This is a genomic window from Acinetobacter towneri, from assembly GCF_017498585.1.
Lineage (GTDB): Bacteria > Pseudomonadota > Gammaproteobacteria > Pseudomonadales > Moraxellaceae > Acinetobacter > Acinetobacter towneri.
Genome location: NZ_CP071766.1, coordinates 2,248,119 through 2,363,461, shown reverse-complemented (window position 1 = coordinate 2,363,461; position 115,343 = coordinate 2,248,119). Strand labels below are relative to the sequence as shown.

Below are 115,343 nucleotides of genomic sequence, written 5' to 3'. Positions count from 1 at the left end.
AACTTAATGCGTTATTTGCACACTTTAAAAGGTGGTGCAAATATGATTTCTGCGACGCATATTGGTTTAATTGCACACAACCTTGAGTCGATTTACGAGCGTATCATTAACAACCAAATTGTTGTTTCACCTGCGTTAATTCAAATTATTCGTTTGGTGCAAGATGATATTGCAGACCGTATTCAGACCATTCGTGATGAGCGTGTGGACTATGCTGCGCCAGAGTCGATTGCAATTTTAGGCAACATTGTTAGCTTGGCACAAGGCGATGCAGATGTGTCAGTTGCAAGTGCGACAACCGCAGCGCAGCCTGAACAGACTATTGAGGCAGTAGAAGAGGTTGATGCACAGCCTGAGTTGGCGGTAGAAGCGTTGCAAGATACAACTGCAGATTTAGCTGAAGATGACGCAGTTATTGCTGATGATGCACATTTTGAAGACGCTGCTGCTGCGGCATTTGAGCCGATCACAGAAACTGTAAGTCTTGAAGCAAGTGCTGAATCTGAAGATGAGCAATTACATTCAATTGTGGTTGAGACTTTCAGGGAAGAAGCGGAAGAAATTTTGGATGCTGCAGATCAGCGCTTGAAACAATGGTTTGAACAGCGTAGTGACCGAAGTATCTTGCTTCAATTACAACGTGCGGCGCACAGCTTAAAAGGCGGTGCACGTATGGCTGAAATTGAGTCTGTTGCGCAAATCGCCTATCAACTTGAAAGTGCCTTTGAACAGTTTGCTGTGCATCAATTTAACTCAAATGTTTATGATGCTTTATTGCAAACCACGTTGGCGTGGTTGCGTGATGCAATCTTCAAAGCAGATTACAGCAATTATGACAGCTTAAAATCTAGCTTGTCGGCGATGCAGTTTGTAGATGTATCTGCGCAATTGCCCGAGCGTTTAACGCATACCGACTTGTTATCGCCAAGCCGTAGTTATGAGTTTGTTCAGGGTGATGGTACAGAGCCACCTGCAATGTCGGGTGAGTGGGGCGAAACCACACAGCTGGATAATAGCAATGAGATGATTCGTATCTCTGCCGATTTAGTCGAGAAGATGATTGACTTGTCAGGCGAGAACTCGATTAACCGTTCACGTATTGAAATGGAGCTTGGGCAACTAGGCGGTACGTTGAATGAGATGGAATTGGCGATTAAACGTCTTGCCGATCAGTTACGCCGAATGGAAGGCGAGCTGGAATCGCAAATTATTGCCAAGCATGGTTCTGAAAACTCACGTTATGCAGACTTTGACCCATTAGAGATGGACCAATATTCATCGTTGAATCAGTTGTCTAAATCTCTGGCGGAATCTGCATCGGACTTGGTGGACTTTAAGAGCACCTTGGCTGAAAAAATTCGTGATGCCGAAGGTTTGTTATTACAACAATCACGTATTCAGGCTGAAATTCAAGAAAGCTTGATGCGTACACGCCTTGTACCATTCTCACGTTTATTGCCACGTTTACAACGTATTGTGCGTCAGACTTCATCGACCTTAAACCGTCCGACAGAACTGGTGGTTTATAACACTGAAGGTGAATTAGACCGTACCATTCTAGAGCGTTTGGTGACACCGTTTGAACACATGCTGCGCAACGCGGTCGACCATGGGATTGAAGACCCTGCACAACGTGCTGCAGCCAATAAACCTGAAGTTGGTAAAATTGAACTGAACATTACCCGTCAAGGCACAGATGTTGTGGTGACTTTTGTGGATGATGGTAAGGGTATTGATGATGCCAAGATTAAAGAAAAAGCATTGAGCTTAGGTTTAATCAAAGCCGATCAGAATTTAGATAAAAACGAAATTCTGCAATACATTTTCCACCCAGGCTTTACAACAGCACAATCGGTTACACAAATTTCAGGTCGTGGCGTTGGTTTAGACGTGGTGCAAAGTGAGATTAAGGCGCTCGGCGGTCACGTTTCTGTAGATTCAACATTAGGTCAAGGCACAACCTTTAGTATTCGTGTACCAACGACGGTTGCGGTATCCGATGCCTTAATGGTTAAAGTTGGTGATCAACAATTTGCTGTACCGTTGGCGCAAATTGACCGTATTGTACGTATTGCACCAACCACTTTGGAATCTTACTTCAACAGCAATGAAGATTTCTTCCAAATTGACAACCAGAACTACAAGTTACGTTACTTATCTGAGTTCGTTGGCAATCAGCCATTACCGCGTTTAAGCCATGTGGGTCATTCACTACCTGTTCTGTTAATTAAAGGCAGCACAGGTCAAACCATTGCTTTACTAGTCGATCAATTGATTGGTTCGCGTGGTCAAATTGTTGTGAAACCAATTGGACAACAGTTCTCAAGTATTGGTGCAATTGCAGGCGCAACCATTTTGGGTGATGGTCAAGTTTGTTTGATTTTGGATGGTCAGAACATTGCCCGTCAAATTCTTGCAACGCAACGTACCAAACAAGCCAGCGATCAACGTGATAGCCAACGTCGTGATACGCGCCGCTTAATTATGATCGTGGATGACTCAGTCACCGTACGTAAAGTAACTTCACGTCTGCTTGAGCGTCAAGGTTATGATATCGTGACTGCCAAAGATGGTGTCGATGCCATGGAGCAGCTTGAAAACGTCAAACCTGACTTGATGTTACTGGATATTGAAATGCCACGTATGGATGGTTTTGAGGTGACTAACCTTGTACGCCACCACGACATGCATAGCAATCTGCCGATCATCATGATTACGTCACGTACAGGTGAAAAACACCGCGAACGAGCGTTTAGCTTGGGTGTGACGCACTACATGGGTAAACCGTTCCAAGAGGCAGAATTGCTTGCCAATATTGAACAATTATTAGCAGTTAGTCAGGGGTAAACGATGAGTCAGACGAATAGTCCAAATTTACTCGGGCAAATCAGTCAGCAAGAGCTGCAACATTTAATTACCGTATCTACCGGTTTTATTGATGCTTATATTGTTGAATGTCATGGTAAACAACCGATGCTGATACCTCAAAATATTGTGTTGTCAGCGCTGGATAACGCCACTCAAGTTAAAACTGTGGAATGGCACGAATCGCAATTGCCTGTTTATGCAGTCAATGACCCAGAGAAAAAAATGGGCGTGGCACTGGTCATTGAAGGTGATGAAATGGAGCAGCGTTTTGCTTTGATGTGCAATGAAATGCCTAAAACACTGCGCTTGCGTATTTCTGAAGTAGTGGATGATGACCAACAAACCACGACTGATCCTGCGGTATTCCAATATGTCCGTATGGGTGAGCAGGTCTTTCATGTACCAAATTTACAATACATTCAAGAAAACTTGACGGCTTAAACGCAATTTTTCTCCGTTGTAAAATAGAAAAGGAACTCAAAATGGAGTTCCTTTTCTGCTTCATGCAACTAATCTTATAGGGTTTAAGTCAATAACCCTTCCAAAATCTGTTCATAAATTTCTGCCAATGGCTCTAAATCAGCCACATCAACATGCTCGTTAATTTGGTGAATGGTGGCATTGAGTACGCCTAATTCCAACACTTGCGCACCTGTTGGCGCAATAAAGCGACCATCAGATGTACCGCCACTGGTCGATAATTCTGTTTCAACACCTGTGACATTGCGAATGGCTTGACGTGCAGCATTAACCAATTCACCTACAGGGGTTAAAAATGGCAAACCTGAAAGCGTCCACTCGATTTCATAATCCACTTGATGGCGATCTAAAATTTCCAAGACGCGAGCTTTTAGTTCATCTGCAGTCACTTCAGTCGAATAACGGAAGTTAAAGGTCACCGTCATATTGCCAGGGACAACATTGGTCGCGCCTGTTCCTGCTTGAATATTTGAAATTTGAAATGAGGTGGCAGGGAAGTATTCATTGCCATGATCCCACACCGTTTCACAAAGTTCCGAAATCGCTTTAGACGCGGTATGAATCGGGTTAATTGCCAAGTGTGGATAAGCCACATGACCTTGTTTACCCTTTACCGTTAAGACACCATTAAGCGAACCGCGACGCCCATTTTTAATAATATCGCCTAATTTATGGGTACTTGAAGGTTCACCCACCAAACACCAAGTCATTTTTTCATGACGTGCTTCCAACGTTTCTACAACTTTTACGGTGCCGTTAATAGAGGGGCCTTCTTCATCTGAGGTGATTAAAAAGGCAATTGAGCCTTTGTGGTCAGGATGTTTGGCGACAAAGCGTTCAGAGGCAACGACCATGGCTGCCAATGCTGTTTTCATGTCGGCACTGCCACGACCATAAAGTTTGCCATCACGAATTTCAGGTACAAATGGATCGGTATTCCATGCGTCTAAATTGCCTGTCGGTACAACATCTGTATGACCTGCAAAGCAAAAGACAGGTGCTTCTGTACCTTTACGCGCCCAGAGGTTATCTACATCGTCAAAACGCATAGATTCAATCTTAAATCCAATTTTTTCTAAGCGTTCTGCCATGAGGTTTTGACAGTTGTGATCGACAGGAGTGACAGACGGTTGGCGTAAAAGCTGAAGGCTTAAATCCAGAGTAGCAGAAGAGGTCATGAGAGTTTCAGACGTTTATCAAGAGTAAGTGCTAATAATAGGGGAATAATGCAACAAAAGTGAAATTTTAGCGTGAAAAAACCTTGTCCGAGAACAAGGTTTTTTGTGGTTTTTGTGAAGATATTCGTGAAATACTCAGAATTATTTGCGAATTTCTTGTTGGGTTTTTTCAGCAGTGTTACTCACCGCATGACCTGCAGAAGATACGTCTTCGCCCACGCCTTTAATTGTATTACAACCCGTTAAAACAAAGGTTAATAGCAGTGAAGTCACTAGAATTTTTTTCATGATCATCTCCAATATGCTCTAGATAGATTATTTTGATGTGTTTTTTAGCTTAGGAAATAAACAGAATAATAAATAGGCAACTTTTATGGTGCTTACGTAATAAAATGTTGAAACAGTTATTCAGCGTGTTAAAGGGGGATAGCTAATCAGCGGTGCAGCACGATACATATAAAATTGTGAATGTGCCGCCCGATAATACAAGCCATCTCCCCACCATTGATTCGGTAGGCTACTGGCTTGAGCATTTTGACAAATCCATTCATGACGTTGTAGGCGATAAAACCGTTCTGCTTGGGCAGGAATATCACTCCCCCAAAGACCTAAACGACGAGCGCGATTAATCCAGTGTGGCGTAAGTGTTGTAGATGATTGTGCCAAGTGATGTATGGCGAAATACAATTGTCCTTTGAGTACAGCAAAACGGCGTTGAATCGGCACATCCAAGGCTTGCTTAAATTGAAATTGCTTTTGACTAAAATGATTCAGTTTACGCGCCAAAGTATCGGAGCGGTTTAAACCATACCAGTGTGCCAAAGAGCAATCCGCTTCGGCTAAATAGTATTTTAATGCGACTTCCCAATGTTCAACCTGCTGTGTGTCATGGTTGTGCAGTAAAAAATCCAGTTCACCCACAGTTTTAGCGCCATCAATAATTTGAATACTGTGTCCCAATAATTCGAAGGGATGATAATCACGATCACGCAGCCAAAACCACATCAGCATTTCAAAGCGTAAGCCTAAACGGGTGCTTTTCAGTTGATTTAAAAAGTCGTACACTGCTTCTGGATGTGAATCTAAATAGGCTAAACGTGATTGATAAGCGTGATAATGCTGCTGCCAAAAAGTATCTGAATGGAATTCAAAAGCATGTTGAATGGGCAATTGCTCAGGCACAGCACATAAAATATTCGGACTTGCCACACTAAAAGCCAACTGACGGATGAGTGGGGTTTTGTAGGTCAGCCATACTTCGGGCAGAAGTTCGGGTTGATACAACTCAATCATTATGAATCCATGCTGAAAAATGCAGAATTACAACGGAAAATTAAAAAACGCTTTATACTACCGCAATTCGTAGTTTAGGACAGTGGTATGCAAAGCTTGTTATGGCGAAGTTTAGTGGTGATCTTTGTCATCCTTGGCTTTATTGGTGCATTGTTGCCGGGTATGCCTACTACAGTTTTTTTGATTTTAGCAGCTTGGGCATCGTCACGCGGTTGGCCGCAAATGGACAACTGGTTACTGAATCATCCTAAATATGGCAGTACACTCAGAGATTGGCGCGCCAATGGTACTGTACCGCGTAAAGCCAAATGGTTTGCAACGATCATGATGAGTATTAGTGCCGTGATCATGCTGTTCACAACTGCGCCCGTTGCGGTCAAAATTTTTACCAATACCACCATGTTGGTGGTGTGTATTTGGTTGTGGTTACGTCCTGAACCACAGCCGCCCACGAAAGAAGAAGAATAGGGTAGCGCAATGTCTTTTTTATACACACAAGCAGATATTTTGATTGATTTAGCCGAGCAAACTTTATATTTGCCGAAGCATCAGAAACTCTACGTCATCTCGAGTGGTGTGAATGGCATTGGTGAAACTGAAAATAGTGGTAAAACACCACGTGGCTGGCATGAAGTCGCTTTAAAGTTTGGTGAAAATGAACCTGAAAATGCAGTGTTCATTGCACGTCAACCGACAGGGGAAATTTACAATTTAGATTTAGCTGAACAATTTCCTGAACGAGACTGGATTTTGAGCCGCATTTTATGGCTCAGTGGTTTGCAAGAAGGTTTTAATCAAGGCATCGGCTGCGATACTTTTCAGCGTTATATTTATATACATGGCACACCAGACACAGAACCGATGGGCATTCCTGCATCGCATGGCTGTATTCGGATGCGTAACCACGATATTTTAGAATTGTTTGAACTGATTCCAGAAAAAGCCTTGGTTTATATTTCTGAACACAAGCTAGATTTAAATAGCTTAGGGTTGCTTGGTTGATGGTGCGTTGATGGTGCGAGTTAATTGAATAAAGTTGTATCTATCACAACATAAAAAACCAACATATTGAGCAGATAGATTGCAGAGCTAACAAGTTGAAAAGCACATTAATTTTGCTTGAAAACTAAAATAACTTGCAGAATTTGTTTGTTTTTATAGCGGATCACCTATTTTTTAATCACTCAGTCACAAAAAACTGAAAACAAGCCGAAAAGCGTTTGACAGGCGGTAAAGATTCTCTATAATGCACCTCACAAACGATAAAGACGTTAAGGGCGCTTAGCTCAGTTGGTAGAGCGTCTGCCTTACAAGCAGAATGTCGGCGGTTCGATCCCGTCAGCGCCCACCAAGCCTTTACGTTATAGATTCTTACGTGCAGCGGTAGTTCAGTTGGTTAGAATACCGGCCTGTCACGCCGGGGGTCGCGGGTTCGAGCCCCGTCCGCTGCGCCACTTAAGATTCTTTAACCATTGTTTGTACCACAATAGTGACTTTGTGTAAGTGCAGCGGTAGTTCAGTTGGTTAGAATACCGGCCTGTCACGCCGGGGGTCGCGGGTTCGAGCCCCGTCCGCTGCGCCATTTACATAAATTGCTTTTGAGGGCGCTTAGCTCAGTTGGTAGAGCGTCTGCCTTACAAGCAGAATGTCGGCGGTTCGATCCCGTCAGCGCCCACCAGATTCTTTTGCGATGCAGCGGTAGTTCAGTTGGTTAGAATACCGGCCTGTCACGCCGGGGGTCGCGGGTTCGAGCCCCGTCCGCTGCGCCATTCAAAAGAAAAGTTTAGTTTGCCTGATAGACTTAAACTGAAATGATGCAAAGTTTGACAGTTTTGCAAAATCAGAACAAAATATTGTTTTGATCTTATCAGGGCGCTTAGCTCAGTTGGTAGAGCGTCTGCCTTACAAGCAGAATGTCGGCGGTTCGATCCCGTCAGCGCCCACCATATTTTAGTATTTATGCTTGTCATACATACAAAAAAGACCTTAATTGCTTACGCAATTACCGTTGCAGCGGTAGTTCAGTTGGTTAGAATACCGGCCTGTCACGCCGGGGGTCGCGGGTTCGAGCCCCGTCCGCTGCGCCATTTTTCATTCCCTGATGTGAAAAATGTATTTCAAAGTTCAAGACGACGTTCTTTGCTTGTCTTGCATCATAAAAAATAACGATGTTATTTTTTAATCTTCAGGGCGCTTAGCTCAGTTGGTAGAGCGTCTGCCTTACAAGCAGAATGTCGGCGGTTCGATCCCGTCAGCGCCCACCATATCCTTTCATCCTCATTTATCTTATATTACTTGCGTATTGCAATAAATTCGCCTAAAATTTTTATTTAATAATAATACTAATATCCGTGACTTATGCGAAATCCTTATCAACGTAAAGCTGCATCTAAGCAAGCAACGCAAACTTATAATGCACAAGATATTTACAAGCAATTTATTGAGACCATTGTGTCTCAGGGGCATGTTTTTGCATTGTATGAAGATGGCTGGGCGCTCTGTGCCACGCCTACAGGGCAACGTGCTTTTGCAATGTGGCAAAATAAAAGTCTGGCAAAACTGTTAATTAAAGACAATTGGGCCAATTATCAAGTCGAAGAAATTTCACTGAAAGATTTTATTGAAAAAGTGATTCCATTTTTACGTCAGGAAGCCACCAATATTTCGATGAATCTAAGCCCAGAAGGGCAGAATGTATTGGTTGCCCCTGAAAAGTTATTGCTTGATCTAAAAAATTATTTGTATCAGGTGTATATGCAAAAACCTGAATTTTTTAAAGATATGCAAATTCCTTTACCACGCTCGATACGTTTGAATTAAGCGATCTGCTTGCTAGATTTTATTTTTAATACTCATTCAGCAGCCAACCACTGATATAAGCAAAATACTCGCGTAACCATGCGTTATAGCGGGTATAGAGTGGTGTCGTTGCACTGAGCATGCTGAACTGTGTGTATCCTTGTCGTTTGGCAATGGCTGCTGCACGTGGTGTGTGAAAGTCGCTGGTGACAATTATAATCGGTTGGGTTTTATCTGTGCCTAATGTATGCAGCAAGGGCTGACTGTTTTTCAAATTAAGTGCCGTACTGGTGCTTTGGGTTTCCAAGATAATGTGTGATGCTGCAATTGCATAACGTTGTTGCAAATAATTAGACATCACCTGTGCTTCAGTGAGTTGTTCCGCAAATGCAGGGCCACCACTAACAATGAAATAACTTTGAGGATGCGCTAAGGCATACGCGGCTGCAGTATCCAGTCGTTTGGCGAGCGTGGGCGATGGTTGTCCATTTTCAATGCCACTGCCGAGTACAATCACCACTTTAGCATTGTTGGTTACAGTATTTTGCTGCTGTGTACTGAAATGAATATAAGTAAAAAAGATCAGCAGGCTGATGCACCACAGCCAAAATACGCCCCAACCGAATTTCCACAGCCAATCTAAGCGTGTATGTTGTTTTAAGTAGCTTTGAATCCAAGTATAGAAAATGGCATAACACAGCAGCATCATGCCTATTAAAACAGGTAAAACGGTGCCGAAATGAATTTTCTTTAAGCTGATGAGATAGGCACCATCCAATACTAAAATTAATCCAATTAGGCTACTCAATATTCTTTTAAATAGACTAAATTGTGTTTGTACGTGACTTGCTTGCATGCCTTGCATAATTTTATTGTACTGTGATGCTGTACAAACAGTATAGCCGAAGCTGCTGAAAAATTTTGCCTCAACTGAATTATGTTTCGGCTGAGGCTATGGATAAAACTTGGGTGAATTGCCAAGTTTTAGCTATAGAGCTACAGCGCAAGCCATTTAAAAAGTGTCAACAAATCCTAATACACATCTCGGCGATAACGTCCTTGCTGACGTAATTGTTCCAGTTGAGTCTCACCCAAAATATCTTTTAAGGCTTGGTCGACATCACTGGCCATGCCTTGAATGCTACCGCAGACATAAATCACGGCATTTTGTTCAATCCAGCGTTTTAATTCTTCAGCCTGTTCGCGTAACTTATGGTGTACATAGACTTTTTCGGCTTGATCACGGGAAAAGGCCAAATCAAGGCGTTGTAGCATACCTGTGCTTTGCCAAGCCTCGATGGTGTGCTGATAAAAGTAATCGTGCGCTTGCTGACGTTCACCAAAAAACAACCAGTTTTGGGTGTAATTCAGGCGGGTACGTGCATGCAATAAGCTCATTAATCCTGCAAGCCCTGTACCGTTGCCAATACAAATAATTGGGCGGTCATCATCAATTAAATGGAAAGATGGATTATTGCGAATGCGTAATGCGATATTTTGCCCAAGTGCAGCATGTGCAGTTAACCAACCTGAACCTAAGCCAAGCTCGCCTTGAGCATCGAATTTTTGACGCACCACAAGTCTTAAAACCTGTTGTGAAGGAATACTGGCAATTGAATATTCACGACTAGGCAAGGGTGAAAGTTGTGCCAATAATTCATCCGCAGTTTTAAATGTCTGAATTGGCGCGGTGAGGTCTTTATCTGCCAAAGCCTGTACTAAGGTTTGCTGACCATCAGCAAGAATTGTATTGGCATCGAGTTGATGCTGTTTTAAAAAGGCGTGAATCCGTGCAGTGCTGTTTTCAGGCTGAATTTCTGCAATATCACCTGCAGACCAATGCACATCATGTTGTGCTAACAGTTCAATATTGAAGGCGGGTGCGCCTAAACTGTTGGGATTTAGCAAGTCACGTTGCTGTAAGGTCCATGTATCAAAAGTTTTTTCGATATGCATACTTGGTAAGTCAAGTTGTGTGACCTGTACCAAAGCCTGATTCCAACGCTGTATGTCTGCAGGATTGGCATTATTTACTTCAATGGTATTGAACAAGGCATGTGCTTGATTACGTTGCAACCATGCAGCAATCGTATGTCCAAAACGGCAGTAATGATCTGCATATTCACGTGAACCTAAAGCCAGTACTGCATAACGCAAATGACTCAGGTCACAGGTTTGCGGTAGGATTTTTTTCACAAAACTTGAGGTCAAATCGGGTGCATCACCTGTGCCATAAGTGCTAGCAATACATAACAGTTGGGTGGTGTTTTTAAGATCTTCAAGGCTGAGATGTTGCAGGGCTTTGACTGTGACAGGCTGATGTGCTTCTTGCAGACTAGTAGCGGTGCGCCATGCCAATTGTTCGGCAGTACCTGTTTGGCTGGCATAGACAATGAGCCAGTGTGCAGCATTTGGGTCGATCTGAAATTGAGTCTGGTTTTGACGTGCAGCAAGAGTCAAACGCTTTTGTTTACGACGTTTTAAATACAGCATCCAACCTGTGACGAAAAACAGCGGCATCATCAATGCAGAAAGCATTGCCAAAAATTGATAAACAGGCCCAAAGAAACTACCGCGATGCACAGGCAGCATACTGCTCATGATTTTTTCATTAAGCCGTTTGTCTACATATAATTCAAGTTGAGTAATACGTGCTTGTTGATAATCAAAAGTTGCCCTATTGCGGGCACGTTCATGTTGTGGAATGACATCGACAAAGTTAATTTCAATTTCACTATTGGCGTGTTTAGGCACATTAAAAGTGATACTGGAATAATCCTGCCCCAATTGCTGCGGGAAATGTTGCCATGCCTTCGTCAATGCCAGATTGATTTGTGCCTGATCCAGCGTATTCTGCTTGGCTGGTTTTGTAGTGTTTGCGCGGCGTCCTACAGTTTGTGTTTGCGCAGCCTGATGAAGTGCTTGAGCATTTGAATTTACAGGTTTGTTGCGTCCATCTGCTTGCAATTGCGCTTGTGGTCTTTCCACACCCATGACTTTAAACATGCCATTGCGCCACCACTCATACGACCAATACAGTCCTGTGCATGCCAAAACTAGATAGAAAATCACGACCCACGTGCCCACTACGGCATGTAAGTCCCAAATAAAATTACGTCCTTTTAATTGAGGTTTGAGCGCAAACCATTGTTTAAATGAATGGCGTTTCGGCCAGCGTAGGTAAATGCCACTTAACACAAAGAACAACAACATGAGGGTACATGCGGCTGTAATTTGTTTACCAATAGGCCCTACGGTTAAGTTGCGGTGTAATTGCTGAATAAACTGGAAAAATTCACGTCCCCGAATTTCAGGCAACACTGCTGCCGAGTAAGGATTAATCAGGATATTTTGTCCACGTTTTGCACCTTCTTTCGCAATATTGATGGTTGAAGATGCAGCCGGGTCTTTTGCAACGGTGATGCTATTAATTTTATAGTCAGGTTGGGTACGCTGAAAATGTTGATAAATTTCTGCAGGGCTTAGTTTGGCTTTCTGCTCAACTTGTACCTGATAACTGTTCGGATTCATCCATTTTAGAATTTCTTGTTCGTAGGAATAAATCGCACCTGTCACGCCCATGAGTGACAAGATCAGTCCTGCAGTAATACCAAGGAACCAGTGAATTTGGAAAAAGGCTTTCTTCAGCATAAGCGTTGGTTGTTGAGTATGAATTGTGATGCAGAATAATGCAGAGATGAAGTTAATGCAAATGCTATTTATTCTCATTATCGTTCATTGTTTTAATTTTAAGCAAAAAAAACCTCCATCACAGGGGATAGAGGTTTATTTTTAAATAGGGATATTTAGATTTGCTTGGCTTCGCCTGCAGCTTCAGTCAAATGCTTGCGAATGGTGTTGAACGAAAAGTTCTTGCTGTCCATACGCTTAGGCAGAATATAAGCACCTTGCTGACCTTTTACTTTGAAGTTCATCAAGATAAACTCAGGGGTATTGTACCATTCATACACATCTTTCCAGCCAATTGCACCCACGCCTTCTTGAGCGCCCATTTGCTGACGCATCACGATACCGTGCGGCTGTACGCCTAAACGAATCCCTTTAATTTCTTGAACAGGAAATTCATTCATTTTTCGCTTAACGTACCATTCCAAGCCGTATTTACGCACGAGCAGGTAGAGCACCACACAGACAATGGCAACCCAGCAGAAAATTGTCGAATAATTTTTTAATAGCAGAATGCCTAAAATGGAAAGGGCAACAATCACACCCATAATAATCCATGCTTTCATGCCAATTTTATTGGTACTGCGCCAAATTACCAGTTGTGCGTGACGTTGTTCTTCTTCAGAAACTTCGTAGATCACAGGCTGTAGGGTATAGGCGTATAAACTTTTCGCGGTCATAGTGAAACTAACAAATTTAAAACTATAAAAAGTTTAGCATTAATTGCTGTCATGCAGTGAGTATATTGTCGCAAAATCATGCTAAGGTCGGTGAATACTTGTGCAGCTTAGGGCGAATAAGTAGGCACTGACCGTTTGCAGGATTGTTTATAAAGACGCCAGTTCAGTTGCATCTTGATCATGTTCGTGGCTTAAACTTTGTTTTAAGCGACTTAATTGCTGCAAGATACTCATCATCAAAGATAATTGCTGCAAAATAATCAATGATTTTTGATCTTCTTCTTTGTTTTGGCTTAAACGCTGACGAATGGTTTGCAGCATGTTTTGTGCGCTTAAATCTGGCGTTTCATCTTTCAGTAAAGCACCTTGAATATCGTCCATTGCTTGATCGAGCAGTTGCAAGACTTCCTGATCGTCAATTTTGTCACGATGCGCACCAAGTGCAGCAATATAGCTAATAAAGGTGTGATTTAGACACAAGAACTCAAAGGCTTGAGCTTTTTGATTGGGGTCAAAATCAGGTTCGGTGGCGAGTGTTGAAATCAGTGAAGCAACTTCTGCATCGGTATTATGAGCAGCACGGCGCACGACACGATAATTCAAACCGTTGTTGCGTCCATTTTTATATTGTTCAATCACTTCTGCCAAATAGCCACATTGCGCGGTGAGTGAGCGGCGAATCGTGCGTGATAGACGGCGGAATTTCCAATCGGGGAAGATAAAACTCACGCCAAACCATGCTAGCGCACAACCAATTAAGGTATCGACCATACGTGGCACAGCTGCGGCATAGCCCAAACCTTCTAGGTTAAAATTCATCAGCGCCAAAATGGTCATAAAGGCAGTGGCTTGTGCATATTGTTTACTGCGCAATTCAAAGAACAACATGCCACTAATCACTAAAACCAGTAATTGTCCTTCTACAGATGGTACAAAATATAAAATGGTGTAGCCGACTACAATCCCTGCCAACGTCCCAATAATACGCAAACGTAAACGTCGTTTGGTGGTGTTAAAGTTGGGCTGCATCACAAACAGGGCGGTCAGTAAAATCCAGTAGCCATATTGAATATTGGTGACTTGCACAAAAATATAGCCAATCAACAGCACAATCGACAAACGAATGGCGTGGCGGAACAAAACCGATTCGGGGGTTAAATGCTGCTTAATCCGAATGACAATATCATCCCAACTTTTTAAGTCGTCATCTTTCAGTTGTTGTTCAATATGTTTTGATTTATCCAGTTTAATATTGCGTTCGGTTTCAAGGTTACGCAATTGAGCATCAATAGATTTCAGGTTTTGGTATAGGGCAAACAATGCATTAATCCAGACTTGGTCATATTGCTGTTCACTGCGCAGTTTTTCTAAAGACTGTTTAAGATTTTCAAAAGCATGTTTAAAACGCTTGTTATGCACATAAGGTTTACGGTGCAAAATGCTTTCGCTTAAATCTTTACAGGCTTTGCCCTGAATCGACAAAATGCGTTGGAAGCGAAATAAAATATCGCTGTGCTGAAATATTTTCGCCAGTTTTTGATAATCAATATGTGCAGAGTCGGCACGTTCGTGAATGTCTTGTGCGACAAAGTAATACTGTAAGCTACGTCGGGTATCTTTTTGCCCGCGGTCACCTTTTAAACGGGTCAGTAAAGCGGTTTTTAAGTCGTTAAAAATCGCAATTAATTTGCCATTTTCAAGTGATAAATCAATGATACTTTGTTGATAACTCGGTGCAGTCATATCCACATCAAATAGATTTGATTTGGCAAATAAAAAATCACCCAAAGAAGAATAACTGAGTGAAAGTTTGTCTTGTAAGGCACGAACAGGGAACAGTAAAAAGCTGATGGTCGAAATTAAGCCGTACCAAATTGCGCCCGAAACCAAAAGCAGCGGCTGCATGTACCAGTCATCAAATAGGTTGACGCCAAGCATGGAATAGACCGATACTACCAAACAGCCATAAGAAATGGTGGCATAACGTCGTCCGAGCGAACCGAGCAAAATTAAGACAATACACGACAGGATTAAGCCTGTAGCAAATAAAATAGGATGCGGAAATAAAAACTGAATTGATGTGGCGGTAACAAAGAAACCAATATAAGTATAGAGCTGATTGACAATACGCACCGAAAAACGGTCATCAATATCACTCAAACCTGCGGCAAGCACACCTAAAGTTAAAGGAATAGTGGCAAGCTGCATCCCCATAAAATAGGGAACAAAAGCAGTTCCCGCAAATGCAATGAGCATGCGGATGTTATACATAAATGTGGTGTTATAGGTCGCTTGTTTGAGCTTTATCAGCCAAGGTTTCAACATCATTCCTTTAAGTAAACTTTTCTGTCTAAACAGAGATTTATGCTGCAAGATGAAGGTTTGCGTACATTGTAACTGTAGATGAGATGTTTAGAGTACCTAATATGTGAAAATTCATCTTTGATCACAACAAATCATACTATGGAGCGTGTAAGCTTGTCTGTACATCTGTCATTTCATCATAAAATATGAGCATATCGAAAACGCTGCCAAGTTCAAGCAGTACGCCACCATCTGCGCAACAACCCAACATGCGGCAATATTCGACTGCGTGGATTTTATTGTTGGCGTTATTGACTTCGCTTGGGCCTTTATCGATTGATATGTATTTGCCTGCCTTGCCCGTTATGGCAAGCGAGTTTGGCGTATCGACCCAAATGGTTGCAAACAGTTTACCAGCCTACTTTTTAGGTTTGGCTTTGGGGCAACTGATTTATGGGCCGCTGAGTGATCGGATTGGGCGTAAGCCGCCTTTATATTTTGGCTTAGCACTGTTTTCACTCGCCAGTATGTTGTGCGTGTTTGCACAAAATGAATGGGGACTGATTGCTGCACGTATTTTGCAGGCTTTGGGTGGCTGTGTAGGTGTGGTAATTGCACGAGCAGCTATTCGTGATCGCTTAGATTTGCAAACATCCGCTCAAGCTTTTTCGAGCATGATGATTGTGATGACCATTGCGCCCATTATTGCACCTACGCTGGGGGCATGGGTACTTAGATGGATGAATTGGCAAGCTATTTTTGTGGTGCTGACCTGTGTTGGAATTATTTGCTGTTTATGTGTGCACTTCTTTTTTAAAGAAACTTTGGCCAAAGAACGCCGTTTAAATTTGAATTTTCAGCAAGTCCTGACCTTATATTTCGCAATTTTAAAAGATCGTGATTTTCGTTTTCCAATGTTAGCAGGCTGTCTGACTGGTGGGGCATTGTTTTGCTATATCAGCGGTTCAAGTGCAGTCATGATGGATCAATATGGCTTGAGTGAAACAGCTTTTGCTTATGTGTTTGGTGCCAATGCGATTGGTATTATGCTGTTTTCGGCTTTGAATAAAAAAATCAGTGGCAAATTGGGTGTGTTACAACGCTTAAAATTGGGCAGCATGATTCAACTGAGTGGTGCGGTCATTCTACTGCTTGCAGGTAGTTTGGGGTATGCACCTTTGGCATTGGTGATGATCGGTTTATTTCTTGCCGTGTCTGGGATTGGTTTTACAGGCCCGAATGCCATGGCACTGGCAATGGCAAAACAAGGCGCACGTGCAGGAACAGCCAGTGCGGTCATGGGTAGTGTGCAATTCTTTTGTGGCTTGATTGGTGGGGTGTTACTCAATTTTTTAACAGGTAGTGCTTTGCTGAATATGGCTGTATTAATGCTGCTATTTATTGGGTTTGGGATGTTTGCCGTTTTTCATATTTTGCAACCTCAATCAGACTGAATTGAGGTTAATACTTTTTCAAATGGTGATTTTTTTCGCAAAAATCGGGCTTTTAGACAGAACTGAAATATATACAATAGTCTAATGGTGGTGTAAATACTTGAATAATCCACCTATTTAAAGTATTGAATTTTATATGGTTTAATTGTTTAAATCTATAATTATGATTAATTATGATTTCTTATTCGGGAAAACTGATTTTAATAAACGTCATAACTTGATAGATTGAAGCCTGTAATAAATGACACAAATTGTAATATTTTAAATATTTGGGTGTCTTGGACTATTTGGCAAAAGTGTTTTGATTTTTAAGCCATTTTTATAATTCGATGTGAAATCGATAGATGACGAACAAAATCATCATGCACGGATGCAGCGTTGTTTTATTTTGGAGAGATAAATGAGTCAATTACTCAACGGTCAATTTATGATCAAAGGTTTAGCTATTGCTGTTACAACTTTAATGGTAGGTACTGCACACGCAGCAAAAACTGAGCAACAACAAATTCAAGAACTTCGTCAAGAAGTTGAAGCGTTAAAATCATTAATTCAGCAACAACAGCAAGTACAACAACAGCAGCAAAATCAAATTGCCCAAGTACAACAGGCGAAGCCTGCTGCACCTGTAAGTGCATTAAGCAGTTTAAAGTCTAAATCTGGTGCAGATATTTCTATTTATGGTTCGATCCGTGGTGATGCAAACTATATTATTAAAGGTGCGGATAATGACTTTAACTCAGCACATACAAGTAAAGAAGAAGCAAGTGACAAATTACGTGCTACCGCAAAAGTCACCCGCTTAGGTTTAGACTTTAATACACCTGTTGGTGATAACAAAGTGGGCGGTAAAGTTGAAGTTGATTTTGCAAGTTCGGACAATTCTAAGTCAGAAAACTTACGTATCCGTCATGCTTATCTAACTTTCAATGACTGGTTATTTGGTCAAACGACTTCAAGCTTTGCTTCAGTACATGCGCCAGAAATGATTGACTTTAGCACGAACATTGGTGGATCAGGTGGTTCTGCACGTGTGCCACAAGTACGTTATAGCCAAAAATTAGCGCCAGCAACTCAGTTATTTGTTTCTGCTGAAGAAGGTAATAGTAAGGCGACCGAAACTGGCGATTTGAGCTATCGTTTACCTGTTTTAACAGCAAAAGTGACTCAAGGTTTTGCTGATGGTAAAGGTTTGGCTTCTGCGCGTGCATTGGTTGAACACTATAAATCAGATGCAGCAAATGATGACAAAACAGGTTGGGGTGCAGCTGTAGGTGCGAATTACCAAGTTGCAGAGCCGCTTAAAGTATCTGCTGATGTTGCATATATGAAAGGCAACAGCAACCATCTATATGGCAGTAATACAGCATATTCAGTTGTAGGTAATAGTATTGAACAAAACGAAGCAGTTGCTGTACAAGTGGGTGCAACCTATAATTTCTCACCTAAACTACGTTCAACTTTAGCCTACGGTGCTTTATTTGCCGATGATGGTACAGACTATGCGCGTGCAGCAGCTGCAGTACCTGCAGTACCTAATACTAATGCTAATGCTAATGCTAACGAGAAAGTACAACAAGCGTGGATTAACTTTATCTATTCACCTGTAAAACCAGTCGATTTAGGTATTGAGTATATCAACGGTGAGCGTGAAACATTTGCTGGCGAAAAATTCAGTGATGACCGTGTAGGCTTTATGGCGCGCTATAGCTTCTAAGTCACTCCTTTTGAGCACAATCCAAAACAGAGCTTAATTTAAGCTCTGTTTTTTTATTTTGAAAATTTATGTTATCCACTCAATAACTTAAATTTTATCTAGTTTAAAGGAATGTTGTAACTTTCTCTTATAGCTGAACACAATCATTAAAATTTTTAGAAAAAACCGCAGAAAATAGCAGCTTTTTGTCAAAAAAAATGCATAATGATCGACCTTTAATCTTGCTGTTTTTTATCAAGTGGTTGATTATCTTTAACGGAAGGTATTTATCCACCTCAGATATTTTGGAGCTTATATGAGATTACCTCTCAGTGTTAAGCCGATTCAGTTGTTTGCACTCGAAGTCACCCCGAAAGTGAAATTGCTGTCTTTTGTCTTTCTTTTCTTCTGTTCTAGGCAAACGCAGATGATAACGCTTGAGTGAAACCAAAGGATGGGTTGGCTGAGCGAAATGCATACCTCTTAAACTTCGGTCAAATACGATACTGTTTACATACTTTGTATTGCGGCATTTTTTAGTTGATTTAGAGTCATAGTGATGCAAATGCTTTGGTTTGCATAGACAGTTCTTCATCATATTAAAAATAATCTGCAATCACTATATGGATATTGCCATGGAATTTACTTTTAATGCGTTTTATACGCTGATTGCTGCGGTCATCGTCCTGCTCTTAGGGCGACTTTTAGTCAATAAAATTGATTTTTTAAAACGCTATAATATTCCTGAACCTGTTGCAGGTGGTTTGGTTGCCGCTATTGTTTCATTGTTGGTGAATCAATTTTGGGGTTATAGCATTACCACCAGTAGCGCATTGCAAACCAGCTTTATGCTTATTTTCTTCGCCTCGATTGGTTTAAGCGCGAACTTCACAAAATTGCGTCAGGGCGGAATCGGTTTAATTATTTTCTTGATAGCAATTTCCACATTTATTGTGGTGCAAAACTTTGTCGGCATTAGTCTTGCAACATTATTAGGTATTGATCCACTAATTGGTTTAATTGCAGGTTCAGTTACCTTAACGGGTGGTCATGGTACTGCGGGTGCGTGGGGCGAAATTTTTGAAACCCAGTATGGTATTCAAGGGGCGTTGGCATTAGGTATGGCCAGTGCAACCTTTGGTTTGATCATTGGTGGTTTGATTGGTGGCCCTTTAGCCAAAACCTTAATCAACCGTCATCAATTGGCAGTGCCACGTACCGACGAACAAATTGAAAAACGTGACAATACGCCTGCGGATCAAGATTCCAATGAGTTTATTCCATTTGAATATCCGCATCAGGTACGTTTAATTACAGCAGATAATGCAATTACTACTTTAGGTTTATTTGCAGCGTGTTTGGCATTTGCCGAATTTATGACAGGCGCTGCCAAAGGCACGATGTTTGAATTACCAACTTTCGTTTGGGCATTGGCGGGCGGTGTGGTTCTGCGTAATGTCTTAGAAAGTATTTTTAAAGTTAATATTTTTGACCGTGCGATTGATGTGTTTGGGAATGCATCTTTATCGTTATATTTGGCGATGGCGTTGTTGTCACTCAAACTATGGCAATTGGCCGATTTGGCAGGTCCGTTGATGGTGATTTTAGGTGCGCAAGCACTCACAATGGCGTTATATGCAGCTTTTGTGACCTTCCGTCTTATGGGGAAAAACTACGATGCAGCCGTGTTGGCAGCAGGACACTGTGGTTTTGGGATGGGGGCAACGCCAACAGCAGTCGCCAATATGCAGGCCATTACCAATATGTATGGTCCATCTTATAAAGCGTTCTTGATTGTGCCGCTGTGTGGTGCATTCTTTGTCGATTTAATTAACGTTGCGGTGATTCAATCTATTCTAAAATTCTTTGGTGGCTAAGCTCCAAAGCATTCAGGCTTGATTCAGTCATCCACAAAAAATGCCAGTTCAATTGAACTGGCATTTTTATTTGATCTGTAGCATTTTTAATTTAAGCCATGAAATGCAAAAATGCTGTATAGACCAGAAAACTACCAATTAAACTGAGCCAAATAGGTAGTTTGGATTTTAATAATCCAATCACCAAAACAATAAACAGCAGATCAGCAATACTCAAAATATGACGCTGTGCCATTTCGAGCACCATATACAGCAGCAAACCGACTACCGCTGCATTAATCCCTGTAACCGCATGACGAATATAGGCTTGCTGCATCAACCAAGACCAATAAGGCAAGGTGGCAAATACCAAAAAGAAAGATGGGCAGAGTAAAACTTGAAGTGCGACATAAACCACCTAATTAATTTAAAGGGTTTATGGAGTATATAAAATTGTCATACCATCATCTTAACTTTGAAGATCGTACTGCATTAATGCTTGAGTCAAGAAAAGAAGGCTTTTCACCCAGAAAATTTGCTGAACTTATTAAAAGACATCCTAGTACGATCTATCGTGAACTTAAAAGAAATAGCATCAATGACGTTTATCAAGCTCAATATGCTTCTGATAACACCTTCGCTAGACGTAGACGTGGTCATAGAAAACTCAAAATCGATTCAATCCTCTGGAAATTTATTGTTGAAGCGATCCGTTGTTTATGGTCTCCTCAGCAAATAGCAAAGCGTTTAAAGAGATTTCCTGATTTGGATCAAACAATGAATGTAAGCCATACAACGATTTATTCAACTATACGAGCATTACCAAAGGGTGAGCTGAAAAAAGACTTACTATCCTGTCTGCGTCATGAAAATAAAAAGCGAAAAGCTAACGGTGAACCTAAAAAAGATTCTATATTACAGGATATTAAAACTATTCATGAGCGCCCAGCCGAAGTTCAAGAAAGAAAAATACCGGGTCATTGGGAAGCCGATTTAATTAAAGGTAAAGACAATAAAAGTTCGATAGCAACACTTATTGAACGAAATACACGGCTCTGTATCTTGGCAACATTACCTGATGCAAAGGCAGAATCAGTGCGCAAGGCTTTAACTGAAGCTCTGAAATATTTACCCGCAGAACTGCGTAAAACATTGACCTATGACCGTGGACGTGAGATGTCAGAACATAAAATTCTCGAAGAAGATTTAGGCATAGATGTATATTTCTGTGACCCACATTCGCCATGGCAGAAAGGCACATGCGAAAATATGAATGGTTTAATTAGGCAGTATTTACCTAAAGGGATTGATTTAAACCAGGCAGATCAGCATTATTTAAATCAAGTTGCCATGTCACTGAATACTCGCCCTAGAAAAGCGTTAGATTGGCTTACACCATTAGAGAAATTTGCTCAGCTTGTTGATTATCATAAGGCTTTTGAAACTGTCGCACCTCATGTTTGAATTCGCCATGGTATAAAAATCGCCAACGTGGCTAAAGTCGCATTCAGCAGCATAGATTCTGTCATTGGAATCAAACTGCCCAAATATGTTGCAAAGCTGAACAGTGGACCAGGCACCAATTGCGCCATGGCATAACCCAAATCGAACTGTTCTGCACTGACTAAGCCTGTGCTAACAAAATCTTGATGCAATAAAGGCAAAATGACATGCCCACCGCCAAAGACCAAAGATGCGGCTTGATAGAAACTTAAATTAGCTGCATAGAGTAAATGAGGTTGTAGCCAGTTTAGACCTGACAGCACAATAAAGGGTGCAACAAATAGTACCGCCCAAAATACAGCATAACGACGATGTTTGAGTAAATGTGCCGCAGTAAAATGCGTATCTGTCGCCGTTGTATTGGTGGATGATTGTGCAGCAGTTGGTGCTGCGCGTTTCGCCATCCAAATGCCAAAACAAGCTGCAATCAGAATCACTAAAACTTGATTGAAGCTCAATGGCACCAGATAAATAAATAGGGCAGAAGCAAACATTAAGGCATATTGCCAAACCGTTTTACAAAAACTACGCAACATTTGCCAAAATGCCCAAGCCACCACGGCCAATACGATCAGTTGAATACTGTGAAAGCTATTTGACGACAGTACATCTAAATATTGATGTCCCAAAACTGCAACCAAAGCCATAAACAACGCTGAAGGTAGGGTGAAACCCAACCAAGCTAGGACTGCACCCCAATAGCCTTTTTGCAAATAACCAATCGCTAACCCCACCTGACTACTAGTTGGGCCAGGTAAGAGTTGTGCAAGTGCGACAATTTGTGAATACTGGGACTCATCTAGCCATTTCAGTTGTTGCACAAAACGCTGATGGAAAAACACCAAATGCGCTGCAGGCCCACCAAAAGACAGACAGCCTAATTGCAGAAAAATCCAGAATAATAAGGAATAAGAAGGTGTTGGCATATAATTTTAGACAGATTCGACTTGTGCGCCACTGTAGTCGCTAGACGTGACAGTTTAACGAATTACTACAAGGATCGGTTAAAATAATAGATAGACTATGGGCGCTCATGCAAGGTAAAAACAGAGAGCATAACTGTTGACGTTAAGAGGGTTGCTGTATCAAGTAGGCTGATCAACCTTGACACGATTGATGGTGAAATATCGACTGAAACCTATGGATTCAAGAAGGTCATTATGAAAATTGGGTATGTATCTCTTACAGCATTACTGATGGTGGGATGTCAGGTGGTGCCATCGCAGCAGCAATTTTCGACTCAAACTTTGCGTGAGTCGCAGCCCGTGGTTGAAGCAGAGTCGCGCCTGAATCAAATTGATTTTCGTCAGTTAAAACAACAAAAAAAACGTCCAGTTGTCGCCTTGGTTTTGGGCAGTGGTGGCGCACGTGGTTATGCACATATTGGGGTGATTGAAGTACTTGAGCAGTACGGTATTCATCCTGATTTTATTGTGGGCAGCAGCGCAGGCAGCATTGTCGGTTCAATTTATGCCAGTGGTAAAAATGCACAGCAATTACGTGAAATTGCCATGAATATGAAAGCCAATGATGTGCGGGATGTGACTTTGGATTTAAAAGGCTTTTTTGATGGTAAAAAAGTTGAAAATTATGTCAATGCACAAGTCGATCAACTCCGTTTGGAGCAATTTAAAATCCCGATGTACGTGGTGGCGACTGAATTAAAAGAAGGCAAAAAAGTTGTATTTAATTATGGCAATACGGGTCAAGCGGTGCGTGCGTCAGTGTCTATCCCAAGTATGTTTGTACCTACTAAAATTGCAGAACATGAATATGTCGATGGTGGTTTAGTGAGCCCTGTACCTGTCAAGGTTGCACGCGATTTAGGGGCAGATATTGTGATTGCCGTGAATATTTTGGCGCAGCCTATTCATACTGAAACCAGTAATGTGTGGGGATTGTTTAACCAAAATATTAATATTATGCAAAAGCATTTGGCCAATGAAGAATTGAAACTGGCAGATGTGGTCATTCAACCCGATTTACGTGAAAAAGCCCATATTTTTGATGTGAAAGGGCGCGAAGCGACCATGTTGGCAGGCGTAGAAGCAACTGCAGCGCAATTAAATAAAATTGATCAGGTCTATCAACAGCATCATTATGCGCATGGGCATAGAATTGTAGACTATAAAGTGAGTAATACTTTTGGGCTTTATGGACAGTTTAAATAGCTGTCCAGATCCTTCATTTAGGTCAATTCAATGAAATCAACAGATTTAACTTAAGTCTAATTAGGTGCTTGATAAAAATAACTTTAATGTTAGATTGCTTAGATTTATTCTTTGTAAGTATTTGATATTATAGTTTAAAAATAAAGATACCATAAAGATATCTAAATACTGAGATGAGGTATTTAGACTTAAAATCAATTTTTTAGCGTGTTCTTTCGCACCGTTTCCATTTATTCTATGTAGCATTTACTGAATTCGTTTTTTAAGCAGTTTACCAATTGAACATGCTTCCAAGACAGCCTAACTTTTGTGCTTCAGGACTTTAAAACTTTATAAAAAATCGAGGGGATACTTCATGCACGGCTTTGAAATTGGACAGCAGGTGAAACTTGCTACTATGGAGCAAGTTATTTTTACAGTGACGATGATTAATCCAGATGGTTCTTATGTGATTGAAGCTGCACTGAGTACCGAACAAACTTTGACTTATAGCAATGTGTCGCAGGAAATGCTGCGCTTGGCTTAAATGTCGCAGCGAAGTTTGAAAATTTACGGGGAAATTGAACTTTTTTGGTGTAAATTCGCCGAAATTTGCTTGAATAATCCATTGAATAAAAGATTTTAGATTGTTTTTTGAACACTTGAATCAGGGGGATTCACGTAATATTCAATTTGAACAAATATTCTAAAAAATCAGAAATGGATTAAAAAATAACAGCTTGGGAGTCTTAGTCTTTAGTCTTATAATTTTAAATAAATGTTACCATAAACAATATAAATAATAATGATGCAGTTGTTGCCGAAATGAACATTCAAACTTTTATAAACGCGATATAATAATAGGCTCATATCTTACTGTCTTTAAAAGAGTCTAGAGAACGCGATGTCACCATTAGATCAAATTGCCCCAGTGTTAGATGACCAGTCAGAATTAACCATGACCGTGTTAATGACACCCGACATGGCAAATTTCTCAGGGAATGTACATGGTGGAACAATTTTAAAACTATTAGACCAAGTGGCGTATGCATGTGCAAGCCGCTATTCGGGTAGTTATGTGGTGACCCTTTCGGTTGATAAAGTGAACTTTAAAGAGCCGATTCATGTGGGTGAATTGGTGACTTTCCTTGCTAGTGTGAACCATGTCGGTCGTACTTCAATGGAAATTGGGATTCGTGTAGAAGCACAAAATATTCAAAAGCGTACAGTGCGCCATACCAACAGCTGTTACTTCACTATGGTTGCTGTCGATGAAAATGGTAAACCAAAACAAATCCCTGCGTTGAAATTAGACAATGACTGGAAGCGTTGCCGTTTTGAAGCAGCAGAGCAGCGTAAAGTAGCACGTTTGCAAGAAAATCATCATCCATCTTGCAGCATTTATAAGAAAACTGAACAAAACTAAATTTTCATCAAATTTAGCTGAAAACCTGTTTGCAATTGTAGACAGGTTTTTTGTGCCTATTTTTTAATTTTGTCCAAGGCAATATTGATTGGCTTTGTAGATAAACAAAAACTGAGTAAACCGAGAGAGTGGCGGAAAACTCAGTTTTTGTATTCGATTTACATTTTAAAATGTATCGGTTTTTTTAAGGTTGTTGGGTCGATGCTGCTGGTGTTTCAGTGCTAGCTTCAGATGCAGGTTGTGCAGCAGCTTGTTCTGAAGCAGGTCCAGCCACAGTTTCCTGCGTTGAAACAACCACTTTTTCCTGTTCTGTTGCTGTCGATTCAGCCTTTGCAGCAAAAGTAGTTGCAGTGGCAAAAGCAAAAGTTGAAGCGAGTAAAATTTGTGTCAATTTCATGGTTTGGCATCCTTATTTAAAGTTTTTCATGAGTAGTAGGGAGTGCTCAGCACAAGCATTAAGTAAAAAAACTTATTGCGGCTAAAGTGTTCAAGTCAGTCATCACCTGATTTGAACGGGCTGAACAGGAACTCATGCTAAAGAGCCAAAGCTATGGGATCAATGCTTGCAACAAAGCAAAACAATGGCGGTTACTTGAACCGCACAATGATGATGAATAGGTCGTAGTTTGGTAATTTTTGTTTTAAATATGCAGTCAAATCCAATCAAAATGGCTGTGTTTTCCGCAATAAAATTGCGTGGTTGGCAATAAAACATAACATCAAGCGGCTAAAACTCGTGTATTTCCCCAAATAAGTTGCAGATCATCACGTAATAAATGTAAGCGAATTTTTCAAATCATGATGGTGATAGATGTGCTGAAATGAATAAATTTCAGTGTGTTTAGATTCAGATTGAACTAATCGCTAAACTTGCTTAGCATGCTTGAGTTGTTTGAAATTCAATAAAGTGAGCTTATTTTGAAATTAATTGCACCACAAAAAGCAGTCCCGACGCATATTATTTCTGGTTTTCTCGGTGCAGGAAAAACCACCTTATTGAAACAGTTACTCAGCCAAAAACCAGAACATGAAGTTTGGGCGGTGCTGATGAATGAATTTGGACAAATCGGGGTCGATCAACAACTCTTACCTCAGCAACAGGGTTATCAAGTCAAAGAATTATTGGGCGGTTGCTTATGTTGTAGCAGCCAATTGCCTATGCAAATTGCTTTGTCGCGTTTATTGTCCGAAGCGAAGCCTGACCGTTTATTCATCGAGCCGACAGGTTTGGGGCATCCTGCGCAACTCTTGGAACAACTGACCGAACCACATTGGCATACGCATTTATCGATGCGCGCCTTGGTGACGGTAGTAGATGGTTCGCGTTTGCATGATCAGGCGTGGACGCAGCAAAACCTGTATGCCGATCAGCTCAAAGCTGCACAAATTATTGTGGTGTCACATGCAGACCAAATGCAGGCGGCAGATGAGCAAGCCCTCATACAACTACAACAGGAATATCAAGCCTACGCGCAAAAATGGTTGAAAGCAGAACAGGGTCATCTGGCTTTGACCGAAATGGATATACCGTATGTCGGTACACAGCGTAAAATTCAGCCGTTGCTAAAATTGCAACAGAAGGTCAGCTCTACAAATCTGCAAGAGTCTGCAGAAATCAAACAATTGCCATATCACTATGTCGAAACTGCACAAGGATATGCAGTCGCAGGTTGGAAATTGCCTAAACGTTGGCAATTCGACTTTTATCCCTTATTAGATTTACTCTGTGAACAGCAAGATTGGCTGCGTATTAAAGGAATTTTTTATACCAATCAGGGTTGGAAAAGTTTCAACTTCAATCCGCAGCAATTTAATTATCAATCTACCGATGAAGGCATAGACAATCGGTTGGAAATTATTTATCAAAGCGAGCGTGATTGGGAAAAATTTGAGGCTGAACTATTGGCGTATCGGGTCGATGCTGCTGCGGTTCTAGACTGAAATCTATACGTTATCGGGCAAACGATAAAGCAAAATCCCAGAAAATCCATTATGCTTAGCGGCAAATTTGAACATGGTTTTAGGAATAGACAATGGCGCTGAAAGCGACAATTTATAAGGCAGATTTGAACATTGCCAATATGGATGTGCATCAATACGGTGACTATCAGCTCACCATGGCATTGCATCCTTCTGAAACTATTGAGCGTTTGATGGTGCGTATTTTGGCATTCGCACGTTATGCAGATGAAGCTTTGGAATTTACCAAAGATTTGTTTGAAACCGATGAGCCTGCTTTGTGGGAAAAAGACTTAACAGGGCAGTTAATTAAGTGGATTGAAGTTGGTTGCCCAGATGAAGACAAAGTCAAAAAAGCCAGTTCGCGTTGTAAGCAAGTTGCGATTATTGCTTATGGTTCATCGGTAGATGAGTGGTACAAACGTAACAGTAAAATCAAAACTTTAAATAATGTTGAAGTGTGGCAACTATCGCCAGCGAGTACCGAAGCCATTCAAGCGTTATGCGAGCGTACCATGCAATTGCAGTTGAATGTAATGGATGGCGAATGGACATTGATTGGCGATCAGGCACAGGCTCAGATTGAGTGGACACAGTTGCAATAACACTTGCACGAGCTGGAAATTATCTTAAACATCGAAGTGTAAATATTTGGAGATGAACATGAGTGCGGAATTAGAAATTATTGATTTGGTGGTGGGTGAAGGTAAAGAAGCGGTTAAAGGCGCTTTAATTACTACGCATTACACAGGCTGGTTGGAAGATGGCACCAAGTTTGATTCATCCTTAGACCGTGGCAACTATTTTGAAACCGTGATTGGTACAGGTCGCGTAATTAAAGGCTGGGATCAAGGCATCATGGGGATGAAAGTGGGCGGTAAACGCAAACTGATTGTGCCTGCACATTTGGCTTATGGTGAGCGCAAAATGGGTAATATCATTCCTGCCAATTCTAATTTGATTTTTGAAATTGAATTGTATGATGTGAAAACACGCGATCAATAAACACCTCACAATTTAGCCCAACCGCTAGAATTTAAGTCATTCATCCGATGCCAGTAAGGTCTAGCATGAATGACTTAATTTTTTACTTCAAATTTAGTGCAAGAACGATTAGATTAAAAAATAAGCATAATAGGACGTTTGCGTTTTTGAATTTCACTCGGATGTGGCACAAGTGTGCATTTCTCTTCTTAATTTTACTGTGCAGTGTACTCACACCACCGCGTGTGTTGGCGCAGTATGAGTCTGCACCTGAATCTTACTATCTACATCAACAACTGCTCAATTCTGTTCAATTTACTGAAGATCAATCGAGTATTTTGACTGGGCGATGGTTGTTTTATCCGCAACAATTGATTCAAGAACCCAGTGCGGTACTGGCATCGAATACCGTTGAATTGCCTGCTTCATTTGAAGATTTAATGGGCAATGCCAATACTTACGGCACTTTTATTGGGCACTTTCAAATTCCAAAAGAATTTCTAGGCAGACGTATTGCGATTTGGATTCCCAACCAATATGGCGCCTATCGGGTATTTTTAAATGGCGATCCACTGGTGCGTGTTGGCACAGTCGGTGCAGATGCGAGTAGTCACCAAACCGAAAATGCCCCACGAATTGCATATTTTGTTCCTGAAAGTGAATATTTTACCCTGACCATTCAAGCGTCTAGCTTTCAGAGCTTGCAAGGTGGTTTAAAAAATCCAATGAAAATTGGTTTAAGTCGCACCATCAATCAACAGTATCAGCGTTTGATGATGAGTATTGCCATGATTTGTGGGGCAGTACTTGGTATTGGTTTGTTTACCTTGATGTTTTCGGCATTTAGTCTTGCAAATGGTGGAAAGACCAAGCGTATTTTTATTTTCGGCATTTTTATTGTTTTTCTGGCATTACACAATTTATTTTCTGCACCCTATGCCTATACCACTTTCCTGAATTTAAGTTGGTCTTGGGGAATAAGACTCGAATATTTATTTAGTTTTTTAGCGATTTTATTTTTCCTGAGTTATATGTTTTTGCTCAGTTCGCGCTATTTGCATCGTTGGGTATATAGCGCGGCAATGCTGTTATTGAGCTTTAATATTGGGGTGACGCTGTGGGCAGAACCCACTATTTTTCAGCAGTTGGCATTTTATAGTTCTTTTTTCTTTGTGCTGATTTTGGCAAATTTTGCTTATGGATTTTATCAAACCCTGCATTCAGGAGAGCATTATTCTAGAATCAATTTTTGGGCAGTAATTATTCTGTGTGGCACATTTATTCATGATTTTTTATTAATGCTGAATTTGGTCAATTCCATTCATTTATCTTTTATTTCGACCAGTGTTTATGCATTGCTCATCATGTTTCAGCAGGCACGAAATTATGCCTACCATAACTTACGCATTGAACGCTTGAACCAAAAACTGATTCATTTAAACAGCTCGTTAGATTTAAAAGTGCAGGAACGCACTGAACAACTCAGTCTTTTGAATGAAAAACTGGAAATACAGATTAAAACCGATGCATTAACAGGGGCATATAATCGCCGTGCATTAAATGAAGAAATTCAGCGTTTGTATTTTGAAACCTTGCAAAATAAGCGACATATTTTGGTCTTTGCGATGCTCGATGTCGATTATTTTAAAAAATACAATGATCATTATGGGCACTTAAAAGGCGATCAAATTCTGCAAAACCTAGTTAAAGTTTTACAAGATACTTTGCCTAAAAATGCGTTTGTGGCACGTTATGGGGGTGAAGAATTTGCCATTTTACTGCACGATATTCCGCAACCTGCGATTGCACCACTCATGCAAAAGGTCTTGCAGGCTGTGCGTGATGCAGCTTTTGAGCATGTGGCACGAGAAGACTATAAACAATATGTGACTTTAAGTATTGGTGTAGCGTGGATGACCCGCGCACAAGCATATACGCACGTGGATGATTTTATGAAAGCCGCAGATGCACATTTGTATCGAGCCAAACATGCAGGACGAGATCAGGTGCTCATTCAGACTTAATATGTTGTAGCGACTCTACATGAGTTAAAGATAACTTTGAATTTTTTGTTGGAGTTGTGCGATAGAAACATTGCTCGACAGTCGTTCAACAATTTGCCCATCTTTAAAAATCAGAGTGGTCGGTAAACCAAAGACTTGATAACGCAAAGTTAAAATTGGAGATTGATCGACATTCACTTTGCCAAACTTTACCGAAGCATCAAAAAGTTGGGCAAGCTGCTCAAAAAATGGTGCATTTTGAACACAAGGCGTACACCACGTCGCATAAAAACGAATCACCGCAACGCCTGTTTCATATTCAAACTCACGGTAATTATTTTCGTTGTATTCCACAATTTCTGACATCACATACTCTTTAATCATAAATAAAAATTTAATCACGCATGAAACACCACGGCATGAGAATTATACCTAAGTTAATCTGGGTTTTAATGCTTTGCTGTTTTATGTTCAAATAGTCAGAATTCATATCAGCATCAAACAATCAGGGATTTGCCATGACACAAAACACAATGCAGCAGATTATTATTACAGAACCAGGTGGCCCAGAAAAATTAGCCTATGAAACGGTTGCAATACCTGAGCCACAAGCCAATGAGGTTTTGGTCAAAGTACATGCTTTTGGTTTGAATCGTCCTGATATTTTACAGCGTCAGGGTCTGTATCCTATGCCTAAAGGCGTGACGCCAGTGCCAGGTTTAGAAGTAGCAGGTGAAGTAGTTGCTGTGGGTGCAGATGTTAGCCAATTTAAAGTTGGTGATGCAGTGTGTGGCTTAACCAATGGTGGTGGTTATGCAGAATATTGTGTTGTACCAGAAAGCCAGACTTTGACAATTCCAACAGGTGTCAGTTTTGTACAAGCCGCTGCGATACCTGAAACATTTTTTACTGTGTGGGCCAATGTATTCCAAATGGGTAAAGCCAAAGCAGGTGAAACGGCGCTGATTCATGGTGGAACCAGTGGTATTGGTACAACTGCTTTAATGCTGTGCAATGCCTTAGGTTTAAAAACCTTTGCAACCGTAGGTTCAGATGAAAAAGTACAAGCAATTTCACATCTCACCACAGCAATTAATTACAAGACACAAGATTTTGAACAAGTGATTAATGCAGCGACAGACAATGCTGGGGTCGATGTCATTTTAGATATTGTTGGTGCGCCGTATTTGGAACGTAATTTAAACTTATTACGTCGTGATGGTCGCTTGGTGTATATCGCATTCTTAGGTGGTGCAAAAGCCAAAGAAGTAAAACTTGGTCAAATTATGATGAAGCGTCTTACCATTACGGGTTCGACCATGCGCGCCCGCAATACTGCAGAAAAAGCTGAAATTACCAAAGGCTTGCAAGAGATTGTTTGGCCATTGTTAGCAAAAGGCGAATGTCTGCCAATGATTTATAAAACTTTCCAGTTTGATCAAATTCAACAAGCACATGCCGAAATGGATACAGGTGAGCATGTGGGCAAAGTAGTGGTGGAAGTGATTTAAAGACTCAAAATTTAAAATCAGCCCGCATAAAAAACTGACCGAGTGTCAGTTTTTTATGCATATTTTTATAGAAGATTTTAACAAAGATTTTTTGAATCTTTTTTAGCAATTATTTTAATCATAATTACATAAATATTCCTTTAAACTACAATTTAACACAATAAAATTTTTCCAAATAGTCAAATATTAAGGAGGTGTAGGACACACCCTGTCAATAATAGAGCTTATCTTTATATTCATTGAATTCATTCTCAAGATAACAAAATGGTTCATGTAAAATAATTTGATAGAGAGAGCAGGCTTATGAAAATTTTATCTGCATATACGCCAAAACACAGTCTACGTGCATTAAAACGGTTACACAAAAATATTGTTCGTCAGCAAATCAATGTTCGGAACTTAAATAAAATGTATCATGCGATGCTACATTTAGAACGCTATATTGACCGCCTCGATCATGATAAACGCGAAAACTTGTATTAAGTGTAAAGAGCAACCTGTTAATTATTTTTTACTAAAAAGTACAAGTGAGTTGAAAAGTTAAACCTGTTATTTATTGGATTATTCATTTGAAATAACGGGTTTTAAATAGACGGTAAAATTCAGGAGAAAAACTAAGGGAACAATAAGAAATTTAAAATAAACAAGGACGATCAAAGCTGAAAGATCAATTTTAAACTGCTGCACTGTAATAGGTGCAGCACTGCCTTGTGTGAACAATTGCTTCGGAATGTGTCGAGCTTTTAGCTAAATTGTGCGAAAATAGCGTTTTGCTATTTTTTGTCCAAGGGCAGTACATGATTGACCAATCTCCTGAATCATTAAGTGATATCGAAATACTCGACATTTTGCAGTCTATGAAAAGTGATGAGCTAGACACAGAGGCAAAAGAAATTATCCGTAATGGTGGGAAAGCAGGTCGTCAGGAAGCGCATAAAGCAGCGTTGGTGGCATTGAATCAGTCATTCGAAAGCAAATTTGTAGAAGCAGTAAGTTTGGCTTTGCAGTTAAACGAAGCGCAAATGAAAAAAATCCGTTATAAAAAAGACCGTGTACGTATTTTAAAAGCACGTGGCATTGATTATTTAGCCATTGATGGCACAGAAACTGCACAAGTATTGGCTCAGGTTGCACAAGCGATTGTGCGTGAAGATGCTGTGGTGACGCATGATTTGCACAACATTTTTCCTTTCTGGAAAGAGGGCTGGCCGATGGTGCAATTCGACAATGTCTATAAAATTCTAGCTGAAGATATTGCGATTCACTATCAAGCGGTATTAGATGAATTGATCAGCAAATATTAAATAGATATTCAGCTAAATTTCAGAAGTATCAGTTCAGATTTAAAAAAGCACCACTTCATTTTGATGTGGTGCTTTTTTGTGAATGCGAGAAAATGTAGATGCAATCAGGCTGAACGAATACAAGGAATCTCACTATCCATCTGCTTCAGTGTTGTTTTGTATTTCCTGCGTTTCTACAATTCGTGTCACTAAAAGTTGGTCAATTTTAAAATGATCGACGTCGACCACTTCAAATTTATAACCATCAAAAAGTACAGAGTCGGCAGGACGCGGGATTTTACGTAGCTTATACATCATAAAACCTGCAATGGTTTCATAATTTTCATCATCTGGCATTTCATCAATTTGCAGCGCGTGTTTAATGTCTTCAATTGGTGTACTGCCATCAATCAGCCAAGAATTGTTATCACGTTTAATGATTTGCTGATCTTCTTCAATAGGTGTTACCCAATCGCCCATCACAGTAATCATAATATCAGACAGGGTAATCACGCCCACAACCAAAGCATATTCATTAATCACCACGGCAAATTTTTCTTTGGTCGAGCGGAAACGATCTAAGACTTCAGACAGCGTGAGTGTATCTGGAATGGTCAATACATTGCGGATGGTGCTTTCATTCAGTTGCAGTAAAGATTGATTATTGAGGATTCTGACCAGAATATCTTTGGCATCGACATAGCCAATAACATCATCAATATTTTCGCTACAGACCAAAAATTTGGAATAAGGATATTCTGCAAGTTTTTGACGAATACTGGCTTCAGATTCCTTTAGGGTAAAAAACACCACATTTTCACGTGTAGTCATACTCGAAGGCACGTTACGTTCTTCAAGTTCAAACACGTTTTCAATAAAGTGATGTTCCTGCTTTTGTAAAACACCTGCTTGAGCGCCTGCATCCATGACTGCAGAAATATCATCAAATGTAATATTGTCTTCGCGCGTGGTATTTACTTTAAATAAACGGAACAGCACGTTGGCAATCGCATTAATCATCCATGCCAAAGGCTTGCATATCCGAATAAAAATTTGAATCGGATTAATCACCGATACCGCAATTTTTTCAGGGGCGATCATTGCCAAACGCTTAGGCATTAGGTCGGCAAATAAAATAAACAGCGAAGTCACTAAGGTAAATGACAAGGCAAAACTAAGCGTTTCAGCCCATGGTCCTTGATAGAAGCGAACAACTAAGTTGTAAAAATAAGGACGGAATGCGCCTTCACCTAAAATACCACCTAAAATGGCAACTGCGTTTAAGCCAATTTGTGAGGCAGCAAAAAAATCAGCTGAGTTTTCTTGTAGGTCTAAAACTTTTTGGGCACGTTCATCGCCTGATTCGGCTAGAATTTTCAGTTTAACTTTACGTGCACCAGCCAACGCAATTTCAGTCAGCGATAAAAAACCAGCTCCGACAATGAGGATGAGGATAATAACAATATTCTGGAAGAGGCTCACGAATCCACCTGTGGATTATATTATTTTAAATATAACAATTTGAATCTTTATTAAATCATGATTAAACAATGAGGAATATCGAAATATTCCTCATCTGAGTATAAGCGTTTGTGCCAATAAGTTCAGTGAATTTTTAATTAATAGGCTGAAAATTGAGAGTTATTCAGTAAAAACTCACGGTTTTCTTCTTCAATCATTTGGCGCGCTACATATAAAATCAATTGGCGTAACCAACGGTGTGCAGGGTGATGATGTAACAACGGACACCATGCCATCTTTAATTCAAATTCTGGAATATAAAATGGTGGGTCTTTAATCAGTAAGCTTTGGCTTTTGGCTTGTAAGCGCGCAATACGTGTAGGTAAGGTTGCGACTAAATCTACATTAGACGCGAGTAGTGCAGGCATTTGATAATGACGGGTAAACACCGAAATTTTACGTTTTTGTCCAATACGCTCTAAAGCTTGATCAATCCAACCCAGTCCCGCTTGTTTCTCTGGATTCACACCAAAACCAACGCCCATACCTGTTTTAGAAACCCAAATATGTTGTGCATCTAAGTAGCTTTTTAAATTCAGGTTATTGGCAGCAGGGTGTTTGTGATTGAGCAGGCAAGAAAAACTATCACGCCAAACTAAAACCTGATGGAAACTTTGTGGAATTTCATTAAAACGGTTAATCGCCAAATCGACTTTACCTTGTTCCATGTCGCGATAAGACACATCACTCGGGGTTAAAAAGTCTAATACCACATTAGGTGCTTCAGAGCGTAAAGCTTTAACCAAGCGTGGGACTAATGTGGCTTCTGCGTAATCGGAGGTCATAATCCGAAATACACGATTTGAAGTATAAGGGCGGAACTCAGTACGCGGCTCCAAAATCATAGAAAGGTCAGATAAGGCATCGCGGATACGCGGTTGTAATTCTAAGGCACGTTCAGTTGGCGTCATGCCTTCAGAAGAACGAATTAGCAGGGGATCATTAAATAAATTGCGCAAACGACGTAAAATGTTACTCATCGCAGGTTGGGTAACGCCCAATTGTTCTGCAGCACGGGTTACATTTTTTTCACGAAGTAAGACGTCAAGATAAATTAATAGATTAAGATCAACCCGCTCCAGATTCATAAAATAAATACCGAAAATAAAATCACTAAATTATTGGAATTATGCCATAAGCCGTAAGGCTTGTGTATAAATTATGATGAAAAAATCGACGAGATAAACAGCAAAAAATCTGAATAAAAACAGCCAGCCCCATCATTATTTCCTAAAGAAATGTAGGTTGCCTAGTACTGCATCTATACTTTTTAATCTTAAATGCAAAAACACTTAAAAGCATTGGCAGAACTGATAGCAGATTCTATTTTGTATGAAACTTATGCACTTACATTGCGCTGAAAAGCAGCAAAATTTTGCTAAAAAATGGCAGAAATCGCCAATGCAAGCATTTTTTATGAAATGCAAGACTTAAGTCTAATGCAGAAAATATCGGCACAGAGATGAATTTGTAAGCAAAGATATTTGATTGATTTTCTAAATAAGGTTTCTAAAATCAATAGGTTGTGTTTTTATTGTTTTTGTGAATTAAGACTTTGATCTATACATTTTTTTAAAAAATACCGAGAATTACACGAGAATATTGGATTAATTCATTCAGTCACTCTACTCTGTATTCATCGTAACGAAGTGCTCTAAATCTGAGCAATCAAGCATAAGCGCGATTTAGCCTTCGATTGATAAATCCTAAATAATATTACAGGGTACAATATCATGACTACATACCAAACAGCGATTGATGCAATCCGCGAATTAAAAGCAAAATTCGGCAACACTTGGGCAGACATCAGTCCTGAAGATGCTGCGCGTATGCAAATGCAAAACCGTTTCAAAACTGGTTTAGATATTGCTAAATATACAGCTGCGATTATGCGTCGTGATATGGCTGCTTATGATGCTGATTCAAGCAAATACACTCAATCTTTAGGTTGCTGGCACGGTTTTGTTGCGCAACAAAAAATGATTGCGAACAAAAAATACTTCGGTACTACTGAACGCCGTTATATCTACCTTTCTGGTTGGATGGTTGCTGCACTTCGTTCAGAATTCGGTCCACTTCCTGACCAATCTATGCACGAAAAAACTTCTGTTCCTGCATTGATCGAAGAAATCTACACATTCTTACGTCAAGCTGACGCAAAAGAATTAAACGATTTGTTCCGCGCACTTAAAAAAGCACAAGACGCTGGTGATACTGCTAAAGCTGCTGAAATCACTGCTCAAATCGACAACTTTGAAACTCACGTTGTGCCAATCATTGCGGACATCGACGCTGGTTTCGGTAACGAAGAAGCAACTTACTTATTAGCTAAGAAAATGATCGAAGCGGGTGCATGTGCACTTCAAATCGAAAACCAAGTTTCTGACGCGAAACAATGTGGTCACCAAGCTGGTAAAGTAACTGTTCCACACGAAGACTTCATCGCTAAAATCCACGCGTTACGTTATGCGTTCTTAGAAATGGGTCTTGACGACGGTATCATCGTTGCACGTACTGACTCTGAAGGCGCTGACTTAACTCAAAAAATCCCAGTAGTTAAAGAGCCAGGCGACATCGCTTCTCAATACATCAGCTACTTAGACACTCAAGAAATTGACATCTCTGAAGCGAAAGAAGACGAAATCCTAATCAAGCGTGATGGTAAATTACACCGTCCTAAGCGTTTAGCTTCTGGCTTGTACCAGTTCCGTGAAGGCACTCAAATTGACCGCGTTGTACTTGACTGTGTAACTAGCTTACAAAACGGTGCTGACCTTCTTTGGATCGAAACTGCGACTCCAAACGTAGAAGAAATCGCTCACATGGTTAACCGTGTACGTGAAGTTGTGCCAAATGCGAAACTTGTTTACAACAACTCTCCATCATTCAACTGGACACTGAACTTCCGTCAACAAGCGTACGACCGTTGGGTTGCTGAAGGTAAAGACGTATCTGCATACGACCGCGCTAAATTAATGAGCGCTGAGTACGACGATTCTGAATTGGCTGCTGAAGCTGACGAAAAAGTACGTACATTCCAAGCAGACGCTTCTCGTGAAGCAGGCGTGTTCCACCACTTGATCACTCTGCCTACTTACCACACAGCTGCTCTTTCTACTCACGAGCTTGCTCAAGGTTACTTCGGTTCTGAAGGTATGTTGGCTTATGTTGCTGGCGTACAACGTAAAGAAATCCGCGGTGGTATCGCTTGTGTGAAACACCAAGCAATGGCTGGTTCTGACATCGGTGACGACCACAAAGAAATCTTCGCTGGTGACAACGCGCTTAAAGCGGGTGACGATGCGAAAAACACAATGAACCAATTCAACGCGTAATCGCTTGATGGTTTAAAAGAAAACCCTGCTGATGCAGGGTTTTTTTATGGCTGTAGAAAAATCAAAGAATTCTGAAACACTTTTTAAGAAATAACTTTAAAGTGAAGTTTCTTTATTTATGAAAATTCAGCAGCTGTAACCTATTTAATTTTGATCACATCTGCCTGTACAGAAGCAGGGTAATGGAAAGACACCTTAATCCATTGTTTTTGTTGTGTAGGAATCGGTTCTAAAAATTGCGGATCGACTACAGCAGCATATTCCTGATATTGCTGATCGACCAAAACCAAGTCATTGGCATGTAATTGTAATGCTTGATCAGATTGATTGTGAATTGCCAGAAAATAATCGTGTGCCATCACAGGGTCGTTTAATTCTTTGACCTCAACATTTTGTACGTGTTCAGCCTGAATATCGACATGCTTCAGGGCATTACTGACTTGCATATTTTCTACAGGATGTAAGAAAACCTGAGTTTCATTTTTCTGTTGATTTTGTGTCTTTTTCTGATTGTATAAGCTGAATTGAAGACCGTGAGCTGTGAGTTGAATACGTGCATAGGCTTGCCCATTTTCTGTATTGAGCAACCATTCATTTGCCGTGTTTTGCGATGGGTGTTGGTTCTGTTTGTCTTGCTGATTGTTGCCCTGAGCAGCTTGAATCGTTCCCGCCACTTGGTTTTCGCGCTGGCGCTGTTTCGAGCGTTTAATGTCGCTGAGTTGAAAGGTTTGATCATCATTCAGGCGTAAATGAATCACATGCTGTTCACAGTTGTCACAAGGCAATAAGGCTCTAAAGTTACCTGTAGTTTGTCCTGTCCATGAAGTTGCTGAATTTTGAACTTCAGTTTTGGGCGTAATTTGTGGCTCAGAAGGCAAAGCGGATTGATATTCCCTGCTTGGATCAGTTGATCCGCAAGCTACTAAAAATAAGCTAAGTGTACTGAGTGCAATCGGATAACGATTCAGCATAAATGTTCTAAACTTCAAACTTGTCTTGCTGCCACCTTAAACTTTCACCTTGTATCTGAAAAGCCAATTTGTCTTATTTTTAATGAAGATTTGTAGCAAATCATAACAAGCCCGATGTTTTAAAGTTTTAAGTTTCACTTCAAGGATTACATCGGATTAGACCGTAAAAAACTCAGCAAACTGTGCGTAAATTTATATATTTACCATTTTAAACTTGCTTGAATCTAGCAATGAATAAGCGCAAAAACAGTATGATTTTGCATGGAATGACAAAAATAAGATGAGTGCAGGAAATTTTTATACATTTATAAAGTATTTGTTTATTTATTCGTCGTTTTAGACTTTTGTATTTGTCGATGCTTGCTAAAATTCGCACACTTTATTTGGGGTATGCGGTTGTGTTTGAAAAGTTAGCTGAGCGAAGCTTAAATTTAATGGGTTGGGAAATCGACAATCATTGTCCGTTGGAATTAGACCAATATGTGATGATTGCTGCACCGCATACCAGTAATTGGGATGCCTTATATGCACGCTTAGGGCTTAAAGCTTTGGGCGTTAATGTTCGCTTGACCATTAAAGACAGCTATATGAAATTGCCGTTTGGGCCATTTGTCCGTGCGATGGGAGGTATTGGTATAGACCGTCGTCCGAAAGCACCAGGCGAAGCACGACCTAGTATGGTTCAGCTCATGACGGACTTATTTAAAAACCATCCTAAATTGGTGATGTTGGTGACGCCTGAAGCCACACGTGCGCGTCAAGAACAATGGAAAACAGGTTTTTATCATGTTGCGTTAAATGCAGGTGTGCCAATTGCTTTGGCGTATATGGATTACGCAAAAAAGAAAACGGGTGTGGGAAAAATTGTGCATCCAACCGGTGATTTTGAAAAAGATATGGCTGAAATCATGGCATTTTATGCGCAGGTTCAAGCAAAATTTCCTGAAAGTTTTAGTGTCGATACACGTTACTATTCAGAATAAGCACACTATTTCAGTGTAATAATCTATCAAAACTAAAAGACAGGGGATTATCCCTGTCTTGCTTTAAAACGTGGATTGGATTTGCAAATCACAAATAATTTGCCACGACGTTTCACAATTTGACAATCGGCACGCGATTTTGCACTTTTTAAAGATGAACGAACTTTCATGAAGATAAACACCACAATATGTAATGTTATAATATTACACTAATAGATGACTCTTGAAAAGTGTCGATAGTCATAAAATTACCGCGTATCTTTTAAGGAGAAAATTTAAACAACAATCTTTTGGTATAAGCCCGCACGTACAGTTCCCGCTTTGCTCTCTTTAACTTTTTGCCAAGTCTGCGGTAATTTTAACAGGTTTAAATCACGATCTGCTTCAACATAAATCAGACCTTGTGCCGCAATGAGTGGATCAGCCAACCCTGCCAATTCTTCCCATAAATCTAAACTATAAGGCGGGTCTAAAAATACCAAATCAAACTGATCTTTTAGTGTCGCCAAAGCATGTTGTGCGGTAGAAACTTTTAATTGTGCTTTGCTTTTATTGACGCGTAATAATTCTAAATTTTGCTGTAAAAACTGTGCTTGTGTACGGTTTGGCTCAATCATGACCACGTGTGCCGCACCGCGAGACAGGGCTTCAAAAGCTAAAGCGCCCGAACCTGAACAGAGGTCTAACACTTTGGCGTTTTGCACATCCCACATTAGCCAGTTGAATAAGGTTTCGCGCACTCGGTCGGGCGTAGGGCGTAATCCCTCAATTGAAGCAAAAGCCAACTGACGACGTTTCCATTCTCCACCAATAATGCGTAGTTGATTTTTCATGGCTTAGTCGCTCTCAATTGGGTTAGTGGGTACAACTGCTGTTGGCGCAGTTGCAGGTGGATTGGTTGGAGCTGAACTCGGAGTAGTTTGCGAAGGATTTGGGTTGAGCGCAGGGTGATTGGTTGCTGTATTCGGATTATTCACGTTATTCGTATTTGGTGCAGTAGATGAAGGGACTTCACCACTTGGCAATTCACTTGGTTTTAAACCTGCAGTCATTAAGCCACCACTCACTTGTGCGGCAGATGGACGAATTGGCTTTTTATTTTTATTCAGTAACCAATAGTCTAAAATTGGACGCGCCAAAGCCGTTGCTGCAGAACCACCGCGACCATTTTCTAGAATGATGGCAATTGCGATTTCAGGGTTTTCGGCAGGAGCGAAGCCAACAAATAAACCGTGGTCAAGCTGACGGTCGCTCAATAAGGCTTCGTTATAGCGTTTACCTTGCGCAATACTTTTAACCTGTGCTGTACCTGTTTTACCTGCAACTGAATATTGCAAGCCGCCTTTAATCCCTTTACCTGTACCTGATTGAATCACATCAACCATGGCATCACGCATTTTAATCCAGTCTTCTTCTGTGCCGTTAAAGTCAATTTTTCCGTTGGTACCATTGTGAACTTTAAATGGTTTCGCGCCACGACTTTCACGTAACACGTGCGGTGTGACTTTAAATCCTTTGTTGGCGGTGATGGCGGTGGCCATTGCTAATTGCAATGGTGTCGAGGTAAATGCACCCTGACCAATACTGACGGAAATTGTTTCACCTTTCATCCATTTGGCTTTGCGCGTACGCATTTTCCAGTCTGGGTTTGGGTAGAGTCCTGTGCTTTCACTTGGTAAATCGACCCCAGTTTTTTCACTAAAGCCAAATTGACGCATCCAGTCGTTCATTTTTTCAATGCCCATGCGATACGACAATACATAGAAGTAGGTATCACACGACACGACTTGAGCTTTGTGCATATCGACAATGCCATGACCAGTTTTTTTATGGTCACGGAAACGGTGGCTGTCGCCTGGTAAAGTGAAATAACCATAATCCTGAATGGCGGTTTTCCAGTCGACATAGCCATAATGAATACCGCCTAAACCAAACATCGGCTTAATGGTAGAACCCGGTGGATAAACACCTTGTACTGCACGGTTATAGAGTGGTTGATCTAAATTATCGCGTAAGGCAGAGTAGTCGGTATGGCTAATACCTGTGACAAATAAGTTAGGGTTAAAACTCGGACTGGAGACTAAAGCTAAAATTTCACCTGTACGTGGGTCAAGTGCCACAATTGCACCACGGCGTTCTGCCAGTTGTTCAGAGGCGACCACTTGCAAGCCATAATCCAATGACAAAAACAAATCATTGCCACGTACAGGGTCTTTACGTCCTAAATTGCGCAGCACATTACCATGTGCATCGGCTTCTACAGATTCGTTGCCGGGTACGCCATGTAGCAAGTGCTCATACGATTTCTCCACCCCAATTTTGCCAATCAAGTTGGTGCCTGCATAAGCATCTTTGTCAATTTCTTTCAGTTCTTTGTCGTTAATGCGCCCGACATAACCAATCACGTGCGCAAATAAGTCACCATGCGGATAGTAACGTGTCATCTGGGTTTCAATATTGACCCCAGGGAACTGAAATTTAACTTCACTAAAACGGGCAATATCCGATTCATTTAAATTCAGCTTGATCGATACACGTTCAGTTTTACGTGAAGTTTTAATCCGACTTTTAAAGCGATCGATATCTTCTTCTGTCAGTTGTAAAACAGGTGTCAGTCGCGCAATGGTATCGTCAATATCTTCAACATCTGCACGGCTTAAAGTGGCTGAGAACACAGGGTAGTTATCTGCCAATAACACACCATTGCGGTCATAAATATAACCACGTGCAGGTGCGAGTGGTTGTAGCCGAATTCGGTTTTTATCTGATGCAGTCGCAAATTCATCGTAGCCGCTAATTTGTAAAAAGGCATAACGAGCCACCAACAGCAGCAAGAAAAAAACCACAACACCCACCGAAAAAAAGATGCGATTGCGAAAAATACGCTTCTCTTGCTGAGCATTTTTTAACGGATAGTGTTGTTTCATACAAAAATTGGCTTAACAAAAATGAGGGAGAACGAATTTGGACTATTCTAACGCATCTATTGGCAATTTTGAGTAACCATGTTTGACTGAATTGCCCGATTTAACCTAGAAGATGGGCGCAATCTTAATTTTTGACTTTAGCGACATCAAAATTGTAATTTGCTGTATATAAGAATCCTGACAATTCTGCTAGAGTCAAAACACGAAAACAGGACTGTTTTTAAAATTAAAACAAATGGACACTGGTGACAATAATGACAAAAGTCTATTCTTTCGTGGCATTACTTGCCTTTTCAAGTTTTAGCTTTGCTGGGAACACTACTTTTTTACCTGAAGCAAAAATTAGCGCAGATAGCGCAAAAACCTGGAATGTAGGGGCGGGTATTACCCAAAAATTACTGCATTTGAATGGTGAATGGGTCAATCCTTATGGCATTGCCTATCTAAAAGCGGGGGCTTTTTTAAATGGTGACCATGAAGTCGGTGGGCAAACAGGTTTTCGTTACCCATACCACCTCACAGGTAAAGACAAAAATGGTTATTATATTGGCGCTTACGCAGGACACCTAGAATCTAAATGGGTGGATGGTGAAGAAAAAGCGCGTTTAGGTGCAGGCATTGATCTGGCTTATGTATTACTGAGCCCTGAACGCATCAGTAGCTTTAGTGTTGGCATTGGCGCAGGTGAAAAATTGGAAGATCGACAAGGGCGAGTGATTGCGGAAACTGAGCCTAGACTACAATTTTCCTATACGCTCAGTATGGGTTTGTAGTCAGAATAGTGACTTTTAACTACTTTAGAATCTTGTAATTAGAACTAAATATGGAAAAAATGCATGCTTGAGTACGTCAATCAGTTGTGGCAAACCTTTTTGAATCGTCCAGATTTTTGGGCCGTGCTCAGTATTATTCCTGTGACTGCTTTTGTGACTTGGGCGCACGTGTGGATGGCACTAAAAATGGTGTTCTATCCAATTAGCTTTTGGGGCTTTCACCTTGGGCCTATTCCTGTGGGATGGCAGGGGATTGTACCGCGTAAAGCAGGGCGTATTTCAGGCATCATTACCGATAACACATTGTCAAAATTAGGTTCATTGCGTGAGTTTCTCAATGCTATGGACCCTGACGATATGGCGCGTATTATTGGTGAGCAAGTGGGTTTTGAACTTGAGCACTTAATTGATGAGGTCATGTTAGACCGCAATGCTGTGCTTTGGGAAAACCTACCGTATTCGATTAAACGCCGTATTTACGCACAGGCGCATAAACAATTGCCAGGTGTGCTGCGTGAATTGGTGACTGAACTGACCTTGAATGTTGAATCCTTGGTGGATATGCGTGAAATGGTGGTCAGCCAAATGGAAGGTGATCGCCGCTTAATGGTGCGTATGTTCCTAAAAGTCGGTCAAAAAGAAATTAACTTTATTTGGCATATCAGTGCATTGATTGGGATGTTCTTTGGTATTTTCCAAATGATTGTTTGGTTTCTTGTACCATGGCACTGGACGGTTCCATTTTGGGCGGCAATTTGGGGCTTCTTGACCAACTGGATTGCGATTTGGATGGTATTTAACCCAGTCGAACCACATTACGTGAAATATCCGCAGTTCTTTAAATTGACTGAAAATCGTCAATTTCCATGGATTAAGCCAGTGATTCCACGCATTGGGACTTATAATATTCAGGGTGCGTTCATGAAACGCCAAGAAGAAGTCTCGGATGTGTTTGCAACGGTAGTCACAGAAGATCTGATTACGTTAAAATCGATTATGACTGAAATGATGTATGGCAGTAAAAAAGACAAAACCCGCCGTATTGTCAAACGCCACATCAACGAAATTATGGAAACACCATTGGTTCGTACCTCTTTACAGTTGTCTTTGGGGCCAAAAGAGTATGCCAAACTCAAGACTGACTTGATTGATCGTTCGATTGAAATTACGATGGTGCCTGTATGCGACCCTGCCTTTAATGCGAGCCGTGCACAGAAAATTTATCAAATGTTCAGAGATCGTATTCGTGAACTGACGCCAAAAGAATTCCAGAATCTCTTGCGTCCTGCCTTTCAGGAAGATGAGTGGATTTTAATTGTCTTGGGTGGTGTAACTGGTTTTATTGCTGGTTTAATACATTTGTTTGTCGCTTTCTTATAAGAGGATGCTGGCTGCGTAAAGGGCGATGGCTCTGATATGCAACGAGTGTCAAATACATTGTTAAAATGAGGATGTTTTTTTATGCGCATTATCTTACTCGGACCACCTGGAGCAGGTAAAGGTACACAAGCTCAGTTGATCTGTAAGCGCTACAATATCCCACAAATTTCAACCGGTGATATGCTCCGTGCTGCAATTCGTGAAGGTACTGAATTAGGTCTACAAGCCAAAAGCGTCATGGACGGTGGCGGTTTGGTATCTGATGAACTGATCATTGGCTTAGTGAAAGAGCGTATTGCGCAGCCAGATTGCGTGAATGGTTGTATTTTTGATGGTTTCCCTCGCACTATTCCACAAGCTGAAGCCTTGGAAAGCGAAGGCATCAATATCGACCACGTGATTGAAATTGATGTTGCAGACGAAGAAATCGTACAACGTTTGTCTGGTCGTCGTCAGCACCCTGCATCTGGTCGTATTTATCACCTTGTTTACAATCCACCAAAAGTGGAAGGTAAAGATGACGAAACTGGCGAAGATTTGGTTCAACGTCCAGATGACCAAGAAGAAACCATTCGTAAGCGTTTAAAAGCGTATCACTCAGAAACTGAGCAATTGGTTGGCTTCTATCAAGGTCGTGCTGCTTCTGGTGAAAATGCACCAAGCTATAACAAATTGAATGGTCTTCGTCCAATTGAAGAAGTTCAAGCAGATTTGTTTGCTATTTTAGACCAAGCAAAATAAGTCTAGGTCTTAGACCAAGTCTGTTTAAAAGAAAATAAAATCGTTTAAACAGGCTGCTTGTTTTGACTTTAAAAGAGTCCTGATTCATATTAGGGCTCTTTTTATTTGTTTCAGTTTGGGAGAGTGCTTTGCAACATGCTGCTGTGATCATCATGTTATTGGCAAGTATTGCCGTTTTAGGCTTTCTTGTTTTTGTGAGCTATAAGTTGTTGCGCAACACACAAGCTCAGAATTCGGCTGAAAAAAAATCAGGCAAGCACTATCAATTGCATCCGAAACTTAAACAACAGCAAGAGCAACAACGTCAGTCTGAAGATTCTCAGGATAAATAAACCATCACACATCTGCAAAAGATTGCAATTTTAAATTTGGGCAGTTTTTATAAAACCTTATGAAAAAGAATAAAATTCTAATAATAATTCTTGTGGTTGGTATTATTACTTTAGGTATTGTAATTTTTATAAAATCTCAAGCAGTTACAGAGGCAAAAAGATTAGGTAACGGTGAAAATACCAACCATGAAGAAACAAGTTCATCTCTGTACAATCTTGTGCATAGATTGCACAGTTATCCACACGATTTTGGATGATCCACATTGCTTTGATGATCTAGCTTGTCATCAATAAGTTTAGATCACTTTGCAAAAGTCTACCGAAGCACTTACTTAGATATGGGCGCGTGATGAATTTCATGCAGCGTAGTATGACGATGTGCACCAAATTCAAAGCGATCAGGCCAGTTACACACATCTGACACCACACATTCAGCGCATTTAGGCTTACGCGCAATACAACAATAACGGCCATGTAAAATTAGCCAGTGATGCGAGTCAATTAAAAATTCTTTAGGAATGACTTTAATCAAACGGTGTTCGACTTCTAAAACATTTTTACCTACAGCTAAACCTGTGCGGTTACCTAAGCGGAAAATATGCGTATCGACCGCCATGGTTGGCTGTCCAAATGCGGTATTTAACACCACATTGGCAGTTTTGCGTCCCACGCCGGGCAAGGCTTCTAAATCGGCACGATTATCAGGCACGATGCTGCCGTGTTTTTCGATGAGAATTTTGCAGGTTTTAATGACATTTTCTGCTTTGGAATTATACAGCCCGATGGTTTTAATATATTCTTTTAAACCTTCCACACCTAAGGCATAAATCGCTTCGGGAGTATTGGCAACAGGAAACAGTTTGTCGGTGGCTTTATTGACGCTGACATCGGTCGCTTGTGCAGATAAGGTCACCGCTATCAGCAATTCAAATGGATTGGAAAAATTCAGTTCAGTGGTCGGATTTGGACGTTGGTCACGTAAGCGCTCAAAAAAAGTCTGAATTTGCTTTTTGGTCATATTTTTAGACGGCTTTTCTTTGAGCGTGGTGCTTTTGGCAGCCGTTGTTTTGACCGCTTTATTGGTCAGACGTGTATTTCTTTCGGGCATGTTTATGCTCCTAATTCACGTAACTGTTGTTGTAAATTGGTTAGTAATAGCCGTTTTTTCTCATCGTCACGCACACTGAGTTGTTTTTCGAGTTTTTTAATTTGTGTGCGTAATTTTGCCAGTTCGATGGTGGTTTGTGCATCGGCAGTGGAAATCTGTTCATTTTTTTGCACAGGCAATTCAATCACAGGCACAGCAGCATCGGCTTGTGCAGAAAATTGAGCAAACAGTTCGGTATCAATTTCTGCACGTACCACAGGGCCTTTACGGTGCAGACGACGTTGTTCTTCACGTTGTATGTGGGCGTAGTAGCGTTGGCGTAAATCATTTTGTTCTGCCACTCGTGCGCTATCAGAAAGCAGGGGTTGTGTATCTTCTACCAAGTCAATGCAATCGACAGGGCAAGGTGGGATACACAATTCACAGCCAGTACATAAATCAGTCAAAATGCTGTGCATGAGTTTGCCTGAGCCTAAAATGGCATCGACAGGGCAGGCATTAATACATTTGGTACAACCAATGCACTCATCTTCACGAATTAGCGCTTTCATACGCTGTGGGCGTCCATCTGCCTGCACAGGCCAAACACTGGCTTCTGCGGTCAATACAGGGCGTTGCAGTAAGTTTGCTAGTGCATCTGCAACAGGTTGTCCACCGGGTACGCATTTATTGGCCGCTTCGCCTTCTGCAATCGCTTTGGCGTAGGGTAAACAGCCATCACGGTGACCACATAAGCCACATTGAGTTTGAGGGAGTAGCGCATCAATATTTTGAATCAGAGCAATTTGCGAATTCATGGACAAACCAATGCCACTTTAAACAGCAGCAGAAAAACGGAAGATAAGGCTAGGGGGAAATTCTAGGTCGATGATTTTAGCACGATTTTTGCTTTTAGGCTTGTGCGCAAATTAAGAACAACAATTGCTAGCTTTTTGGGCAAAAATGCTCAAAACTATGAATTAATTTGTTACATTAACTTATGGGCTTAACACGCTAAAAAATAAGTTAAATTTATGAAAATACAAATGTTTTAAAGTTTTTTGAAAAAAACTATTGTAGATTGTTAACAAAAGATATTTAATATTTTGCGCCAAAATATATCATTGATTGAAATTTTGACCAATTTTGATCCATTTTCTGCTGAGGATTAAGCGTTGAAATACAACAGCCTTAACGAATTCCTAGATTACGTTAAAACACGTGATGCACATCAACCAGAGTTTCTACAAGCTGTAGAAGAAGTAATGACCAGCCTTTGGCCGTTCATTGAAAAGAACCCTCAATATGCAGCACATGGTTTGCTTGAGCGTTTGGTTGAGCCTGAGCGTGCAATTCAGTTCCGCGTTTCTTGGGTAGATGACCAAGGTCAAACCCACGTAAACCGTGCATTCCGTGTACAGTACAACTCAGCAATTGGTCCATTTAAAGGTGGTATGCGTTTCCACCCATCAGTGAACCTTTCAATTTTAAAATTCTTAGGTTTTGAACAAACCTTTAAAAATGCTTTGACCACATTGCCAATGGGCGGTGGTAAAGGTGGTTCAGACTTTGACCCTAAAGGTAAGTCTGAAGGCGAAATTATGCGTTTCTGCCAAGCCTTAATGATCGAGTTATATCGTCATTTAGGTTCTAACACGGATATTCCTGCGGGTGATATTGGTGTAGGCGGTCGTGAAGTGGGTTACATGGCGGGTATGATGAAGAAGCTCAGCAATGACACTTCATGTGTATTCACAGGTAAAGGCTTGTCTTTCGGTGGTTCTTTGGCGCGTCCAGAAGCTACAGGTTACGGTACTGTGTATTTCGCTGAGGAAATGCTCAAGACTCGTGGCGATTGCTTTAAAGATAAAGTCGTTGCGATTTCTGGTTCAGGCAACGTTGCACAATTTGCTGCAGACAAAGCAATGTACTTGGGTGCGAAAGTAGTTTCACTTTCTGACTCGAATGGTACTGTGTACGTGAAAGAAGGTTTCACGCCAGAATTACTTGCTGAAGTGATGGAACTTAAAAACGTAAAACGTGGTCGTATTTCTGAATTTGCGTCTAAGCACGGTTTTGAATACCTTGAAGGTCAACGTCCTTGGGGTATTAAATGTGATATCGCGCTTCCATGTGCGACTCAAAACGAACTTGATGCGAATGATGCAGCAGCGCTTCTTGCAAACGGCGTAATCTGTGTTGCTGAAGGTGCGAACATGCCTTCTACACTTGAAGCGGTTGAGAAATTCGTTGAAGCGAAAATTCTTTATGCGCCAGGTAAAGCATCTAACGCCGGTGGTGTAGCAACTTCTGGTCTGGAAATGTCTCAAAACGCATTGCGTTTAGGCTGGACTTTCGAAGAAGTTGATGAGCGCTTACACGCAATCATGAAAGAAATTCACCGCAACTGCGTAAAATTCGGTACGAAAGAAGACGGTACCGTGAACTATGTAGACGGCGCAAACATCGCTGGCTTCGTAAAAGTTGCTGATGCAATGCTTTCTCAAGGCGTATTCTAAGTCTGACTGAGTTTAAGCTTGAAAAAAACCGAGGTGAATGCCTCGGTTTTTTTATATTGCGATTTTATCGTTATAGAGTGCCTTTGACTGCTTCACGCTCTACGGTCATGTCGAATACATAGGCATATTTAGACTGGTCAGCTGCCGGATTTTTAATTTCATAACGTTTTACCCGAATAATCTGACGCTCATTCGATGAATGCTGAAAACCTTCGATCTGATCGTAAAATAAAGTCCAGTCTTTATCGACCTGAGTCTTTAAGCCTTTTTCATCATATTTGATTTCTTTCACCTGTAAGCAGGTTTGCTGAGCTACACCCGTACAGGCTTTAGTCTGTGACGAAACTTCCAGGAAAATGGTTTCTGCCTGACCTTGGTATTTGGTTTCCGGTGTCATTTTTCCGGTAAAGACATATTTTTGACCATCAGCTGCAGTAATACTCAGTTTTGGCTGATTGGCATCATTTAGATCCAGACTAAACGGAATATTACGCTTTTGCAGAAGCTGGCTGATAAAACGTTCCTGTTCCATTAATGGTGCATCACATGCCATCATGGTGCCCATCATGTCACCCGTACTCAGGGTATTATCTTTAACAGTCCAGCTCGTGCCAAGGCCATTACAGCCAGAAGCTACACTTAGTCTGCCTCGTTGATCAAAGCTCAGAACAATCGGGCGTTGCAGCCCACGATCAAGTTCCCAGGTATAAGCGGGCAAAATTTGTGTAGGCGTTTTTAATGTGGTGGATAAAGTAGAAATAGCCGGATCTCCTGAAGTGGCAGGAAGATGTGAAGATTGACATGCAGTTAAAGCCAAAGGGAGCAGGGCAAGCGCAAAAATACTGAATTTCATTGGTTTATATTCTATGTGCTAAAGTTTCAACGTGATTATAATCAAGAGATTAACAAAAAATATGGATACAAATCGTAGCTTTTGCTAACAAAATGTATCCAAATTAAAAAGTCAGATTTTAAATAAGCGGAGCTATCGGTTAGTCAAAACGATAAATATCCATACCGAGTGAACCCATGCTAAAGCTGCTATGTACAATGTTAAATCGATCTCCCGTACCCATTGCAAAAAACAGCGGTGCAAAGTGTTCTAGGGTTGGGTGATTACGTGCTACATGTGGCAATTGTTGCCAATCTAGTACTGCATCATAATTGCGATGACTTAAATGCTGCACCACACGATTACGGAAACTAGATGCCCATTCAGGCACAGCCGCATTGGGTGTATTCCATGATAATTCACGTAAGTTATGGGTGATACTGCCTGAGCCAATCAGTAAAATTTGCTGTTCACGTAATGGCGCTAAACTTTGCCCAATGTGATAAATCTGTTCGGCGCTCATATTCATGGGCAAAGAAATGGTAATCACTGGAATATTGGCATCGGGATACATGTGTAGTAATGGCATCCATACGCCATGATCATGCGGGCGTGTGCTGTTGGCATGGGCAGCAAAGCCCGCATCAGCCAAACGCTGCAAAATATCTTCTGCCAGTTCAGGTAAGCCAGGTGCAGGGTAGCGCAGGGCGTACAAGGCTTCAGGAAAACCACGGAAGTCATGCCATGTTTCAGGGCGAATACCTGTGTTGACCTCCAGTGCATTACTTTCCCAATGCGCCGACATCACCACAATGGCTTGCGGTGTTGGCAAATTTTCACTTAAACGGCTAAGCGCGGGCCCGACCTGTTCAGGATTGAGTGCCAACATGGGCGAACCATGCGAGATAAATAAACCGGGTAATGTCTGTAAGTTCATGCCTAGATCCCTAAAGCCTGCTGTTCTACAGCATCGCAAAAAAGTGTGTATAGCGAAATGTACTTTTGTTCAACGCTATGTTGCAGCTTTGCAACGTCGTTTGAGTTGAAGATATTTTGATAACTCAACGTACAAATTGAATAAGTTGATTTAACCTGCACGATGATAAGGATGGTTGTGGTTGATGCTCATAGCACGGTATAGCTGCTCAATCAGCATCACGCGAACTAAAGGGTGTGGCAAAGTTAGTTTGGATAATGACCAATGCCATGCTGCTGCTTTACGTACTGCTTCAGAGTGACCATCTGGTCCACCAATCGCAAGCACGACATCATTGCCTTCTAGCATCCAGCCTTTCATGGTTTCTGCAAGTTTTTCGGTGCTGAACTCTTTGCCGCCCACTTCCAAGGCAATTAACAGCTCATTGTTTTTCATGGCATTTAAAATGCTATCACCTTCAATTTGGCGATATTTTAGAATATCGGCCTCAGAATCATTTTTGCCACGTTTCGCCATTGGCAGTTCGACAATTTGAGTCTGCACAAAAGGCTGAATCCGTTTGAAATAATCTTCAAAACCAGTCAGCACCCAAGCAGGCATTTTTTGTCCAATGGTCAGAATGCGAATTTTCATAGGCGAGTTCATGTAGCGATCAATCAGAATCTCGCATTATAACCATGATTCAACACAAGCGCTGTGTAACGACACAATTTGCAATTGAATTTGCCAACAGGCTGTTGCTTTAATACTCAGCAATCTTATTGGTCTTTTTTGTCTTGGAATTATCAGCATGCGCGCGTTTCAAAGTCAGCAGTTATATTCATGGATATTGGGCGCGGGTATGGGATTGATGACCACTGCTACATTTGCTGTGCCTGAGGCTCAATGGGCAGAACCAAACAATTTGCAAGTCTATATGCAGCAAGTGATTGGGCAGCAGGGTTTGGGTAATTCCGAACAGTATCGTCATTATAAAAATGTGATTGAACTGAATCGGGTTTCGGCATGGATTCGGGAACAAATGCGAGTATTTGGAATTCCGTGTCAATTTCAAAATTATGTGGTCAATCAGCAAAGCTACCGCAATGTGGTGTGCAAATTGAATATCGGTGCTGCGCAAAAAACGATTTTTGGTGCGCATTACGATGTTTATGGGCAGCAGCAGGGGGCAAATGACAACGCTTCTGGCGTGGCAGGTGTAATCGAAACAGCACGAATTTTGGCGCAGGAAAAGAATAAACTTAGTCAAAATGTAGAATTTGTATTTTATACCTTGGCAGAACCACCATTTTTTAAAACTGAGTCGATGGGCAGTTTTGTACATGCCAAATCTGTGCAGGCTGAAAAGGAAAAAATCCGTGCGGTGTATGTGCTGGATATGATTGGTTATTACGATAAAAATTTGGTGCAAAATTACCCAATCGGTTTAAAGTGGATTTACCCAAGTCATGGCAATTTTATTGTGGCATTGAGTAATATGCAGTCACGTGAAATGAGTGCAAGCTATTGCAATACGATGCAGCGTTTGAACCAGTTGCAATGTGAGCGCGTGGTGGCACCGACTTTCATCAAGGGTATAGATTTTTCAGATCATTTAAATTATTGGAAATATGATATTCCAGCTATTTTAATTACCGATACGGGCAGTTATCGCAGCTCACTTCGCCACACCACAGGTGATACTTTAAAAACAGTAAATTTTGAAAAAATGGCACATGTCGTGAATGGCTTGGTTGCACAGATTTTATCACCTTGATGATTGATCGCAGCGCATAAAAAACGCAGCCCTGAATTGAAATAGGACTGCGGTTAAAAGGTCATCCACCTGGAGATATGGATGACCAGACCATAAAGCACGCTTCAATCAAAAGCGTCTGATCAATTTATCGGTCTAAATAGACCAAACAAGAAACATACAGCGCGATGTATCTTAAATTTATATATGTGGATGGTTTGCCTATTTTTCAAGGAAATTGAATTAAAAACAGACTATCCATTTTAAAAATAATTAAAAAATTATTCAATTATTTTAAATCCAGAATATAAATACAACAAAAGAGCACCGAAGTGCTCTTTTGAGATGTTCTATGCTTAAAGCAGAGTAACTTGCTTAATGACGTGCGGCTTTGCCTGCTGCTACTGGCTTCACAATCGGTGCCTTGGTTAAAGGCTTAGGCATACTGGTCAGTGCCAAAGGCAAGATTTCATCAATGCTTTTCACAGCCTTGATTTCCAAACCTTCTTTGACATTGTCTGGAATTTCAGACAAGTCACGCACGTTTTCCTGTGGGATAAATACCAGTTTGATACCACCACGATGTGCCGCAAGAAGTTTCTCTTTCAAGCCACCAATGCGCATTGCACGACCACGTAAGCTGGTTTCGCCTGTCATGGCAATATCAGGACGAATTGGAATATCTGTAAATGCAGATACCAATGCCGTAGTCAATGCCAAACCTGCAGATGGACCATCTTTAGGTGTTGCACCTTCTGGCAAGTGTACGTGTACATCGGTTTCGGCAAATACATTGGCTTCAATGCCTAAACTGTCGGCACGGGTACGCACAACGGTCATCGCGGCTTTGATTGACTCTTGCATCACATCACCCAATGAACCTGTGGTGATGAAATTACCTTTGCCTTTCATGGTTGCCACTTCAATGGTGAGTAATTCACCACCCACTGAAGTCCAAGCCAAGCCATTTACACGACCCACTTCGGCTTCTTCTTCTGCCATACCATAGTCAAATTTGTGTGGACCAAGGTAGTCAGGCAAGTTTTGTGAAGTCACATCTACCTGTAGGTTTTTGGCTTTTTTGCTGACTGCTTCTTTCACCACCTTACGGGCAATTTTTGACACTTCACGTTCCAGACTACGCACACCTGCTTCACGTGTATAGCGCTGCACAATGTCACGAATCGCTTCTTCATGAACCGTCAATTCTTTAGCACGCAAGCCATTATTTTTGATGGCTTTAGGGACAAGATAGCGTTCTGCAATATTCACTTTTTCATCTTCGGTATAACCCGGTAGACGAATTACTTCCATACGATCTAACAGAGCTTCTGGAATATTCATGCTGTTGGCAGTACAAATGAACATCACTTCAGACAAGTCTAAGTCTAGATCTAAATAGTGATCATTAAACTTGTTGTTTTGTGATGGATCAAGTACTTCTAACAAAGCAGATGCAGGGTCGCCACGGTAATCCTGTGCCATTTTGTCAATTTCATCGAGCAAGAACAGTGGGTTCTTCACACCAACTTTAGTCAATGACTGCACAATTTTACCCGGCATCGCACCAATATAGGTACGGCGGTGACCGCGAATTTCCGCTTCATCACGTACGCCGCCTAGCGCCATGCGCACGAACTCACGTCCAGTGGCTTTTGCAACCGATTCACCCAGTGAGGTTTTACCTACACCCGGAGGACCGACTAAGCACAGAATTGGACCTTTGAGTTTTTTCACGCGCGACTGTACAGCAAGGTATTCCACAATACGGTCTTTGACTTCATCTAAACCGTAATGGTCGGCATCTAAAATTTCTTGTGCTTTCGCCAAGTTAATGCTGACTTTGCTGGCTTTGTTCCATGGCGTATCTAAAATTACTTCCAGATAGTTACGTACCACAGCCGCTTCGCTAGATGCAGGTTGCATGGCTTTTAGCTTACGGAACTCAGCTTCTGCTTTTTTGCGGACATGTTCTGGCAAGTCTGCTTCGGCCAGACGTTTTTCAATTTCAGCGACATCATCTTCCGCACCGCCGTTCATATCGGACAGTTCGCGTTGAATGACTTTCATCTTCTCATTCAAGAAGTATTCACGCTGATTTTTTTCCATCTGGCGTTTAACAGAGTCATGCAAGGTTTGCTCAATCTGCTGTTCTTCAGACTGTTGCAATAAATAAGTCATTAACTCGGTCAAGTGAGCTTCAAACTCATCGTGCTCAAGGAATTTTTGTTTGACATCAATATTCAATGGCACACGGGTTGCAACAAAGAACAACAACTGCAATAAATCTTCAATTTTATTGGCAGCAGCAATCAGTTCACGTGCATTGCGTAATTTTGCTTCTGCATATTGCGCAAATAAGGCACGTAATTCTTGCAAACGTGTTGCTTGGGTATTTTCATCCATCGCAACAGTCATTGGGCTCAAGCTGTGTTCTGCAGTCAAATACGCGTCTTCATCAATAATTTTTTCGAGTTTGGCGCGGTATAAGCCTTCAATCAGAACTTTGATACAGTTTTCATCATTTTCGTGATTCACAACTTGCACAATCTTCGCGACAGTACCGTATTGATATAAATTGTCGTGATCAATTTCTTCTGTAAGCGAATCTTTTTGCGCAACTACAAATACTAGATTGTCACTGTTACGAGCCACATCAACTGCATTGATCGATTTTTCACGACCTACAAATAGCGCGATTTGCATGTGTGGATAAACCACCACATCACGTAGCGCTAAAAGCGGTAATACACTTGGAACCTGAGGCTCTAAGGTTTCTTGATTCATAATAATTTCAGACATGGGCACTCCTAATGAGTGACAACGGTGTTGCCATGTTTTTAATAGTGATGGGTATTTTTTAAAATACAAGGGTAGGTCAACACAAATTGTTTAAAAAGTAGCTAAATATGTGATTTTAAATTGATCTATTCAGTCAAAATGATCAATTTAGCGTTTCAAGGTGCGTTTAAACTGTAAAAAATGTTGTGGAGTTAGTAAGGCATCTACAGGTTGATCCCAATTTTCACGTGGCAAGCGTGTATGAATTAGCTGAAAATCATGTGCAATCCCTAAGCGATAAGGATGCTGCGGGGCAGAGGCTAAAGTGCGGTCATAATAACCACCGCCCATTCCAATGCGGGTGCCATGCGTATCGCAAGCCAATAAGGGCATCAAGACTAAATCTAAATGGGAGATGTGTTTTCCGCGACTTGTTCTTGGTTCTTGCATCCCCAAACGATGATGGGCAAAGCGACGCTGACGATATTGTTGTGGGGTGATTTGTACCCACACCAAGTGTTGATTCATATTGCAAATCATGGGCAAATACACTTGTTTGCTATGCGCGAAGCAATATTCAATGATGCGGTGTGTATGAATTTCACCAAAAGCATGTAAATACATACCCACTTTTTTTGCGTACTGAAATTTTGGCAGTCGTATTAGCCGCTGCAAAACAGCTTGCTGTGCGTGTTGCTGTTGGGTGCGCGTGACCGCTCTGCGCTGTTGTCGAAGCTGTTTACGCAAGGTTTTAAGTTCCAACAACTGCATCTCGGCACATCCTTATATTCTTGAGTTTAAATGCTTGAATGGGTATGGGATTACTGTCATTTCATCGACAAAAACAAGCTTTTATCATACTTGGCATTTTAACAGGATGTGATGCTGTATTTCTGTTTATCTGAAAATTGACCTGCTATCGGATAGTCTAGCTCGAACCCTAGACGCAAAATTACAAAAACTCTTATGCTATTGCCCAATCAATGCCACGCCAACAATCTTCAAGATCGCTTCAAGATGGATTAGGCAGGCTTCAGTTAAAAACAACAAATATGTAAAAACACAAGCCAAAACAAAAACAACACTTTCATTTTGCTGTTCAGGGAGAACAAGAACATGAATTATTCCAACAAGGTGTTTAAACATCTACTTCAAGGCGTGCTGGCTTTAGGAAGTTGTGTCAGCGCACAAAGTTATGCAGATTCGACCTATTTACCGCAGCCACCGAATACCCAACAAGTCTTTTTTGTCGGCAATAACTGGGATGGCACAGTGACGGTGATTCACCCTTCACAAGACTTTAGCAAAGTGGGTGTGGTCAATATGATTCCTGACCGCAAAGAGCGTTTATTAGAAATTCATTTAAATCCAGTGAAATTGATTGCCTACACTTACATTCAACAAACTGCAGGTGAGGGCAATGACCAGTTGGTGGATGATATGTATTCCACGCCAGATGGACAGTCGATTGTGGCTTCACGTCCAAGTTTTGCCGATGTGGTATCCATCAACATTAAAACGGGCAAAATTAATTGGCGTACGCCAGTCGAAGGTTTCCGCGCAGACCACATGGCGGTTTCACCAGATGGACAACGTGTTGCTGTGTCGGCATCGTCAGGTAATGTGGTGCATGTTTTAGATATTCATACAGGTAAAGAATTGGGGCGTTTTGCAACAGGGGATAAGCCGCACGAAAATATTTACTTTGCAGGTGGAACGAAAATCTTAAACTCTGCGATTGGTAACGTAGAAACTTCGATGGATGCACAGTGGCAAGATTTTACCAAAGGTAAGCGCTTTATTACCATTGCCGATGCCAACAATTATAAAGTTCTGAAAAAAATTGATTTCCGACCTGCGTTAGATGCCTTTGGACGTAAAGATTTATCCAACTCAGTGCGTCCTATGGTGCTAAGTAAAGATGAAAGCAAACTTTATGCGCAGGTTTCATTTTTTAATGGTTTGGTGGAATACGACTTAAAAACCGATAAAGTCACGCGTATTGGACAATTACCGGGCAGCAGTACAATTCCAAAAGACCGCAGCAAATGGGTAAATGATTCACGTCATCATGGTTTATCCATCAGCGCAGATGGCGAAAAACTCTGTGTGGCAGGCACGATGGATGATTACGCGACCATTGTAGACCGTCAGAGTTTAAAAGCAGGCAAACTGATTCCTGCAGGTAAACCATATTGGGCAACCCGTAGCCCAGATGGAAAAAGCTGTGTGATTTCAGAAAGTGAAACCGATGTGGTAACGGTGATTGACTTTGCTACGGGAGAAAAAGTCCGCAGTGTGCCAGTGGGGAATCACCCACAGCGAGTGCGTTTGGGTTATGCACCAAGCGATTGGTCGACGCCGTAATTTTTAGGCCGATCATAACAGGCAAAGCATGCTAAGGCGCTCAAGACGATATTTGAATTGAGCGCATTTTAGGATGGTTTGCTTATGGAGCATGCACATGAATGGGACTCGATGGCTCGGTATTGGCTTTTTTGTTTTGGCGGTCGCGGTGTTGTTTACCGTGGTGTATGTATTTCAACCACCGAATAAGACTGTTTCGGAAACAGTGTGGGTGAAACCGAACACGGCTTCCACAGAGATAGAAACAACGCAAAGTCTATATTCAGATGAATCTGAAAATGTACTGGAAACAAACGCTATGCTAGAGCGTGCTGCGGTATCTGCAGTTGAAATGCAGCAATTAATCCAGCAACGTGATCAGTTGTATTTAGGCTTTAAGCAAATTAGTACAGGTTTAAGCCAAGGGCAAAAGCCTGATTTAAACCGTGTACAAAGTATGTTGCTACAGCAGGAACAATTGGTACAAGCAGGCGTATTAAGAGCAGAAGATGCAATGAACTATAGCCAGTTTTTAAAGCAAATTTTACCTGAAATTGCAGGGCAAATTGATTTGCATATTTCGCGTTTAAAGCGCCTGAACGTGGTGACAGGTTAAGCCACAGTAAGGTGTGAGTTGCTGTTATAAATACACGATGACGCCATTGTTGCAGTCAATAATGGCGTTATTTTTTTGTCTAAAAAATTCTTTTAATCCACATGTTTTTAAGCCGAATAGCGGCCACTTGAGCTGAATTTATCCATGATTCCTTTGATCAAGCGTTCAATTCATCTTAGAAGAAAGCACACGTATTTTACTGTATTAGACGAAAGTTGGATAAGGCTGTGCCGAATAAATTTGGTTTTTCCTTCCTCTTAAAAACTACAGAAAAAACAAAGTTTAAATTTTTCTTCACCGTATTTTTTATGCTGCGAACAAAGATCATCTTTATTTAAATTGGTATGACCATATGAATAAACAATCCAACCAATATTGACATTTATTTGTATAAAACTATTATTTGTTGCAAATGTTAAGAGTATTTTGATTTTTATCTTAATATTGGTCAGACCAAAATTAGAATTTTATCTATATGCTTAGACCTATGTTTACGTTTGAGTGAGCATTTCAAGGAGATGACAATGCTTCAACATTGGCAACAGATCTACGATCCAATGGCAAATATTTGGATTTCGAGTCTTATTGCATTAATCCCGATTATCTTTTTCTTTCTGGCATTGGCTGTATTTCGCTTAAAAGGAAGTGTTGCGGGAACAATTACGGTTATTTTGGCGTTATTAGTGTCGTTATTTGCCTATGGCATGCCTGCACCAATGGCTTTTGCTTCATTGATCTATGGCTTTTTCTACGGTTTATGGCCAATCGCATGGATTATTATTGGCGCATTATTTTTATATAAAATCTCTGTAAAAACAGGGCAGTTTAACATTATTCGCTCATCTATTCTGTCAATTACAGAAGATCAGCGTCTCCAGATGCTACTAGTGGGCTTCGCGTTTGGCACATTTTTAGAAGGTGCAGCGGGCTTTGGGGCGCCAGTGGCAATTACTGCTGCTTTGTTGGTGGGTTTGGGTTTTAAACCTTTATACGCTGCGGGTTTATGTTTGATTGTGAACACCGCACCTGTTGCGTTTGGCGCAATGGGGATTCCAATTATTGTGGCGGGTCAGGTTTCGGGTGTAGAAACCATGGAAATTAGCCAGATGGTTGGGCGTCAGTTGCCATTTATGGTGCCTATTGTGCTGTTCTGGATTATGGCAATTATGGATGGCTGGCGCGGTGTGAAAGAAACTTGGCCTGCAGTGTTGGTGGGTGGTGGTGCTTTTGCGATTGCACAATACTTGACCTCTAACTTTGTTGGACCTGAGTTACCTGACATTACAGCCGCAATTGCCTCTTTGATTAGTTTAACGGTCTTATTTAAATTCTGGCAGCCAAAACACATTTTCCGTTTTAGCGATGCAGACACCAAAGTGGATGCCAACTTAGTTGCAGAACAACAGCAAAAATACAGCATCGGGCAGATTGTTAAAGCATGGTCACCTTTTGCAGTGTTAACGGTGATGGTCACTATTTGGAGCATCAAGCCGTTTAAAGATTTATTTGCCAAAGATGGCGCAATGCACGACTGGGTAATTTCCATCAAAGTGCCATTTTTACACCAACTGGTGCAAAAGATGCCGCCTGTGGTCGCTGATGTTAAAGACTATGATGCGATCTTTAAGTTCGATTGGCTTAGCGCAACTGGGACTGCGATTATGATTGCGGCCATCATCACCATCATTTATTTAAAAATGAAACCGCGTGAAGCTGTTAAAACTTTTGCTGAAACCATCAACGAGCTAAAAACACCAATTTATTCTATTGGGATGGTGTTGGCGTTTGCATTTATTGCCAATTATTCAGGTATGTCTGCGACTTTGGCACTGGCTTTGTCACACACAGGCAATGCTTTCACATTCTTCTCGCCATTTTTAGGCTGGATTGGGGTGTTCTTGACAGGTTCAGATACTTCAGCCAACGCCTTGTTTGCTGCCTTGCAAGCCACAACCGCACAGCAAATTGGTGTACCAGAAGTTCTGTTGGTTGCTGCCAATACCAGTGGTGGGGTAACAGGCAAAATGATTTCACCGCAATCTATTGCAATTGCCTGTGCGGCTGTTGGTTTAGTCGGTAAAGAATCGGATTTATTCCGCTTTACCGTGAAACACAGTATCACGTTCACCGTAATGATCGGTATTATTATCACTCTACAAGCTTATGTGTTCCCATGGATGATTCCATAACCACATGCACAAGAGGATAGCCGCATGAAAGTTTCCGACAAAGTTGTTCAAGACCTGCGCACACTGGTTGAAAAAAATCAGATGCAAGTCGGAGACCGATTGCCTGCCGAAAGAAAGTTATGTGAACAACTCGGGGTTTCCCGTTCCTCTTTGCGTGAGGCTATTCAGCAATTGACCAGTCAGGGCATGCTGGTCAGCAAAGTTGGAGCGGGTACTTTTTTGCAACAACTGCCTACCAATTGGTCGCAATATCAAATTGTGCAGCCTTTAAGTAACCTGATTGATGAAGATCCTGCTTATCGTTTTGATGTGCAGGAAGCACGAATGGTGCTTGAAGGTGGTACGGCATGGTATGCCGCACAGCGGGCAACTGCTGAGGATTTGAAAAACATCCGTGCCTGTTATGAGCAAATCGCCCATTTTCAAATTTTAGGTGATGACGGTCAGGCAGCAATTGCCGATGCCAAGTTTCATTTGGCAATTGCCGAAGCATCGCACAATTTGGTGCTCATTCAAATGATGCGCGGCTTATTTGATTTGTTGCAATACAACGTAGTTTTGGGCAGACGCAAAGTCTATACCGAAGCCCACCGTTTCGATCAGTTGCACGATCAACACTTTCAAGTGATGGATGCAATTGAACGCCAGGATCCAGAAGCTGCCCGTTCGGCAGTGTGTGGACATATTGAATTTGTAGTTCAACAAGTACGCATGATAGACGAGGAAGATGCGCGTCGTCAGCGTGCGAGTCGATTAAACAGGATAGCGCCATGATTATTTCTTCTGCGAATGATTACCGCGAAGCAGCCAAACGCCGTTTACCGCCATTTTTATTTCACTATATTGATGGAGGTGCGTACGCGGAACAAACGCTGAAAAGAAATGTGGAAGACCTTTCACAGATTGCCTTGCGCCAACGTGTTTTGAATGACATGTCGGCTTTGAGTTTAGAAACCACCTTATTTAATGAAACCTTGTCAATGCCTGTGGCTTTGGCACCTGTGGGTTTAACGGGCATGTATGCGCGCCGTGGTGAAGTGCAGGCTGCAGTTGCAGCTGACAAAAAAGGTATTCCGTTTACTTTATCTACCGTGTCGGTGTGCCCAATTGAAGAAGTGGTGCCTGCCATTTCACGCCCAATGTGGTTTCAATTATATGTATTACGTGACCGTGGTTTTATGCGCAATGCCTTGGAACGTGCCAAAGCAGCAGGCTGTTCAACCTTAGTCTTTACGGTAGATATGCCTGTGCCTGGCGCACGTTATCGTGATGCACATTCGGGCATGAGTGGTCCAAATGCTGCTATGCGCCGCTATATGCAGGCAGTGATGCATCCAAACTGGGCATGGGATGTTGGCTTACTAGGTCGTCCGCATGACTTGGGCAATATCTCTAAATACTTAGGCAAACCAACAGGACTTGAAGATTATATTGGCTGGTTAGGCAATAACTTTGACCCATCTATTTCATGGAAAGACTTGGAGTGGATTCGTGAATTCTGGGATGGCCCAATGGTCATTAAAGGCATTTTAGACCCAGAAGATGCTAAAGATGCTGTGCGTTTTGGCGCTGATGGAATTGTGGTGTCCAATCACGGTGGTCGTCAGTTAGATGGTGTACTTTCAACTGCACGTGCTTTACCGCCAATTGCCGATGCAGTGAAAGGGGAACTAAAAATTCTAGTGGATTCAGGTATTCGTAATGGCCTAGACGTGGTGCGCATGTTGGCGATGGGTGCGGATACTTGTATGCTCGGACGTGCCTTTATTTATGCACTAGGCGCTGCAGGTGGGGCGGGTGTGAGTAATTTACTCGAATTGATTGATAAAGAAATGCGAGTCGCAATGACCTTAACGGGTGCTAAAAACATTCAAGCGATTAACTCAGATTGCTTGGTACAACTTGAGCGTGAACTGAAAGGCTAAATTGCCAACAGGAGCGATCAATCCATCAACCGATGCATTTGGCTGAATCGCTTAATTGTATTTTTCACCTTGTTTCAGGACTTGTACACTATGCCACAGACAATTTCTTCTGCAACACAATTTGATGCTGCAGCAACCCTCAAAAACTTGGTCGATATTGTGGGAAAAGCGCATGTATTGACCCATGAATCAGATACTCGTTTATATCGTCAAGGGCGACGTTTTGGCGAAGGACAGGTTTTTGCGGTGGTCACGCCAGGTTCTTTATTGCAGCAGTGGCAAGTGTTACAAGTGGCTGTGGCAGCAGATTGCATTATTATTATGCAAGCCGCCAATACTGGACTCACGGGTGGTTCTACCCCTTTTGGTGATGACTATGATCGTCCTGTAATTTTGATCAACACCCAACGTTTAAAAGGTATTCAGCTCATCAACGATGCCAAGCAAGTGATTTGCTTGCCTGGTGCAACATTGGATGCTTTGGAACAGCAATTGGCGCCGCATCAGCGTGAGCCACACTCAGTCATTGGTTCATCTTGTATTGGCGCTTCAGTGTTGGGCGGGGTATGTAATAATTCAGGTGGTGCATTGGTCAGACGTGGTCCTGCCTATACTGAGTTGGCCTTATATGCACAAGTCGATGCACTGGGCGAGTTGCAACTCATCAATCATTTGGGGGTGAATTTAGGGAACTCGCCAGAAGAAATTTTAACCAAACTTGAGCAACAACAATATCGCCCTGAAGATATTGAATATTCGGAACATTGTTGTGCTTCAGATCAGCGTTACGTGCATGATGTTGCCCAAGTCGATGCCGATACGCCTGCACGGTTTAATGCCGACCCGAGCCGTTTGTTTGAAGCTTCGGGTTCGGCAGGTAAAGTCTGTGTGTTTGCAGTGCGTTTGGATACATTTGAGAAAATTCCGAGTCAGGTGTTTTATATCGGCAGCAATCAGCAGGATGATTTAACCGCGATTCGCCGTTTTTTATTACGTGATTTGCCGCGTGTACCGATTGCTGGCGAGTATATTCATCGAGATGCCTATGACATTGGTGCAGAATATGGCAAAGACAGCTTCTTGTTTATCGAGAAGTTTGGCACCAGTAAAGTACCTGCAGCTTTTGCCATGAAAGATAAAGTTGATGGTTTTCTAACCCGTTGGGGCATGCGTGGATTGTCGGATAAAGTTTTGCAAATGTTCACGAAACTACTGCCAAATCATTTACCAGAACGCATGAACCAATTTCGTGATTTGTATGAACATCATTTAATTTTGCGCATTGAGCAGCAAGATGTTGCGGCAGTACAGCAGTTTTTAATGGATTATTTTATCACGCGCAATTCCGGCAGTTTTTTTCTATGTAATGAAGATGAAGGCCGCAAGGCTTTTCTGCATCGCTTTGCAGTGGCAGGTGCTGCAATTCGTTATCGTGATACACATCGAAATGAAGTGGAAGACATTGTTGCTTTAGATATTGCGTTAAGACGTAATGATCAGCAATGGGTTGAAACCTTGCCCGAAGAGTTGGAGCAGGCGATTATACATAAGTTGTATTATGGTCATTTTTTATGTCATGTCTTTCATCAGGACTATATTATTAAAAAAGGCGTAGACCCGTTGGCGATGGAACATCAAATGTGGTCATTGCTTGATGCACGTGGGGCAGAGTATCCTGCAGAGCATAATGTTGGGCATTTATATGTGGCGAAGCCTGCCTTAAAGCAGCATTATCAAAAATTGGATCCGACCAATTGTTTTAATGTGGGCATTGGGCATAGCTCTAAATTAAAAGCTTGGCGTTAAATAAGGATGAAAACTGAGCAGTGAAACTGATTCTAAGGAAAGATGGATATGTTTAAGTTAGATAGCAAACTGCTACAGATTTTTTACTATGTATATAAATTAAAAAATGTGTCTGCAGCAGCAGATGCATTGGGCATGAGTCAGCCTGCGGTTAGTAACTGTTTAAATAAAATTCGTCAGCATTTTAATGACCCATTATTTTTAAGGGTTGGCAATGAAATGTTGCCTACAGAGTTGGCGAAACAGATTTTTTCACCGATTAGTGAAATTATTAATAAAATTGAAACGGTCAATAATTTTAAAGTCAATTTTGATCCGACACATTCCGATCAATTATTTACCTTGGCAATGACCGATGTTTCGCATTTGGTTTTATTGCCAAAACTGACCAAGTTTTTAAAAAAATATGCACCTTCAGTGCGGATTAAAATTCGTCCTATTACCCGTGAAACCAGTTATCAAATGGCAAATGGTGAAATTGATTTTGCGATTGGTTTTTTACCTGAGTTAGAGCAGGGTTTTTATCAGCAGCAATTATTTTTACAATATTATGTGGTGATTAGTCGTAAAGATCATCCACGTATTTGTGAAAAAAGTTTAGATGTTGAAGCTTATATTCGTGAATCGCATGTCGATGTAGATACCAGTATAGGTCACTACCATATTGAAAATGAATTAAGCAATCGTGGTTTAAGACGTAATATTCTAATGAGTATCCCAAGTTATTTAGGGGTCGGTTTAATTGTGCAAGAAACCGATATGATTGCGACAGTGCCTTATTATTTAAGTGAGGTGTTATTGGCACGCGGGAATTTACAAGTAGTGAGTGCGCCTTTGAATTTTCCAACCTATCCTGTACGACAATATTGGCATACGTCTTGTCATCACCAAACCAGTCATCAGTGGTTAAGAAAAGTGATTTTTGATTTGTTTAGTCAGCATCCTTAATTAATCGTATTTAAAGTAAAATTTTTATAATTTTTTAAATTATCATTCGCTAATTCCCTCATCTTCAAAAGAGCAGGCTAGGCTGAGGGAATTAGTGATTCTTTTTTATAAGGCAATAAAACTAAATTTCTGCCCACGATTTTGATTGCAGCTATACATTTTCATTTTTCCATTATAAATATCTAAACATTTGCCTGTATCTGCACTACGAATACGCTGACCATCGAGATACCATTTTTGGTTACTTTGTCCATTACAGGTATAAGCAATTACTTCAGCACCATCATGTTTCTGTTTTCCTGCTACATCTAGACATTTACCTTGCACGGTAATGCTTTGATCAGGATGGAAAATAAAATGCTGATTGGTACCATCATGACAATGTGAAGTCTGAATGGAACGTTGATTACTGCGACTAAAATCTACGCAGCGACCATCATAGGTTTTAATTTTGACTTTTTGTTGCCATGTTTGTGCAGGATAAGGCATAGGTGTTGGCATATAAATGGTTTGTTGTGCAGGACGTTCTACAGGTGTACTTGCTGGAATTTGAGGTTGAATGACGATATTGGGAATCTGCCCCGATGCTGTTCCGTCAACTACAATACATGCTGTTAAAAGTGAGCAACTGCTTATAGTGAAAAGTGTCTTAAACATAAGAGAAAACAATTTATTTATTAGGTGGATAGGATAAATTTAAAGCATGGAATAAATATTTATTTTTTGTAATTTTATGAGTAATTGACCCTAAAAATTTATCGAATAGACAAGGTTTTCAGCAAAAAATAAGAACGAAAAAATTCAAGTTGTCTTTATTTGTTATTAGTCGGTGCATTCTTAGGAAGTGTGTGGTAGAAATTGTATTTAGAGGATATATTTCTGATTTAGTTTGTGGTCAGCAACAAGCGAATTATCCAATTTGTTGAATTGAACATCAAAAATTCAACTATATTGCTTTAAAATTATGTGATTGAGTTGTAAAATTATGTGTTAAAGTTGGCAATTGTCACAGTTTTTGAATTTTTGGGGTAGGAACTGTTGAAACATTTTTTACTACGACTTGGATTGGATCTGCGTAAACTTATTTTAATTTCCACAATTTTAAGTGTATCAGGCTTATTTGTCGTAAGTATTTTTATTTTAAATTATGTAATTAAACAACAATTAATTCAAAATTCACTTTCGATCAATGAAAAATATGCAGAAAAAATTGCCACCAGTGCCAATCAACATTTTTCAGATATGCTGCAAGAGTTGGATTATAGTGCACGTTTATTAGAAAAAAAATTTTATAATACACAAGTTAGAAAAGAAGAAGTAAAACGCTTAAAAAATCAATCGAATAATTTTAATAGTGTTTTATTGGTAGAGCAGAATAAACATATTTTAGCTTATGCACCTAATACATTAAAACTTAATTTTAATCAGGCTTATAGTACCATTGGTATTGATGGATCTATTGAAAAAAAGAAAACTTATATTTCATCTCCCTATTGGTCTATAAGTAATAATTTAATCGTCATGATGTCACAACCTATTTATAATAAAACACATCAATATTTAGGCTTAATCAGTGGTACGATTTATTTACAGGAGCAGAACTTGATTAATACCATGCTCAATACTCAGTATGATTATAAAAAAAGTTATATGTATGTGATTGATCAACATAATCGTATTATTTTTCATCCAGATAAAAAGCGAATTGGTGAAAAAATTATCAATAATACAGGTTTGGATTATATTAATAAGAATACAAAGGGATCAATTCGTTTAAAGAATAGTTTAGGTATAGATAATTTGGCGGGTTTTGCACATATTCCAAGTGTAAATTGGATTGTAGTTTCTCAGCAGCCCACAGATGATTTACTTGCACAAGCTAATACGCTGATTTTTAAAGTATCGATTGGAATCTTCATTTTTTACTTTTTTATTTTTTTATTGATTTGGTATATCTCAAGCTTTATTTCTTCACCTTTGAACCGCTTGGCACGTATGGCAAGTATGCTCAATCATGCGGACATTGAAAATAAAATTAAAGAAGTTGATCCGTGGTATTTCGAGGTTTTAAAGTTTAGAACCTCATTATTAATGAGTTCGGAAACCTTTAGTGATCGGATTGCGGAGTTAAAACATCGTGTCAATACGGACCCATTAACAGGTTTATATAACCGTCGTGGTATGCAATTATTTTTAAATGAACTGCTAGAGACTCGTACCGAATTTGCAGTATTAGCCATTGATATAGATTTTTTTAAGCAAATTAATGATCAGTATGGGCATGATCAAGGTGATGTGGTACTTAAAACGCTCGCGCAAATAATGCTAACTAATTTTAGGGAACAGGATGTTTGCTGTCGTAGTGGCGGTGAAGAATTTCTAGTTTTAATGACGACTGCAGATGCAAATGTGGTGTATAAAGCTGCAGAGCGGCTTAGAAAAACCATGCAGGAAACTACGATTAATCAGATGGGTCAAATCACCATCTCTGTTGGCATCGCTTTTTGGCCTCGAGATGCAGAAGATGTTTCTGATGTACTGAAACTTGCAGATAATAAATTGTATGAAGCTAAACATGATGGGCGTAATTGCACAAAGTCTACGGCCGTATGAGGATTTGGAAAGATTCTTCTTTAGCTGACACGGAGGTATGCTTTGGAAAAAGATCAAGATCCAACGATAGTGGTTGAAGACAGTCCTGAACAAGAAAAATATGAACTTTTGAAAGAAAAGCTGAAATACAAACAGGCGGAGCGCGAAAATTCTAAAAAAATTGATCATAAACAAGTACGGTTGAACATTCAAGCGGATGCCTTACCAAGCAAAACCTTTTTTATAATGAATGCTTTGGCAGCGATTATTGCGGGCTATGGTTTATTGTCAAATTCAGCCGCAGTGGTGATTGGTGCAATGCTGGTTGCGATGATGCTAGGCCCTATTTCAGGTATGGCTTTAGCATTTATTGATAATCGATGGTTGTTTTTTAAAACAGCATTTAAAACCTTAGTTTTAGGTGTGTCGATGATTGTCAGTATTGGCATCATTTTAGGTCTTATCAATATTAACTTACCTATCACCCATGAAATTCTGTCTAGAACTCAGCCTACCATTATGGATTTAATGATTGCACTTGCGGGTGGTGCAGCAGGGGCATTTGCAGCCGTTTCACCACGTCTGTCTGTGGCTGTTGTTGGCGTTGCAGTTGCGACTGCTTTGGTACCGCCGCTGGTTGCAAGTGGCATATTAATTGCGCATCTGGAATGGAAACATGCAGCAAATGCTCTGCTGTTGGCACTGACCAATATTGTTGCTATTCAAATTAGTTCTTCACTGGTGTTATGGGCAGCAGGTTTTAGACGCGGTTCAGATGAAGAAGTAAATAGCACAGTAATTGAATTTATTAAAAGAAATATCGTGAGTCTTTTAGTACTTTTTGCGCTGGGTATCTATTTAAGCTTTAACTTTATGATGATGTTAAATAAACAGATGTATGAACATCAGGTAGAAAGCTTGATTGAAAGTCAATTTAATCAACATAATAATTTGATTGATACGGTGCAGTTTGATCGGCGTAAAGAGATGACTTTAATTCGCGTAGTCTTGCGTGGAGATATAGCGCCAAAACCTCAACAGATTTCTGCATTGAATCAAAAATTAGCACAAGACCCACGTGGAAAACCAAGTGTGGTTCAAGTGCGCTTTATTCCTGTGCAAATTATTCAAGCCAAAGAAAGTCCTGATTTTGATATTAAGCAAGTTGAAGCCGAGCAATTGATACAACCTTAGATTCAACAATAAGAAATTGATGGTATTTACAGCTTACTTTAGATGGAGTCTTATTATTCAATAGGCATTCATAATGTTACATATTACACAGATTTAATTTAATAGTCTCAAAAGGTTATATTTAAGCCAATTTTAAGCTAAGTGACTTAACATCGGATTTATTTCAAATCAGATTCACTATGCTTCCACGCTCTCCTTACAAAGGCACTTCTGGTTTACAAAGGATTTTGAATGCCACAAGCTATTCTTTGGCAGGGTTTAAAGCCGCCTTTCAAAATGAAGCGGCATTTCGGCAAATCATTCTGATTAATTCACTGCTGATTCCACTCAGTTTTTTCATGCCTGTTAGTCGTGTCGAACAAGTGATCATGATAGTGGTGTGTTTACTTGCCATCATTGTCGAACGGATTAATTCAGCCATTGAAGCTGTGGTCGATCGTGTTTCAATTGAGCAACATCCCTTGTCTAAAAATGCCAAAGATATGGGCAGTGCAGCGCAATTTGTTGCTTTGGCAATTATCGCATTGACTTGGGGTGCATGCCTGATTTCTGCTTAATTCCTTAAAAAACAAGCATAAAACAGACTTTAAAATAGATAGTGAGTTGAGTATTCCTCATGCGGCATCAGCATTCAAAATTTTTACTTCTTCAAGCAATTTTACGCCTTCTGAGTTTGCTGATATTGCTCAATTTCTTTAGCGTTGCAGGCAGGCTAGATTTATACCTCATTCAACCCTTTGTGGATGCTCATGCAGAATTTCCACTTCGACAAGACTGGGCATTGGCTGTATTAAATCATCGGTATGTCAAATATATCCTGATTGCAGTATATCTGAGCTATTTGCTGGCTTGGTTGCTGTCTTTCAGATTTCAAAAATTACGTGCTCGTCGTTGGGAGTTTGGCTATTTCTTTTGGATGGCGGTGATTTCAACCAGTGTGATTGCAATACTTAAATCGCAGTCGGCACATGCTTGCCCGTGGGATATGAGCATTGCCACAGCGCATGGCGTTTGGTGGGATTTAAGTGCAACGGCAGGGCATTGTTTTCCTGGTGGGCATGCCTCAAGTGGTTTTGCTTTATTGGTAGGATATTTTGTTTATCGGGTTGCTCAACCTAAACGTGCTTATTTTTTCTTAATTGCAGCATGTATTTTAGGCATGGGGATGGGCTGGGCGCAAATGATGCGCGGGGCACATTTTTTTAGTCATAATCTTTGGACAGGCTGGATTACTTGGTGTTTGAATGTGGTTGCCTATGCATTCTTGGCGCATAAATTGCACACTCAAAATCTAACTTAAAACCCGATCTTAACGCATCGGAAATTTAACCTGCACACATAAACCACCTAAACTGGCACTTTTAGAAAACTCTAAACTTGCACCTAAGCGTTGGGTGGCTTTATCTACAATAGATAAACCTAAACCACTACCAATTTCCGCATGGTTATGAATACGGTAAAAACGCTGTCGAATTTGATTGAATAGTGCGGGGTCAATGCCTGCACCACTGTCTTCAATTTGCAAAATTGCATGTTGTTCTTGCTGAAAAATAGTCACATTAATCACGCCTTGTTTGGGGGTATATTTAATCGCATTATCAATTAAATTATAAATAATGGAATGTAAAGCAGAACTTTGTCCATGAATATTCAACTCTTGGCGTTGTTCGACACCTAAATCAATATCTTTTTGCAATGCCAATTGAATGAGCTGTTCCACACAGGCAATGGTCATTTGATTTAAAGATAGGGTTTGATCGTTTTCAATTAGACTATCTGAGGCATCTTGCTTGGCTAAGCTTAATAACTGATTGACTAAATGCTGTAAACGCAAAACCCCTTGGCTTAAATTATTGAGGGCATCACTATGTGGAAATTGCTGCAATAAAATTTGTACTTGTAAATTGAGTGCAGTGAGTGGGGTACGTAATTCATGTGCAGCATCGGCAACGAACTGGCGCTGTTCCTGCTGTGCGGCAGAAATTCGCGTAAATAACTGATTCATTTCCTGAATCGTGGGTGCAAGCTCGACAGGATAATCCAACATGTGAATCGGGCTGAGATCCTGCGCTTTACGACGTGCCAATTCGCTTTTAAAGTTATTTAGTGGTTGAAAATTATGACGAATCAGCCAACCCAAAGCCAAAAGGGCAAAGGGTAAAAATATTGCATAGGGAATAAACATATTTGCCGCTAATTCTAAAGCTAAATATTGGCGCACAGAGTTTTGCTGGCTAATTTGAATTTGCAGATTTTCCTGCGGCAAAATATAAGTACGCCACAATTCAGATTGAGTTTGATGACTATAAAAACCCGGTTTTTCTACAGGCTGTAGTAGTAATACATCTTGAGGGTGTAATTGTGGTGTTGCATCAGCATATGCCCAAATATCGACAAATAAGTCTTCTTCACTATATTTTTGATTTAAATTGATTTGGCTTCGCGTAGGTTCTGGGTGGTTCGCTGCAATGCGTTCTGCCAAACTTTGCATTTGTGCATCTAAAATTTCATTCATTTCTTCTAGGGCAATTCGATACGCTGCAAATACCAAAACGCAGCCCAACATGACACTAAAGATAGAAACATAAACAATCAGACGTTTTTGCAAAGAGTAGGATTGCATTAAATTTGCCCTAAACGGTAGCCCAAACCACGAATGGTACGAATAAAGTCCTTGCCAAGTTTGGCGCGTAAATGGTGAATATAGACTTCAATGGTGTTGCTGCTGACTTCACTGTCAAAATCATATAATTTATCTTCTAAATTACTTTTAGAGAAAATTTTATTAGGGTGGCTGACCAAAGCCATTAAAATTGCCCATTCACGATTCGACAATTCGATATATTCACCTTTGAATTTTGCCAAATGTTGGTAAGCGTCCGCTGAACACACCTTCTGAATTCATCCTATAAGCCTTAATTTAGTCCCCACTTAGAAACAAGTGGGGACTTAAATTTATGACTACAAATAATCAGACATCCATCGCATCTCTTGCGAAAAAACGAAGAACATACAGTGCTGAATTTAAACAGCAGATCGTTCAGGCTTGTAAAGCACCGGACGTTTCAATTGCTTCAGTCGCTTTGCAACATGGATTGAATACAAATCTTGTATCCAAATGGATTCGCTTAATTGATGCTAAGCCAGGGAGTGATCGCTCACCACTACCGAATAAACCTGCATTTATTGCCTTATCTTGCTCTGCACCATTAGATCCTACTCCTACTGACATGTTAAAAGTTCAAATTACTTTACCCCACTCAAAAGCAGAAATTGGCTTGAAATGGCAAGTATCGAAAATATCTGCTTTAGCAGAATTACTCAAGGTACTTGTAACATGATCCGCATTGATGAAATCTGGCTCTCCACCCAACCTCTGGATATGCGAGCAGGGATGGATACGGTCATGGCGCAGATTATGAAAGCCTTTGGCTCAATCAAACCGCATTGCGCCTACCTGTTCTGTAATAAACGTGGTCATCGTATGAAAGTGTTGGTACATGATGGACTGGGCATCTGGCTGTGTGCCCGGCGTTTGGAACAGGGTAAATTTCACTGGGCTCAAGTTCACCAAGGTGAAACCGTGGCCCTCAGCCCGGAACAGTTACAGGCATTAATCCAAGGTTTGCCTTGGCAGAGAATTGGATTGCAGCAAGTGGTGAATATGCTCTAAACCAAGCTCGACCATTCTGCCATCCTCCAAACGTTCTATTTCATTCTCTTCATGACCTCAGGCATACTGCGGTCATGAATACGCTGCCTGACTTAAGCCAACTGACCCATGAACAACTGCTGGAATTCACCAGACAGTTGGCGATGCAGCATCAGTCTCTAGCACAATCAAACCAGCAATTAGATGCCAGAGTTCAACATCTTGAAGTCACCAATCAACAATTAGATGCCAAAGTTCAACATCTTGAAGTCACCAATCAGCAATTAGATTCTAAAGTTCAGCATCTTTCTATTCTCAATCAAAAATACGAGCATGAACTGGCGCTGTTTAAACAGCATAAATTCGGCAGTAAAAACGAACATCTCACTGCAAAACAAATCCACCTGTGGGATGAAGCGGTTGAAGAAGATATTGCCGCGGTTGATCTAGAACTGGAACGGCTAAATGCAGATAAAACCGATGCAGTGACACACAAAGCCAAAACCAATAAACCTAAACGTCGACCACTGCCAGATCATCTACACACCATCCGTATTGAGCATGAACCTGCATCAACCCAATGTGCTTGTGGCTGCCAACTCCGTCGTATCGGCGAAGATGTCAGTGAAAAACTGCATTTCAGACCGGCACAGTTCTATAAGGAACAGCATGTGCGTGGTAAATGGGTCTGTGATCAGTGTGACACTCTGACTCAGCAAGCGATGCCCGCCTATGTGATTGATAAAGGCATTGCTTCACCTGAATTGCTCAGCCATGTGCTGGTATCGAAGTATGCCGATCATTTGCCGCTGTACCGTCAACGTCTGATCTATCAGCGGGCGGGTATTGATTTATCCAGATCAACGTTATCTGACTGGATAGGTCGCTGCGGTGTAGAACTGGAGCCTCTGGCCAATGCCTTAAAAGAGGTGGTACTACAACAGCAGGTGCTGCATGCAGATGAAACACCGGTCACCATCATGCGGATGGGTGAGAATGATAAAAAACCGAAGAAAGGTTATGTCTGGGCCTATGCCACCACACAGTACAATCCAGTTCAGGCGGTGATCTATGACTTTCAGGATAGTCGTTCAGGCCAGCATGCTGAAGAGTTCTTGAAAGGCTGGCAGGGTCATCTGGTCTGTGATGATTACAGTGGTTATAAAGCACGCTTTAAATCAGGCCAGGTCATTGAGGTGGGCTGCATGGCCCATGCACGTCGTAAATTCCATGAACTGCATGTAACTGGGAAAAGTCAGGTCGCTGAACAGGCCTTAGTGCTGATTCAGAAACTGTATGCGATAGAAGCAGAACTCAGGAAAAAGACCGATGGTACAGCAGAACATCGCCGCGAATACCGACAACAGCATAGTCAACCAGTGATGCAACAACTATATGAATGGCTCAACCAACATCATCTGACAGTGCCATCGAGTTCTCCCACCGCCAAGGCCATCAATTACACTCTGAAGCGTTGGCCAGCTTTAATCCGCTATTTGGATGATGGCAATCTACCGATTTGCAATAATTGGGTAGAGAATCAAATGCGACCTTGGGCCTTAGGGCGCAAGAACTGGCTGTTTGCTGGCTCGCTGCGCAGCGGCCAGCGAGCGGCGAATATCATGACTTTAATCCAGTCAGCAAAGCTGAATGGCTTGGATCCGTATGCCTATTTAAGTGATGTGCTGAAAAGGCTGCCGACGCATAAAGCGACCCAAATAGAAGAATTACGCCACATCGCTGGAAATCCAACTCAAATTAAAAAATAGGCATGGGGTTCAGCGGACGCTTACTGTACAACTCAGCCAATTAATGTTGCAACAGCCTCAAGTAGAGCAAGAAAAAGTACGTGCGAGCTTAAGGCAAGCAGAGCAGAGTATTTTGCGCTACGAAACGTTGTTGGAGCAGCTTTTATTACTGAGTCAAACTGAAAATCAGCAGCCGAATAAAACTGTTGTAGCAATCCCCGTTGCACCGACCTTAAAAACCGTTGTTGAGGAACTTTCACTAGGCTATCCAAACTTGGCGGTGCGGCTTGATATTGATTGGGCGCATTTGGGGCAGTTGGCTTTGCCACATGCGACTTTAGCCATTATTTTAAAAAATCTAATCGAAAATGCTTATGTTCATGCTCAAACTGAGCAACCGATACACATTTATTATCAGGATAATGCACTATGGATTTGTGATGAAGGGCAGGGGCTGGGTAATGATGACCTTGCTTTATTGACTCAGCGTTTTTGGCGTAAGTCGGCGCAGCAGCAAGGTCATGGTTTGGGCTTATCTTTGGTTAAGTTATTGCTCGAAAAGTATGGTTATCAATTAAGTTTTAGCCAGCGTTTGCCGCATGGATTACAAGTCAAAATTTACGCTTGATCTGTATCTTGCTCAACATCATCCATTAACAATAATGTAAAAGGACGCGTGCTTTCAAATTCAGCAAAAATAATCACAAATACCGAGGTTAAAGGTACAGCAAGAATAGCGCCTGAAATCCCCCATAGCGATGACCAAAGTGAGAGTGAAATCAACACCACAAAAGGAGAAAGGTTGATTTCTTTACCAATCATTTTGGGTTCGAGTACGTTGCCAACATACATTTGCGCCATGGTTAAAAGAACTGCAACGGCTAAAGTCATTTGAATCGAGCCAAATTGTACCAAGGTTAAAGTCACAGGAAAGACTACGCCTAACAAAGACCCGATATAAGGAATATAGTTAAGAATTCCAATGATCAGCGCCCAGAAGATGGCATGCTCGACTCCAAATAACCATAAAATAATGACAGAAATAGTTGCAAGAATAATATTAATGAGTGTCTTCACCGCAAGATAGTCACCAATCTTTTTATTAATATTCATAATTAAATATTTGGTGCGCTTTGCACCTTGGCTGGGGAATGCTAGACTGAGCCGAGATGAAAAGCGCCCTTTTTCTGCGATGAGAAACATTGCATAGACAATGATGAGTACTACAATACTGGTAAAGGAGCTCACTGCGCCAATCATATAACTAATAAAACTTTGCACGCTGATACGTTCAAAAATAAGCTCGCGAAGTACGCTTAAATCAAGACCTTGCGCCCAACTAAATCGCGAAGAAAAAGATTGCAGCATTTTTTCCAAATTGGCTTGATAATTGGGTGCAGAAATCAAAATTTGCTCGCCAGTAATAATTAAAATATGGCTAAATGCAAACATCGAGATAATGAATCCAATCAGCACCATTAAGCGGCGCATCCATTCAGGACTATGTTTGAGTACTGGAAAGTTCCCAAGCCAATCGGTTAAAGTTGCCAAGATATAAACCGAAATAATGGACATCAGTACAGGGAGCAAAAAACTTTGTGCAACTTTAAGTAGCCAACCAAAAAGAATAATAAATAACAGTAAATACACCGCAATGCGCAATGTGTTTTGCCAAGCCTGCTCTTGATTCATAATGGGAAGCTCCTATCAGTTTGGCAAAGAGTAAATAGTATCGAATAAAGTTTTAGTTCAATATGTGTTTAGACATTAAACAGTGACCCAATCCAGCTTGTCACGAGCATTGCTGCAATGCCCCAAAGCATAATTCGTAGGGTACTTTTATACATTGCAGCGCCAGATAAATAACCAGAAATTGCACCTAATACGCCCAAAGCTAAAACACCTACGACAACGATACCCCAATTCAGCGCATGTGTAGGAAGAAGCCAAATTGATAACATAGGCAACATCGCACCTAAAGAAAAGGCAACGGCAGATGCAAGGGCTGCTTGAATAGGTTGTGCGGCAGTTTGTTCATTAATGCCAATTTCATCGCGTGCATGTGCTTCGAGGGCATCGTGTGCGGTCAATTGTTCGGCGACCTGCGCTGCTAACTGAGGTTCTAAGCCACGATGTATATAAATGCGTGTGAGCTCTTTGAGTTCAAGTTCAGGGTTATGTTTTAATTCGTGTTTTTCCATGGCTAAGTCGGCGTGCTCAATGTCCTCTTGAGATTTGACCGATACATATTCACCTGCTGCCATTGAAATCGCACCAGAAATCCAACCCGCCAAACAAGTAATCCATAAGGTTTCGGTACTTGCACCACTTGCTGCCATTCCTGCGACCAAACTGGTCACAGAAATGATCCCATCGTTCGCACCCAATACTGCAGCACGTAACCATCCAGACCGTTCAATATAGTGTTTTTCGAGGTGGTAAGAATGTGGCATAGATCAAACTCTCTTGTTATTCAATTTTCGTTTATTGATGTGTGATATAGCATAAATCATTCTAAAAAATTTATCGTTTAAAAATGAGAGGTATTTCACAAAATAGATGAAGTCGTAATGTGGTTTTTGAGTTTGAGCTTGGAGTTTTTTATAAAATTTCCTTAAATTTCAACCTTTAAATGCCTTAAAAAATGATCAATAGCTTGTAAGATGATAAAAGAGATTGATTCAATCAGGCTTGCAAGTAAATAGGAAATATCGTGATGTCTTTTCAGAATATTGTGGTACCTGTAGTGAGCGAAGTCAGTCTAAAAACCATTCATCGGTTGGGTGCAGGGTAAAGTATGCCTAAATTATCTCGTGACTTAGTATCGCCAGACGTATTTGATTTAAAGTCATTTATTTCTCCTCGCATTAGGGGTAGATGTCGCACTTGCAGAAGTCATACGTGGACACGGTACAATTTATGATGCAGAAGTCTGTGATGCTGCGGTTCGTTTAATTAATGAAAAAGGATATGAATTACCGCGCTAAAATATGCGTAATGAATAGTGCTAAAACTTGATTGTTGTGCAGTTTATCGGAGAGATTCTTAAAAAGTGTTAAATTTATCTCGTAAATTATATAGAATGCTCACTAATTCAAATTGTGTTTATATATAATACGCTCCCATAAAGTAACAGATATTCCAAGTTTCCCCCCACACTTCCCCAAAGTGTGAGTTTTTTTATGCTATGTATTAAAAAGATAGGGATGTAGATTTCCTAAGTTAAATTTAAGCTGACAGATACAACAATGGTTTCTAACAAGTGGATAACTGTCAGGTCTTGTTTGAATGGGGGAAGCTTAATTCCAAATCACTTCCCCAATTCAATATCTTTCAAAATCACACAATCTGCCTGTTCATCGCCAGAGCAATGATCTGCAGAGCTTTGCAACCAGTTCGCCATTTCCTGTAATTGCGTAATCTTCTGTTTTAAGGTTTCAATATGTTTAAGCGTGAGTTGCTTCACTTCTGCACTTTGTCGGTCAGCATTTTTCCATAAACCTAGCAATTCTTTCATTTGCTCAGAAGAAAACCCCAAATCCCGTGCATGCTTAATAAAAGACAAAGTTTTTAAATCTTGCTCAGAATAAATCCGATAACCCGAAGCAGAGCGTTTGGCGGTATCCAGTAAACCAATTTGCTCATAATAACGAATCATTTTGCTGGAAATATCCGATAGCTTAGAGGCTTGACCAATATTCATGTGACTTCTCTCATAAAAAGGGCGTAGAGCAATCTTCTAAACCCTTTTGTATGTTGCATTTAAATCTGTGCTGCTTGGAAATATTTTAAACGGAGCGCATTACCCAATACAAACACTGAAGATAATGCCATCGCGCCCGCAGCAAAAATAGGCGAGAGCAAAATACCTGCAAACGGGTATAGCACGCCTGCAGCAATTGGAATCAAGGCAATATTATAAATAAATGCCCAAAACAGATTTTGACGAATATTGCGGATAGTGGCTTTACTCAAAGCAATTGCATTGGGCACACCTTGTAAATTGCCCGACATCAATACAACTTCGGCTGCTTCAATCGCAACATCTGTACCTGTACCAATCGCAATTCCAACATCGGCTTGTGCCAAAGCAGGGGCATCATTAATACCATCACCCACAAAAGCCACACGTCCAAATTGCTGTTGTAATTCACGTACAACATCGACCTTGCCTTCAGGTAAAACCTCGGCCACCACATGATCAATCTGTAAACGTGCAGCAATTGCCTGAGCCGTATGTCGGTTATCTCCCGTAATCATCGCCACTTTTAAACCCAGTTGATGCAACGCTGCAATAGCAGCAAAAGTCGTGTCTTTAATTGGGTCTGCAACGGCAACAATGGCTGCCAGTTGTTGATCAATCGCCATATAAATTGGTGTTTTGCCTTCTTGTCCTAAACGTGCAGCTTCTGCATTAAAAGCGCTAACATCTAGCCCAATTTGTTGCATATAACGGTCTGCACCAATCTGAATACGTTGACCATTCACCAGTGCTTCAATACCTGAACCTGTGATGCTGTCAAATTCGGTAACAGGCAGTAAACTGACTTGCTTTTCTGTTGCAGCTTGCACAATCGCCAATGCAATGGGATGCTCAGATTTCGCTTCTACCGATGCTAAAAGTACAAAGACCTGATCTGCATCAAAACCCGATTGCACATGAAAATCGGTTAATATCGGTTTGCCTTCGGTGAGCGTTCCTGTTTTATCCACCGCGACCACTTTAACATCTTGCAAAAGCTGCAAAGCTTCGCCTTTACGAAACAGCACGCCCATTTCAGCGCCACGACCTGTTCCCACCATAATTGAAGTCGGTGTGGCTAAACCCATCGCACATGGGCAGGCAATAATTAGAACAGCGACTGCATTGACCAAACCAAAGGTCAGGGCAGGTTCTGGGCCAAAAATAAACCACACAATAAAAGTAAGTGCAGCCAATAACATCACGGCAGGTACAAACCACATGGTTACTTTATCCACCAAGGCTTGAATGGGTAATTTAGACCCTTGCGCCTGCTCGACCATGCGAATAATTTGCGCCAACACCGAAGCTTCACCAATGGCAGTGGCACGAATATTTAGTGTGCCATTTTGGTTGATGGTGCCACCTACGACTTGATTGCCTATTTGTTTGGCTACAGGAACAGGCTCACCTGTAATCATTGACTCATCTATATAACTATGACCTTCGATCACTTCACCATCTACAGGAATGCGCTCACCTGGGCGGATTTCGACAATGGTATTGGAGCTGACTTCCGCCACTGGCACTTCAATGATTTGACCATCCCGATGAATACGTGCAGTTTTAGCTTGCATGCCAATTAAATGCTGAATGGCTTGCGAGGTGCGACCTTTGGCTTTGGCTTCAAAATAACGACCCAGCAAAATCAAACTGACAATCACTGCCGCAGCTTCATAATAAACATGCACTGTGCCTTCGGGTAAAAGCTGCGGCATAAACGTTGCCACCAATGAAAAACTGTATGCAGCCAAAGTTCCTACCGCCACCAAAGAGTTCATATCAGGCGCAAAATGTAACAGCGCTGGAATCCCTTTTTGATAAAAACGACGTCCTGGTAACAGCAGCACCAATGTGGTTAAAGCAAATTGAATCAACCAACTTTGTTGTTGCCCAATATTGTGCATCACCCACATGTGAAAGGCAGGAATCATGTGTGATCCCATTTCCAGAATAAACACAGGCAAGGCTAAAATCAGTGAAATTACTAAATCACGTTTCAGTTGTTGCTGTTCCAGATTCTTTTTATCGTGTTGTTCGTTAGAGTCGTGTTGCAGCAGTTTGGCGTCATAACCTGCTTTTTGAATCGCTCGAATCAGGTCTTGGCTAGAAACAGTGGCATTCGGCTGAATCCATGCATGTTCAGTCGCCAAATTGACATTGGCTTGTTCTACACCAGGCACTTTCTTTAAGGCTTTTTCGACACGTGTTACACACGAAGCACAAGTCATGCCATCAATAGACAGTTCGATTGGTTGAATGGCAGCTACATCAAAACCTGCACGTTGCACTGCCTTAATGAGCAGTGCACGGTCTAAAGGTTGCGATGCATGAATCAGTGCTTTTTCTGTTGCAAGATTCACTTCAGCTTTTTCTACACCATCGACTTTTTTTAAGGCTTTTTCGACACGCCCGACACATGAGGCACAGGTCATGCCTTCTATAGACAAAGTTTCCTGATAGGGAGAGGCATTTGGGTGTTTTGCGTCCATGGTCGTCTCTATAATTTGGAGGATGTGTTTAGCATATAGATTGACACGATGGTAAGGTCAAGTAAATTTTAGCCCAAAATAGGCTTGACCTTGCCAGCATAGTAAGCTTTAAACTACAGTTCAACAAAGGCAGAAGTGTGGAGTTCGCAATGAAACTATTGATTGAAAATATGACTTGTGGCGGTTGTGCACGTGGTGTCACGGCAACCATTCAAGATGTTGATCCTGCTGCAAAAGTTGAAGTCGATTTAGCGACTAAAATTGTGACTGTGGAAAGCACTGCAACAGTAGATCAAATTACCGCTGCATTGGCAGAAGATGATTTTCCTGCACAAGTTCAATAAAACTGCATCATCTAAGAAGCTCCGAGTGAGCTTATCGTAAGGTCAATTGGTCAACTGACGAATTGACCTATTTTTTTGCCTGCCGATTTTTTTCTCGTTGTTTTTTGATGTGACCAACTGAATACATTTTGATCACGAAGATGCTAAACCAAGCCAATCAGAAGCTGAGATTTTCTAACTTCAAGCTGAGTTTCATTCATTCAGGGCTGAAATCTACTGAATGAACTATGTGCTGTCCTCTAAAATATACTCTTCAATATTTATCGGAATAAAAATATTTTTTGGTTTTAACTTGTTGTTATTGAAATATTTATTTTAATTTTTAAATTTAAGGGATAACAGAAAAACCATCATTTTTAGATGTTTTGCTGCATATTTTAAATTAAGGTGAATAAAATTCACTTTGGACTGAGGTTAAATCATTTTTATTCACTTTGTCGTTCCAGTATAAATACCCTCATTCAGAAATTTTAACTTTTTAAATTTGGGTAGTAGATCATCATGACAAAGCCATTCACCTGTTCAATTAAACGTATTCGTTTTGACGAAAACTATGAACCTGCTAACAACACGCGTTTAACCACCAATTTTGCAAATTTGGCGCGTGGTGAAAGCCGTCAGGAAAATTTACGCAGAACTTTAGCGATGATCAATAATCGTTTTAACTCGCTGGCATCTTGCGATAACCCAAAAGGTGATCGTTATTCGCTTGAAATCGACATTATTTCTGCAGAAATTGATATTGAAGGAAATGGCAAAACTTTTCCATTCATTGAAATGCTAAAAAGTACGATCACAGATCATCAAACAAATGAACGTATTGAAGGCATGATTGGCAACAGTTTTTCATCGTATGTTCGTGATTATGATTTTAGTGTGGTCTTGCCAGCATTAGGCTGCAAAGTAAATGAAAAGCCTGAAAGTTTTGGTGATTTACATGGCAAGCTTTATCAGCATTTGGTCAGTTCAGCAGTGTTCCAAGCTGAGTTTCAAAAACAACCTGTGATTTGCCTGAGCGTATCAACCACAAAAACTTATTATCGTACGACCAATGTGCATCCTGTCTTAGGTACAGAATATAAAAATGATGAATATTCAAGAACCGATGACTATTTTGAAAAAATGGGTTTAACCGTGCGTTACTTCAAACCTGAAAATAGCAATGCACCGCTTGCGTTCTATTTTTCTGGCGATTTACTGCATGATTACACAGATTTTGAGTTGATCAGTGCCATCAGTACTATGGAAAGTTTCCAGAAAATTTATCGTCCTGAAATTTATAACACCAACTCACCTGCAGGCGAGGTCTATCAGCCAAGTTTGAATTATCAGGATTATTCATTAACCCAAGTTGTATATGACCGTGTTGAGCGAGGTCAGTTGGCAGTCAAGCAGGGCAAATGGACTGAAGAAAACTTTATCAAGCCTTATCAAGATATTCTTGAACAATGGGCTGCCAAGTTCGTGCCGCTACATGCTGCCAATCAAGAACGTGTTGCTTAACTTAAAATACAGATAGAAGATTCAAAATGGCTATTTTATTACCGACCTCAACGGCTGGCAGTTTACCTAAACCTTCGTGGCTCGCAGAACCTGAAAAGCTTTGGTCAGCTTGGAAATTAACAGGGCAAGAATTACTGGACGCAAAACAAGATGCGCTACGTCTATCACTGCATGAACAACAGCAAGCAGAGATTGATATTGTGAGTGATGGGGAGCAAACCCGTCAGCATTTTGTCACCACCTTTATTGAACACCTTGAAGGTGTCGATTTTGAAAAACGTGAAACAGTCAAAATTCGTGATCGTTATGATGCCAGTGTCCCTTCTGTGGTGGGTGCAGTTTCTAGGCAAAAACCAGTCTTTGTTGAAGATGCCAAATTCCTGCGTTCACTGACAGATCAACCCATCAAATGGGCGCTGCCTGGTCCTATGACCATGATTGATACTTTATACGATGCGCACTACAAGAGCCGTGAAAAACTGGCGTGGGAATTTGCCAAAATCCTGAATCAGGAAGCGCGTGAACTTGAAGCAGCAGGCGTGGATATCATCCAGTTTGATGAACCTGCGTTTAATGTGTTTTTTGATGAGGTGAATGACTGGGGCGTGGCAACATTAGAGCGCGCGTTAGAAGGTTTGAAATGTGAAACAGCCGTGCATATTTGCTATGGCTATGGCATTAAAGCCAATACCGATTGGAAAAAAACACTCGGCTCAGAATGGCGTCAATACGAAGCAGTTTTCCCAAAACTACAGCAGTCTAATTTGGATATTATCTCACTGGAATGTCACAACTCACGTGTTCCGATGGATTTGCTTGAACTTATCCGTGGTAAAAAGGTGATGGTGGGTGCGATTGATGTCGCAACGAATACGATTGAAACAGCCGATGAAGTTGCAGATACATTGCGCAAAGCATTGCAATTTGTCGATGCTGACAAGTTGTACCCATCGACTAACTGTGGAATGGCACCATTGAGTCGTCAGGTTGCACGAGGCAAGTTACAGGCTTTGGCTGCTGGTACGAAGATTATTCGCCAAGAATTATCTAGTTAAGCGTTCGATCAGGCGAAGTGAATTCAAGCCAAGTGAATTTAAGTTAAGTGAATCAGGGATGCTTTTTCAGGCAAAAAGCATCCTTTGAACTTTCTAAAAAAGTTGAGTGTTGGAATACGGTGATGGTTAAAGCAACAGACTTCAAAAATGCAATGTCTTTCTTATCAAGTGCAGTCAATGTAGTGACGACAATGGGAGATGCAGGACGTCATGGTTTTACTGCATCTGCGGTATGTAGCGTGACAGATACACCGCCAACATTATTGGTGTGTATGAATAAATCATCGCGTTCACATCTCAGTTTTTTAGAGAATAAAGTGCTGTGTGTGAATGTGCTAAATGCAGAACAAGAACATCTTTCCAATGCATTTGCCTCATCAAAATTGAGTTCCGATGAGCGTTTTAAGCAGGCTGAATGGGCTGCTTTGGAAACGGGCGCTCCTATATTAAAAAATGCATTGGTCAGCTTTGATTGTGAAATTTCGCAAATTCAAGAAGTGGGGACGCATACTATTTTTATTTGCCCAATAGTTGCCATTCAAAAAAATCAACAAGATCAGGCGTTGGTTTATTTTAATCGTCACTATCATCAAGTTGGTGAAACTGAGTTTGTTTAATTCGCTATAAAATATTGCAATATGCGATAATCAGTTTATACTTGATTTATAGCAAAATGCGATAAAATATTATGCATGTGATCACCCACGCTAGAATTATAGAGGCAATGCACAAGTGGCCACAGGCTGAAACAGCACTCGATGGTTGGTATCGAATTATTAAGGCAAATGATCCGAAAGACTTTGCCGAAATGAAGCAGTTATTTCCAGCAGTTGATAAAGTTGGAAAGTTTCATGTATTCGATATTGGTGGGAATAAGATTCGACTTATTGCTGTTGTGATGTATCAGGCAAAGCGTGTGTATATTCGTCATGTGTTATCCCATAAAGAATATGACAAAGGTCATTGGAAGGAGGATTAGTATGAACGCAATGATTAAACAGGCTGTAGATCACTGGCACTACGTTGCTCCTTTGCTGAGTAAACCAGAAAATGAAAAAGATTTTCATGCACTTGTCGAGGCTTTAGATGAGCTTTTAGATATTGTTGGTGATGATGAAACGCATCCTTTAATGGGGCTGATTCATCAACTCGGTGACTTGGTTTCTGTTTATGAAAATGAACACCTGCCTATTCCTCATGGAGATGGTCGTGCTGCTTTAGCTTTTTTGATGGCGCAACATGGATTAGGTCAATCTGACTTGGCAGAGGTTGCAACTCAATCTGTGATTTCGGAGATTTTAAGCGGCAAACGCCAGTTGAATATTCGTCATATTAAAGCGCTGTCTGAGCGGTTTAAGGTTTCTGCTGATACATTTTTCTAAACGATTTTATATTTTTTAGACATTTTATTTTTAGATATTTAAAAATAAATAGCTCCGAAGATGCCGCTGCATGTCGTTACCCTGAACCCGAAAAAGTTCAAGGCGGACGCGACGCATACTTGCTGGGTTTCCCATACGAGATGGGCATACGCTCTAAATATGCAGAACACAATCCTAAGATTAAAGTATCGGCAGGGATATAGACTCGCTGGCGAACACCTCAGAGTTAGAATTAGTATAACCCATCTCAGTTGCTTGGCAACTCATGTTCACGAATTAACTGTAAAGATAGAGCTTGTTTGCATAGCCTTTATGCAAACTTAAGTCAAAAAAACGACACTTAAGTAAGGGCTTCAACTTCTTGCAAAATGGTGCTGAGTAAACGCTCACAATGCTCATAATGCTGCAAAGATTTATTCATAGAAAGAACCTCTTGCATCAACTCTAAAGCCACCACAATAATCAGTTTGCTCGGTTCCATATTGGGCGCTTTACGACGAAACTCATCATAGCGTTCATTCAATAATTGTGCCGCACGCTCTAAATCTTCTCTTTTTTCTTCAGTTGTGGCTAAACGGAAACTATGTCCTAAAACACGTAAATCAATTGGAATTTGAACTGACATATTAACCTTCCTCGCTCACTTCGGCAGGGTGGGCAAGTTGTTGAATTTCTTGCGCATGATGATCTTGAGCTGTACCTAAAATTGCAAGACGCTGAATAATAGCTTCAACTTTGGCTTTGGCATGCTCATTTTTTTGTAACAATCTTTCACGTTCTTGTTTGAGTGTCTGAATTTCATGCTGATTCATACGCTGATCATTCAGCATTTTTTCTTTCAGAATGCGTAATTCATTGCGCTCAGCCAAAATTTCCTGAAAGCGGTTTTTCAAATCAGTACAGCTTTTTTCCAAACGACTGTAACGGTCTGCCAGTGCTGTCGCATCTTGGTTTAACTGCTGAAATTGCGCCTGAGTGCTGCTTAATTGCTCAGTCAGATTCTCAATTTCATCTTGCTTGGCAGTAATGATGCCGTTTCTTTGAACAATTTGAGCATGATGCTGTTCCTCAGCAGTTTGCTTGGCTGTGCTGAGGGCGGCATTTTCACTTTCATAATGATTAATTCGTGTTTTTAAAACACCAATATACGCTTGTAGACGCTGTAATTCTTCTAACATATCGTGGTCGCACAGTATTGCAAACAAAGGTAATATATACGAAGTATAGAGATTGGATAAACGAATGCAAGACGATATTTCAGGTTGGTCGGAATGGTTCCGCAATTTTTCTAACATTGAAGAAATTTCAAGCCCAAGTGAGTTACATGGCTTGCTGACAGGTATAGTTTGTGTGACAAATGCACCAACCGAAACCGAATGGCAGCAGATTTTAGAAACTTTAAATGTGCCAGAATTAGAGCCAGCCGCACTCTCACTTTTAACCGATGAATCAGAAGATGTCGCACATGCCTTGTCTGAAGATGAGTTGGATTATTTGCCGTTGTTGCCAGATGATGAACATCTTTTACAAGAACGTGTGCAAGCTTTGGCGGATTGGTGTGCAGGCGTCGTGCTTGGGTTTGGTTTAGCTTCTGGGCATATTCGTTCAGATGAAATCGAACTGATTGAGCATTTACAAGATGTCGCTGCGGTTGAATTTGAAGATTCAGACAATGATGAAGAAGGCGAAGAAAGCTATCAGGAATTATATGAATTTGTACGTTTGATTCCTGTGAGTTTATCTGTAGGACGTAAAAAAGTGCCTGTAGAAGAAAGCTCTTTATTGCAAAACTTACATGCTAAGTCGCGTCAACAAACCGTACAAACAACACAAAACGCAAGTGCTGTTGTTGAAATGTTTACGCCACACCGTCCGAGTTAATCGGGCGTTGTGTGCCTAAGTTAAGTCGGTGTAAGGTGCTTTAAGTCATTACAACAATCATATTTTCATCATTTTATATATGTAGACCGTATTTATGAAAAAACTGACTCAAGTCGAATTTAAAGAACGTCGTGATCAACTTGCAGAACTGATGGGGCCCAATAGTGTCGCAATTATTGCAACCAGTCCTGTGGCAATGCGTAATCGTGATGCAGATTATAAATATCGTGCCGACAGCAGTTTTTTCTATTTAACAGGTTTTGCTGAACCTGAAGCAGTTGCGGTGATTGAAACCTATGAATCAATTGATGAAGGTTATACCTACACGTTGTTCTGCCGTGAACGTAACCGTGAAATGGAAATCTGGAATGGTTATCGCGCAGGTTTAGAAGGTGCAATTGAGCTGTTTGAGGCAGATGAGTCTTTTGCAATTGCGCAATTAGATGCAGAAATCATCGCCAAAATTGTCAATAAAGACACGTTGTACTATCGCTTGGGGCATCAGACTGAATTTGATGTACGTGTTGCGGCATGGAACCAACAAGCTGATGCACAACATCGTCAAGGCAATACTGCACCTGCCAAAATTGTTCAGTTAGATCGTTTGCTGGATGAAATGCGTTTGCATAAAACTGAGTCTGAATTGGAACTGATGCAAATTGCTTCAAATATTAGTGCAGAAGCACATACTCGTGCCATGCAAACAGTAAAAGCAGGCATGATGGAATATGAGCTAGAAGCTGAACTGAATTATATTTTTGGTAAAAATGGCTGCGTACCTGCCTATAACAGTATTGTCGGTGGTGGTGAAAATGCCTGCATTTTGCATTATGTCGAAAATGACAAAGTGCTTAAAGATGGCGATTTAGTCCTGATTGATGCAGCCTGTGAATATCAGTGCTATGCCTCAGATATTACCCGTACTTTTCCCGTGAATGGTCAATTCAGTCCAGAACAAAAAGCACTGTATAACATTGTATTGGATGCGCAAATTGCAGCAATTGAAGCTGTACAAATTGGTAACTCCTATAAAGAACCACACCATGTTGCGGTGCGTATTTTGGTGCAAGGTTTGCTTGATCTAGGCATTATGCAGGGCAATTTAGAAGAAATTATTGCTTCGGAAAGTTATCGCCAGTTTTATATGCACGGTACAGGGCATTGGTTGGGCATGGATGTGCATGATGTCGGCAGCTATAAACACGGTGAAGACTGGCGTGTTTATGAAGAAGGTATGGTGGTGACCGTTGAACCGGGTCTATACATTGCACCCGATGATGAAACGGTAGATGCTAAATGGCGTGGTATAGGTATCCGTATTGAAGATGATATTGTTGCGACTGCGAACGGGCCATTGAATCTGACTTCAAAAGTGGTGAAAACCGTAGAAGAGATTGAAGCATTGATGGCAAAAGCTAAATCTGCTTAATTGGGTCTAATCAAAGCTGGTCAAGTGATCAGCTTTTTTATTAGAAAGCGCGTGTAAATTTTGAGTATGTAAATAATTTTTAGTCTTTGATCCGCTTTTTTGCTTCATCATAAACAATGTTATCAGCACGCTTTCCAACGGTAATGAGCAAAATAACGACCTGATCATCTTTGACCTGATAAATAAGTCGGACACCCGCTTTTAATAATTTGATTTTATAGCAGCCAGCAAGATCACCTTTAAGCATGTTCTTTGGAATATGTGGCTGCTCAATGACTTTGGCTAATTTTTTCTTGAATTGGTCGCGGATAGCACTCGGAAGCTTTTCCCATTCTGCAGTGAAGTCCTTGTGACGTAAAAGATTATAAGTCATCTAATGTGACTTCCTCGAACATCTCTTTAGGATCATTCATGCGTTTACGGACAAGTGCCAATAGTTCAGCATCTTCTTCTGAAAGCAACGCTTTGTGTACTGGAAGCTTTCCAGTCGTTGCCACATATTCAAGAATATTGGTAAAGAAATCGGTAGGTGAGATACCTTGTTCTTTAAGGATTGAATAAGATTTTTCTTTAAGGGCTTCATCGACCCTGAAATTAACAGTAGCCATCACTTCTCTCAGTTATTGAATGTATGGAAATATTGTAATGCAATATGCATTACAAAGATAGTTTGTATAATAACCATTATGTGAGATCATTTTTATCGTTGAGCTTATTCTAAAATCAATCATCAGCCATCAATAATACTAAGTATTGAATTTATCTTCTCTTGTGTCATACATGGCTCGGAGCAAGAAGATGAGGGACTAATAATTATAGTTTGAATTGGACATTTGCAAGAAGTCTAATCATCTTCCATAGCTTCAACACTAATTCATTATAAAAATAAATGACTTTGCGGTAAGATAAAATCCATTACAGATTATACGTATTTCGATTGAATCTTTTGAAGTCGAATACCTCATAAAAAGGATCAAGGCATGCAACAAGAAGTGATCATTGTAGGCGGTGGTATGGTCGGGCTAAGCTTAGCCTTGATGTTGGCTAAGTCAAACATTGCAGTAAAGTTGCTAGAAGCGATTCAATACCCCAATTATGATGATGCTAACCTTGCGCCGTATCATTCCAGTTTTGATGCACGTAACAGTGCCTTGTCGCGTCGCAGCGTACAAATTTACCAAGAGCTAGGTTTATGGGATGCCTTGCAAGAACATGCTACGCCTATTTTAGAAGTTCAAATTACCGAACAAGGTAGTTTTGGCAAGGCACGTTTATTGGCCGAACAAGAAAAAGTCGAAAGCTTTGGTCAGGTGATTGAAAATGCATGGTTAGGTCGGGTGTTACTGACCGAAGTGCGTAAACAACCTTTGATTGAATTGATTGATGGTGTGCAGGTCACCAGTCTTAAACAAGATACAGATTTTGCCTATATTGAAGCCGTACGTGGTCAGGAACAATTACAGCTTGCTGCCAAACTACTGATTGCTGCCGATGGTCGTGATTCTTTCTGCCGTAAAGCCTTGGGCATTGGTGCATCGGAACATGATTATGACCAAGTAGCGATTGTGACCACAGTGCAAACCTCCAAGCCGCATGCGCATGTGGGTTTTGAGCGTTTTAGTCACTTAGGGCCTTTGGCGTTGCTGCCCCTGCCAGGTGAATATCGCCGTTCCGTGGTGTGGCCTGTGCCAAAAGGGACAGAACATGAATGGATGGGCGATGAAAATGATCAACACTTTTTAAATGCCTTGCAACAAGCCTATGGTGATCGTGCAGGGAAGTTTGAAAAAACAGGACGTCGTTTTAGTTTTCCATTGTCACAAGTTCTGGCAGAAAAACAGGCGGTTGGTCGCGTTGTACTGATGGGTAATGCAGCGCATACCATTCACCCAGTCGCAGGGCAGGGCTTTAACTTGTGTATGCGAGATGCTTACGTATTATTGCGTTATCTCACCGAACAGGCGGCACAGTCAGCAGATTTAGGCGATGCTGCAATGCTGCGTGACTATGAACAATCGCGTTTGAAAGATCAACAGCGAGTCATTAAATTCTGTGACAGCGTGGTACGTGGATTTAGCAATCAAAACCCAATCCTGAAATTTATGCGTAATACAGGCTTAGTCGCGTTTGATACCATTCCAGGCATTAAACCTTTGGTCGCCAATTATGCCATGGGGTTAAAAGCATGATCACAGCAAATCAACAAACGCAAGTGTTAGATGTCGTCATTATTGGTGGCGGCTTGGTGGGAGGCTTAACTGCACTTTTATTGGCACAAGGGGGTGTGCAGGCTACAGTTTTAGATGCCGCACCTATTTTAGATGCAGAGAAAACCCTTGCAGTTGCCAATCCGCGTGTATTGGCTTTAAGTCAGGCCACCATCCACCTGTTAAAAACAGTCAATGTCTGGTCTAAACTGGCGCGACATATGCCGTATAGCGGCATGCAGGTTTGGAATAAAAATGGCTATGGCGAAATTAACTTTGGGTCAAGTAACGAACGTACACCCGCTATTGAGCAGGCTCTGGGTTCAATGGTCGAGCCAAGCATTTTAAATCTAGCGATTCAGCAGCAAATGTTGCAACAAGTGCAAGATTATCGAACGCAAGTCAAAGTGACCCGTTTAGAGCGTGGTGTTGGCGTTTGGCACATTTATTTGGCCGATGGTACACAATTACAGACTAAGCTAGTCATTGGCGCAGATGGTGCTAACTCCTTTGTGCGCGAACAAGCCTTTATTGATTTTGATGTGTTGGATTATCGTCAGGCAGGTCTAACCTGTGCAATTCGTACTGCGCAGCCGCATCAGCATGTTGCACGTCAAATTTTCTTAGAAACTGGTCCTTTGGCCTATTTACCGATGGCAAGTTTACACGCCGAGCAGGAAGGGCATTGGCAGTCGATTGTTTGGACTTTGCCTGATGACTATGCCGAAGAATATGCCAAACTGAATGATGACGACTTTACCCAACTTTTGACTCGTGAAAGTCATCACATGCTTGGGGAAGTCTTAGAGGCAACCCCACGTGCTATTTTCCCACTGAAAGCACGTGCAGCGCAGCGTTATGTGCAAGATGGTTTGGCACTTATTGGTGATGCCGCGCATGTAATTCATCCGCTTGCAGGGCAGGGCGTGAATATTGGTTGTCTGGATGCAGCCGTACTGTGCGATGTGTTGTTGCATGATTTCAAACGTGGTGTTTGGGCGCATGAGCAAACTTTAAAGCGTTACGAGCATCGTCGTAAAGGACAAAATGATGCCATGATGCATAGTATGTCTGCGATTGGCTGGATGGAAACCACCACTTTATTCCCTGTGATGTGGGCACGTAACTTTGGTTTAAAACAGGTGGAGCAGCTGCCTGCGTTAAAAGATGCCTTTATGTCACAAGCCAGTGGATTAAGCCTGCTTAAAGACACACGCTACGCGGTTTAAAGCAAAACAGTCGTTTTTTGTACGGTCATACATACCTGATTACGAATTTGGTTAAAAAAGATACGTTTTTTTTAATCTAGACTCTATGCGAAAGGCCAAGAGATTGCTAAATTTCATCGTAATTCATAACCAGTTTTCACTTGGACTAAATTGAAGTCATTTGTGGGGAGATTAAGATGACGGACATGAACGATTACGATGATGTAGAAGATTCAACTGTAGACGAAGATGAAGCGAAAGCGGCTGAAAAAGGTGCAGCAGAATCAGAAGAAGGTGCTGTAGATGGTGATCTTGCAGAAGCAGAAACTCTCACTGTAACTGCCAAACTAAAACAGCGTCTGGCATTGGAAGATGAAGTGGCTGCATTCTTGGCGCGTGGCGGAAAAATTACCGAAGTGCCACCAGATGAGTCTGCGCGCGACTAATCTGTTGAACGTGCTTGCTGAACTTGTTGATTGAATTTATTCGTTGAACTGTTGAGTGAGTTAGGGCGGGATGCTTACTATGCAGGCTGCTCTAATGCTTATACCTTCAACATAAAAAAGCATCACCTTGTATAAAGGGTGATGCTTTTTTTTATGCGCGATGATCGTCATCACTGTTATTGCTCAATCGGCTTATTCAGCTGCTTGGCTTAATTCCAACGCACGTTGATAGGCAATTTTCTTTTTAATCCCTGTTAGATCAGCCGCCAATTGTGATGCTGCTTTTACCGATAAATCTTGCAACAAACGCTGCAATAATTGATCTAATTTTTCTTGTTCCATGTCTTTTTCTTCGCTCGCTCCCCCCACCACCAATACAATTTCACCTTTTTGTTGATGATGATCTGCTGCGATAAATTCAGCCAATTCACCTAAAGTCATTTTTTTAATTGTTTCAAAGGTTTTGGTGATTTCACGGGCAAAGCCAACAGGGCGATCTGCACCAAACACGGCAGCCATATCTTTGACTGAATCTAAAATTCGATGTGGTGCTTCATAAAAAATCAGGGTTTGGGTTTCATCTTTTAGCTTTTCAAGTTGTTGTAATCGCTGTGACTGTTTAGAAGCGAGAAATCCCTGAAAACTAAAGCGATCACTTGGTAAGCCAACCGCACTGAGCGCTGCAATGGCTGCACATGCACCCGGCACAGGAATCACACGAATACCATTGGCTTGTGCTGCACGAACCAGTTTAAAACCTGGGTCGCTAATCAGTGGTGTACCTGCATCGCTAATGAGCGCAATATCTTCGCCATTGAGTAATTTTTGGACTAAAATATCAATCTTGTTGCTTTCGTTGTGTTCATGGCAGGCTGTAAGCGGAGTTGAAATATTAAAATGTTTCATTAATTGTGCAGAGGTGCGGGTATCTTCAGCGGCAATTAGGCTGACCGATTTGAGCACATCAATTGAACGGTAGCTCATATCATCTAAGTGACCAATTGGGGTAGCAACAACAAATAACTGGGCACTCATTGAGTTTTCTCCGTGGGAAATAGCAAACTAAAATAAAAATGATGGAACACGAAACAACAGCAGTATTGGCTTGCGTCTGATACAAGTTACAGACCAAGCGCTTATTCTACCTGAATTGCAGTCTGGCGTGTGAAACTCGCGTCATCGCACTTCAGCGAATACTACGATTGCGCACCATAACAAAATAAAAAAAATCGGATATAGCATGAATCAAAAAACACTGCAGCAAAGCATTGGCACATGGGCAGAGCAGACGGCTTGGCAATATTTACATCAACACGGTTGGCGTATGCTGGAGCAGAATTATCACAGTGTTTTTGGTGAAATAGATGGTATTTTTATTCAAGCAGAACAACTGATTTTTGTAGAAGTTAAAGCGCGTTCGCAAACTGGCTATGGCAAAGCCTACGAAGTGGTGTCTGCATCTAAGCAGCGTAAAATTATGAAAACCGCCATGCAGTTTTTAACAGAATATCCACACTATTCAGAATATTATTGTCGTTTTGATGTGATTTGCTTTGATTTTTCTCAGCAATTTGCAAAAACAGTACAGCAAGACTTTTCCAAATTCCCGTATGATTTGCAATGGATTGAAAATGCTTTTACTTTTGATGCAGACTTGATTAATCTTTGAGTGAAATTTAAAGCAAAAGCATCAGTCGGTGTATTGTTGATCGTGCAAATCTAAGGATGAAATGCACAGCACAAGCCAGAATTGAAAGAAAATAATAGGAGTCTTGCTGAGTGTTCAAGCGTATTGCAGTGACCTTGCTGTGTGTAGCAAGTTTATCGGGTTGTGCAAGTTTTATTTCAAGTGGCACAGGCACTGCGCCAGTGGGTACAGAAAGTGGTGCACGCTCACTTGGGCAAGTGTTTATAGATAACTCTATTGAACGTACTGCAAAAATTAATTTATATAAACTGGATTCACGTTTTAAACAATCACGTGTCAATATAGAAAGTTTTCATGGCAATGTGTTGTTGACAGGGCAAGTGCCTGACGCGCATTTAAAACAGTTGGCAGAAGACAATGTGCGTGCCATGAGTGATGTAAAAACCATCCACAATTATATTACAGTGGGTAATCAAATCAGCTATAGCACCATTATGCAGGACACCACGGTTACTGCAAATACCCGTGGTTTGATTATGAAAGCACCTGTGGTGTCAGACAGCAAAGTGCGTATTCATACCGAAGATGGTGTGTTGTATGTGATGGGACGTTTAAACAATGCAGAATTGCAGGATTTAAACCAAGTGCTACAACAAGTGGGCAATGTCACTAAAATTATTACCCTGATTGATAATATTGAGCTACAACCGAGCAACAATGCGAACTTTGTCAGCCCAATGGTTGCTCCAGAAACACAAACGCCAGTCGCGATTGACCCAGATCAGGTTGAACCGACACATGTTCAATAATGTGGAACACTGGTTTAAACAACTGAATAAAACTTTAGAACAGGCGAAACGTATTTATGAAGAATTTCGCCTGTATGATTTGGGCAGCTATGCGCTGAACCGTTTAACGCCACGTCAGGGTTATACCGTTCAAAGCAATATTGCTTATGGTTTACGCGCACGGCATCGTTTGGATTTGTACCGCACCATAACACCACGCCCGCAGCGTCCACTCATGGTGTTTGTGCATGGTGGGGCATGGTCACGTGGCGATAAGCAGGATTATCGTTTTGTGGGCGAAGCTTTTGCAAAAGAAGGCTTTGATGTTGCGGTGATGAACTATCAACTCGCGCCACAGCATATTTTTCCCACCTATATTGATGATTTAACTCTTGCACTGAATTACTTGACTCAGCAGCAACACAAACTGGGTATTTCTACGGCACAGGTGGTATTGATGGGACATTCGGCTGGGGCATTTAATGTGATGTCCTTGTTGTACCATCCCCAGCCCTATGCTTTAAGCTGTAAAGATCACATTCGTGCGATTATTGGTTTGGCAGGGCCTTATCATTTTGATTATAAGGATGATCCGCTATGTGCCGATGCCTTTGATCAAGAGGTGCCGTATCAGGATGTGATGCCGTATTATTTTGTGGAGCCGAATTCAGTCAAACACTATTTATTGGTGGCAGAAAAAGATCAAATTGTGGGGGCAAGTAATGCCACAGACTTCGACCACGTATTAAAGAAATATGGCAATCATAGTGAAATTATTGTCATTCCAAAAACAGGGCATGTCAGTGTTATGGCATCGGTGTCGAGTTTGTTTAGTCGTTTCTTTGCGACCAAACGCCAAATTATGCGTGCTTTAGATCAGGCACTTAAAGATGCGTGATGTTGATTGATCTTCTGTGGAAAATGGTAATTAAAAAAACCGTTGCAGCTTATGGGGTGCAACGGTTTTTTAAATGCAAGATTGCGAATTAGACTTATAGCCAAGCTTTGGTGTCATCTGCCACAGGCGTGCCTTGGGTCACATGCATAATCATGGCATGGGCGATACTGCCTTTAAATGGAATATCAGGCAGTTGATCAAACTTAAAGAACTGTGCATCACGAATTTCTTCTTCCTGTAACTGAATTTCACCGCCTGCATATTCAGCTTTAAAGGCGATCATTAAGTTACTTGGAAAAGGCCACGGCTGGCTGGCAAGATACTGAATATTTTTAAGTTGTACGCCAACTTCTTCAAAAGTTTCACGACGTACTGCTTCTTCGAGTGTTTCACCCACTTCAACAAAGCCTGCGATTAAACCGTAAATGGGCAGTTTATTGCGTGCATTACGCGCCAATAAGACTTCATCTTCACCACGAGTAATCACGGTAATGACACATGGATTTACGCGCGGATATTGGTGATAGCCACAAGCTGGGCAGACCATGGCATATTGAGTCGCATGGACTTCGGTTTTATGACCGCAATGGCTGCAGAATTTGTGGTTGCGACGCCATTCGAGTAACTGAATAGCACGGCTGGCTTGTTCAAACTGTTGGGTGTTCCAGACTTGTAAAAGTTGTCGGATAGGCACCAGTTGAAAGCCTTCAGGAATGGATTCATCTTCAAGCAGATCTCGGGCAATCACTTGATCACCCGAGCTAAAACTTAAATCACTTGCCAACTTTTCCACACGTGGTAATTGGAAGTTTTCATCGACCAAAAGTTGTTGTTGCTGAAAAATATATGCAAGTGAGAGTTCAGTCATTAGGCTACAGTTTTCAATTTTTCACTACTGTCCAATGCTACCTTAAACATGCTTTGTAGAACAGGTTGTTTGTTCTTTAAATTGTCAATCAGCATGTCTGCACTGGCAAGCGTATCTAAGATATTGTTGACTTGTTCAGCAGTTAAGTTTTGTCCTGCTTCGACTTGTGCATGCACAAAATCTGCAGATACTTTCAGTGCTTTTTGACCACTTTCAGCATTCAAGAACAACATTGCCCCTGCAACTTCACGAATTTGCGCTGAAGTATGCTCTAAATCTGCAACACTTTGAGTTTGTAGGTGCTGTGTCAGTGTTTGCGTGATTAAGTCAATCAGTAACTTGGTTTCAGTCAGCAAGGCTTCGTGTGCTTCATCTAAACGATCTAGCGAAATGTTCATGTTATTCACACGTAACTGCAAACGGCTAGAGGTGTGGTGACGTTCAAGCACACCGATTGAGTTCATGGCCGATAAAATCACGTTCATTAATTGCTGGGCAAAGTTTTCATCTTTGAGTAATTCAGGACGGCTTAATGATTCAGCTTGGCGTTGTAAGTCCAAATGCGCTTCATTTAAGTTCAAGACTTTAAACAAGTTTGCTAACTCTGTTAATTTGCCTTGTAATTCCAGCGTTTTTTCAGGACTCATGTTTTGATAGTTGTATTCAATATCATTGCGAATTTGTGTCATTTCTGTGGTGACCAAATCGCTAATTGTATGCATGGTGTCAAAATCTGGACCATATAAATGACGGCTGAATACTTGGAGCTGCATGTCGGTGAGTAAGTCTTCACCAATATTCATTTGACTGCGAATATGTTGAGAAATTTCATCTTCTTGACTAATACACAGGCTCAACACATTCGCAAGATCAGACAAGCTGGCGGTAAAGCTTTCTGGCGTAGCAAAGTATTGACGCATATTGTGCTCAATACTAATAAAAGTACGCAAACGTGGCTCATTCAACAACAAGTTATCAATATGGTTAAAGGCAACGTGTACTAAGCCCCAATATTGCTGACTCGGATGTTGTTCTGCCAAACCTGCCAAATACGTTCCTACCAGTTTAATCGCTTGAAGATCCATGGCAGATTCTTCTTGCTTGAGCAGCTTATGTAATGACAGTTTATATAAGCGATGCACATAAGCCGACTTTTCTAAAGAAGGCACTTGCGGCAATTGGAAACTTGGAGTGATGCAGTCCAATAAAGTTTCAATATGCTGACCTTCCTGAGTCAATGGTTTACCCAATGCCAATTCTAAACGGTTTAAAGTGTCGAGTAGGAATTGTGGAATTTTAACTTCACGTAGGCAAATAAACTCAATATAACGCTTGAGCATGGTGGTGCCTTCGCTAAGTGCAATGACTTCCAGCGTGTTGATATTGCTTGGATTCCCCATAATTTTACGCATCAGCTCTGCTGAGTATTGCGCAATTTTTGCCAAGCTTTCCATATCAATTAAGGCTAAAACCTGAGCACACTGTTCAAACTGATTCAGTGCATCATCAATCCCAAAAGGCAAAGTTTGATCTTCTGCTAAGGTGCTTACTGCGGATTCAACCAGTTTGATAGAATTATCAACCTCATTTTTTATTATCAGTAAGGCAGTTGGATCAAAATGTATAGAGGTTTGGTAAGACATGGATCTGCACCTTTCCTAGTGTTTTATCTGTTTGTTGGTTCTTTGCAAAATACACAAAGTCCTATTTGCTTTAACTATAACTGAACTGGCAAATCTTTAAATACATAAAATTACAAAACTCGTAGATTTTATTTGGCAAAAAAGCAAGGTTTACCGTGTTTTTCTTCAAATTGTTTGACCCAATTCTCATGTGCAGCCAATTCTTCTTCTGATGGCAGAATCACAGCAAGATCAATATCAATGCTTAAACGATCACTTTGACGTTGCTGTTCTTCGCTTGCAGACAGAGCATCCATATCAAAGGCGACTTGTCCGCCAGTCATTGCCAAGTAAACATCGGCTAGAATTTCAGCATCTAGTAATGCGCCGTGGAACGTACGGTCACGCGCAGGAATTTCATAGCGTCTGACGAGCGCATCGAGTGAGTTTTTTTGCCCAGGATGCTTACTTTTTGCCATGAGCAGTGAGTCGGTCACTTCGCATACTTCGGACAAATTGCCCAACCCCGCACGACTGAACTCCATATCTAAGAAGTTCATATCGAAGGTGGCGTTGTGCGCAATAATTTCTGCACCTTTAAGATATTGATACAGCACATCGGCAATTTCGGCAAACTTGGGTTTGTCTTTTAAGAACTCATCTGAAATACCGTGAATGTTTTCTGATTCACCGACCAGTTTTTCAGGCTGAATATAAATGTGGATGGAACTGCCCGTGAGTTTACGGTTAATCATTTCCAGCGCACCGACTTCAATAATTCGGTCACCATCTTGATAGTAAAAACCTGTGGTTTCGGTATCCAGAATCAGTTGGCGCGGGCCGTGTAGCTCCATTGTGGCAGGGGTGACCACAATATGCGGATGCAATTGAGTTGTGTTCACTGCGTCAACGCGAGCTGATGGATTGGTTTTTTCTGTTTCAGTTTCATCTGTAATGGTTGATTCAGTTGCAGGCACGTTGGTTTCTGCTTCAATGACATGAACAGATGCGCTGATTTCGAGTTCCGTGTCGGTTGCCTGATGAGCTTCCTGAAGCGTATTTTGCATATCTTCTGTTTCAACCTCGGCATCATCGCCCATTAAATCAAAACCAAACGGGTCATCGAGCAACCAGTCAGATTCCGCTTTTTTTTTATCATGTTCTGCTATGTCTACTGCCGATGTGATTAAGGTTGCATTGAGGGTTGGGTTTGAGTCTGCGGTTTTTAACATTTTGCTGACTTGATCTGCACCCACATTGGCGAGTTGATCTGCCATTTCATTACCTGCATGTCCTGCGTGACCTTTAATCCAGTGCCATTCAATTTCACGACCTTGACAGACCGCATCTAATTTTTGCCAAAGGTCAGGGTTTTTGACATCTTTCCAGTTTTTCTTTTTCCAGCCGTGAATCCACTCGGTAATGCCTTGTTTGACGTAATTGGAGTCAGTCCAAATAATCAGCTTGGCATCCATTGGGCAAAATAAAATGCCTTCAATCGCTGCAGTCAATTCCATACGGTTATTGGTGGTTTGAGCTTCGCCACCATATAATTTATGTTCTTCTTGTTCGGTAACAATATACGCACCCCAGCCACCCAAGCCAGGATTACCACGACAAGCACCATCAACATATAAAGTGATTGTTTGAGACATAAATCAGATCCGCAGGTTGTGCAAAATAAATCAAAATGAAAAGCTATTGTATATCGCAAATTCGGTTTAGACGTGTAAATCCTGTCTATTTTTTAATTTCTTGTAACATTTATAGACGAAACGCGCTAAATTAATGCCTTGTGTCGTTGTCTAGCTCTACTACAATGGCAAGTCTAAAAAATAATTTATATACGAGTTGTTTGGATTTTTTTATGTATAAACCAACCACGCGCATGTGGCAGCCGACTTTACCTTCATTTTTAAAAATTACAGTTTTAGGTTCAGCATTGGCTGCCCTTGGCTTGATGACGGGCTGTAGCTCGACGCAGGGTGCGAGCAAGCCACTCACTTCAAGTCAGGTCGGTTCGGGTTATTTAGATGCCAGTACTTTAGATGGTCTGGAAGATTTACTCTCTGCAACCGATATGCGCGCGGTAGAAGGTGACCGTTTATTAATTTTAAAACACGGTGATGTCTGGAAGCGTATGACCGTTGGTTTCAAAATGGATTTAAACCATTGGAACCCACGTATTGAAGCGCAGCGAGGCTGGTTTATTTCACGTCAACCGTATTTGGATCGTTTAAGTGCGCGTGCGTCACGTTATTTGTATCACACGGTTAAAGAAGCTGAACGTCGTGGTATGCCAACTGAATTGGCGTTGTTACCTGTGATTGAAAGTTCCTATGACCCTGCAGCAACCAGTAGCGCAGCTGCCGCAGGTTTATGGCAGTTCATTCCAAGTACAGGGCGTATTTACGGCTTAAAACAAACTTCGATGTACGATGGTCGCCGAGATGTCGTGGAGTCGACTCGTGCTGCCTATGAGTTTTTGGGCAGTTTGTATAATCAGTTTGGTTCTTGGGAATTGGCATTGGCGGCTTATAACGCAGGCCCGGGTCGTATTCAACAAGCCATTAACCGCAATAAAGCTGCAGGTTTACCAACCGATTATTGGTCTTTAAAACTGCCGCAAGAAACCATGAACTATGTGCCGCGTTTCTTGGCGGTAGCACAAATTATTAAAAGCCCGCATGCTTATGGCGTGTCTTTACCCCCAATTGCCAACCGTCCACACTTCCGTGAAATTAATGTAGGCGCGGTGAATTTAAATGATGTGGCCAATATTACCGGTCTCAGCCGTGCCGAACTGTATTCGCTTAACCCTGGACATCGTGGGGATCGGATTGACACCCAAAGTCCAATGCGTATTTTGATTCCTGCAGATTTAAGCCCAACAGTCGATGCACGATTGAAAAAACTACAAGGTGGTGGCGGTTTATGGGCAAGCAATAGCAGCAACACACCATCGTTTTCATCTTCTGGTGTGACCATTACACCATCTAAATCTGAGCCACCTGCGTTAACGACCAGTACAACAACCAGAACGACTACAGGCAAGCCTGCTGCCTCTACGGCAGTCACAACTACCACTACACCAAGCACAGCATCGACTACAGCCAGTGTTTCAAAACCAGCAACGACTACGCCTACACGTTTGTCACGTACGCCACAAGGTTCGGACGCTTTGGCAGCATTTGCTGCGGGTAGCGATATTCCAAGTGCGCCGCGTATTCCTGTTGCTGTTACACCTGCTGCCAATATTCAGCCTGTGCGGATTGAACCACCAATTTCCAATACTGAGCGTGAGCAAATTCTTGCAGCAGTGCAGGCAGAAGGTAGCAATAAAACTGTAGAAGAAGTGTTGCAGCCTGTGGCTTCTAAAGCAGAACAAGAACAACTTGTGGCTGAGTTAAAACAAATTGCGCCTCAAGGCACTGAAATTGTTGATCCATACGATGGAAAAATTAAGCTGACCGCTATTCAGACCAGTCTGTCTGTTGCAGAGCAGCAAGGTAAAGAATTAACCAAAGGTTTTGCTTACCCGAAAAGTGTGGCAGAAAATACGCGCCTAGATTCAGAAGAAGCAAAGCGTAACCAAGGTAAGAATTATGTGCGTACGGAGTCTGAAGTGGTGGTCGTACCACCAAAAGGCAAACGTACCACGTACACCGTGTTAGCGGGGGACACCTTGGCCAGTATTGCCATGAAAAATGGCTTGAACTGGCGTGATATTGCCAAGTGGAACCAAATTGCTCCAGATGCAACTTTGTATGTGGGCACCAGTATTTATTTATACGACGCCAAGCCACAAGTACAGGCAGAGCCTGCTAAGCCAAAAACCATGCCTGAGCAATACGTGGTGCAAGCCAATGATACCTTAACAGGTGTCGCCAGTCAGTTTGGTTTAACTGTAAAACAATTGGCAGATTTTAATAACTTAAGCACCACCAGTGGCTTATTTGTAGGGCAGCGTCTAAGTTTAAAAGAAACGGCTGCATCTAAAGCCAAAGCAGAAGCCGACAAAAAAGCCGCAGAACAGGCTGCAAAAATCGCAACCAAAACTTACGTAGTGAAGCGTGGCGAATACTTAAAACTGATTGCAGACCGTTATGCCTTGTCAAATCAGGAATTGGCTGATTTAACTCCAGGTTTAAACGCGAACAGTAGCTTATTGGTTGGGCAACGCATTAATGTGCCTGTAAATGAAGTGACTGCACAAAAAACGGAAGCGAGCAAAGCTGAAGCCAGTAAGTCAGAAACAAAAGCAGCAGAGCCAAACTATCCGACTGAAAACTACCAAGTACAGCGTGGTGATACTTTATCGAGCATTGCCAACCAAGCCAAAATTTCTTTGGCAGAGCTCGCCAGTTTAAATAATATAAGCACGCAAAGCGGTGTGCGCATTGGTCAAACCCTCAAAGTGCCTGCAGGTGTCAATGTGCCTGAGCGTTATACGGTACAACGTGGCGATACCTTATCGGCGATTTCGACAAAATATAATCTCAGCCAAGACTATATTGCAGACTTAAACAATCTAAGCCGTAACAGTGGTTTAAGAGCAGGACAAATTCTTAAACTCACGGGGGATGTTCCTGAGAAAAAAGCCCAAGTTGAAGCGGTGGCTGAAACCACCAATGATATTCACGTGGTCAAAGCAGGGGAAACTTTAAGCAGTATTGCGCGCCAATATAAATTGCAATTGAATTATTTGGCAGAGCTGAATGATCTTTCACGTACTGCCAATGTCCGCATTGGACAACGCTTAAAAGTCGATGCCAGCGCTGCAAAAAATGAAGTAAAAACAGAGGTCGTAAGTGCTGCGAAAAGCAGCAGTAGTAAAGCCACCGAAACTTATACCGTTAAAAGTGGTGAGTCTTTAAATTCGATTGCCAGCCGTGTGGGTGTGTCGGTTGCAGAATTGGCGAGTTTAAATAACTTAACGCCACGTTCAGGTTTACGCATTGGACAAAATATTCAAGTTCCCAAAACCGTAACTGAATATAAAGTGAAACGTGGGGATACGCTGATTGGCTTATCCAGTCGTTATGGCATCGACACCAAAGCATTGGCAGATTTAAATGATATGCAGCCAAATACTCAATTGCGTATTGGCGATGTGATTAAAGTCCCGAATCTGTAAAGTTTAATCCTGAGGATGTCATGTTTTGACGGCATCCTCAGGAATACTGCACAAGGAGCTGTGTGCATGTCATTTGCCATAAAAAAGACACATCAATATCTGGGCTGTATTTTAGGTTGTGTGGTCTTGCCGCAGTTTGGATGGGCTGCGTTACAAACCACGCCCTATATTGCCGTACATAGCCAGCCTCAGTATGTGGGGCGCTCGGCTATGCCTTATGCCAACCCGCAAGCGCCCAAAGGTGGCGATTTAATTCGTGCCAGTAATGGCACTTTTGATAATTTAAATGACATGAATGGCAAGGGCAGCTCAACCGATGGGGTGAGTTTTATATTCGATTCACTCATGAGCAGTTCTTTAGATGAGCCGGGGGTGATGTATCCCTTATTGGCAGAAAAAGTCAGCTATGACCCCAAGCAAACTGCATTTGTCATTTTTCATTTAAATCCTAAAGCTAAATTTAGTGATGGCAGCCCAGTTACAGCAGATGATGTGAAATTCAGTTTTGATGCTTTTCAGACCAAGTCTAATCCAGGTTTGCAAATGTATTTATCCGATTTAGATAAAACCGCGGTCTTGTCTAAGCATCAGGTTAAAGTCAGTTTTAAATCCACTAACAATGCAGAAATGCCGCTGATTTTGTCGCAAATGCCAATCTATTCTAAAAAAGACTGGCAAAAGCGTGACTTTACCCGCATCACACTAGAACCGATTTTAGGTTCAGGGCCGTATCTTATTGAGCGGATTGATGCAGGGCGCAGCATTACTTATAAGCGTAATCCAAATTATTGGGGCAAAGATTTACCCGTAAATAAAGGGCGCTATAATTTTGACCGCCTGAAGTATGTTTATTATCGCAATCTGGATATTGCCTTCGAAGGGTTTAAGTCGGGGCAATACACGTTGCATGAAGAATATACCGCACGAAAATGGGTCACTGAATATCGTTTTCCTGCTGTGAATGCGGGCATGGTGGTCAAGCATAAATTTCAGCACCAAAACCCAATTCCGACCCAAAGTTTTGTTTTTAATACCCGCAGACATGCGTTTCAGGATATTCGTTTTAGGCAGGCTTTAACCTACGCTTATGATTTTGAATGGCAAAACAAAGCCTTGTTTTATGGGCAATATCGCCGTTTGCAAAGTTATTTTTCTAACAGTGAATTAGAAGCCAAAGGCACACCTTCAGCCGCAGAATTGGCTGTTTTAAAACCCTATTTGGCCAAGCTGCATCCTATTCAACGCCAAGGCGTATTGCAAAATTGGCAGTATCCTGTGACTGATGCCAGTGGCTTTAACCGTAACGGCTTGCTTAAAGCCCGTGAATTGCTTTTGAAAGCGGGTTATCGTTTTCAGCAAGGTAAATTGATAGATGCCAAAGGCAAAGCCATTCAAATTGAATTTTTAATCCATCAGGATGGTTTGCAACGCACACTCATGCCTTTTGTGCGCAATATGAAACGTCTGGGCATTACGGTAAATATTCGGCATGTCGATGTGCCGCAATATATTGAACGCATGCGTCGTGCCGATTTTGATATGACCACCAGTGTCATGCCGCAATCTTTAAGTCCGGGCAATGAACAGGCACAGCTTTGGAGTAGTGCTGCCGCAGATCAACCAGGAAACTACAATTATGCAGGCATTAAAAACCCAGTGATTGATGAAGTGGTACAACAGTTGATTCGTGCACCTAATCGTGAACAATTGATTGTGCGTACCAAAGTTTTGGATCGTTTATTGCGCGCAGGGTATTATCAAATTCCAACCTATGGCAAAGGTGAAAACTGGTATGCCTATTGGAATATGTATCGTCAGCCCGCTACCAAACCTAAATTATCGGCAGGAATTGATTATTGGTGGAGCGATGCGGCACAAGCCAAGAAAGTTGCGCATTATTTACGTCAAAAATAACGATTTTAAAACTCAAGCATGACAGTGTTTGCGATAAACCAGAACATTGCCAAAAGGTAAGCACATGGGCACATACATACTCAAAAGATTGCTCCTGATTATTCCAACCCTGTTTTTCATTTTATTGATTAACTTTGTGGTGATTCAAATTGCACCAGGCGGGCCAGTCGAACAAGCAATTCAGCAAGCCGAAGCTTTTCAGGGCATGGGGACGACAGGCGGTGAAACTGCTGCAACATCCAATAGCAATTATCAAGGTGCTAAAGGTTTAAGTGATGAAATGGTCGCAAAAATCGAAGCACAATATGGATTTGATAAACCCGCACATGAACGTTTTTGGAAAATGCTCACGAGCTATGTGCAGCTTGATTTTGGCACCAGTTTTTTTAAAGACAAACCTGTGACCCAATTGTTATGGGAAAAATTGCCCGTATCGCTATCTTTAGGTTTATGGAGCACCTTGCTGATTTATTTAATTTCTATTCCATTGGGTATTAAAAAAGCCCGTCAGCATGGTTTGTTGTTTGATAAATCGACTTCTATTTTGTTGGCGATTGGCTATGCCATTCCTGCGTTTGCATTTGCGATTTTGCTGATTGTATTTTTTGCAGGTGGTTCGTATTTCCAGTGGTTCCCATTACAAGGCTTGGTTTCTGAAAATTTTACTCAGCTGAGTTTGTGGGGAAAAATTACCGATTATTTCTGGCACATGACCTTGCCCTTACTGGCAATGGTGATCGGTGGGTTTGCAGGGCTGACGTATCTGACCAAATACTCTTTTATGGAAGAGTTAAATAAACAATATGTACTGGCAGCTCGCTCCAAAGGCTTAACCGAGTCACGTGTGTTGTATGGGCATGTGTTTCGTAATGCCATGCTAATTGTGATTGCAGGCTTACCTGAAGCTTTGGTGGGGATTTTCTTTGTGGGCAATCTGTTTATCGAAATTATTTTTAATTTGGATGGATTAGGTTTGCTTGGCTTTGAAGCAATTGTGCAGCGTGATTATCCTGTTATTTTTGGTACCTTGTTTATTTTTACCCTTTTGGGTTTAATTTTAAGATTAATCAGTGATGTGCTGTATCAGGTGATTGACCCTCGAATTAACTTTGAATCGCGGGGGACAAAATAATGTCACCAATTACGCGCGCACGTTTGCAACGTTTTAAGCAAAATAAACTGGGTTTTGGCTGTTTTATCGTCTTTATTGTCATTTTTGTATTGTCCTTGGCCGCAGAGTTAATCGCCAACGATAAGCCGTTATTGGTCAAATACGAGCAGTCTTTATATATGCCTGTGTTTAAGGCCTATCCTGAAACGACTTTTGGTGGTGTGTTTGAAACCGAAGCGGATTATAAAGACCCCGTGGTGCAACAGTTAATTACTAATAAAGGTTGGGCGCTTTGGCCGCTGATAGAATTTTCTTACCAAACGCCGAATTTGGATTTGGCTGTGCCTGTACCATCGCCACTAACCGCACAAAACTGGCTAGGCACAGATGATCAAGGTCGTGATGTTTTGGCACGCATTCTATATGGTTTGCGGGTGTCACTGCTGTTTGGGTTTGCACTGACTTTTGCATCGGCAGTTTTGGGCATTATGGTTGGGGCGATTCAGGGCTACTATGGAGGCTGGATTGATCTGATTGGGCAGCGTGTTTTAGAGGTCTGGGGCGGTCTGCCAATGCTGTTCATGGTGATGATCTTAGTCAGTATGTTTACTCCAAGTGTGTACTGGTTATTTGTGATTATGCTGCTGTTTGGTTGGACCAGTTTGGTTGGCTTGGTGCGTGCAGAATTTTTACGTGCTCGAAATTTTGATTATGTGCGTGCAGCGCGGAGTTTGGGGGTTACCGATCGTACCATTATGTTTCGGCATATTTTACCCAATGCCATGAGTTCGAGTTTGTCGCAGTTACCGTTTATGCTCACAGCCAATATCACTGCTTTAACTGCACTCGATTTTTTAGGTTATGGCTTACCGCCCGATGCGGCATCTTTGGGCGAGCTGTTATTACAAGGTAAAAATAATTTAAATGCACCGTGGTTGGCATTGTCAGGCTTTTTTACTTTAGCCATCGTTCTATCCTTATTAATTTATATTGGGGAGGCAACACGTGATGCATTTGACCCAAGACGTTAATCAGTCGGCTGAACTTTCAAATTCAGTGTTGCTCAAAGTTAGTCAGCTAAATATTCAGCATCAGCAACAGGTGTTACTGCATGATTTAAATTTTGAATTGCATGCTGGTGAAACCATCGCTTTAGTGGGCGAAAGTGGCTCTGGAAAATCCATTAGCAGTTTGGCTTTACTGGGCTTGCTGCCGCCACATTTACAGGTGCAAGGCCAAGCTATATTCGCAGAACAAGATTTACTGCATCTCAAGCCAGAACAACTGCGACAAGTTCGTGGTCAAAGCATTGCCATGATTTTTCAGGAACCGATGACGGCTTTAAATCCGTTGCATCGGGTAGAAAAGATTATAGGTGAAAGTTTATGGTTGCGTGGTTGGAGCAAGGAAAAAGCACGTGCGCGAGTATTGGAATTACTTAAAGATGTCGGTATTCCGCAGCCAGAGGAGAAATTAAAGCGTTATCCGCATGAATTGTCGGGTGGGCAGCGGCAGCGAGTGATGATTGCTATGGCTTTGGCACTCGATCCCGATATTTTAATTGCTGATGAACCAACTACGGCTTTAGATGTGACTTTGCAGGCGCAGATTTTGGATTTATTAAAAAGCCTGCAAGTGCGTCGTAATATGGCCATGATTTTGATCAGCCACGATTTGAATTTAGTCAAACACTATGCAGATCGGGTAATTGTAATGAATCAGGGGCGGGTCGAAGAACAGGGCAGTGTGGCAGATATTTTTAATAGACCGCAGCAAGCCTATACCCAAAACTTGTTGAATCATGATTTTGGTGAAGCTTTGCAGGTTGATGAGTTGCCGACCATTTTGGAGTTGGAGCAGGTTGCTGTGAAATTCCCGATTAAACAAGGCTTGCTGAATCGGGTTAAAGATTATGTGGTTGCGGTTGAGCCGTTAAGCTTGCAACTTCCGCAAGGTCAATCTATTGGTATTGTCGGTGAAAGTGGTTCGGGTAAAAGTTCATTGGCACTTGCAATTGCACGATTGATTGAAAGTGAGGGAAAAATTGAACTACTTGGGCAAGATCTGAATCAACTGAATGAACGCCAATTGCGTCCCTTACGTCAGCAGTTTCAAATTGTATTTCAAGACCCGTTTAGCAGCTTAAATCCACGTTTAAATGTGGAGCAAACCATTGGTGAGGGTTTGGCATTGCAACAATTGTCCAAGCCTGAAATCATCCAGCGCATTGATGAAGCTCTAAGCAAAGTGGAATTGCCTGTGAGTTTTAAACAACGCTATCCGCATGAATTGTCGGGTGGGCAACGTCAACGGATTGCATTAGCACGCGCGTTGGTGCTGCGTCCTAAACTGTTAATTATGGATGAGCCGACTTCTGCCTTAGACCGTACCACGCAACGTGCTGTCGTGCAGCTGTTACGCCGTTTGCAGCAGCAAGAACAGATGAGCTATTTGTTTATTAGCCACGATTTGCAAGTGGTGAAAGCACTGTGTCAAAAAGTGTTGGTGCTGCATCAAGCGAAAGTCATGGAATTTCAAGATACTGTACAGTTATTTAGCCATCCGCAAACAGAATATACCCGTCAATTGATTGCTGCCAGTGAGTATTAAACCTTCAATATTTTTAAACAGCTATTTCGGCTGGCTGACTTGTTTTACCATTTTGACAATAAGATTTGTCAAAATGGCATTGACCTGTTCCGAAAAATCTTTAGAGTAAAAAAGACCAATAAAACACAATACGGAACAGTGTATGAGCCATCTTGCCGAAACAATTCAGATTCGTAATACCATGTTTAAAAATCGCATCATTAAAGGCGCGATGAGTGAGGCGCTTGCCAACACGGCAGGGCAGCCGAATAGCCTGCATTTAGGTCTATATGAAGCATGGGCAAAAGGTGGTTTGGGCTGTGCCATCACTGGCAACGTAATGGTCGATTTACGTGCCAAAAATGAACCGGGTGTTGTGGGAATTGAATCAGACCGAGATATAGAAAAGCTCAAACAGTGGGCAGAAGTTGGTAAACGTTATGGCATGGTGCAATTGGTACAGTTGTCACATCCTGGGCGGCAATGTCCGAAAGGTTTGAATAAAGAAACGGTTGCACCTTCGGCTGTGCCTTTTAGTCCAAGTTTAGCTTTGAGTTTTGGTACACCACGTGAACTACATGAAGATGAAATCCTCGATATTATTCAGCGTTTTGCCAAAGCTGCACAGATTTGTGAGCAAGCGGGCTTTGAAGGGATTCAACTGCATGGTGCGCATGGCTATTTGATCAGCCAGTTTTTATCGCCACTGACCAATAAACGCCAAGACCAATGGGGCGGCAATATTGAAAACCGTATGCGCTTTTTGGTGCAAATTTATCAAGCGGTACGTGCAGCGACCTCAGACAATTTTATTGTATCAGTCAAACTAAACTCTGCAGATTTTCAACGTGGCGGCATCACTGAAGAAGAAGTGATTAGCGTGTTTAAAGCCATGGATGAAGCAGGTATAGATATGATTGAAATTTCAGGTGGTACTTATGAAGCACCCGCGATGGCAGGCTCTAAAGCTGATAAACGTAAACCAAGTACCATTGCCCGTGAAGCCTATTTTTTATCTTTTGCGGAATTGATTCGCAGTCAGGTGAAATGCCACTTAATGGTGACAGGTGGTTTTAGAACGGTAGTTGCCATGAATGCTGCTTTGGACAGTGGTGCATGTGACTTTATTGGGATCGCCCGACCATTTGCGGTAGAAACCGATTTAGCCAACCGTTTGTTGGCGGGTCAAGATGTACGTTACGGGGTCGATAAAATTAAAACTGGTATCCCGATGATTGATAAAATGGCAATTATGGAAATTATTTGGTATGCCGCGCAGTTCAAAGCAATTGCACAAGGCAAGCGTCCAAACCCGAAACTCTCGCCTTTAAAAGTCTTTTTCAAATATTTAAAAGGCAATTTAACTGCGGTGATTAAAGGACAGGTCAACTCACGTAAATCAGCTTGATTCGTATTTTTCAAACCTCAGTGGACGGATTCAAAGCTTAAACTATGGTTTTTGAATCAGTCCGCACAGATTGAAATATAAAACTAATGCGTTAGATAGCAAAAAGCCCAAGTCATATTGATTGGGCTTTTTGTTGAGATGTAAACATCTCGAATATGGCGTCCCTACGGGGATTCGAACCCCGGTTACCGCCGTGAAAGGGCGATGTCCTAGGCCTCTAGACGATAGGGACAAATAGAAGTTTATATTTTTAAACCATGTAACAACCAATGCAGTTGTTGAGAATATTGGCGTCCCTACGGGGATTCGAACCCCGGTTACCGCCGTGAAAGGGCGATGTCCTAGGCCTCTAGACGATAGGGACAAATAGAAGTTTATATTTTTAAACCATGTAACAACCAATGCAGTTGTTGAGAATATTGGCGTCCCTACGGGGATTCGAACCCCGGTTACCGCCGTGAAAGGGCGATGTCCTAGGCCTCTAGACGATAGGGACTTAAAAAAATATCTACTTCTGAAATTGGCGTCCCTACGGGGATTCGAACCCCGGTTACCGCCGTGAAAGGGCGATGTCCTAGGCCTCTAGACGATAGGGACGTTTCAGAGGTGGGCGTATAATAGGGCGTATAAGGGGGGGTGTCAAACGCTTTTCTGCAATAATTCTGAAAAAAATGTTCAACTGAATAAAATTAAAACTATTCTGCTGTCGTGATACGTTTGAAGCGGTAAAAATCATGCTTTTCAAGTTATTTTTAAATGGACACATTTATTAGAGCAGCATGATTTTCTTTGTATTTTGCAGTATTCATTGCTAATCAACACAACTCAAAAAACAAGGCAATCCGAAGATCGCCCCTATTGTTTTACATCATCGCTAAAAAAGCATTATGATTTTTTGTGATAAATCATGTAATAACTGAGATAGCACAACACAATAAAAATCATACAGCCAATAAAACCTGCCAGCATTTCAGGGTCAAACACCATACTTAAGCAAGTAATAAAACAGAACACAAAACCTAAAATAGGCACTATTGGAAATAGCGGTGCAGCAAAACCTAAGTCCTGCACGGTTTTACCTTGTTTATACCATTGGCGACGGAAGTTAAACTGGCTTAAACAAATGCTCATCCAGACCACGACCATGGTAAATGCAGCCACACCCAAGAGGTTTTTAAAGATGGTTTCAGGCGCAAATTGTTCAGACAATAAACCTGGCATTGCACCGAGCATGGTGACCATGACTGCAATATAAGGAATACCACGCGCATTCACCTTAGAAAAAATCTGTGGTAATTGCTTTTGGTGTGAGAGCGACCACATCATTCGTGAAGCTGCAAATAAACCTGAGTTCGCTGCAGAGAGTAACGCTGTGATAATCACAAAACGAATAATATCTTCCGCATAAGGAATACCAATCTGATTAAACACCGTTACAAAAGGACTGCTGCTTACACCTTCTGCAGCCAAACCTGCAGCCTGATGTGGTAGCAAGGCACTAATCACCACAATGGTACCTACAAAGAAAATCAACAGACGGAAAATTGCGGTATTGATTGCTTTAGGCACGTTTTTGGCAGGGTCTTTGGTTTCACCTGCTGCAACACCAATCAACTCTGTACCTGAAAAGGCGAAATTAACAATTAACATGGTTGCAAAAATAGGGAATAGCCCTTCAGGAAACCAACCTTGTGCGGTTAAATTGCTAAATAAAGGTGCAGAGGTATAACCTTGATAAGACACAGCACCTAAAATTGCCATTAAACCCAAAACGATAAAGGCAATGACAGTCACGACTTTGACCAAAGATAGCCAAAACTCAGATTCTGCAAACAAGCGCGTGGAAATCATATTCAAACCAAATACAACGCCACCAAAAATCAGTGTCCAAATCCACATGGAAATATGCGGGAACCATTCCTGCATTAGCAACGCAGCGGCGGTAAATTCTGTGCCTAAAGTGACCGACCACGTGAGCCAATATAACCAAGTGATGGTATAGCCCGTGCCAGGTCCAATATATTGTTTGGCGTATGCCCCAAATGAACCTGAAACAGGCATGTGTACGGCAAGCTCGCCCAAACACAGCATCACCATATAGGCAATTAAACCACCAAAAATATAAGCGATGATGGCGCCAACGGGGCCTGTTTGTGCAATGACTTCACCTGAGCCTAAAAATAGACCTGTGCCAATAGCACCGCCCAGTGAAATCATAACCAAATGTCGAGTGCTCATCGCACGTTTTAAAGGCATAGTATTGCCTTGATGCACAGCATCATTTTGATGATTCGATGACGGCATAAGTGATAGGAGAAAAAATGAAATGAAGCGAAGTATTGTAGAGAAAAACTACAAATCTGCAATCTTGAAATAATAAATTTGGATTAGAAATGATCGTATAGCACGATAAATGGCGTCCCTACGGGGATTCGAACCCCGGTTACCGCCGTGAAAGGGCGATGTCCTAGGCCTCTAGACGATAGGGACGTTGCGAGGTGATGCGTATATTATGAATTTTTAGCGACAGTGTCAAACCTGAATCTAAAAAAACTGCCGCACTATTTGTTATTTGCTTAAAAAATAATACATCTTTAAAAATAAATCAGTGCATGTAAATTTGAATACGGTGCATCATTTTAATTATCAGGGGTTTGATATTGCTTTTCAGTGGTTGTTGTTTGTGTGGCTGCGGGTTGAGTGCTTGGTTTAGGTTGAGCAGGCTCACGATTCACAATATAAAGATACAACGCAGAAGGCGCGAGAATGACCAAAACCAAGACAATTTTTTTCAACATGGCAGAATCAATAACACAAATTGGAATATTGCCATTATAACCAAAGCCAGCTCAAAAGACTGCATGCATAAAAGCTGATTCGCAGTAAAAATCATTTTGATGCTCAGTCTTGTGGTTGAAAAGCACGAATCAAAACCACAACACTAAAAAGAAAACAGGACGACAAACGCAGTCTGTCATCCTGTAAACATCTCAATGTTCGAGTACAAATCGTATTATTGATCTGTGTTGAGTAAGTTCTCTACCATGTGCGGCGCAAGTTTATTTAGAATAAAACAAAACAGCTCTGCAGTTTTTTGCGTATCGTATAAAGCTGAATGAGCTTCTTTGCCATCAAACTCAATACCTGCCTGAATGCATGATTTTGCCAGCACCGTTTGACCAAACATCACCGCACTTAAAGTCACTGTATCAAACACTGAAAAGCTGTGGAATGGGTTTTGGTTTTTCGTGCCTGTGCGGGCAATGGCTGCTTGTACAAAGCCTAAATCGAAATGCGCATTGTGACCGACCAAAATGGCATGGGTACAATTCTGTTGGCGACGCACTTCATTGACTGATTTGAAAATCCGTTTTAATGCGGTTTTTTCATCTTCAGCCATAGCCATACGCATAGGGTTGAAAGGATCAATCCCAATAAAGTCCAACGAACGACGGTCTAAATTTGCCCCTTCAAACGGGTTGATATGCGCATGATACGCTTCACCTGGTACAAATTTGCCATCCGCATCATAAATAATTGGAATGGCAGCAATTTCCAACAAAGCATCGGTTTGGGCATTAAAGCCTGCGGTTTCCACATCGACCACCACAGGCAAAAAACCACGAAAACGTTGCCCCATCACGGGCAAAGTTGTATCTGTCACACTTTTCTCCATTGAATGGTTTTACCCGCATATAACGGAATAATTTGTTCACCATCCAAGTAGTCTAAACTGGTTGGAATGATTTGCTCTTCTTTCACCAAAGTAATGGTGTTGGTATTACGCGGCAAACCATAAAAATCTGCACCAAAGAAGCTTGCAAAGCCTTCTAAGCGGTCAATACGTCCAACTTGATCAAAAGCTTGTGCATAAAGCTCAATTGCCGTAGGCGCACTATAGCAGCCTGCACAGCCACATGCATTTTCTTTGGCATTTTTTGAGTGCGGTGCGCTATCTGTCCCTAAGAAAAATTTAGGATTTCCGCTAGTTGCGACTTCTAATAAGGTTTGTTGATGGGTTTGACGCTTTAAAATAGGCAAACAATAGAAATGCGGTTTTACGCCACCTACTAACATATCATTACGGTTAAATAATAAATGTTGTGGGGTAATGGTTGCTGCGACATTACGGCCTTGTTCTAAAACAAATTGCGCTGCTTCAGAGGTCGTAATGTGTTCAAGCACCAATTTTAAGTTTGGAAATTGTTGTAATAATGGTGAAAGCACTTCATCTAAGAAACGTTTTTCACGGTCAAAAATATCGACATGATTGTGCGTGACTTCGCCGTGCAGTAATAATGGCACTTGTTGTTCTTCAAGTTGCTCAATCACCGCATATACTTTACGAATGTCGCTCACCCCATTGTCTGAATTGGTGGTCGCGCCAGCAGGGTAAAGTTTAATGGCATTCACATGCGCAGAGGCTTTAATTTTCTTGACTTCTTCGGGAGAGGTTTGATCGGTAAAATACAACACCATACGCGGATCAAAATTTACACCTTCAGGGACGTGTGCCATGATGCGTTCACGATACGCTTCCGCTTCTTCTACCGTTTTTACTGGTGGAACAAGGTTAGGCATACAAATTGCGCGTGAAAATTGCTTGGCAAGATCGGGAACAGTACGTTGTAGTGCTAAACCATCACGTAAATGAGCATGCCAGTCATCTGGCTGGATAAGAGTAATCGTA

General features: G+C 41.3%; 103 protein-coding genes, 13 tRNA genes, 1 other RNA gene and 3 pseudogenes (2 of these 120 cut by a window edge). 71 read left to right on the top strand and 49 right to left on the bottom strand.

Features of this window, described 5'->3' with window-relative positions:
• Both J4G44_RS11460 and J4G44_RS11455 read left to right on the top strand, forming a co-directional pair.
• On the top strand, positions 1 to 2,847 hold the 3' portion of the coding sequence (locus tag J4G44_RS11460; RefSeq protein ID WP_180044340.1) for a hybrid sensor histidine kinase/response regulator. It extends 1,728 nt beyond the left edge of the window; 2,847 of the gene's 4,575 nt are visible here — the last part of the coding sequence; the start codon falls outside the window, past its left edge; its stop codon occupies positions 2,845 to 2,847.
• Positions 2,848 to 2,850: 3 nt separating this feature from the next.
• Positions 2,851 to 3,309 (top strand): hypothetical protein, encoded by a 459-nt coding sequence (locus J4G44_RS11455; protein ID WP_167846162.1) that lies wholly within the window; start codon positions 2,851 to 2,853, stop codon positions 3,307 to 3,309.
• Between the two features lie 83 nt (positions 3,310 to 3,392).
• On the opposite strand, the gene dapE is transcribed toward J4G44_RS11455, so the two are convergent.
• The 3 genes from dapE to J4G44_RS11440 form a co-directional block, all read right to left on the bottom strand.
• On the bottom strand, positions 3,393 to 4,526 hold the full coding sequence (dapE, locus tag J4G44_RS11450) for a succinyl-diaminopimelate desuccinylase (RefSeq protein ID WP_179988577.1): 1,134 nt from the start codon (positions 4,524 to 4,526) through the stop codon (positions 3,393 to 3,395).
• 141 nt (positions 4,527 to 4,667) lie between these two features.
• Positions 4,668 to 4,814 (bottom strand): entericidin A/B family lipoprotein, encoded by a 147-nt coding sequence (locus J4G44_RS11445; protein ID WP_004968261.1) that lies wholly within the window; start codon positions 4,812 to 4,814, stop codon positions 4,668 to 4,670.
• Positions 4,815 to 4,934: 120 nt separating this feature from the next.
• Entirely contained in the window at positions 4,935 to 5,819 is an 885-nt protein-coding gene (locus J4G44_RS11440) for a DUF1853 family protein (RefSeq protein WP_179988576.1), read from the bottom strand.
• Positions 5,820 to 5,906: 87 nt separating this feature from the next.
• Between J4G44_RS11440 and J4G44_RS11435 the strand changes: the two genes are divergently transcribed.
• The 11 genes from J4G44_RS11435 to J4G44_RS11385 all read left to right on the top strand — a co-directional run bounded on the left by J4G44_RS11435 (position 5,907) and on the right by J4G44_RS11385 (position 8,639).
• Positions 5,907 to 6,287 (top strand): YbaN family protein, encoded by a 381-nt coding sequence (locus J4G44_RS11435; RefSeq protein ID WP_004968265.1) that lies wholly within the window; start codon positions 5,907 to 5,909, stop codon positions 6,285 to 6,287.
• A 9-nt stretch (positions 6,288 to 6,296) separates the two neighbouring features.
• The gene (elsL, locus tag J4G44_RS11430) at positions 6,297 to 6,821 is read left to right on the top strand and encodes a cell wall-recycling L,D-carboxypeptidase ElsL (RefSeq protein ID WP_131261501.1); all 525 of its coding nucleotides are present in this window, start codon (positions 6,297 to 6,299) and stop codon (positions 6,819 to 6,821) included.
• 273 nt (positions 6,822 to 7,094) lie between these two features.
• Positions 7,095 to 7,170: transfer RNA gene (locus tag J4G44_RS11425), tRNA-Val, on the top strand.
• Between the two features lie 26 nt (positions 7,171 to 7,196).
• Positions 7,197 to 7,273: transfer RNA gene (locus J4G44_RS11420), tRNA-Asp, on the top strand.
• Between the two features lie 51 nt (positions 7,274 to 7,324).
• Positions 7,325 to 7,401 (top strand) — tRNA-Asp (locus tag J4G44_RS11415).
• Between the two features lie 20 nt (positions 7,402 to 7,421).
• Positions 7,422 to 7,497, top strand: a tRNA-Val gene (locus tag J4G44_RS11410).
• A 14-nt stretch (positions 7,498 to 7,511) separates the two neighbouring features.
• Positions 7,512 to 7,588 (top strand) — tRNA-Asp (locus J4G44_RS11405).
• A gap of 101 nt (positions 7,589 to 7,689) precedes the next feature.
• Positions 7,690 to 7,765: transfer RNA gene (locus J4G44_RS11400), tRNA-Val, on the top strand.
• A 64-nt stretch (positions 7,766 to 7,829) separates the two neighbouring features.
• Positions 7,830 to 7,906, top strand: a tRNA-Asp gene (locus tag J4G44_RS11395).
• A gap of 101 nt (positions 7,907 to 8,007) precedes the next feature.
• Positions 8,008 to 8,083: transfer RNA gene (locus J4G44_RS11390), tRNA-Val, on the top strand.
• Positions 8,084 to 8,177: 94 nt separating this feature from the next.
• Positions 8,178 to 8,639: a DUF2750 domain-containing protein gene (locus J4G44_RS11385; protein ID WP_004977378.1), complete on the top strand. Its 462-nt coding sequence runs from the start codon at positions 8,178 to 8,180 to the stop codon at positions 8,637 to 8,639.
• A gap of 25 nt (positions 8,640 to 8,664) precedes the next feature.
• Here J4G44_RS11385 and J4G44_RS11380 read toward each other — a convergent pair whose 3' ends face one another.
• The 4 genes from J4G44_RS11380 to yccS form a co-directional block, all read right to left on the bottom strand.
• Positions 8,665 to 9,483, bottom strand: coding sequence for a YdcF family protein (locus tag J4G44_RS11380; protein ID WP_179994789.1), 819 nt, complete (start codon positions 9,481 to 9,483; stop codon positions 8,665 to 8,667).
• Between the two features lie 167 nt (positions 9,484 to 9,650).
• A complete protein-coding gene (locus J4G44_RS11375; RefSeq protein WP_207973667.1) occupies positions 9,651 to 12,269 on the bottom strand; it encodes a PepSY domain-containing protein in 2,619 nt (872 codons plus the stop codon).
• A gap of 155 nt (positions 12,270 to 12,424) precedes the next feature.
• A complete protein-coding gene (locus J4G44_RS11370) occupies positions 12,425 to 12,985 on the bottom strand; it encodes an SdpI family protein (RefSeq protein ID WP_004977388.1) in 561 nt (186 codons plus the stop codon).
• A 147-nt stretch (positions 12,986 to 13,132) separates the two neighbouring features.
• Positions 13,133 to 15,307 (bottom strand): YccS family putative transporter, encoded by a 2,175-nt coding sequence (gene yccS, locus J4G44_RS11365; protein ID WP_180005964.1) that lies wholly within the window; start codon positions 15,305 to 15,307, stop codon positions 13,133 to 13,135.
• A gap of 251 nt (positions 15,308 to 15,558) precedes the next feature.
• Here yccS and J4G44_RS11360 point away from each other — a divergent pair, with 251 nt between their 5' ends.
• The 3 genes from J4G44_RS11360 (at position 15,559) to gltS (ending at position 20,313) form a co-directional block, all read left to right on the top strand.
• Positions 15,559 to 16,743 carry a multidrug effflux MFS transporter gene (locus J4G44_RS11360; RefSeq protein ID WP_179996128.1) on the top strand — a complete coding sequence of 395 codons (1,185 nt, stop codon included), beginning with the start codon at positions 15,559 to 15,561 and terminating at the stop codon, positions 16,741 to 16,743.
• Positions 16,744 to 17,143: 400 nt separating this feature from the next.
• Positions 17,144 to 18,457, top strand: a complete 1,314-nt coding sequence (locus J4G44_RS11355) for a DcaP family trimeric outer membrane transporter (protein ID WP_207973666.1) — start codon at positions 17,144 to 17,146, stop codon at positions 18,455 to 18,457.
• A 614-nt stretch (positions 18,458 to 19,071) separates the two neighbouring features.
• The gene (gltS, locus tag J4G44_RS11350) at positions 19,072 to 20,313 is read left to right on the top strand and encodes a sodium/glutamate symporter (RefSeq protein WP_207973665.1); all 1,242 of its coding nucleotides are present in this window, start codon (positions 19,072 to 19,074) and stop codon (positions 20,311 to 20,313) included.
• 91 nt (positions 20,314 to 20,404) lie between these two features.
• Here gltS and J4G44_RS11345 read toward each other — a convergent pair whose 3' ends face one another.
• Complete coding sequence (locus J4G44_RS11345) at positions 20,405 to 20,650, bottom strand: chromate transporter (protein ID WP_420830710.1); 246 nt, start codon at positions 20,648 to 20,650, stop codon at positions 20,405 to 20,407.
• Positions 20,651 to 20,730: 80 nt separating this feature from the next.
• Here J4G44_RS11345 and J4G44_RS11340 point away from each other — a divergent pair, with 80 nt between their 5' ends.
• Complete coding sequence (locus tag J4G44_RS11340; protein WP_005103961.1) at positions 20,731 to 21,756, top strand: IS30-like element ISAba125 family transposase; 1,026 nt, start codon at positions 20,731 to 20,733, stop codon at positions 21,754 to 21,756.
• Positions 21,757 to 21,764: 8 nt separating this feature from the next.
• On the opposite strand, the pseudogene chrA reads toward J4G44_RS11340, so the two are convergent.
• Positions 21,765 to 22,721 (bottom strand): annotated as a pseudogene (chrA, locus tag J4G44_RS11335) (chromate efflux transporter); the annotation flags it as partial.
• 270 nt (positions 22,722 to 22,991) lie between these two features.
• Here chrA and J4G44_RS11330 point away from each other — a divergent pair.
• The 3 genes from J4G44_RS11330 to J4G44_RS11320 all read left to right on the top strand — a co-directional run bounded on the left by J4G44_RS11330 (position 22,992) and on the right by J4G44_RS11320 (position 25,371).
• The gene (locus J4G44_RS11330) at positions 22,992 to 23,966 is read left to right on the top strand and encodes a patatin-like phospholipase family protein (RefSeq protein ID WP_207973965.1); all 975 of its coding nucleotides are present in this window, start codon (positions 22,992 to 22,994) and stop codon (positions 23,964 to 23,966) included.
• Between the two features lie 355 nt (positions 23,967 to 24,321).
• Entirely contained in the window at positions 24,322 to 24,492 is a 171-nt protein-coding gene (locus J4G44_RS11325) for a hypothetical protein (protein ID WP_165492551.1), read from the top strand.
• Positions 24,493 to 24,849: 357 nt separating this feature from the next.
• Positions 24,850 to 25,371: an acyl-CoA thioesterase gene (locus J4G44_RS11320; RefSeq protein ID WP_004977311.1), complete on the top strand. Its 522-nt coding sequence runs from the start codon at positions 24,850 to 24,852 to the stop codon at positions 25,369 to 25,371.
• A 184-nt stretch (positions 25,372 to 25,555) separates the two neighbouring features.
• On the opposite strand, the gene J4G44_RS11315 is transcribed toward J4G44_RS11320, so the two are convergent.
• Entirely contained in the window at positions 25,556 to 25,768 is a 213-nt protein-coding gene (locus tag J4G44_RS11315) for a hypothetical protein (RefSeq protein ID WP_096901473.1), read from the bottom strand.
• A gap of 521 nt (positions 25,769 to 26,289) precedes the next feature.
• Here J4G44_RS11315 and J4G44_RS11310 point away from each other — a divergent pair.
• From J4G44_RS11310 to J4G44_RS11295, 4 genes are all read left to right on the top strand, one after another.
• Entirely contained in the window at positions 26,290 to 27,312 is a 1,023-nt protein-coding gene (locus J4G44_RS11310; protein WP_096901474.1) for a CobW family GTP-binding protein, read from the top strand.
• A 92-nt stretch (positions 27,313 to 27,404) separates the two neighbouring features.
• Positions 27,405 to 27,935, top strand: coding sequence for a YaeQ family protein (locus tag J4G44_RS11305; RefSeq protein WP_179989704.1), 531 nt, complete (start codon positions 27,405 to 27,407; stop codon positions 27,933 to 27,935).
• A gap of 58 nt (positions 27,936 to 27,993) precedes the next feature.
• Positions 27,994 to 28,335 carry an FKBP-type peptidyl-prolyl cis-trans isomerase gene (locus J4G44_RS11300; protein WP_004977304.1) on the top strand — a complete coding sequence of 114 codons (342 nt, stop codon included), beginning with the start codon at positions 27,994 to 27,996 and terminating at the stop codon, positions 28,333 to 28,335.
• Between the two features lie 161 nt (positions 28,336 to 28,496).
• Positions 28,497 to 30,338: a sensor domain-containing diguanylate cyclase gene (locus tag J4G44_RS11295; protein ID WP_373683410.1), complete on the top strand. Its 1,842-nt coding sequence runs from the start codon at positions 28,497 to 28,499 to the stop codon at positions 30,336 to 30,338.
• A 24-nt stretch (positions 30,339 to 30,362) separates the two neighbouring features.
• Here J4G44_RS11295 and J4G44_RS11290 read toward each other — a convergent pair whose 3' ends face one another.
• Positions 30,363 to 30,683 carry a thioredoxin family protein gene (locus J4G44_RS11290; RefSeq protein ID WP_180072521.1) on the bottom strand — a complete coding sequence of 107 codons (321 nt, stop codon included), beginning with the start codon at positions 30,681 to 30,683 and terminating at the stop codon, positions 30,363 to 30,365.
• Positions 30,684 to 30,835: 152 nt separating this feature from the next.
• On the opposite strand from J4G44_RS11290, the gene J4G44_RS11285 reads away from it, so the two are divergent.
• The 3 genes from J4G44_RS11285 to J4G44_RS11275 all read left to right on the top strand — a co-directional run bounded on the left by J4G44_RS11285 (position 30,836) and on the right by J4G44_RS11275 (position 33,132).
• On the top strand, positions 30,836 to 31,828 hold the full coding sequence (locus J4G44_RS11285; protein WP_180044388.1) for an NAD(P)H-quinone oxidoreductase: 993 nt from the start codon (positions 30,836 to 30,838) through the stop codon (positions 31,826 to 31,828).
• 303 nt (positions 31,829 to 32,131) lie between these two features.
• Positions 32,132 to 32,311 carry a hypothetical protein gene (locus J4G44_RS11280; protein ID WP_096901477.1) on the top strand — a complete coding sequence of 60 codons (180 nt, stop codon included), beginning with the start codon at positions 32,132 to 32,134 and terminating at the stop codon, positions 32,309 to 32,311.
• Positions 32,312 to 32,625: 314 nt separating this feature from the next.
• Positions 32,626 to 33,132 (top strand): hypothetical protein, encoded by a 507-nt coding sequence (locus tag J4G44_RS11275; protein ID WP_004977287.1) that lies wholly within the window; start codon positions 32,626 to 32,628, stop codon positions 33,130 to 33,132.
• Between the two features lie 132 nt (positions 33,133 to 33,264).
• Here J4G44_RS11275 and paeA read toward each other — a convergent pair whose 3' ends face one another.
• The gene (paeA, locus tag J4G44_RS11270) at positions 33,265 to 34,593 is read right to left on the bottom strand and encodes a polyamine export protein PaeA (RefSeq protein WP_104852324.1); all 1,329 of its coding nucleotides are present in this window, start codon (positions 34,591 to 34,593) and stop codon (positions 33,265 to 33,267) included.
• Positions 34,594 to 34,730: 137 nt separating this feature from the next.
• Positions 34,731 to 35,720 carry a LysR family transcriptional regulator gene (locus J4G44_RS11265; protein ID WP_004977282.1) on the bottom strand — a complete coding sequence of 330 codons (990 nt, stop codon included), beginning with the start codon at positions 35,718 to 35,720 and terminating at the stop codon, positions 34,731 to 34,733.
• 645 nt (positions 35,721 to 36,365) lie between these two features.
• On the opposite strand from J4G44_RS11265, the gene J4G44_RS11260 reads away from it, so the two are divergent.
• Positions 36,366 to 37,967 (top strand): isocitrate lyase, encoded by a 1,602-nt coding sequence (locus tag J4G44_RS11260; RefSeq protein WP_180044386.1) that lies wholly within the window; start codon positions 36,366 to 36,368, stop codon positions 37,965 to 37,967.
• Positions 37,968 to 38,107: 140 nt separating this feature from the next.
• Here J4G44_RS11260 and J4G44_RS11255 read toward each other — a convergent pair whose 3' ends face one another.
• Positions 38,108 to 38,938 carry a copper resistance protein NlpE N-terminal domain-containing protein gene (locus tag J4G44_RS11255; RefSeq protein WP_207973664.1) on the bottom strand — a complete coding sequence of 277 codons (831 nt, stop codon included), beginning with the start codon at positions 38,936 to 38,938 and terminating at the stop codon, positions 38,108 to 38,110.
• A gap of 356 nt (positions 38,939 to 39,294) precedes the next feature.
• Here J4G44_RS11255 and J4G44_RS11250 point away from each other — a divergent pair, with 356 nt between their 5' ends.
• A complete protein-coding gene (locus J4G44_RS11250) occupies positions 39,295 to 39,921 on the top strand; it encodes a 1-acyl-sn-glycerol-3-phosphate acyltransferase (RefSeq protein ID WP_104852321.1) in 627 nt (208 codons plus the stop codon).
• A 47-nt stretch (positions 39,922 to 39,968) separates the two neighbouring features.
• On the opposite strand, the gene ykgO is transcribed toward J4G44_RS11250, so the two are convergent.
• From ykgO to mrdA, 3 genes are all read right to left on the bottom strand, one after another.
• Positions 39,969 to 40,091, bottom strand: a complete 123-nt coding sequence (ykgO, locus tag J4G44_RS11245; RefSeq protein WP_026438469.1) for a type B 50S ribosomal protein L36 — start codon at positions 40,089 to 40,091, stop codon at positions 39,969 to 39,971.
• Between the two features lie 105 nt (positions 40,092 to 40,196).
• Complete coding sequence (rsmD, locus tag J4G44_RS11240; RefSeq protein WP_004970724.1) at positions 40,197 to 40,754, bottom strand: 16S rRNA (guanine(966)-N(2))-methyltransferase RsmD; 558 nt, start codon at positions 40,752 to 40,754, stop codon at positions 40,197 to 40,199.
• A gap of 3 nt (positions 40,755 to 40,757) precedes the next feature.
• Positions 40,758 to 42,848 (bottom strand): penicillin-binding protein 2, encoded by a 2,091-nt coding sequence (gene mrdA / locus J4G44_RS11235; RefSeq protein WP_207973663.1) that lies wholly within the window; start codon positions 42,846 to 42,848, stop codon positions 40,758 to 40,760.
• A 254-nt stretch (positions 42,849 to 43,102) separates the two neighbouring features.
• On the opposite strand from mrdA, the gene J4G44_RS11230 reads away from it, so the two are divergent.
• From J4G44_RS11230 to J4G44_RS11210, 5 genes are all read left to right on the top strand, one after another.
• Positions 43,103 to 43,621, top strand: a complete 519-nt coding sequence (locus J4G44_RS11230) for a hypothetical protein (protein WP_004970721.1) — start codon at positions 43,103 to 43,105, stop codon at positions 43,619 to 43,621.
• Between the two features lie 63 nt (positions 43,622 to 43,684).
• Complete coding sequence (locus J4G44_RS11225; protein ID WP_167846149.1) at positions 43,685 to 45,001, top strand: DUF445 domain-containing protein; 1,317 nt, start codon at positions 43,685 to 43,687, stop codon at positions 44,999 to 45,001.
• 81 nt (positions 45,002 to 45,082) lie between these two features.
• Positions 45,083 to 45,742: an adenylate kinase gene (gene adk, locus J4G44_RS11220; RefSeq protein WP_004970717.1), complete on the top strand. Its 660-nt coding sequence runs from the start codon at positions 45,083 to 45,085 to the stop codon at positions 45,740 to 45,742.
• A gap of 128 nt (positions 45,743 to 45,870) precedes the next feature.
• The gene (locus tag J4G44_RS11215; RefSeq protein WP_004970716.1) at positions 45,871 to 46,074 is read left to right on the top strand and encodes a hypothetical protein; all 204 of its coding nucleotides are present in this window, start codon (positions 45,871 to 45,873) and stop codon (positions 46,072 to 46,074) included.
• Positions 46,075 to 46,133: 59 nt separating this feature from the next.
• Positions 46,134 to 46,331 carry a hypothetical protein gene (locus J4G44_RS11210; RefSeq protein WP_207973970.1) on the top strand — a complete coding sequence of 66 codons (198 nt, stop codon included), beginning with the start codon at positions 46,134 to 46,136 and terminating at the stop codon, positions 46,329 to 46,331.
• A gap of 71 nt (positions 46,332 to 46,402) precedes the next feature.
• Here the strand turns inward: J4G44_RS11210 and nth are convergent, their stop codons facing one another.
• Both nth and J4G44_RS11200 read right to left on the bottom strand, forming a co-directional pair.
• Positions 46,403 to 47,092: an endonuclease III gene (nth, locus tag J4G44_RS11205; protein ID WP_154321249.1), complete on the bottom strand. Its 690-nt coding sequence runs from the start codon at positions 47,090 to 47,092 to the stop codon at positions 46,403 to 46,405.
• Positions 47,093 to 47,184: 92 nt separating this feature from the next.
• A complete protein-coding gene (locus tag J4G44_RS11200; RefSeq protein ID WP_004970712.1) occupies positions 47,185 to 47,979 on the bottom strand; it encodes an RnfABCDGE type electron transport complex subunit B in 795 nt (264 codons plus the stop codon).
• Between the two features lie 357 nt (positions 47,980 to 48,336).
• Between J4G44_RS11200 and gdhA the strand changes: the two genes are divergently transcribed.
• On the top strand, positions 48,337 to 49,680 hold the full coding sequence (gene gdhA, locus J4G44_RS11195; RefSeq protein WP_004970711.1) for an NADP-specific glutamate dehydrogenase: 1,344 nt from the start codon (positions 48,337 to 48,339) through the stop codon (positions 49,678 to 49,680).
• A gap of 70 nt (positions 49,681 to 49,750) precedes the next feature.
• On the opposite strand, the gene J4G44_RS11190 is transcribed toward gdhA, so the two are convergent.
• The 3 genes from J4G44_RS11190 to rlmH all read right to left on the bottom strand — a co-directional run bounded on the left by J4G44_RS11190 (position 49,751) and on the right by rlmH (position 52,082).
• Positions 49,751 to 50,533 (bottom strand): META and DUF4377 domain-containing protein, encoded by a 783-nt coding sequence (locus J4G44_RS11190; RefSeq protein ID WP_004970709.1) that lies wholly within the window; start codon positions 50,531 to 50,533, stop codon positions 49,751 to 49,753.
• A gap of 139 nt (positions 50,534 to 50,672) precedes the next feature.
• Positions 50,673 to 51,449, bottom strand: a complete 777-nt coding sequence (locus J4G44_RS11185) for a dioxygenase family protein (protein WP_096901485.1) — start codon at positions 51,447 to 51,449, stop codon at positions 50,673 to 50,675.
• Between the two features lie 150 nt (positions 51,450 to 51,599).
• Positions 51,600 to 52,082, bottom strand: coding sequence for a 23S rRNA (pseudouridine(1915)-N(3))-methyltransferase RlmH (rlmH, locus tag J4G44_RS11180; protein ID WP_026438445.1), 483 nt, complete (start codon positions 52,080 to 52,082; stop codon positions 51,600 to 51,602).
• A 157-nt stretch (positions 52,083 to 52,239) separates the two neighbouring features.
• Between rlmH and J4G44_RS11175 the strand changes: the two genes are divergently transcribed.
• Positions 52,240 to 53,205, top strand: coding sequence for a M28 family peptidase (locus tag J4G44_RS11175; RefSeq protein ID WP_420830709.1), 966 nt, complete (start codon positions 52,240 to 52,242; stop codon positions 53,203 to 53,205).
• A gap of 354 nt (positions 53,206 to 53,559) precedes the next feature.
• On the opposite strand, the gene lon is transcribed toward J4G44_RS11175, so the two are convergent.
• Together lon and J4G44_RS11165 are read right to left on the bottom strand one after the other, a co-directional pair.
• Positions 53,560 to 55,986, bottom strand: a complete 2,427-nt coding sequence (gene lon / locus J4G44_RS11170; protein WP_131260796.1) for an endopeptidase La — start codon at positions 55,984 to 55,986, stop codon at positions 53,560 to 53,562.
• 147 nt (positions 55,987 to 56,133) lie between these two features.
• Positions 56,134 to 56,730 carry a 5-formyltetrahydrofolate cyclo-ligase gene (locus J4G44_RS11165; RefSeq protein WP_026438444.1) on the bottom strand — a complete coding sequence of 199 codons (597 nt, stop codon included), beginning with the start codon at positions 56,728 to 56,730 and terminating at the stop codon, positions 56,134 to 56,136.
• Between the two features lie 351 nt (positions 56,731 to 57,081).
• On the opposite strand from J4G44_RS11165, the gene J4G44_RS11160 reads away from it, so the two are divergent.
• The 7 genes from J4G44_RS11160 to J4G44_RS11130 all read left to right on the top strand — a co-directional run bounded on the left by J4G44_RS11160 (position 57,082) and on the right by J4G44_RS11130 (position 65,795).
• Complete coding sequence (locus J4G44_RS11160; RefSeq protein WP_167846147.1) at positions 57,082 to 58,332, top strand: YncE family protein; 1,251 nt, start codon at positions 57,082 to 57,084, stop codon at positions 58,330 to 58,332.
• 97 nt (positions 58,333 to 58,429) lie between these two features.
• Complete coding sequence (locus tag J4G44_RS11155; RefSeq protein WP_004970693.1) at positions 58,430 to 58,927, top strand: hypothetical protein; 498 nt, start codon at positions 58,430 to 58,432, stop codon at positions 58,925 to 58,927.
• Positions 58,928 to 59,445: 518 nt separating this feature from the next.
• The gene (gene lldP / locus J4G44_RS11150) at positions 59,446 to 61,116 is read left to right on the top strand and encodes an L-lactate permease (RefSeq protein WP_179988566.1); all 1,671 of its coding nucleotides are present in this window, start codon (positions 59,446 to 59,448) and stop codon (positions 61,114 to 61,116) included.
• Positions 61,117 to 61,140: 24 nt separating this feature from the next.
• Positions 61,141 to 61,890 carry a transcriptional regulator LldR gene (gene lldR, locus J4G44_RS11145; RefSeq protein ID WP_179990357.1) on the top strand — a complete coding sequence of 250 codons (750 nt, stop codon included), beginning with the start codon at positions 61,141 to 61,143 and terminating at the stop codon, positions 61,888 to 61,890.
• Positions 61,887 to 63,041 carry an FMN-dependent L-lactate dehydrogenase LldD gene (gene lldD / locus J4G44_RS11140; protein WP_178319514.1) on the top strand — a complete coding sequence of 385 codons (1,155 nt, stop codon included), beginning with the start codon at positions 61,887 to 61,889 and terminating at the stop codon, positions 63,039 to 63,041. The genes lldR and lldD overlap by 4 nt, the downstream gene beginning before the upstream one ends.
• 90 nt (positions 63,042 to 63,131) lie before the next feature.
• Positions 63,132 to 64,847, top strand: a complete 1,716-nt coding sequence (dld, locus tag J4G44_RS11135) for a D-lactate dehydrogenase (RefSeq protein ID WP_035311162.1) — start codon at positions 63,132 to 63,134, stop codon at positions 64,845 to 64,847.
• 48 nt (positions 64,848 to 64,895) lie between these two features.
• Positions 64,896 to 65,795, top strand: coding sequence for a LysR family transcriptional regulator (locus J4G44_RS11130; RefSeq protein ID WP_207973662.1), 900 nt, complete (start codon positions 64,896 to 64,898; stop codon positions 65,793 to 65,795).
• Positions 65,796 to 65,900: 105 nt separating this feature from the next.
• Here J4G44_RS11130 and J4G44_RS11125 read toward each other — a convergent pair whose 3' ends face one another.
• Positions 65,901 to 66,452 carry a ricin-type beta-trefoil lectin domain protein gene (locus tag J4G44_RS11125; RefSeq protein WP_019837853.1) on the bottom strand — a complete coding sequence of 184 codons (552 nt, stop codon included), beginning with the start codon at positions 66,450 to 66,452 and terminating at the stop codon, positions 65,901 to 65,903.
• A gap of 381 nt (positions 66,453 to 66,833) precedes the next feature.
• On the opposite strand from J4G44_RS11125, the gene J4G44_RS11120 reads away from it, so the two are divergent.
• From J4G44_RS11120 to J4G44_RS11105, 4 genes are all read left to right on the top strand, one after another.
• Positions 66,834 to 68,408 carry a sensor domain-containing diguanylate cyclase gene (locus J4G44_RS11120; protein ID WP_180009250.1) on the top strand — a complete coding sequence of 525 codons (1,575 nt, stop codon included), beginning with the start codon at positions 66,834 to 66,836 and terminating at the stop codon, positions 68,406 to 68,408.
• A gap of 42 nt (positions 68,409 to 68,450) precedes the next feature.
• Entirely contained in the window at positions 68,451 to 69,581 is a 1,131-nt protein-coding gene (locus tag J4G44_RS11115; protein WP_004970544.1) for a TIGR00341 family protein, read from the top strand.
• A gap of 179 nt (positions 69,582 to 69,760) precedes the next feature.
• Positions 69,761 to 70,138, top strand: a complete 378-nt coding sequence (locus tag J4G44_RS11110) for a diacylglycerol kinase (RefSeq protein ID WP_207973661.1) — start codon at positions 69,761 to 69,763, stop codon at positions 70,136 to 70,138.
• A 59-nt stretch (positions 70,139 to 70,197) separates the two neighbouring features.
• On the top strand, positions 70,198 to 70,881 hold the full coding sequence (locus J4G44_RS11105) for a phosphatase PAP2 family protein (RefSeq protein WP_207973660.1): 684 nt from the start codon (positions 70,198 to 70,200) through the stop codon (positions 70,879 to 70,881).
• A 9-nt stretch (positions 70,882 to 70,890) separates the two neighbouring features.
• On the opposite strand, the gene J4G44_RS11100 is transcribed toward J4G44_RS11105, so the two are convergent.
• The gene (locus J4G44_RS11100) at positions 70,891 to 72,204 is read right to left on the bottom strand and encodes an ATP-binding protein (protein ID WP_207973659.1); all 1,314 of its coding nucleotides are present in this window, start codon (positions 72,202 to 72,204) and stop codon (positions 70,891 to 70,893) included.
• Positions 72,204 to 72,461: pseudogene (locus tag J4G44_RS11095) on the bottom strand (winged helix-turn-helix domain-containing protein); the annotation flags it as partial. The pseudogene J4G44_RS11095 and the gene J4G44_RS11100, both read right to left, overlap by 1 nt.
• Positions 72,462 to 72,538: 77 nt before the next feature.
• On the opposite strand from J4G44_RS11095, the gene tnpA reads away from it, so the two are divergent.
• The 4 genes and pseudogenes from tnpA to J4G44_RS11075 all read left to right on the top strand — a co-directional run bounded on the left by tnpA (position 72,539) and on the right by J4G44_RS11075 (position 75,609).
• A complete protein-coding gene (tnpA, locus tag J4G44_RS11090) occupies positions 72,539 to 72,922 on the top strand; it encodes an IS66-like element accessory protein TnpA (RefSeq protein WP_207973658.1) in 384 nt (127 codons plus the stop codon).
• A complete protein-coding gene (gene tnpB, locus J4G44_RS11085) occupies positions 72,919 to 73,254 on the top strand; it encodes an IS66 family insertion sequence element accessory protein TnpB (protein ID WP_166236265.1) in 336 nt (111 codons plus the stop codon). Before tnpA ends, tnpB begins: the two co-directional genes overlap by 4 nt.
• Positions 73,255 to 73,328: 74 nt before the next feature.
• Positions 73,329 to 74,995 (top strand): annotated as a pseudogene (tnpC, locus tag J4G44_RS11080) (IS66 family transposase).
• 50 nt (positions 74,996 to 75,045) lie between these two features.
• On the top strand, positions 75,046 to 75,609 hold the full coding sequence (locus J4G44_RS11075) for an ATP-binding protein (RefSeq protein ID WP_180008684.1): 564 nt from the start codon (positions 75,046 to 75,048) through the stop codon (positions 75,607 to 75,609).
• Here J4G44_RS11075 and J4G44_RS11070 read toward each other — a convergent pair.
• The 4 genes from J4G44_RS11070 to J4G44_RS11055 all read right to left on the bottom strand — a co-directional run bounded on the left by J4G44_RS11070 (position 75,600) and on the right by J4G44_RS11055 (position 81,215).
• Entirely contained in the window at positions 75,600 to 76,673 is a 1,074-nt protein-coding gene (locus J4G44_RS11070) for an AI-2E family transporter (RefSeq protein WP_207973656.1), read from the bottom strand. The two genes, J4G44_RS11075 and J4G44_RS11070, sit on opposite strands and share 10 nt — an antisense overlap.
• A gap of 68 nt (positions 76,674 to 76,741) precedes the next feature.
• Positions 76,742 to 77,434: a VIT1/CCC1 transporter family protein gene (locus J4G44_RS11065; protein WP_180008687.1), complete on the bottom strand. Its 693-nt coding sequence runs from the start codon at positions 77,432 to 77,434 to the stop codon at positions 76,742 to 76,744.
• Between the two features lie 857 nt (positions 77,435 to 78,291).
• A complete protein-coding gene (gene cueR / locus J4G44_RS11060; RefSeq protein ID WP_207973655.1) occupies positions 78,292 to 78,684 on the bottom strand; it encodes a Cu(I)-responsive transcriptional regulator in 393 nt (130 codons plus the stop codon).
• 59 nt (positions 78,685 to 78,743) lie between these two features.
• Positions 78,744 to 81,215 (bottom strand): heavy metal translocating P-type ATPase, encoded by a 2,472-nt coding sequence (locus J4G44_RS11055; protein WP_180044189.1) that lies wholly within the window; start codon positions 81,213 to 81,215, stop codon positions 78,744 to 78,746.
• A gap of 149 nt (positions 81,216 to 81,364) precedes the next feature.
• On the opposite strand from J4G44_RS11055, the gene J4G44_RS11050 reads away from it, so the two are divergent.
• The 6 genes from J4G44_RS11050 to J4G44_RS11025 all read left to right on the top strand — a co-directional run bounded on the left by J4G44_RS11050 (position 81,365) and on the right by J4G44_RS11025 (position 85,499).
• Positions 81,365 to 81,559: a heavy-metal-associated domain-containing protein gene (locus J4G44_RS11050; protein WP_004970528.1), complete on the top strand. Its 195-nt coding sequence runs from the start codon at positions 81,365 to 81,367 to the stop codon at positions 81,557 to 81,559.
• Positions 81,560 to 82,060: 501 nt separating this feature from the next.
• Positions 82,061 to 83,062, top strand: coding sequence for a putative oxygenase MesX (locus J4G44_RS11045; protein ID WP_154320486.1), 1,002 nt, complete (start codon positions 82,061 to 82,063; stop codon positions 83,060 to 83,062).
• A gap of 26 nt (positions 83,063 to 83,088) precedes the next feature.
• Positions 83,089 to 84,117 carry a methionine synthase gene (locus J4G44_RS11040; protein WP_004970525.1) on the top strand — a complete coding sequence of 343 codons (1,029 nt, stop codon included), beginning with the start codon at positions 83,089 to 83,091 and terminating at the stop codon, positions 84,115 to 84,117.
• Positions 84,118 to 84,239: 122 nt separating this feature from the next.
• A complete protein-coding gene (locus tag J4G44_RS11035) occupies positions 84,240 to 84,734 on the top strand; it encodes a flavin reductase (protein WP_004970523.1) in 495 nt (164 codons plus the stop codon).
• A gap of 71 nt (positions 84,735 to 84,805) precedes the next feature.
• Positions 84,806 to 85,096: a type II toxin-antitoxin system HigB family toxin gene (locus tag J4G44_RS11030; RefSeq protein ID WP_019836372.1), complete on the top strand. Its 291-nt coding sequence runs from the start codon at positions 84,806 to 84,808 to the stop codon at positions 85,094 to 85,096.
• A 1-nt stretch (position 85,097) separates the two neighbouring features.
• Complete coding sequence (locus J4G44_RS11025; protein WP_004970519.1) at positions 85,098 to 85,499, top strand: helix-turn-helix domain-containing protein; 402 nt, start codon at positions 85,098 to 85,100, stop codon at positions 85,497 to 85,499.
• Positions 85,500 to 85,546: 47 nt separating this feature from the next.
• On the opposite strand, the gene ssrS is transcribed toward J4G44_RS11025, so the two are convergent.
• The 3 genes from ssrS to J4G44_RS11010 form a co-directional block, all read right to left on the bottom strand.
• A non-coding RNA gene (gene ssrS / locus J4G44_RS11020) (6S RNA) lies at positions 85,547 to 85,729 on the bottom strand.
• Positions 85,730 to 85,839: 110 nt separating this feature from the next.
• Positions 85,840 to 86,124 carry a cell division protein ZapA gene (locus J4G44_RS11015; RefSeq protein WP_004970518.1) on the bottom strand — a complete coding sequence of 95 codons (285 nt, stop codon included), beginning with the start codon at positions 86,122 to 86,124 and terminating at the stop codon, positions 85,840 to 85,842.
• Position 86,125: 1 nt separating this feature from the next.
• Positions 86,126 to 86,677, bottom strand: coding sequence for a hypothetical protein (locus tag J4G44_RS11010; protein ID WP_207973654.1), 552 nt, complete (start codon positions 86,675 to 86,677; stop codon positions 86,126 to 86,128).
• Positions 86,678 to 86,741: 64 nt separating this feature from the next.
• Between J4G44_RS11010 and J4G44_RS11005 the strand changes: the two genes are divergently transcribed.
• Both J4G44_RS11005 and pepP read left to right on the top strand, forming a co-directional pair.
• A complete protein-coding gene (locus J4G44_RS11005; RefSeq protein ID WP_179996074.1) occupies positions 86,742 to 87,380 on the top strand; it encodes a UPF0149 family protein in 639 nt (212 codons plus the stop codon).
• Between the two features lie 94 nt (positions 87,381 to 87,474).
• Positions 87,475 to 88,809: a Xaa-Pro aminopeptidase gene (pepP, locus tag J4G44_RS11000; protein WP_154320488.1), complete on the top strand. Its 1,335-nt coding sequence runs from the start codon at positions 87,475 to 87,477 to the stop codon at positions 88,807 to 88,809.
• 79 nt (positions 88,810 to 88,888) lie between these two features.
• Here the strand turns inward: pepP and J4G44_RS10995 are convergent, their stop codons facing one another.
• On the bottom strand, positions 88,889 to 89,182 hold the full coding sequence (locus J4G44_RS10995) for a type II toxin-antitoxin system RelE family toxin (protein WP_004970510.1): 294 nt from the start codon (positions 89,180 to 89,182) through the stop codon (positions 88,889 to 88,891).
• Positions 89,172 to 89,417 carry a type II toxin-antitoxin system RelB/DinJ family antitoxin gene (locus tag J4G44_RS10990; protein ID WP_104852301.1) on the bottom strand — a complete coding sequence of 82 codons (246 nt, stop codon included), beginning with the start codon at positions 89,415 to 89,417 and terminating at the stop codon, positions 89,172 to 89,174. The genes J4G44_RS10995 and J4G44_RS10990 overlap by 11 nt, the downstream gene beginning before the upstream one ends.
• Positions 89,418 to 89,789: 372 nt before the next feature.
• Here J4G44_RS10990 and ubiH point away from each other — a divergent pair, with 372 nt between their 5' ends.
• The 3 genes from ubiH to J4G44_RS10975 all read left to right on the top strand — a co-directional run bounded on the left by ubiH (position 89,790) and on the right by J4G44_RS10975 (position 92,670).
• Positions 89,790 to 90,998, top strand: coding sequence for a 2-octaprenyl-6-methoxyphenyl hydroxylase (gene ubiH / locus J4G44_RS10985; protein ID WP_179990342.1), 1,209 nt, complete (start codon positions 89,790 to 89,792; stop codon positions 90,996 to 90,998).
• Complete coding sequence (locus tag J4G44_RS10980; RefSeq protein WP_207973653.1) at positions 90,995 to 92,245, top strand: FAD-dependent monooxygenase; 1,251 nt, start codon at positions 90,995 to 90,997, stop codon at positions 92,243 to 92,245. The genes ubiH and J4G44_RS10980 overlap by 4 nt, the downstream gene beginning before the upstream one ends.
• Before the next feature lie 176 nt (positions 92,246 to 92,421).
• The gene (locus J4G44_RS10975; protein ID WP_207973652.1) at positions 92,422 to 92,670 is read left to right on the top strand and encodes a hypothetical protein; all 249 of its coding nucleotides are present in this window, start codon (positions 92,422 to 92,424) and stop codon (positions 92,668 to 92,670) included.
• A gap of 192 nt (positions 92,671 to 92,862) precedes the next feature.
• Here J4G44_RS10975 and rsmI read toward each other — a convergent pair whose 3' ends face one another.
• The gene (rsmI, locus tag J4G44_RS10970) at positions 92,863 to 93,705 is read right to left on the bottom strand and encodes a 16S rRNA (cytidine(1402)-2'-O)-methyltransferase (RefSeq protein ID WP_179991266.1); all 843 of its coding nucleotides are present in this window, start codon (positions 93,703 to 93,705) and stop codon (positions 92,863 to 92,865) included.
• A 205-nt stretch (positions 93,706 to 93,910) separates the two neighbouring features.
• Here rsmI and J4G44_RS10965 point away from each other — a divergent pair, with 205 nt between their 5' ends.
• The 3 genes from J4G44_RS10965 to J4G44_RS10955 all read left to right on the top strand — a co-directional run bounded on the left by J4G44_RS10965 (position 93,911) and on the right by J4G44_RS10955 (position 96,004).
• A complete protein-coding gene (locus J4G44_RS10965) occupies positions 93,911 to 94,339 on the top strand; it encodes a YraN family protein (RefSeq protein ID WP_004972647.1) in 429 nt (142 codons plus the stop codon).
• 110 nt (positions 94,340 to 94,449) lie between these two features.
• Positions 94,450 to 95,127, top strand: a complete 678-nt coding sequence (locus J4G44_RS10960; RefSeq protein ID WP_004972649.1) for a BON domain-containing protein — start codon at positions 94,450 to 94,452, stop codon at positions 95,125 to 95,127.
• On the top strand, positions 95,117 to 96,004 hold the full coding sequence (locus J4G44_RS10955; protein WP_096902167.1) for an alpha/beta hydrolase: 888 nt from the start codon (positions 95,117 to 95,119) through the stop codon (positions 96,002 to 96,004). Before J4G44_RS10960 ends, J4G44_RS10955 begins: the two co-directional genes overlap by 11 nt.
• Before the next feature lie 94 nt (positions 96,005 to 96,098).
• On the opposite strand, the gene nudC is transcribed toward J4G44_RS10955, so the two are convergent.
• The 3 genes from nudC to dnaQ all read right to left on the bottom strand — a co-directional run bounded on the left by nudC (position 96,099) and on the right by dnaQ (position 100,149).
• The gene (nudC, locus tag J4G44_RS10950; RefSeq protein ID WP_096902169.1) at positions 96,099 to 96,872 is read right to left on the bottom strand and encodes an NAD(+) diphosphatase; all 774 of its coding nucleotides are present in this window, start codon (positions 96,870 to 96,872) and stop codon (positions 96,099 to 96,101) included.
• Positions 96,872 to 98,515: a chemotaxis protein gene (locus J4G44_RS10945; RefSeq protein WP_096902171.1), complete on the bottom strand. Its 1,644-nt coding sequence runs from the start codon at positions 98,513 to 98,515 to the stop codon at positions 96,872 to 96,874. Before J4G44_RS10945 ends, nudC begins: the two co-directional genes overlap by 1 nt.
• Positions 98,516 to 98,643: 128 nt before the next feature.
• Positions 98,644 to 100,149, bottom strand: a complete 1,506-nt coding sequence (dnaQ, locus tag J4G44_RS10940) for a DNA polymerase III subunit epsilon (protein ID WP_004972656.1) — start codon at positions 100,147 to 100,149, stop codon at positions 98,644 to 98,646.
• Between the two features lie 212 nt (positions 100,150 to 100,361).
• Here dnaQ and J4G44_RS10935 point away from each other — a divergent pair, with 212 nt between their 5' ends.
• The 6 genes from J4G44_RS10935 to J4G44_RS10910 all read left to right on the top strand — a co-directional run bounded on the left by J4G44_RS10935 (position 100,362) and on the right by J4G44_RS10910 (position 110,653).
• Positions 100,362 to 103,631, top strand: a complete 3,270-nt coding sequence (locus tag J4G44_RS10935; RefSeq protein WP_004972658.1) for a lytic transglycosylase — start codon at positions 100,362 to 100,364, stop codon at positions 103,629 to 103,631.
• A gap of 66 nt (positions 103,632 to 103,697) precedes the next feature.
• A complete protein-coding gene (locus J4G44_RS10930; RefSeq protein WP_207973651.1) occupies positions 103,698 to 105,545 on the top strand; it encodes an extracellular solute-binding protein in 1,848 nt (615 codons plus the stop codon).
• A 64-nt stretch (positions 105,546 to 105,609) separates the two neighbouring features.
• Positions 105,610 to 106,677 carry a microcin C ABC transporter permease YejB gene (locus J4G44_RS10925; RefSeq protein ID WP_207973650.1) on the top strand — a complete coding sequence of 356 codons (1,068 nt, stop codon included), beginning with the start codon at positions 105,610 to 105,612 and terminating at the stop codon, positions 106,675 to 106,677.
• Positions 106,677 to 107,687 (top strand): ABC transporter permease, encoded by a 1,011-nt coding sequence (locus J4G44_RS10920; RefSeq protein ID WP_207973649.1) that lies wholly within the window; start codon positions 106,677 to 106,679, stop codon positions 107,685 to 107,687. Before J4G44_RS10925 ends, J4G44_RS10920 begins: the two co-directional genes overlap by 1 nt.
• The gene (locus J4G44_RS10915; protein ID WP_207973963.1) at positions 107,665 to 109,266 is read left to right on the top strand and encodes an ABC transporter ATP-binding protein; all 1,602 of its coding nucleotides are present in this window, start codon (positions 107,665 to 107,667) and stop codon (positions 109,264 to 109,266) included. The genes J4G44_RS10920 and J4G44_RS10915 overlap by 23 nt, the downstream gene beginning before the upstream one ends.
• Before the next feature lie 142 nt (positions 109,267 to 109,408).
• Positions 109,409 to 110,653, top strand: coding sequence for an NADH:flavin oxidoreductase/NADH oxidase family protein (locus J4G44_RS10910; protein ID WP_207973648.1), 1,245 nt, complete (start codon positions 109,409 to 109,411; stop codon positions 110,651 to 110,653).
• Positions 110,654 to 110,809: 156 nt separating this feature from the next.
• On the opposite strand, the gene J4G44_RS10905 is transcribed toward J4G44_RS10910, so the two are convergent.
• From J4G44_RS10905 to pyrC, 9 genes are all read right to left on the bottom strand, one after another.
• Positions 110,810 to 110,885: transfer RNA gene (locus J4G44_RS10905), tRNA-Glu, on the bottom strand.
• A gap of 56 nt (positions 110,886 to 110,941) precedes the next feature.
• Positions 110,942 to 111,017 (bottom strand) — tRNA-Glu (locus tag J4G44_RS10900).
• Between the two features lie 56 nt (positions 111,018 to 111,073).
• Positions 111,074 to 111,149, bottom strand: a tRNA-Glu gene (locus J4G44_RS10895).
• A 25-nt stretch (positions 111,150 to 111,174) separates the two neighbouring features.
• Positions 111,175 to 111,250, bottom strand: a tRNA-Glu gene (locus J4G44_RS10890).
• Between the two features lie 288 nt (positions 111,251 to 111,538).
• On the bottom strand, positions 111,539 to 112,957 hold the full coding sequence (locus J4G44_RS10885) for an amino acid permease (protein WP_026438458.1): 1,419 nt from the start codon (positions 112,955 to 112,957) through the stop codon (positions 111,539 to 111,541).
• Between the two features lie 110 nt (positions 112,958 to 113,067).
• Positions 113,068 to 113,143 (bottom strand) — tRNA-Glu (locus J4G44_RS10880).
• A 149-nt stretch (positions 113,144 to 113,292) separates the two neighbouring features.
• Entirely contained in the window at positions 113,293 to 113,451 is a 159-nt protein-coding gene (locus J4G44_RS10875) for a hypothetical protein (RefSeq protein WP_207973647.1), read from the bottom strand.
• Positions 113,452 to 113,666: 215 nt separating this feature from the next.
• Positions 113,667 to 114,329, bottom strand: a complete 663-nt coding sequence (gene rnt, locus J4G44_RS10870) for a ribonuclease T (RefSeq protein WP_096902181.1) — start codon at positions 114,327 to 114,329, stop codon at positions 113,667 to 113,669.
• Positions 114,314 to 115,343 carry the 3' portion of a dihydroorotase gene (gene pyrC, locus J4G44_RS10865; protein ID WP_004972678.1) on the bottom strand. It continues 5 nt past the right edge of the window, so the window shows 1,030 of its 1,035 coding nt (coding positions 6-1,035); the start codon falls outside the window, past its right edge; its stop codon occupies positions 114,314 to 114,316. Before pyrC ends, rnt begins: the two co-directional genes overlap by 16 nt.

Bases quoted from the DNA above. Each gene is read 5' to 3' on its own strand.
- J4G44_RS11295 (WP_373683410.1), top strand. From the start codon at position 28,497: ATGTGGCACAAGTGTGCATTTCTCTTCTTAATTTTACTGTGCAGTGTA.
- J4G44_RS11445 (WP_004968261.1), bottom strand. From the start codon at position 4,814: ATGAAAAAAATTCTAGTGACTTCACTGCTATTAACCTTTGTTTTAACG.
- J4G44_RS11455 (WP_167846162.1), top strand. From the start codon at position 2,851: ATGAGTCAGACGAATAGTCCAAATTTACTCGGGCAAATCAGTCAGCAA.
- dnaQ (WP_004972656.1), bottom strand. From the start codon at position 100,149: ATGTCTCAAACAATCACTTTATATGTTGATGGTGCTTGTCGTGGTAAT.
- J4G44_RS11230 (WP_004970721.1), top strand. From the start codon at position 43,103: ATGACAAAAGTCTATTCTTTCGTGGCATTACTTGCCTTTTCAAGTTTT.
- J4G44_RS11435 (WP_004968265.1), top strand. From the start codon at position 5,907: ATGCAAAGCTTGTTATGGCGAAGTTTAGTGGTGATCTTTGTCATCCTT.
- J4G44_RS11130 (WP_207973662.1), top strand. From the start codon at position 64,896: ATGTTTAAGTTAGATAGCAAACTGCTACAGATTTTTTACTATGTATAT.
- J4G44_RS10910 (WP_207973648.1), top strand. From the start codon at position 109,409: ATGAGCCATCTTGCCGAAACAATTCAGATTCGTAATACCATGTTTAAA.
- J4G44_RS11340 (WP_005103961.1), top strand. From the start codon at position 20,731: ATGGAGTATATAAAATTGTCATACCATCATCTTAACTTTGAAGATCGT.
- J4G44_RS11315 (WP_096901473.1), bottom strand. From the start codon at position 25,768: ATGAAATTGACACAAATTTTACTCGCTTCAACTTTTGCTTTTGCCACT.
- tnpA (WP_207973658.1), top strand. From the start codon at position 72,539: ATGACTACAAATAATCAGACATCCATCGCATCTCTTGCGAAAAAACGA.
- J4G44_RS11010 (WP_207973654.1), bottom strand. From the start codon at position 86,677: ATGTTAGAAGAATTACAGCGTCTACAAGCGTATATTGGTGTTTTAAAA.
- J4G44_RS11330 (WP_207973965.1), top strand. From the start codon at position 22,992: ATGGTGGGATGTCAGGTGGTGCCATCGCAGCAGCAATTTTCGACTCAA.
- J4G44_RS11380 (WP_179994789.1), bottom strand. From the start codon at position 9,483: ATGCAAGGCATGCAAGCAAGTCACGTACAAACACAATTTAGTCTATTT.
- J4G44_RS11075 (WP_180008684.1), top strand. From the start codon at position 75,046: ATGTTGCAACAGCCTCAAGTAGAGCAAGAAAAAGTACGTGCGAGCTTA.
- adk (WP_004970717.1), top strand. From the start codon at position 45,083: ATGCGCATTATCTTACTCGGACCACCTGGAGCAGGTAAAGGTACACAA.
- gltS (WP_207973665.1), top strand. From the start codon at position 19,072: ATGGAATTTACTTTTAATGCGTTTTATACGCTGATTGCTGCGGTCATC.
- J4G44_RS10925 (WP_207973650.1), top strand. From the start codon at position 105,610: ATGGGCACATACATACTCAAAAGATTGCTCCTGATTATTCCAACCCTG.
- J4G44_RS11065 (WP_180008687.1), bottom strand. From the start codon at position 77,434: ATGCCACATTCTTACCACCTCGAAAAACACTATATTGAACGGTCTGGA.
- lldD (WP_178319514.1), top strand. From the start codon at position 61,887: ATGATTATTTCTTCTGCGAATGATTACCGCGAAGCAGCCAAACGCCGT.
- J4G44_RS11155 (WP_004970693.1), top strand. From the start codon at position 58,430: ATGAATGGGACTCGATGGCTCGGTATTGGCTTTTTTGTTTTGGCGGTC.
- J4G44_RS10915 (WP_207973963.1), top strand. From the start codon at position 107,665: ATGCATTTGACCCAAGACGTTAATCAGTCGGCTGAACTTTCAAATTCA.
- J4G44_RS11355 (WP_207973666.1), top strand. From the start codon at position 17,144: ATGAGTCAATTACTCAACGGTCAATTTATGATCAAAGGTTTAGCTATT.
- J4G44_RS11055 (WP_180044189.1), bottom strand. From the start codon at position 81,215: ATGGACGCAAAACACCCAAATGCCTCTCCCTATCAGGAAACTTTGTCT.
- J4G44_RS11185 (WP_096901485.1), bottom strand. From the start codon at position 51,449: ATGAACTTACAGACATTACCCGGTTTATTTATCTCGCATGGTTCGCCC.
- J4G44_RS11100 (WP_207973659.1), bottom strand. From the start codon at position 72,204: ATGCAATCCTACTCTTTGCAAAAACGTCTGATTGTTTATGTTTCTATC.
- J4G44_RS11015 (WP_004970518.1), bottom strand. From the start codon at position 86,124: ATGTCAGTTCAAATTCCAATTGATTTACGTGTTTTAGGACATAGTTTC.
- rnt (WP_096902181.1), bottom strand. From the start codon at position 114,329: ATGGAGAAAAGTGTGACAGATACAACTTTGCCCGTGATGGGGCAACGT.
- J4G44_RS11040 (WP_004970525.1), top strand. From the start codon at position 83,089: ATGGCTATTTTATTACCGACCTCAACGGCTGGCAGTTTACCTAAACCT.
- J4G44_RS11070 (WP_207973656.1), bottom strand. From the start codon at position 76,673: ATGAATCAAGAGCAGGCTTGGCAAAACACATTGCGCATTGCGGTGTAT.
- elsL (WP_131261501.1), top strand. From the start codon at position 6,297: ATGTCTTTTTTATACACACAAGCAGATATTTTGATTGATTTAGCCGAG.
- nth (WP_154321249.1), bottom strand. From the start codon at position 47,092: ATGACCAAAAAGCAAATTCAGACTTTTTTTGAGCGCTTACGTGACCAA.
- rsmD (WP_004970724.1), bottom strand. From the start codon at position 40,754: ATGAAAAATCAACTACGCATTATTGGTGGAGAATGGAAACGTCGTCAG.
- J4G44_RS11370 (WP_004977388.1), bottom strand. From the start codon at position 12,985: ATGACCGCGAAAAGTTTATACGCCTATACCCTACAGCCTGTGATCTAC.
- ykgO (WP_026438469.1), bottom strand. From the start codon at position 40,091: ATGAAAGTTCGTTCATCTTTAAAAAGTGCAAAATCGCGTGCCGATTGT.
- J4G44_RS11285 (WP_180044388.1), top strand. From the start codon at position 30,836: ATGACACAAAACACAATGCAGCAGATTATTATTACAGAACCAGGTGGC.
- J4G44_RS10885 (WP_026438458.1), bottom strand. From the start codon at position 112,957: ATGCCGTCATCGAATCATCAAAATGATGCTGTGCATCAAGGCAATACT.
- J4G44_RS11030 (WP_019836372.1), top strand. From the start codon at position 84,806: ATGCATGTGATCACCCACGCTAGAATTATAGAGGCAATGCACAAGTGG.
- J4G44_RS11025 (WP_004970519.1), top strand. From the start codon at position 85,098: ATGAACGCAATGATTAAACAGGCTGTAGATCACTGGCACTACGTTGCT.
- J4G44_RS10995 (WP_004970510.1), bottom strand. From the start codon at position 89,182: ATGACTTATAATCTTTTACGTCACAAGGACTTCACTGCAGAATGGGAA.
- J4G44_RS11210 (WP_207973970.1), top strand. From the start codon at position 46,134: ATGAAAAAGAATAAAATTCTAATAATAATTCTTGTGGTTGGTATTATT.
- J4G44_RS11200 (WP_004970712.1), bottom strand. From the start codon at position 47,979: ATGAATTCGCAAATTGCTCTGATTCAAAATATTGATGCGCTACTCCCT.
- J4G44_RS10920 (WP_207973649.1), top strand. From the start codon at position 106,677: ATGTCACCAATTACGCGCGCACGTTTGCAACGTTTTAAGCAAAATAAA.
- J4G44_RS11045 (WP_154320486.1), top strand. From the start codon at position 82,061: ATGACAAAGCCATTCACCTGTTCAATTAAACGTATTCGTTTTGACGAA.
- J4G44_RS11375 (WP_207973667.1), bottom strand. From the start codon at position 12,269: ATGCTGAAGAAAGCCTTTTTCCAAATTCACTGGTTCCTTGGTATTACT.
- J4G44_RS10955 (WP_096902167.1), top strand. From the start codon at position 95,117: ATGTTCAATAATGTGGAACACTGGTTTAAACAACTGAATAAAACTTTA.
- rsmI (WP_179991266.1), bottom strand. From the start codon at position 93,705: ATGAGTGCCCAGTTATTTGTTGTTGCTACCCCAATTGGTCACTTAGAT.
- dld (WP_035311162.1), top strand. From the start codon at position 63,132: ATGCCACAGACAATTTCTTCTGCAACACAATTTGATGCTGCAGCAACC.
- J4G44_RS11300 (WP_004977304.1), top strand. From the start codon at position 27,994: ATGAGTGCGGAATTAGAAATTATTGATTTGGTGGTGGGTGAAGGTAAA.
- dapE (WP_179988577.1), bottom strand. From the start codon at position 4,526: ATGACCTCTTCTGCTACTCTGGATTTAAGCCTTCAGCTTTTACGCCAA.
- J4G44_RS11290 (WP_180072521.1), bottom strand. From the start codon at position 30,683: ATGTCAGAAATTGTGGAATACAACGAAAATAATTACCGTGAGTTTGAA.
- lon (WP_131260796.1), bottom strand. From the start codon at position 55,986: ATGTCTGAAATTATTATGAATCAAGAAACCTTAGAGCCTCAGGTTCCA.
- pepP (WP_154320488.1), top strand. From the start codon at position 87,475: ATGAAAAAACTGACTCAAGTCGAATTTAAAGAACGTCGTGATCAACTT.
- J4G44_RS11050 (WP_004970528.1), top strand. From the start codon at position 81,365: ATGAAACTATTGATTGAAAATATGACTTGTGGCGGTTGTGCACGTGGT.
- nudC (WP_096902169.1), bottom strand. From the start codon at position 96,872: ATGACTGAACTCTCACTTGCATATATTTTTCAGCAACAACAACTTTTG.
- J4G44_RS11190 (WP_004970709.1), bottom strand. From the start codon at position 50,533: ATGAAATTCAGTATTTTTGCGCTTGCCCTGCTCCCTTTGGCTTTAACT.
- J4G44_RS11105 (WP_207973660.1), top strand. From the start codon at position 70,198: ATGCGGCATCAGCATTCAAAATTTTTACTTCTTCAAGCAATTTTACGC.
- J4G44_RS11255 (WP_207973664.1), bottom strand. From the start codon at position 38,938: ATGCTGAATCGTTATCCGATTGCACTCAGTACACTTAGCTTATTTTTA.
- lldR (WP_179990357.1), top strand. From the start codon at position 61,141: ATGAAAGTTTCCGACAAAGTTGTTCAAGACCTGCGCACACTGGTTGAA.
- J4G44_RS11360 (WP_179996128.1), top strand. From the start codon at position 15,559: ATGCGGCAATATTCGACTGCGTGGATTTTATTGTTGGCGTTATTGACT.
- J4G44_RS11385 (WP_004977378.1), top strand. From the start codon at position 8,178: ATGCGAAATCCTTATCAACGTAAAGCTGCATCTAAGCAAGCAACGCAA.
- J4G44_RS11250 (WP_104852321.1), top strand. From the start codon at position 39,295: ATGCTTGCTAAAATTCGCACACTTTATTTGGGGTATGCGGTTGTGTTT.
- rlmH (WP_026438445.1), bottom strand. From the start codon at position 52,082: ATGAAAATTCGCATTCTGACCATTGGACAAAAAATGCCTGCTTGGGTG.
- J4G44_RS10945 (WP_096902171.1), bottom strand. From the start codon at position 98,515: ATGTCTTACCAAACCTCTATACATTTTGATCCAACTGCCTTACTGATA.
- J4G44_RS11265 (WP_004977282.1), bottom strand. From the start codon at position 35,720: ATGAATCTGGAGCGGGTTGATCTTAATCTATTAATTTATCTTGACGTC.
- J4G44_RS11110 (WP_207973661.1), top strand. From the start codon at position 69,761: ATGCTTCCACGCTCTCCTTACAAAGGCACTTCTGGTTTACAAAGGATT.
- J4G44_RS11005 (WP_179996074.1), top strand. From the start codon at position 86,742: ATGCAAGACGATATTTCAGGTTGGTCGGAATGGTTCCGCAATTTTTCT.
- tnpB (WP_166236265.1), top strand. From the start codon at position 72,919: ATGATCCGCATTGATGAAATCTGGCTCTCCACCCAACCTCTGGATATG.
- J4G44_RS10975 (WP_207973652.1), top strand. From the start codon at position 92,422: ATGACGGACATGAACGATTACGATGATGTAGAAGATTCAACTGTAGAC.
- J4G44_RS11325 (WP_165492551.1), top strand. From the start codon at position 24,322: ATGCACGGCTTTGAAATTGGACAGCAGGTGAAACTTGCTACTATGGAG.
- J4G44_RS11440 (WP_179988576.1), bottom strand. From the start codon at position 5,819: ATGATTGAGTTGTATCAACCCGAACTTCTGCCCGAAGTATGGCTGACC.
- J4G44_RS11125 (WP_019837853.1), bottom strand. From the start codon at position 66,452: ATGTTTAAGACACTTTTCACTATAAGCAGTTGCTCACTTTTAACAGCA.
- J4G44_RS11035 (WP_004970523.1), top strand. From the start codon at position 84,240: ATGGTTAAAGCAACAGACTTCAAAAATGCAATGTCTTTCTTATCAAGT.
- J4G44_RS10965 (WP_004972647.1), top strand. From the start codon at position 93,911: ATGAATCAAAAAACACTGCAGCAAAGCATTGGCACATGGGCAGAGCAG.
- J4G44_RS11225 (WP_167846149.1), top strand. From the start codon at position 43,685: ATGCTTGAGTACGTCAATCAGTTGTGGCAAACCTTTTTGAATCGTCCA.
- J4G44_RS11160 (WP_167846147.1), top strand. From the start codon at position 57,082: ATGAATTATTCCAACAAGGTGTTTAAACATCTACTTCAAGGCGTGCTG.
- J4G44_RS10990 (WP_104852301.1), bottom strand. From the start codon at position 89,417: ATGGCTACTGTTAATTTCAGGGTCGATGAAGCCCTTAAAGAAAAATCT.
- ubiH (WP_179990342.1), top strand. From the start codon at position 89,790: ATGCAACAAGAAGTGATCATTGTAGGCGGTGGTATGGTCGGGCTAAGC.
- cueR (WP_207973655.1), bottom strand. From the start codon at position 78,684: ATGAATATTGGTCAAGCCTCTAAGCTATCGGATATTTCCAGCAAAATG.
- J4G44_RS10930 (WP_207973651.1), top strand. From the start codon at position 103,698: ATGTCATTTGCCATAAAAAAGACACATCAATATCTGGGCTGTATTTTA.
- J4G44_RS11305 (WP_179989704.1), top strand. From the start codon at position 27,405: ATGGCGCTGAAAGCGACAATTTATAAGGCAGATTTGAACATTGCCAAT.
- mrdA (WP_207973663.1), bottom strand. From the start codon at position 42,848: ATGAAACAACACTATCCGTTAAAAAATGCTCAGCAAGAGAAGCGTATT.
- J4G44_RS10935 (WP_004972658.1), top strand. From the start codon at position 100,362: ATGTATAAACCAACCACGCGCATGTGGCAGCCGACTTTACCTTCATTT.
- J4G44_RS10980 (WP_207973653.1), top strand. From the start codon at position 90,995: ATGATCACAGCAAATCAACAAACGCAAGTGTTAGATGTCGTCATTATT.
- lldP (WP_179988566.1), top strand. From the start codon at position 59,446: ATGACAATGCTTCAACATTGGCAACAGATCTACGATCCAATGGCAAAT.
- J4G44_RS11260 (WP_180044386.1), top strand. From the start codon at position 36,366: ATGACTACATACCAAACAGCGATTGATGCAATCCGCGAATTAAAAGCA.
- J4G44_RS11175 (WP_420830709.1), top strand. From the start codon at position 52,240: ATGCGCGCGTTTCAAAGTCAGCAGTTATATTCATGGATATTGGGCGCG.
- J4G44_RS11280 (WP_096901477.1), top strand. From the start codon at position 32,132: ATGAAAATTTTATCTGCATATACGCCAAAACACAGTCTACGTGCATTA.
- J4G44_RS10875 (WP_207973647.1), bottom strand. From the start codon at position 113,451: ATGTTGAAAAAAATTGTCTTGGTTTTGGTCATTCTCGCGCCTTCTGCG.
- J4G44_RS11320 (WP_004977311.1), top strand. From the start codon at position 24,850: ATGTCACCATTAGATCAAATTGCCCCAGTGTTAGATGACCAGTCAGAA.
- J4G44_RS11275 (WP_004977287.1), top strand. From the start codon at position 32,626: ATGATTGACCAATCTCCTGAATCATTAAGTGATATCGAAATACTCGAC.